The organism is Cellulophaga sp. BC115SP, from assembly GCF_009905545.1.
GTDB lineage: Bacteria > Bacteroidota > Bacteroidia > Cytophagales > Spirosomataceae > Flectobacillus > Flectobacillus rivi.
Map to the genome: position 1 here is coordinate 57,672 of NZ_JAAALB010000013.1, position 100,051 is coordinate 157,722.

Here is a 100,051-nt window from a genome sequence, read left to right on the forward strand (position 1 = left end):
CCAAAGCCTTTGGGTGTAAAACCACCACTATCTGATTCCAAGGCGAAGATATGTTTCTCATTATTCTGCTTCGCTAACTCTGCGTATTTGATACCACCACGGTTACCATTTTCTTCATTCATAAAAAGAACAATACGGATAGTGCGCTTAGGTCTGATACCTAGTTCTTTGAACAATCGTAGCACTTCCATCGACTGAGCAATACCTGTACCATCGTCATGTGCGCCCTGAGCAACATCCCAAGAATCCAAGTGACCACCCACTACAATATATTCATCTGGCTTTTCAGAGCCTTTAATTTCAGCCACTACATTGTGTGATGGAGCGTCATCTAAGGTTTCACAGTTTTGTTTGAAGAAGAACTGCGTTTTAGGATTTTCTTTAAGTGTTTTACTTAAAAGTTCTGCGGCATTGGTTGAAATAGCTCCAGCAGGAATCAAAGGAACACCTGTGGCGTATTGCATCGAGCCTGTGTGAGGGTAATCGTTCAATGTGTTACTCAATGAACGTATAATCACACCGATAGCGCCTACTTTACTGGCTTCATTAGCTCCACTGCGACGTTGGTCGCCTGCACCGCCATAGGCTTCAAAGGTATTGATTTTTGTAGCATCCATCGGACGATTGAAGAAAATGATTTTTCCTTCGCACTTTTCTTTTCCTAAGGCACGTAATTCTTGAAAGTTTTGAACCTCGATTACTTCAGCTTGTAATCCTTTTTTAGGCGTTGCAATTGAGCCACCTAATGCCAATAAAGGAACCGTGATTTTCTGCTTACCATTTACAATGTATGCTTCTTCTTTTGCACCACGTTCCCAGTGAGGAACCATCACATCTTGTAAGAAAACACGATCTGCACCTGCTTGCTCTAGTACACTTTTACCCCATTGCACAGCCTTAGCAGCATTGGCAGAACCTGCCAAACGCCCACCAATTTGAGTAGTTAATTGACGAAGCCATTCATAAGACTGTCCATGCGTAAGAGTAGCATCATATAATTTTTTAACGATAACTGAGTCGGCTGTTTGCGCTTGACTGAGCGTTGCCGACAGTAATAGTGTTGTGATGAAGGAGTATTTTTTTTTCATGAATAAAGGTAATGTTTGCGTGTAAGACGGAGCCAAACACTTGTGGATTGAATGAAAATTATGGTTTGTTGAATTGGCTTAATTCAGCCATGGTATAGGTTTTCAGACCTAATTTAGCACTTTCTGATAAAATATACGTCAAAAATTCGACTTCAAATCCATATTCTTGTCCTGTCTGCGGTGTTTGAAATAAAGGTTTATGCCCAAAAAGCATTGCAACACTTTGGGTATTCTTTGCCTTTTTCAATACTTCTACTATCTCTTTTTCGGAGAGTTCATTACTAATATCAATCATTAAAGCACTTACGCTTTTGGATTGATTGGGTTTAAAATAGATTTCATTGATCTCATCAATTTTTCGCTCAAATACCCAATTCCCAAGCCTTCTTTTTTTCAGGGAAACATCTCTCAATAGATTGAAATATTGGTAGAGCTTTTGGTCGAGCCACCAAAACTGAGAGCCTCCCGGATGGGCAAAGGTCGTAGGTTTAAAGCCATGTTTTTTCATGGTGTTTAAAGCGGGAAATATTTCCACTTCAAAGTATTCTCGTATCGAATTACGCCACACAAAAGGTATGGATTGGGTATGTATTGCACCATGACAAGCAATTTCATGACCATCTTTGGATAATTCACTTAACATATTCCATTCTTCTGAGCTAAGGCTATCAGGCTGAGTCAAGTAAAAGGTTACATGCGCATTATATTTCCTAAATATAGGACGCAATAAATGCCATTCTTTGATGTATCGGTCATCAAAGGAAAGTGCGATTCCAGCCTTGGGCATATTTTGTGGAAAGAGGTAGCTTCTGAAAAGCCATAAACTGCTCATACTTAGCGCCACTAATAATGCAATTATCCCTCTTTTTTGTCTTATAAATATCATTTATTGAAAGGTTGAAATGTACACTCGATATTCTTATAACTTTGTAGCGGGAAAAATTTAAACTTATAAAACATGTTCAGACGACCTGAAATTTTTGAGCAATTTACAAATTTAGTTGCTGCAGAAACCACCAGGCATGGTGGAGTAAGCGAAAAACCTTATACTTCGCTCAATTTGGGCCTGTATAGTGGTGACAAAAAAGAAACAATTATTCAAAACCGCAGAATTTTGTATGATGCCTTAGGAATTGGAGAACGTAGAGTAGCACATTCTCGACAAACCCACAGCGATGAGGTGGTTGTGGCAACTAGAGGCAAAACATTTCAAGGTTATGATGCATTGGTTTCAAACAGAAAAGGTGTTTTTTTGAGTGTAACAGTAGCCGATTGTACACCAATTCTGATTTATGATCCTGTAAAACAGGCAGTCGGTGCAGTACATGCAGGTTGGCGCGGAACAGTCAGACAAATCACCGCAAAGGCGCTTCAGAAAATGCAAGAAGAGTTTGGGACAAGACCCGAAAATTGTTTTGCTTATGTCGGTACTTGTATCGATGAGAAAAACTTTGAAGTAGGTATCGAGGTTGCTGATGAATTTAAACCAGATTTTAAAAGGTTTGACGACGAGCGCCAAAAGTATTTAATCGATTTGAAAAAGGCTAACCTTTCACAACTGTTAGACTGCGGTGTTCCTATCGAAAACATTCAAGTTTCTCAGTATTCTACGATTTTAAATAATGACGACTATTACTCTTTTCGAAAAGAAAAAGGTAATACTGGTCGATTTACTACCATCATAGGCATCCAGCCTGAATAATTATTCTCTTGACAATTACCTGACGAATTTGAAAACCAGGGTTAACTATTGTTGATTAAACTGCTTTATAGACATTCTTTTTCTTTAATTTATACAGATGGCTATCGAATCTTGTTTCGATAGCCATTTTTGATTTTGTGGAAATAAAGGATAAAATTGACTTATTTAAAGGCTTTATTCTTGGTAAAATTCAATAAAATTGTAGTAAATAAAGAACTTGTGTTGGAAAAATTATATTTTTTAGGTTCTTTGAAACTTAATGCTTTAACTTTGTGTCATAATACCAAACGAGATAACACTGGTTTAGTTATAGAGTGTTAAATGTTGCGTAATTTTTTGATTTACAGAAAATTGCATAAGTGTTATCTCTTGCAACCTTCCATAAATGATTGGAAGACACTCTTCACTCAAATACTCTCAAAATGAAATACAATTTGTTATTGGCAGATTTAATTGTGAAGGAATCACAAAATGCCGCAGCTTCAAAAACTACGAAAGGTAGTGTAAAATCTGAAAAGAATAGTCGCAAATCATTCTGGAAAGCAGTTCTAGCTTTTATGCTTCGCAACCAGAGCGCGACAATGTATCGCGTAAGCTAGTAAAAGTATCTATGAAAAAACAAAAGCAACTCGGCAACCTCTTGATAAGCAAAAGACTTGAGAACGGAAAGTAACCTCTCCAATCTCAAGTCTTTTTGTTTATTTACTGATTTATAGTTTCACTCGGAACTCCTTATTCAAAATTCCACATTTTGTTAGTTTCCTCCATTCTTCACACGACTTTTTTCTTCATCCAAACCAGTTGAGCGGTTACGAGCAGCAGATACTTTTGAGTTACCAAAACGATAGCTGAATGTCAAACGAACCTGACGACTGTCCCATGTATTGCTTGAAATAATATCAACTGAGCCATATTGTGTTGTCGCTGTAGCTTTGTTGGTAAAGAAAATATCTTGAACGTTCAATTTCAAAGTAGCCTTTTTGTCAAGCAATGTTTTCTGGATACCGAAGTTTACTGCACCTTGAGAGTTGATTTTGAAGATACTCCACAAACCTCCTGAAACATACCATCCACCCAATTCAAGTTTGTAATCTTTACCCAAACTAAATGTATTATTCGAGTTGAAATAATAGTTGGTTGCTGACGGAACTACATTGATGTTCTGAATAGCTCCCTGTACTTTGGTATAATTCAAGTTGAACTCATTTACACTCATCCACCATTTTGTAATTGGCACTGGAGCCGAAATCGTCACGCCAAAGTTATCTTGTTTTGCCAAGTTGTCTACCGTTTGATAGGTAGCTCGTGTTGCATCGTTTTGCTTCAAGATTTCAGACATAAAATCTGACGTATGGCTGTAATTAATCGTTGTAGAAATAATGCCTTTGTATGAGTGCGTTAATTCAAATGAATTGGTCAATTGTGGACGCAAATAAGGGTTTCCAACCTGATAAGTATAAGGGTCTAAGAAAAAGACAAATGGATTTAATTGGTCATACCCTGGGCGGTCGATACGGCGACTGTAGGTTACGCCTAATGTATGATTCTTGTTTGCCTCGTATTGAACAAATGCACTTGGGAATAACTTCAGATAGTCACGGGTAAAAGTCGAATCTTTTAAGGTTTCATAACTAGTAGATTTACCATCTGCGATTGTCCATTCTGCACGCAAGCCCAACTGTGCACTAAATTTATTCCACTTGGTTTGGTAGTTTAAATATGCTGCGTTAATATTTTCTTTGTACACAAACTGATTGCTATTTCTTTTCAACAAATTCAAACCACTACCTTCTAATTTTTCATAAAATCTTAAATCATTATCAGTAATAACATAGCTTGCTTTTACCCCCATACCCCATTTTGTATCTTTCGATACAGGCAAGGTATAATCTAACTTAAATGAATACTGGTTGATACTTGAGAGACTTTTATTTACCAAAGTAGAGTCTGAACGGAATTTGCTTGTCAAATCTCCTCCATTAAAGTATTGCGTAATATAGTCGTTGCTTGAGCGATTGTCGTAATATGCATAGTCCAAATCGACAGTCAATTCTCTACCAGTAGAATCGTAAGTATGTTTTAAGTTTAGGTTAGTCGAGATATTTTTCCAAGGTTGCGATACATTATTTGCTGTCGGAATAGTCTGTGTAAGCTTGTTGTTGACATACTTGGTTGTTACCGTCAAAGCCGAGTCTGCGCCCCAACTTCCTGATGAACCATTGACCAAGACACCAATTGTTGTTTTATCGGAAATAAAATAATCTACGCCTGCTTTTAAAGAGTGATTGTAGCTAAAACTCATTCTTTTTCCGTCGGCATGATACATTTCGTTTTGTGCTCTGAAATAGCGGTAAATATCATTGGTATTTTCTTGGCGACGTTCGTTCCAGCTATAGTTGCCATACGCATTTACCTTGCCATTACGATAGTTAAGGTTGATACCAGCATTTTCACGAAGATATTTACCATGACCAATACCTACGTTGGCTGAACCGTTCAAGCCCATATTGACATTTTTCTTCAACTTAATATTGATAATACCTGCCGTACCTGCTGCATCATATTTTGATGAAGGGTTAGTCATAATTTCGATTTGAGCCAATTGCTCAGCCGAAAGGTTACGCAAAAAGTTCGCTAAATCCTGACCCGATAAATAAGAAATCTTACCGTCAATCATGACACGTACACCTTGTTTGCCTTTCAAGCTAATGTTTCCATCTTTATCAATCATCACATTGGGAGAACGCTCTAATACCTCTAATGCAGTAGAACCAGCCGCCATAATGCTGTTTTCGACATTGACTACAGTTTTATCAACCTGACGTTCGATAAATGGCTTTTGAGCAGATACCGTAACTTCGCCAAGCTGTTTACTTTCTTCTACTAATACAATACTTGCCAAGTTGATATTATTATTTCCTTCCGAAATAATGATTTTTGGCGTAAAATACTTTTTGTATCCCATTTGAGTCACGCTTACAAGGTATTCACCCGCATTTACGGATTCAAACTCAAAATGCCCGTTAGCATCGCCCAAAGCACCTTTTACCAAGGTACTATCTTTGGCTTTAAGTAACGTTGCCGTTGGAAATTCTACAATTTTATGTTGGTTGTCGCTAACCGAGCCAGTAATTTTTCCTTTTACTTGTGCCATTCCCGCATAGCTCAATCCACAAGTAATGATTGCCGAAAGTATAAATCGTTTCATCTTTTTGAAGTGTTTTATCATTGTATCGTGTCTCAAATAGGTTTAGAGGCACTTGAGGTAATGTGAGTATTATATCTCTCTTTGAGATTTGATTCAAAGTTAATTGTTAAACAAGCTACTTTGCAATGCAAACTACCTGACTGGCTTCTCCAAATGATAAATGGTAAATTGAGCCAAGAAAGCATTTGGAAGAAAAAAAAGACCTGTGAGAGAATTTGTAGATAGGATGCAGAAGTGCAATGAAAGGTTGCAGACGATGTTGTAAAAATTGTAAAAAAACTTTAGTTAACGGAAGAAATTATGATAAGTGGTTGATTATGAGAGGTAAATGAAAAGAGCTGAGGGAAGAACAAATGTACTCTTATTGTAATTTGTAGAAACTTTTGCTTCAGGATGTGCGTCTAAACACATCCTGAAGCATTGTATTATAAAGAAGCAATAATCTTTAAACCATTTAAGGTAAGGGTCTTATCTACTTCATCAAACTCAGAACGAAGAGGAGTCAGGATAGAAGAAAGCCCGCCAGTTGCCAATACTTTACATTCTTGTCCAACTTCTAGCTTGATTTGATGAATCATTTCTTTGACCATTCCTACATAACCCCACAAAATCCCTGCTTGAATCGCATGGACGGTATTTTTACCAATGGCTGATTCGGGCATAGAAAGGGGTACTTCAGGTAATTGTGCCGTATTGGAAAACAAGGATTTCACCGCTGTTTTAAGCCCAGGAGCAATCGAAACACCCAAAATTTTGCCTTCACCCGAAACAACAGTAAAAGTGAGCGCTGTCCCAAAATCGACAATCAAACAATTTTGCTGGTAAGTGTAATAAGCATAAGTCGCATTACATACCAAATCTGTACCTATCTCATAAGGACTCAAAATTTCCATGTTGAGCTTGTCGTACATTTCTGGACCAACCATCATGGGATGAATACCAAACATGGTTACCGACATATCCTTAATAACAGCTCGTAAATCAGGAACAACACAGCTAATAATAATATGTTGAATGTCGCTAAGTTTGAGCGAATTTTCTAAGAAGAGCAAACGAAGTTGCGCCTCATAATCTTGAGAACGTTGTGAAAAAGAGGAGCTTATGCGAAACTGGTGAATCCACTGCTGGTCATCGTTTACACCAAAAACAATATCTGTATTGCCTATATCAATTGCTAAAAGCATAAAGTATATGACAGAAACTCTCTGCCAAAAAGCTTAATGAATAATGTGAAAAGGGTTAAAATCTTTTCTCAAAAGTACATATTATTTTAAGGATTTTACCTATCTAGACAAGATACAACCCGTGGAGGAGTTCATAGAATACTCTCCACGGGTTTGCTGAAATCCCTAAAATCCAATACGACTTCTTCTTTGTTTTCCTTTTGAATCGTTGGCATATTCGTGCATATCGGCTAATTCTTTTTCAAACCCACCTGATAAAATCGGGAATCGTAACCAACTGCGAGGATCGAGATTGCGGTCGTCGACATGGAAGCTTGGCGCATAACGCTCGCGTTTCCATTGGTTACGACTCCATAAGCGGAAAAAGCGGTCGATACTCATGACCAATTTTTCTTTACTGTAAATACCCTCAAACTCCAACTCCATTAGCTCAAGACAATCTTTTGGTGATTTTTTATCTCTAAATGCAGCTGTTTCTATAGCATTCAGCAGGTCGTAAGGCATCAAATCTTCTTCGTCGATTTGTTTTGCTTCTAATGGACGAAGCTCTGCGGTTGGTTGCAGATTGTTCATCGCATTCAAACCCGAAAGTTTTAGCTGACCATCTAGCCCTGTATGTTCTAACCAACGTAACCAATGACGCAAGAAATGCTTGTCAATACCAGCGATTGGTGAAATAGAACCAGAAGTATCGCCATCCATAGTGGCATATCCAACGGCAGCTTCCGAGCGGTTTGAGGTAGCTAACAACAAAGCATTATTGATGTTTGCCAAAAGCCAAGCACTTGGGGCGCGAACCCTCGCTTGGATATTTTGGAGAGCCAAATCGTCGGTTTCCCAAGAAAGATTTCTTCCAATAGCTCCCTGAATTAAATCTTTGTAGGTTTCTACCAAACCATTGATATTAATATCGTAAAAGGTCGTATTGAGTGATTCTGCCAGTGAACTTGCTGAATAGCGTGTATCATTTGAGCTATTTTCAGTTCCTTGATAGATATTGGTAATCAAGGCCTTCGATAATTCTTGAACACTTTGACAATCTTGAATTTTCTTGATATGTCCCAATTTTTGTTTGAAGCCTTCTAGCCCTAGTTCAGCAACACCAAGCTCAATCGCCAAATAACACAGACCTGTAATAGCCGAAGAGTCGGCTCCACCTGAAAGTGATATGACCCAACCCGATGAACGAGACTTTCTGAGATAATCAAACAAGGCTAGGGCAATAGCTCGTGCAAACTCTTCTTCTTTTTGAAAACCTTTTGCCTCCCAATGCTCCAATTCAAAACGTTGCTTGATAGGTTTGATAGGAGGGAAGTCATATAAGAATGGCACTTTTTGTGAGGTTCCTGAAAAAGTTAAGCGATTTTGAACTTGCTCCAAACGAACTTTATCAATATCTATCACGGCAGGTGTCAAATAAAAATCACTATAGCTAAAGCGAGTACCCGAAACCAACATTTCGCCTGCTTGTGCAACCATCGCATCGCCGTCGAAAATAGCACGACCAGCTTCGTTCCCTAACAAATTGGCATAGATATAAGCGACCCCAAAAGCTCTTGAACCGTCTTGAACAAGGCGTTCACGAGTTTGAGTTTTGAAGAACGCAAAGTGCGAAGCTGTTGGATTCAGGATAATATCTACTCCTTGCAAATAAAGTGAGCGCCCAGGGCGATTGGCAATCCAAGCATCTTCACATATTTCAAATCCTATTTTTACGCCACCTGCTTCAAAGATTAAATCTCCCACAGGATAGCTAAATTCTCCGATAGTAAGTTCTGTACGCTGATTGTCTGGCCAAGGTTGAAACCAGCGAGTTTCGTAATGTAATCCGTTATTTGCTAAATTCTTCTTACAAGCAAAGCCTCGAATTTGTTTATTCGCAATCAAACAGGCAGCGTTATACACCCTGTTGTTGATACGAATTGGCAAGCCCACCGAGACAATAATGCCCGAAGTAACCTCAACGATGTCTTGGAGTATTTCTAAGGCTGTTTCGCAAGTTCCAGAGGCATAAAACATATCCTCGCAGCCATAGCCCGTAATACATAGCTCGGGCAAACATAAGATTGAGATATCTTGGCTTTTGGCTTCTTCGATACAGCCAATAATATTTCTTTTATTGCCTTCCCATGCCAAAGGTGTTTGATTGACCACCCCAGCTGCAACTTTTATTAAATTCATGAATTTTCAGATAAGTAAGTTAATGGGCAAAATTAAAAGAATTTTACCCGCCCTAAGCTTTAGGCTGTAAGCATTACGTCAATTAGACCTTTGTGATAAAACAAGAACTTAGTACAATCAAGTTCCTACGTATGCCTGTCAGTGTTAAGCGCTAATTCTTTTTGTCAAAATCAACTCTTTCGCCTGGCAACAAGTACTTGAATTTCTTTTTTCCTGTCTTTTTATCTTTTTTACCATTGTATTTTTTCCCTCCGCCTAATCTACTCCAAGGCCAGTGTTTTTTGGTTGTAACCCAAGAAAATGCCGCCCGAGGACGAAAATTACCCCCTTCATGTCGATGTTCTGTACTGACTCTACATGTTTTTTCGGGACATCTTCTTGCCCAAATACAGCCTGTTAGTAATTGACAGGCGCCTACGAGTAACAAAAACAAAATATATGCTCTTAGTTTCATATTGTCGATACAAGATGATTTTAATGAAAGTATACAAAATTAATATTCTCTACTGAATCTAGGCTTTACCTGCACAAAATAGCAAATAAAAAGGTAGCCTTCCATTGAGGGCTACCTTAAATTTTAACGATTACAAAATAGATATATTTAAAATAAGTAAGGAATATAATGTTGTTTTAAGGAAATTTCGAGAAAAGTAAATTATTGTCTAGAATATCTGCTGACAGCCATATCGCCCAAATCAATCACTAAGCCATCAGGACTTAAGATTTGACCATTTGAAAAATGACTGTGTTTGTTATCACGATACTGTGGTTGTGGGGTATGTTTGAAATAATAACCTTTGCCGTTGATTGCATAAATACCCTGTTCGAAGTCATTGAATAAGAATCCGAAGTGTTCTTTAATCACGCTTGCCTCGTTGTTAGTGCTATTGTTAAACTGAGAAGGTTCCAACAATAATCCTTCTGGCTCGGCAAGAATAAAGTTTTGTCCACCAATTTGAACTTTGGCACATACGTCGCTTACATACTCAATGTCTGAAGCACCCATTGTGTCAGAGTAGAAACCAATTGATTTCTTTAAATTTTCTACTACCAAGTGGATGTTTTCGATTTTGCAAGTCGAAGCGCTAACATCCTCACGTTGAACAAACAAAAACAACTGATTATTGAAAGGCGAAGTAATCAATACTTCAGTAGTAGGTTCGTCAGGAAGCATTGACTTGCTGTATTTGATTGGATAGCCAGCCGCTTTCAATTCTTTGGCCGTTCTTTTCAAATCTGAAGTAGCAACAACAATCCATGCCAAACCATAACTGTTGATACATGAGCCCCAGTTTTCTACGCTTTTGTTGTAGTTGCAAGTAGCGTTTGGTTCTGGTTTTTCTTTTTTGAATACTCTGATAACGGGAGAGTTGGGTAACTCAAATTCATAAATGTTTTGATCGTTGTTGGTCATCAAGTTTGCACCCAAAACCTCTTGAAAAAAGAACATCGCTTTAGGTTTTTCATCTTGATTAGCAAGTGCTAAACTAAAATAATCCAACTTAACACTTTCAGACTGAGCAAAAACACGACTTGACAATAAAACAAGGGCGACAAGAGCCATCAATGAGTTGCTAACCAACGTATTAGCAACAGATTTTTTTAACAAAGTAAGGAAATTCTTCATAATTATAATCTTTTAATGTGTTGCGATAAATATAGTGTGGAAATAATATAAAATGATAGTTGAATTTGCTTGTTCTGGATTCGGAAATAATATGTTTGTTATTGATTTTTAAAAACCACTATGCAAACAATAACCCTCGCCGATATACTATAGAGATATATACGACTATGAGTTGAAAAAAGATTAATTTTTCGTAAAAAAAGGGAATTTGGAAAAGACGAGATAATCAATAGTAGTACCTTGTGTTGCTCATTTAAAAGTATTACTTAATTATGCTTCTTGCTTCAAACTAATAATGCATTTTCCAAATGTTACAGAACATTGTAATACTTAACTAAAAAGACGGTTTATCTAGTGACTAGGTATTACAAGTTTATTTATTTATAAAATTGAGACTACTTGAAGCTGACTTGAACAAATATAGTAGCTATAAACGAACAATGCAAGAAAAAAATAAAAGAATTTTCCTGAAATAAGGGGAAAATTTATGATGTACGTAGAATATTGGGTTGGTAAAATAATTTATAATTAAATGTGTATAACTAAATATTTCTGTTTTTGTACAATTTATTTTAACGTAATGCACTGAAATTCAATATTTTAAATAAATGCTATTATATGTTGTGTTATATATTTGTTATTGTTTGATAAGTGTCGTACATTTTTGATAAAAGTAGAAAGTGTTGTTTTAAATTTTTGTATTTGTAACAGTAACTCAAAAAAAATAGAGTATGTTTTAAGAATCCCTATTTTTTTTTAACTTTGAATTAGAAAATATTTGATTTTAAAATATCCTGCCTAAGAAGTCTTATAATAAGAAAATTATTTTGAATTGTATTTATTATAATTGAATCTCTAAGTCCTTATCCATAAACGTAGAATCCATTTTAGAAAATCATAAAAGGCTGTAGTTATACATGCCAAAATAAACCATCAATCTAATTTGAGGGGAGGCTTTACCATAGCTATCCTGTCCTATTCAACTATGATTCGTGTAATTTGCTTGTTGGTCTTGTGGCTGCAATTGTGCAATGGTTCTATTGCACAAGTAATCAAGCCATATTTTATTCATTATAGTACTAATCAAGGACTTTCTCAAAGTCAGGTTGGTGCTATTTTAAAAGACAAACAGGGCTTTATGTGGTTTGCTACCCAAGAAGGTCTGAACAAATTTGACGGGTACACATTTACTATTTATAAGCATTATCCAAACGACGCCAATTCGCTTTCTGACAATAATATATTCGACATTGTCGAGGACTCAAAAGGCTATCTGTGGATTGCCACAGGAAGAGGACTTGATAAGTTTGATAAAACTACAGAGGTTTTTACCCATTACACAACACAACTTCCCGATATAAAAATTAGAGATTTATTTATCGACTCCAAGCAACGCCTTTGGCTGGGAACTGCCGACGGTCTTTATCTATTTAATGGACTTAAGAATAACTTTAGTGTTTTTAAACATCTTGATAATCAGCCAAATTCTTTAGCTGACAACTATGTGTATCGAATGGCGGAAGATGCCAAAGGAAATTTATGGATTGGTTGCAAAAATGGATTATCGCTTTTTAATCCTAATACCAAACGCTTTCGTAATTATTATCACCAAGAAGGTAATCAACATTCATTGTCAAACAATTGGGTCACAAGTGTTTTAAAAGATAGTCATAACCGAATGTGGATTGGTACTAGAGGGGGAGGATTGAACCTCTACAACGAATCTTCAGATGATTTTGAGGTGTTTCTACACAAAGCCAATAATCCCAATAGCTTGGGGCATAATGACCTTCTTTGTCTTCAAGAGGATGAAAAAAACAACATCTGGGTTGGTACAGAAAACGGTGGATTAAGTGTGCTGAATCCTAAAAGTTTACAATTTATCACTTATAAATTTGATGCAAATGACCCCAATAGCCTGAGCAATAACTCGGTATATAGTATTTATCGTGATGATATTGGGAATATGTGGGTGGGCACATGGTCGGGTGGTGTAAACTTCTTGCCAAAGTTTGGAAGAAAGTTTAAAAGCTACAAAAATCAGATAGGCAGTAACAGCTTAAACAACAATTTTGTCTTGTCGATTACTGGCGATGGAAAAGACAAAATATGGATTGGTACCGATGGGGGAGGAATCAATTATTTCAATCGTAAGACCCAAGCCTTTGATTTTATCAAAAATAACCCTTCTAATCCCAATAGCCCACGAACAGATTACGTAATTGCTGTTGATTATTTTGACCCTGCTATGTTGGCATTGGGCTATCATCGAGGAGGCTTTGGTTTGTACAACATTCTGACGAAGACATTTGAAAATTATTCTATTGATACCTCTGACCCTAAATCTCGAATTAGTTCGTGGAGCGTAAATTCCGTTGTACGAGATCACCAGCATAATTTTTGGATTGGCACTTGGAATGGGGGCTTGTGCATGATGAATGCTCAGACTCATGAAGTGACATCTTTCAAACATGAACCAACTAACTCAAATTCAATTCCTAACAATAATATTAATATTGTTTTTGTAGATAGAGATGGACGAACTTGGGTTGGTACAGAAACGGGCGTCGCACGATATATTCCAAGCTCAAAATCATTTGCTCGATACATTCATCAGGTAAACGACCCACAGAGTATTTCTAACGATTATATCACTTGTTTTGCAGATGGTCCCAAGGGTTATCTTTGGATAGGAACAAGCGGTGGTCTGAATTTGCTGAATATCAAAACTGGTAAATTTAAAAGATTCTCAGAAACTGATGGCCTTGCTAATAATGCCATTAAAAGCATTGTAATTGACAAAAAAGGAAATCTTTGGATTAGCTCTAATAAAGGTTTGACAAGGTTCAATTTCCATAGAAATGATATTCGAAACTATTCATTGGCGGATGGTTTACAAAGTAATGAATTCAAAGCTCGAGCATCTTTCATGACCCAAGATGGGGAAATTTATTTTGGTGGCCCTAATGGCTTTAACAGCTTTTATCCCGATAGCATCAAAGACAATACCTTTGTGCCTCCAATATACATTACTGATCTTTCGATTTTTAATACTCCTATCAAGACAGGATTTTCGAATCCTGATTTTCCAACGCATATCAATGCTTCCAAAAAAATTGTCCTCAATTATGATCAGTCTGTATTTACTTTAGCGTTTGCTGCTTTGAATTTTACCCTTCCAGAGAAAAATCAGTATGCTTACAAACTTGAAGGTTTTGATAAGAAATGGAATCATGTAGGCAGTAATCGAAGTGCAACTTATACCAACCTAAACCCTGGTACATACTGGTTTAAGGTGAAGGCGTCTAACAACGATGGCATTTGGAATTCTGAAGGTATAACGCTTGAAATAGTAATACTTCCGCCGTTTTGGATGACTTGGTGGTTTAAAGTTTTGGTACTTTTTCTAGGAATAGGCATCATAGTATTGGTGTATTGGCTACGAGTACGAACGATACAGAAACAAAATGAACGATTAGAAAAAGAGGTTGTAGAAAGAACCATTCAATTACAAAAAGCCACAGATGAAGAGCATAAAGCTCGTTTGGAGGCAGAAAAAGCTAACAAAGCGAAAAGTATTTTCTTGGCTACAATGAGCCATGAAATTCGTACGCCTATGAATGGTGTAATCGGTATGACTGGCTTACTCAACGAAACAGATCTGTCGGAAGAACAAATTAGTTATGTAAGAACCATTAAGCAATGTGGCGAAGACTTGTTGTCGGTGATTAATGATATTCTAGATTTTTCTAAAATAGAATCTGGAAATATGGAACTGGAAGAGCGAATCTTTGATGTGCGAGCTTGCGTTGAAGAAATGCTTGATGTGTTTGCCTCAAAGGCTTCCGAAGCTCGTCTAGACCTTATGTACGAAATTGGATACAATGTGCCACAGCAAATTGTAGGCGATGAGCAACGTTTGCGTCAAGTGTTACTTAATCTAGTCGGAAATGCTATTAAATTTACTTCTAAAGGTGAAATTTTAGTAAGAGTTCAACTTCAAAAGCAACATGAAGAACACGTCGATTTATTGTTTGAAGTAATTGATACTGGTATTGGAATTCCAGAAGATAAACTTTCTCGCTTATTCCGTGCTTTTTCACAGGTAGATTCCTCTACAACACGCAAATATGGTGGAACAGGTTTGGGGCTTGTTATTAGCGAAAAACTTATTCGATTGATGGGTGGTGCTATTGGGGTTCAAAGTAAGGAAGGAGAGGGAAGTAATTTCTACTTTACGATTCATTCAAAAGTTAGTAAAGAACCTATTCAATCGTATCGCTTACTCAATGAGGTAAGTTTTGACAATAAACGAGTTTTGGTCATTGATGATAATCAAACCAATCTGAAAATTCTTAACCAACAGTTGAGCTCTTGGGGCTTGGAAGTTGTTTTAGTAGAGCGAGCTGCCCAAGCACTGACATTATTGGCAGACGAAACCGTAGTTTTTGATGCGGTTATTACTGACCGTCAAATGCCAGGAATGGATGGAATAACGCTTGCTAAAAATATTCGTGAACAGCGAAAAAACTTGCCTATTATCTTACTGACTTCAGTGACGGATGATTCGCATAAAAACCATAAAGATTTATTTGCTGCAGTGCTCACCAAGCCTGTAAAACAGCACTTGCTAAGTAAAACCCTTCTGATGATATTAAAAAAGACTGAGAAAGCCCAGGATGGAGCGAATGTCATTCATCAGAGAAAGCTTTTTACGGATTTTGCTCAACAGTATCCATTAGAAATACTTGTGGCAGAAGATAACCCTATGAACCAATACTTAATAGGAAAAGTGTTGAATAAATTGGGTTATCAACCCCAAATGGTCAATAATGGACTTGAAGCTTTATTGGTGACTCAAGAAAGATACTTTGATTTAATTTTTATGGATGTACAAATGCCAGAAATGGATGGGTACGAAGCTTCTATAAAAATTAGAGAATTGCATTCAAAACAACCAATTATTATTGCGATGACAGCAAATACTATTGATGAATGCCAAAAGGAAATCGAAGATGCTGGGATGAACGACTATTTGAGTAAACCTTTTAGTTTAGATACGATCGTCAATAGTTTACAGAAGTGGGCAAAGGATCGTTCTTAATAGAATAGGGCTATAAAACAAAAAAGCTCGACATTTGTCGAGCTTTTGAGCCTCCTATCGGGATCGAACCAATGACCTACTGATTACAAGTCAGTTGCTCTACCAGCTGAGCTAAGGAGGCTTTTTTCAACGTTAGCGATTTGTTTGTCGTTTAACGTGGTGCAAAATTAGTAGTTTCATAGATGTCACGCAAGTATTTTTGTGAATATTTTTTTTAAATATTTCAACTGAACCTCTAAGTCTTTCGTTTTTAGTATTTTAGTTCTAAAAAAAAGTGAAATGAAATTTGAAATAATCCAACCATCTGAGCCATTGAGACCCTATATCAAGCAATTTGTTATTACAGAAATGGAGGATGAGTCGGAGTATAAAGTGTTACCGTCTTTGGGTATAGTAATTGGTTTTCAATATAAAGGTAGCCTTGCTGTTATTCAAGAAAATCAAACTTCTACTTTACATACAGCAGGTATTACAGGGATAGTGGATAGCTACAAAGTCTTTAAGAATTCTCCTAAGATTGGAACATTATTAGTGTTTTTTACAGAAATAGGTTTAGCTCATTTTACGAAGCATCCCGCAAATGAGCTTTTTAATTTAAGTATTGGACTAGAATATATTTTTGAAAAATCATTAGTCGATGAAATACAAGAGCGCTTCGCATTGGCACAAACAGATACGCAAAGAATACAAATAGTAGAGCAGTTTTTTCTTTCTCAACTACAACGTATTCGAACAGATCAATTGATTATGGAGGCCGTTCGATTGATTTATCAAAGTCAAGGGAGTATTCGTGTGAAAGAATTAAATGAAAGGCTAAACATCAGTGCGAGTCCGTTTGAAAAGCGTTTTCGTAAGCTTGTTGGAACCTCGCCTAAGAAGTTTGCCTCTATTGTGCGCTTCAATGTGGTGCTCGATGCGCTAGGGGAGAAGAAATCACTTTCGGAAATTTGTTATGAAAATAACTTCTTTGATCAAGCACATTTTATCAAAGACTTTAAGCAATTTACTGGAGAAACTCCCGATAAGATGAGACGTTAGGAATCGTTATAAAACAAAAAAGCTCGACATTTGTCGAGCTTTTGAGCCTCCTATCGGGATCGAACCAATGACCTACTGATTACAAGTCAGTTGCTCTACCAGCTGAGCTAAGGAGGCTTTTTTCAACGAACTGCGATACGTTTGTCGCTTATCGTGATACAAAATTAGTGGCTTGGATTGTAATATGCAAATGTTTTTGACCGCAAAAATGAAAGTTTTTTGTAAGTTGTCGGTAATTTTTTGATAACAAGAATGTTACAAAAACCTTACAAATGATTTTTTTTGAAAAAAATATTGGACTAGCGTCTATCAACAAAAATAGGATGCGAAACTCGCATCCTATTTTTGTTTTTCTATGTTCTTTCGAGCAAAATTATTTCTCTGCTTCGCGAATTACTTTCAATTGATGCTTGAAATGAGCCAAATCTTGTTCTGCTTTCTTGATTTTAGCTTCTACATCAACACGAAGTTTATCTGCATTTTTAGATTTTGCAAAGAACTCCAAGTTGTTTTTGTACAACGAAATGTCGTTTTCTATTTGCTGAATCTTACGACGAATATCGTTTTCTTTTTTACCTAGTTCTCTTGGTGAAAAATCGCCTCTAGATTTCAAAATATCAACTTCTGTTTGAAGTGCTAATTGTTCTCTTTCTTTGCCAGAAAGTTTACCCATCGCACTTACATATTTGTTGATAGCTGAGATATAGCGCTTACCAATTGATTGCATATCTTTCTTCGGTACGAAGCCAATACTTGCCCATTGAGCTTTGAACTCAGCTAATTTTGAAGTATCTGCTCCTTCAACTGCTTCTGCTTCAATTTGCTCACAAAGTGCTACCTTCTTCGCTAGATTTGCTTCAAACTCTTTCTCGATATTTTGGTTTTTCGCACGTTTTGCATCAAAGAAGCTATCACAAGCTTTTTTGAAACGTTCGTAAATATTGTCTTTATCTTTTTCTGGAACGTGACCTACTTCACGGAAAGCTTTCTGTAATTGAATTACGCTGTTGGTAGCATCTTGTGAATCATCACCAGAAGTCAAAAGTGCCTCTACTTGTTCGATAATAGCTACTTTTGCTTTCAAGTTTTCTTCACGTTTTCCTTCTAATTGACGGAAGAACTCACCTTTATTTTTGAAGAAAGCCTTGATATTACCCCAGAATTTGTCGCTAAGCTCTTTGCCTTTTTCTTTAGGCATAAAACCTTTCACATTATTCCATTGGTCTTGTAACGCCAAAAGTGCTTTTGTACGCTCATTCCATTCTGAAATAGATTCAGTGGTAAAATTGGCGAATGTTTCAACCAATTCGGCAATTGAAGATTTGAGCGTATAAACTTGTTCTGATTCTGCTTTTTGCGTTTCTAATTGTTCACGGCGTTTGCCATAAATTACGTCTAACGCTTCTTTTACTCTCGTCCAAATTAGCTCGTTTTCTTCTTTCGGAGCAGGACCGATATGCTTATATTCTTCGAAAATAGCGACTGCTTCATCCAAAACTTTACCAGTTACGGTATCTGATTTAGCGGCTTCAGCAATTTTTTCGATTTTTGAACAAAGTTCAATTTTGTGTTGAAGATTACGTTTTCTGTCAAGCTCCAACAATTCGAAGTAGATACTTCTGTTGCTGTAAAAACGGTCAACTAAGGCATGATAAGTTTGCCACAAAGTATTGTTGTGAGGCGAGTTGATGTTACCAGCTGATTTCCATTCATCTTGAATCTTTTTGAATTCAGCAAAACCTGCTTTGATTTGAGCAGGATCAGTGTTGTCTTCTCCTTCAACAATAGCTCTAAGGCGGTTAAGAAGCTCAGTTTTTTGACTAAAGTTCTTGTCACGCTCTTTTTCAATTTGATTAAAATACTTTGCACGCTCTTCTTTAAGTGCTTTAAAGAGTTTATCAAATTTTTCGATAGTTTCATCGAATTTAAACTCAAATCCATCTTCCGAGCCATCATTTGCCTCTTTGAATTTAGCAAGAGCTTCTGCACGTTCTGCTGTTTTGAACTGTTCAAAAAGCGGACGAACTTCCTTAAGAACATCTTCTGATTTGCGGAAAGCAGCTACCGAAGGTTGCTCTTTGACATCGTCAAGTAATTTTGACAATAGCTCAACAAAGTCATTTTTTTGGAAAGTAGAATAATCAACTGTGTGAACGTCAGTTGTTTCAGCTTCAGTGTTTTCGGCCAATTCTAATACCTGTGCGGTTGTCGCGTCGATTTCCTCCTGAGGATTGGCAGCCTGTTGCTGTTTAATTTCGTTTGCTTCTTCGTTAACCATGCGATTCTTTTTACAGCTTATACACTAAATAGTAGTTTGAGGTGCATGTTTGTCTTGCGAGCTACTATCAAGTTTACTTACTGTGTGCTATTTTCAGTTTATAAACACTTAATTTTCAGATTTTTCGAAATACATTATCACTTAAAATAAACTTTCAAATAACAATTGTTCAATTCTTTAAAATCCGATTTGCAGACATTACAATTTCAGTACAAAAATAGAAAAAATAGTTAGAGTATAAACGTCTGATTTTTTTTTCGTTTACAAAACGCTCTAGTTTTTCTGTTTTTAGGGGTATCTGTGGGAGAATAATGCGAAATTTAGGGCAAACGGCTCAGAATACGTAATTCTTTGGGATAATAATTATTAAATCTATTTCCTAATGCCTTTCCCCAGCCCAAAATATGCTCTTCGTAAGCAATACCACACCAGCCTCGCTGATTGGTATCGGGTACAAAATCATCTTTGCGAAGGTACGCAATTGCTTGTTCATAAGAAACATTCAAAATAGGTACCTGTTCAGAGAGTATTGTCGAAAGGGCTAATTCATGTTCTGGAATCAAATCTTTTGCTCCAATTTGTCCTAACAAAATCCCAGCCTTTTTGATATACAAATTACTTTGTAAAATCTTGAGGTCACTCTCGTGTTCGGGATTGATTAAATAGAAATTATCGTTTTTTTCAAACCACATGTAATCTTCTAAGCCCGTAATCCATTGGCTTAAAACACTTTTTTCATGTTTGAAACTTTTGGTACGTTGAGGCTTAATATGTGGTCGGTGAAAAGGTTTGTAATCAGTTTTAGTTTTTTGGAATGCCGCTAGGAAAAAGCCTTCTCCTTTGGCTTGGTCAGGATAAAAACGATACCCAATAGCTTTATTTTCTGGCGATTCTGTTCGTACGATACCCCATTGCTGTATAGTATCTGTGTCTTTTTTATCTAAAACTATATTTTTAGCAGAAAGGTTATCAATTACCCAGTCCATTATAGTTTCGTTTTCAGCTTCAGAATATGAGCAGGTCGAATACAACAAAATGCCACCTTCTTTGAGTGAATCCCAAACATCAGCTAAAATTCGCTGCTGACGTTGACTACACATAGCAACGTTATCTAATGACCATTCAACTACAGCCTCTGGGTCACGACGGAAAAGCCCTGAACCTGAACATGGTGCATCTACGACAATTAAGTCGAAGTAGCCACCTATTCTACTAAAATCTTTTGGATCATTATTGGTTACATAGGTATTGGTTAAGCCCCATTTACTCATATTGTCTACCAAAATGTTTGCACGGCTTTTGATGACCTCGTTGCTTACGAGCAACGAATCTGGGCTTAGCAAACTTGCCAATAGGGTACTTTTACCTCCAGGGGCAGCACATAAGTCTAAGACTCTTAGGTCCTCGTCGAGGTCGATACTTTGCTTGACAGCATATTCCAAAAACATGGAACTTGCTTCTTGTACATAATACGTACCTGCATGGAAATAAGGGTCAAAAGTAAATGCTGGACGTGCATTAAGGTAATAGCCATATTGATTCCAAAGCACAGGACTTTGAATATTCAGATGGGCTGGGGGAGTATTTATTTTATCAGGATTAATTCTGATTGACGTTGGAGACTCTCCTAGTTCATGCGTTTTGATAAAAGAATCGACTTGGTATCCAGTAACCTGACTAAGCGAATCTAATAAAGCTTGAGGAAGGGACATTATTGGCTTTTATTTTAGCATCTACATCATTTATGATGTAAAAAGTCTTATTGGTGGATTTGCTCCTAGTTGCTTATAAGCAACGAAGTCCCAAATTTACGATGAAATTTGGGACTTCGTGAGATTTATACTGATAAACCGTTTTATTTCTTGCGTGTCTTCACCTTAGTGATTACCCAATTACCTACTTTTCGACCTTGCTCTAGTCCTAAATCTAAAGCTGGACGGAAGTGAATACCGCCGTAAAGTCGGCTAATAGAAGCTTCTTCTGCGGCATCTTTATACGATTTGAAATTACGAACTGGCAAACCATATTGCATTTCAGAAGAGTCTGCAAACGCTACATTATTGCCTAATACACTTGAAAGTGCCACCTCTGCTGCGCCCGAAATTACAGAGTGTCCTGAAGGATATTCTGGAAAAGGAGGCGTTTGAAGAACTGGTTGCCAGTTTTTGTCTACCACTTCATTAATAACTGTTTCTGGACGAACTTTAACAGAACGATATTTTTCGTCCCAACAAGAAATAAATCCATCGAAAACAGCCATTGAAGTCAACAAGTAAGCTTCTGATGTTTGATAAATATCGGCTTTTAGCTGACGAGATGTTTGTGTCACAATCGCCATCCAGTGACCGCCAGGAGAAACTTTTTTAGTAGCAAACATGGCATGACCTGTAATATTCATTTTGAATGGATTACAATCCCAGAAATTAGCAATGTTTCTTTGCTCTTCAGTAAGATTATTAATCGTATTGTAAACATCCATTACCATGTCATAATACTTACTTCCTTTAGCCATATCGTATTCGTATGGTTTTGGGGGCATAAACTGAGATGAGGTATCCAATGTCGTAGGACGGATTTTTGACCAATATGGCTCTGCTGCATCGATGTACGCAGGAGGAGTGGGTACCCAAGTTCCTTTTTTCTGAGTTACAGTATAACGAAAACCACGAGTTTGTTTATAGTTATCTCCTTTTGAGTAATTCATAATTGATGCCGCTATCGAATCACCGAAGGCTATCGAGCGCTCATATACATCACTTGGAATACCTGTTGCTTTATAATCCTGCTCAAGTTTTTTCTCAAAATCAACATAAACTTCTTGTGCAAAAGTCAAGCTTTTACCAATAGTTAGATAGGCATGTACAGCTGCCACTGGATAACAATATTCTTTACCTGCTTCAGGTTTTGCTACTTTTTTGAATCCTTTCAACTGTCCTACCATTGATTGGTAATTAGAGTTGCCTGCTGCCAACGCTTCATAAGCCGCTAAGGCCGAATACATATAAATACGGCTAGAAACTGGAGGTGCAAAAATATCGTGGATAATAGACTCTGTAAGTTGTAATTGAGTTCTCCTTAAAAATTCTGGATTTGATGCTGCTTGCTGCCAATTTTCATTACTTTTTTTACAGCTAAAGATTGCAGTAGCCAGCAATACAAAAAGGAATAGTTTTTTCATCTGAGAAGTATAGTTTTTGGTTAATGCAAAAATGGTTAACGAGTAGGTTCTTTTTGCAGTTTTCGAAATAGATTCTGTGTTTTATATATAATTGTTTACCAACAATACTTGTATTGCCAAAGTTAATAAAATCTTTGAAGGAATTAGGGCTATTTCTATCAGTATTCGAACTGATTTTTATAACTATTTGATAAAATCTTTAAAAATTCAGAGAAAAATTGGCTTTTTAATTGTAAATCGAAGATTGTGTTAACAATTCTGATAGAATGAAGTTTTGTTGTTAAATACCAATTTATAGGATATGACAAAACAGAAAATTCTTATTATCGGAGCTGGAATAGCTGGACTTCGTGCGGCGCAAGTTCTTTCACACGCTTCTTTTGAAGTGACGATTGTAGACAAGGGGAGGGGCGTCGGAGGTAGAATGGCTACCAGAAGATTTGCCGATACCAAAGCCGATCATGGTGCACAATATTTTTCGGTCAAGTCAACGATTTTTCAAGAATTTATTGATGAAGCAGAGAAACAGCATATTGTTAAATCTTGGAAAGTAAGCGACAGAACCCACCCTCGATATATTTGCCCTGATGGGATGAACGCTCTTCCTAAATTTATGGCTCAAGGACTTGATGTAAAATTGAGCCAGAAAATTGTACGAATAGCTCATGGAGTAGCTTTTACAGAATCGGGAGAACAATATGACTTTGACCAATTAATTATTTCTGCTCCAATCCCTCAGGTTTTACAATTGTTTGAAGACTCTAATATTTTGCTTGAAGCAGATGAAGAAAATATTCTAAGTTCTATCCAATATGACCCATGCTGGGCAGTTATGGCAAAGCTCAAGACTTCAGATAATACTATTACAGGGGGAAGAATTTTAGAAAATAGTCCTGTCTCATGGATAGTAGATAACGCTGAGAAAGGCTTGACAGAGAATCCAACCATAACAATTCATGCTTCTTCGGATTACTCGCAGTCGCATCTTGAAGAGAATGCTGAAAAGGTGGCTTCGGAATTAATCGCCTCGGTTTCGGATATAGTGAATGTTGAAAAGATAGATACTTATCAGATACATCGTTGGAGATATGCCTTGGCATCACAACGAGCGACTGCGCCCTTTCTTCAATTAAAAAAATATCCTATTTATATTGGTGGCGATGCTTTTGGTATTGGTAACGTCGAAGGAGCGTTTTTATCTGGAGAAGCTATTGCTCAGGCGATTTGCTAGATATTGAAGTGTGCTAACAAGTATGAGTTATCCCGAATTTTAGGATTGGGGTTATTCTCCACGTTTCATCAAAAAAGCGGACAGAAAATATTCCCTGACCGCTTTTTTGATGAAACCACGCTATGTATGACTCATATTTATCTATATCAAGATTTGGTAATTAACTCAGCTACTTTTCGTCCCGACATCATTGCGGCATTGAGAGAAGGATAGCTCGTCCAGTCACCACATTGGTACAAGTTTTCCGATATTTTGAACTGAGGATTCAACACACTTCCCGCTGGAAAAGCATTCAATGATTCTTTAATTTCATATTTTTTCAAAAATTTCCATGAATCCACTTCAGTACCAAACCAATCTTTTAATTCCGCTCTTAACTGTTTCTCCCAAGCTTCATCCGAAAGAGAAGGCGCATTTTGTGTAGAAACTGAAACTAAGGCTTTTCCTTCAGGTGCGTAATGTGATGAAATATCGCTAGGCACACACAAATTGTGAATCAAACTATTTCTATTGGGATTCAAAGCCAACATAGGTTTATTTAAAGGCGACTTTGGAGCCTCAAAATAACTACAAATAGTACTGTTGAATTGGGTAGGTAAGGGTTGATTCAACAATTGAGCTGCTTGGTAACTATCAGTAGCAACGACTATTTGATTAGCCAAAATATGCTCTCCATTAGAAAGAACTACCGTATTTCCTTGAATTTTACTCACCTTAGTATTCAAGCGAATAGTGTTTGCTGGTAATTTTGATGCTATCTGTTTGGCGATTTGCTGCATACCATTGCCAGGAATAGTTGCTTCGCCATCATAGAATTTTCCAAAAATATATTTGAAGAAAGAAGCTGAAGTCGCTAACTCGTTTTCCAGAAAAACACCTCCAAAAAAAGGCTTAAAAAATTCAGAAATAAACTTTTCTGAAAATCCATAAGCTTTTAAGAAGTCCAATGTCGATTGCGTAGGTTTTTCCATAATCTCCTCATCTAGCCCCTGTGTTTCCCAACTTAATCGTGCAACTCGTAGTTTGTCGCTCAAGGTACCAACCGACGAAAATAGTGAAGTTAGCAACTCGCTAGGCTCCTTAAATGGATTGGCGAGCGTGGTAAACCCTTGTTCAGTTTTGATGAGTGCTCCAGATTTGAATTCCTTCAAATTAAGTGCTTCAAAGTTTAATAATTGTTGTGCTTCGGGATATGATGTTAGTAAAATTTGAAAACCCCTATCTAGTAAAAATCCATTTTCTATATCCGTTCTCACACGTCCTCCAATACCGTCTGTAGCTTCTAAAATTTGTGTTTCAACGCCTTTTGAATGTAAGTAAGCAGCGCAACTTAAACCTGCAATTCCTGCTCCAATTATGAGTACCATATACTTCGTTTTTATGTCTTTGTATAGAGTTTAAGCACGAATTTATATGTTTTGTTTAAAAAATATTAAACAAAAATAATCTCCCTGACAAAAATCTGTTTTAAGGGTGTTTATATGCTGTATGACAAAATAAAGGAAAATTGTATTATTTTTATATATTAAAAATTTGCGATTTTAAGCGTAAAATACTGAATTATTAATTTTTCATAAAATGAATAAAATCATCTATATTATATTTTTTATTTTAAATATCTGTTTTTTAGGTAATTATGATTGATTGAGTATATTTTTAGACAGATTTTTTGAAAAGAATTTTGAGCGTAGTTCGTAAAAACTAGGATTATTTTAGATATTTTTTGTTATTTTGCATAGAGATAATTCACTTCTAAAATTGAACAAAACCATTTTAAGGTTTCGCAAGAAGATGATTTTATGAATATTAGGGCAAAGTGTATTTTTTAGAAAAAAGCTTAAAAGTCTATTGCTCTTATAGATTATATTGTGCTAATTTTTATTCAGAAAATTATTGAATTTATCCAAAAACTAATCGAACCATGAGATTGAATTTTGAATACTTGATTCAATCGGAATTTCAAACCTCAAATAGTTATGAACTACCAGATTCACGAAGGAAACGGATATAAATATATCGACGAAGGACAAGGCGAAACCTTGATGTTGTTGCATGGCCTTTTCGGTGCATTGAGCAACTGGGAGGGAGTTATCGAAGGCTTCAAAAAAGACTATCGTGTAATTATTCCAATGATGCCTATTTACACTATGCCTATCACAAAGGCTGGCTGTGAGGGATTAACCGAATTTATCGAAGGATTTGTTAATTGGAAGGGGTTAGACAACTTGACACTATTAGGTAATTCGTTGGGTGGTCACGTAGGGTTGATATTTACGTTAAAAAATCCTACTAAAGTGAAAAGATTGGTATTGACAGGTAGTTCTGGACTATTCGAAAACGGCATGGGTGGTTCATATCCTAAGCGTGGAAGCTACGAATACATCAAAGAGCGTGTAGAATATACATTTTATGAGCCTCAAACTGCGACAAAGGAACTAATTGACGAAGTTTTTGATATTACTAATAGCGCACAAAAGGTAATTCGCATTATTGCTATTGCAAAATCGGCTCAAAGAAACAATATGGCGAAAGAAGTGGTTAATATTAAAGTACCAACCTTGTTGGTGTGGGGACTTAATGATACCATCACTCCGCCACAGGTAGGGCATGAGTTTAATAGATTGATTGAAAACTCAGAATTACACTTTATCGACAAGTGCTGCCACGCTCCAATGATGGAACGTCCTGAAGAGTTTAATAAGATATTGAGTACTTGGTTAGAAAAAACACCCATTACGCAGTTAGAATTGGCGTGTTAGCAAGCAAATATTTGACTTATCGAATTGGGAAGTTGCCATTAAATCATTAATTTTAAAAAATAGAGAACAATAAGAAGTCCGTTTCTTGAGTTTTGCTATTGAGAACAACTTACCACTTTATTACAATGCTTGCAAAAGATATAATAAATCATGTTTTACCCATTCTGAAATCCAGTGACACTGTTGGAGACGCTTTGGGGTGGATGGAGGATTATAAGGTTGGGCAACTTGCAATTGTAGAAGATACCGAATACAGAGGATTGATAAGTCAAGATATATTGTTAGATGCTGATGAATCATTGCCGATGGTGGCTTTGCAGCCAGAGTGTCCAGAGGTTTTTGTATTAGAAACCCAACACCTATATGAGGTATTGGCTCAATCTCAAAAGTTTGACTTAGAAGTGATTGCCGTAGTTGACCACGAACATCGTTTTGTGGGAACTATCCTTGTGAACGAGCTCCTCAATGAGCTAACCAAAAAGTTAGGTTCGCAAGAGTTAGGTGCTATCATCGAAATTGCTATCAGTAATCGAGATTATTCGCTCTCTGAAATCAGTAGGTTGATAGAGGCAAACGATACCAAAGTCATTAGCAGTTATTACACAAGTGGAGATGAATCGTCGAATTATCGAGATATTTTAACACTCAAGCTCAATCGAAGAGATATATCACCAGTGGTAGCTACTCTCGAACGTTTTGAGTATCACATAATTGGAGCTTATGCCTTTGAACCAATTGTGACTCCCGACAAAGAGCGATTCGACATGCTGATGAAATATTTAGATTTGTAATAAAATATAGAAAACCCATAAGAATGAACTAAATCTTATGGGTTTTATTATTTCTTGCAAAATCAAGCCTTAAATTTGCCTTTTCCAAAATGAATCTCTTCTTTTGTTTATGGGAGAAAAAAAGCAAAATACTATTTTCTATGTATTTTGTTGAAAAGCCCCTTTTGTTTGATTTTGTAGTAATATAAGAATTTGTAGTAGAATGAAAATAGCCATTCATGGGCGTAATTTCAACGATTCCGTAAAGCCTTTTGTACAAACAATGTTTGATACCCTCAATGCAAAAGGGGTATCGTTGCAAATCTCTGAATCGTATCATAAATTTCTCCAAGAAAAAGGAATTGTTTACAATTCAACCTCGATATATACTTCTCAAAAAGACCTAGCTGGTGCCCAATTTGTTTTTAGCTTGGGCGGCGATGGTACTTTGCTCGATGCTGTTACGCATGTAGGAGATTATGAAATACCAATTTTGGGTATCAATACTGGTCGTCTCGGTTTTTTAGCGACTATTTCACCCGATAAAATTCAAGAAAGTTTAGACGAACTATTCAAAGAGCATTATAGTCTCGATAAACGTACGCTTGTGAGTATTAGCACACAATTGAACGGAAACCCTGTTGATATATTCGATGGCTTGAATTTTGGGCTCAATGAATTGGGAATCATGAAGACCGACACCTCTTCTATGATTGTTGTTAAGGCATATCTTAATGGCGAATATCTCAATGCTTATTGGGCTGATGGCTTGATTATCGCTACTGCTACAGGTTCTACGGGATATAATTTGAGTGTTGGTGGACCTTTAGTAATGCCAAGTTCTGATATCTTTGTAATAGCTCCCATGAGTCCTCACAATCTGAATGTTAGACCATTGGTTGTGACAACAGACTCAATATTAGATTTTGAAGTAGAAAGTAGAAGTGCCAATTATTTGATTTCACTGGATGCGCGGTCGAAAGTAGTGGATGGAAATGTGAAAATCAGAATGGAAAGAGAAAAGTTCAAGGCTAATTTGGTGAAATTATCCAATACTAATTTTCTCAATACGTTAAGAAGTAAATTGAATTGGGGACTTGATATTCGAAATTAGTAGGAGTTGTGTATTCGATAATTAACGTTTCAAAAAATTAGTCAGCATACCAAAAGCAAAATATTAACGTTTATTAACATATATTTACCTTAACAATCGCAAATAATCACGCTGTCAAACCAGAAGTTATTCAGACCCGACTTATGAAAAAAAATATTGCACTAGTGTTTTTCTTGATGTTAGGTGTGTTTGGTTTCCATGAGAGTCATGCTCAATTCAAGTTTTCGAACTTATTCGGAAGTAAAGACCAGCCAAAGAAAAGAAAGACATTCGAGGCTTATTCGTCAGTGAGCATTGGTGTAGGATCATCACACTATTATGGAGAACTATCGCCATACAACCGCTTTTTACAGTCCACTATCAATGGCGTTCGCTGGAATGCCTCCTTTAATTTTACTCGTCAGTTATCCCCACAATTTGGCTTAAGATTTGGCTTGACATGGGCTCGAATTTTTGGTGATGATAACTACATGGATGGTGTGTCTGGCTTCGAGGCAAATTTTATGCGCAATCTTCATTTTCGCAATGATATAAAAGAATTCTCGATTGTTGGACAATATGACTTTGTAAGAACTGCCAAAGGCTCTGCTCGTCGTGCAGCGGTTATTCCTTATATTTTTGGCGGAGTAGCTGTTTTTGCTCATGATCCTATGGCAAAACCTGATAAAACTTTGTTTCCTGACCAAAGTGAGTGGGTACGTTTACAACCTCTTCATACCGAAGGACAAGGTTTGCCAGGGTATGCGCAACCTTATTCGTTAATCAGCGTTTCGGCACCACTTGGAATTGGTGTGAGATACAAACTCAATCATAATTTCGACTTAGGATTTGAAATTGGTTATAGATTTACGATGACCGATTATCTTGATGATGTAGGTGGGTATTATGCTGATCCAGCCGATTTAGGAACACAAAGTGCCTTGTCTGTGGCGATGGCAAATCGTACTTTAGAGAGAACTGCAGCGTATTCGGGTAAAGACCGTACGAATGGTGTTATCAACTACCTTACTTCGATAGGTGTTTATAATCCAGGTTCAGGGGTGGATCCATTTACTTATCAGTCGGTGCCAGGGTTTTCAGATCGTACAGATGCTCGTGGTAATAGCAAATATAAGGACTCCTATATGCTTACTTCTGTGAAGTTGATTTATTATATTCCAACTAAAATAAAGTGTCCGCCACTTCGTTAGAAGATTATAAAAAATTGATATATTTTTTACTTATAAAAGTAATTTAAAAATACTCTAAAAGCCTAAAAGTCAGGATTTAATGCCTGACTTTTTTGTTCCGTAAAAAAACTACTTTTCCATTATTTTATGACCAACTTGAGAGTTTATGTGTTGATTGTCGCCATTGCTAGTGTGTACTCTACGCAGTTGTGGGCTCAAAAAATTGAAATTGGTGCAGGATTAGGGGCAATGAACTACAAAGGTGATATTTCCCCAGATTTACAAATAGGCACGGCAAAGCTGGGGGGAAATTTGTTTTTTCGTTACAATCTCAAAAAAGATTTGTCATTTCGGGCAAGTGCTTTGATGGGAAGTATAGCTGGGGATGATAAAAATAGCAGTGACCCGTTCAATCAGCAACGAGGAAAGAACTTTTCAACCACCATCAATGAATTGAGTTTGACAGCTGAGTATAACTTTTTTAATTACCAGTATCATCGCTATCATAAAGATTGGTCTCCGTATGTTTTTGGAGGTGTTGGTTTTATGAAGTTTTCCCCAAGAGATAACCCTTCGGCTGACTACAAACAAAATCAGATTGTCTTGCCTTTTGGTGTGGGTATCAAATACAACATTAAAGGACCTTGGGATTTGAATTTGGAGTTTGGAACAAGGAAGACCTTTACAGATTATTTGGATAATTTAGGTGGAAATGATCCTTCTTTACCTAAAACACAACAAAACGATTATTCTAAAGGCGATATGTATTATTATACAAGTTTGACGCTGAGTTTTAAATTCATCAAAATTTATTGCCCACCAAACTAAGTTGCAGATTACAAGAGAAGAAACAAAAGAGGACTTATTTAAGCCTCAAAATATGATACCAGTGATGGCGCTCATTTAGGTAATACTAAATGGGCGCTTTTGATTTTTATAGTTCAAAGACCACTGGAAGTCCCCAATATGGCTTCCTGTCATTTTGAATAGGGGGTTTATTTCGTTAAATTTGCAATAATCTTAATAGATTCATGTAAATTAGAGGCTTTTAGGGCATTTTAGGATAGAATAGAGCTAGAGTTGAAAGCTTTTTGAAACCATCAAATTGGTTCAAAAACTAGCAAATGAGCGTAGAATAAGCCCTTTTGAATCCAACTGTTTGTTAAAAAGTGTTAAATCAGTGAAAGAACAATTAGACCGAAACAATCTACCAAAACACATAGCCGTTATCATGGACGGAAACGGCCGTTGGGCCAAGCAAAAAGGCTTTACTGATAGAATTTTTGGACATCGTAATGCCCTTAAAGCAGTTAAAGACGTGATAGAAGGCTGTGGCGAATTAGGAGTGAAATACTTAACGCTTTATGCTTTTTCTACCGAAAACTGGAATAGACCTAAAGCAGAGGTAGATGGTTTGATGAATTTGCTTGTAAAAACGATTAAAGAGGAGGTTCCAACGATGCACAAAAACAATGTGCGCTTGGACACCATCGGCGATACAAGCGCTTTACCTGATTATTCACGTAGAGAATTGTTGTCAGCTATAGAGGATACCAAAAATAATACAGGCTTAACAGTGATTTTGGCGTTGAGCTACAGTGGCAAATGGGATATTGTTAATGCAGCTAAGAAATTAGCACAACAAGTGAAGGAAGGTTCGATTGGTCTTGACGACATCAATGAATCCGTTTTTGAACTTTCACTTGATACAAAAGGTATCCCGAACCCAGATTTAATGATTCGCACAGGTGGCGATCACCGTATAAGTAACTTTATGCTTTGGCAACTAGCTTATGCGGAACTCTACATCTTTGAGGATCTTTTCTGGCCAGATTTCCGTCGTGAGCATCTACATATTGCGATTGGCGATTATCAGGCAAGAGAAAGAAGATTTGGCCGAACATCCGAACAGATTAAAAAAAGTATATAAAACAAAGAGCGTGTCACAGAATAGTTAGCCAAAGGTATGCCACACACAACATACCTCTAATTATGACTAACAAAAACTATACAATGAAGAAATATTCCTTTCTGTTTTGCTTAACCCTTCTTTCATTTATTACGCAAGCTCAGTTGAGATTTGGTGGTATGGGGCGTCCTGCAACTCCAGCTCAAACAGAGCTTAACTATGCTTCACCTCAAGAGTATGAAATTGCGGATATCGTGGTAACGGGTTCTAAATTTTATGATGGAAACTCGATGATTACCCTTTCGGGGCTTCGCGTTGGCGATAAAATCAAAGTACCTGGAGATGCTGTTTCTTCTGCTATCAAGAAATTAATGGATCAAGGTATTCTTGAAGAGGTAGAAGTACAAGCTGCGAAAATCGAAGGTGATAAAATTTGGTTAGTGATCCACCTAAAAGAACGTCCACGTCTTTTCAGAATCGAATATAACGGTATCAGAAAAGGAGAACAAGAAACGCTTTCTGATAAAATTAAGACCTATAAAGGTAAAATTATTACAGCCACAGTAAAGAAAAATATTGAGCTGGCTATCAAAAAGCATTATCAAGAAAAAGGATATCTGAATGTAGGTATCAAGATTGCAGAAAGAACAGATACTTTGCGTGGTAACAATGCTACCATGAAGATTTATATTAAGAAAGGCGATAAAGTAAAAATCTCGAAAATTGAGTTTGATGGTGTGTCAGAAATGAAACTTAGCACTTTGAAACGCAAGTTGAAAGGAACTAAGGAAAAGAAATTTTGGAGAATATTTACTCCTTCAAAATATGTCCCTAAGAAATTTGAAGAAGACAAAGGCAAGCTGATTGAGTACTACAATAAAAAAGGTTATCGTGATGCTCAAATTTTGAAAGACTCAGTATTTAAGGATAGCGATAAAACGGTAAAGGTGATTTTCAGAATGGAAGAAGGTCGTCAGTATCACTACCGTAATATTTTCTGGGAGGGTAACTATATCTATCCTGACTCAGTACTTACTGAAATTTTAGGGGTTAAGAGAGGTGATATCTACAATACAGAAGATTTAGAAAAACGCTTGAACGGAAAACCTCAGGAAGACGTAAGTTCGGCATACATGGACAATGGTTATTTGTATTTCCAATGTGAACCAGTTGAAACGGCCGTAGTAGGTGACTCGATCGATATTACTTTCAGAATCACTGAAGGTAAACAAGCAACTATCAACAAAGTAATTGTAAATGGTAATACCAAAACTTCTGACCACGTAGTAATGCGTGAGATTAGAACATTGCCAGGACAAAAATTCAATAAGTCGGCGATTATTCGTACAGTTCGTGAATTATCAACAATTGGATACTTCAACCCTGAAAAGATTACGCCAAACCCAATTCCAAAAGCGGATGGTACGGTAGATATTGAATACAACGTAGAAGAAAAACCTTCTGACCAAATTGAATTGTCTGGTGGTTGGGGTGGTTATATCGGATTCGTGGGTACGCTAGGGGTAACTTTCAACAACTTCTCTGCCAAAAATATTGGTAACTGGGAATCTTGGAAACCACTTCCTTCAGGTGATGGACAAAAATTATCAGTACGTTTCCAAGCGAATGGCGTTGCTTATCAAAACTACTCATTGTCATTTACGGAGCCTTGGTTAGGTGGTAAAAAGCCAAACTCATTCTCTGTAACCTTGAGCCGTAATATCTCGTATCCGTATAAGATTCAGCAATACAATTATTTGTCTAACCCTTATGCTTACGGTGGCTATGGTTATGGATACGGCTATGGATATGGTACAGGAACATCAACGTCGACTTTGACAACAGCACAACAGGATAGTGCTACAACTGCTCAAAACAGTGCTCACTTCAACAGTACAAGTTTGTCGTTTAGCTTAGGAAAACGTTTGAAATGGCCTGATGACTATTTCTCATTGAGTAACTCACTTTCATTATCATTGATTGATATTGCGGGCTTAGGTTCAAGTTATTATGGATACCCAGAAGGAAAATCATTGTCAATTGCTTTTGTAACAAACTTGTCTCGTAACAGTATTGACAACCCAACTTTCCCTCGTTATGGATCTAGTTTCTCATTAACAGCATCTTTAACACCTCCATACTCGTTAATAAGTGGTAATACCAATAGTACTTTGATTGAATATCACAAATGGATGTTTGATGCCAGTTGGTTTACCGCAATTACTAGTAAGCTAGTGTTCCACATGCGAACGCACATGGGTTTCTTGGGTAGTTATAACCCTAACAAAGCAATCTCTGTATTCGAGCGTTTTGACGTAGGTGGTTCGGGTATGATGACAGGTTATACGATTGCTAGCCGTGACATTATTGGTTTGAGAGGTTATAAAGATCGTATTTTAGGTTCGCAAGGAACAGTGCCAAATGGTGGAGTTGCTTACAATAAGTTTGTAATGGAAATGCGTTACCCAGTATCGCTTAACCCATCGGCAACGATTTTCTTATTAGCTTTTGCTGAAGGTGGTAACAACTTTGCCAATTATCAAGAATACAACCCATTCAAGTTGTATAAATCAGCGGGTGTTGGTGCACGTATCTTCATGCCAGCGTTTGGTATGATTGGTATCGATTATGGTTGGGCATTTGATAAAGTTCCTGGTGTGTCAGATTTTGGTCGCCAAGCCTTTACTTTCTCAATCGGTCAACAAATCCGATAGTTTATTGATACTTAGCGAAGGGTAATAGGAATTATGGTTCTTATTACCCTTTGTTTCTGTAAAGGATAGAATCCATAGTTTCTGAAGGAGTTTTATCAGTAGTAATTTTACACTTGGCAAATTCAGTATATATTTGTTAATCTCTGAATTTAGGGAATTCAAGATTCAATATTACGAAGAGCTTCGACGTTAATGTTCTACCAAATGCTAATCAGGAACTGTAGATGCCACCTCAATTAATACATTTATAAGCACATACAGAACCTTCCTTAGTTTCAACTAAATAACCCTTATCACCGTGAATAAGCAGATTTTTTTACTAATTTTGGTTTTCTTTAGTGCTTGTATGAGTAGCTTCGGACAAAAGATTGGCTATATCGATACAGAGTACATTACTTCCAAAATGCCTGAATATCAAAAGGCACAAGAAGATATAGAAAAACTCACGACTAAATGGGTGAAGGAAATTTCTGAGAAAAACGAGGAAGTTGCCAAACTCGAAAAAGCGTATCGTGCCGAAGAAGTATTGCTTACAGAGGAAATGCGTCAGCAGAGACTCCGAACCATCGCTGATAAAGATAAAGAGGTAAAAGATCTTCAAAATCGAGTATTTGGATTGAATGGAGAGCTTTTTAAGAAGAAACAAGAAATTATGCGTCCTATTTTGGACCAGATTGTGAAGGCTACAGAAAAAATCGTTAAGCTAAAAAGACTTGATTTTATCTTTGATAAAGCCTCTGATAGTCTAGTAATGATTTACACAAACCCTACCCATGACTATACCGATTATGTGATGGAAGAATTGGGTATCTCGGTTGAACAGTTAAAGGAAAAAGAAAAAGAAGAACAAAACAATGCCAAAGAGGAGCCAGCAGGAAACTCAAAAGCGAAAACAAACAAAAAAAACTAATTAACAAATCCAAATGACAAAAATGAAGAACAAATTTTTTATCGCCTTGTTTGCTATTGTGGCATTGGCTACCTCTAACGTAAATGCACAAACAAAAATTGGTTACATTAGCTTAGATTACGTATTGAACCAATTGCCAGAAGCAAAACAAGTAGAAGCTGAATTGAAAACTACGCAAACTCAATATGAAAACTTGTTGCAAGGTAAAATCAAAGATTTTCAAGCTAAATATGCTGATTACGAAAAAAATCAAGCTACTATGAATGACGTAATCAAAGCTGACAAAGAGAAAAACTTGCAAAACCTTCAAAACGAGATTGAAGAGTTCCGTCAATCTTCAGCAACTTCTTTGCAAAAGAAACAAGCTCAATTGTTGCAACCATTGTTGAAAAAAATCGAAGACAATATGCACGTAGTAGCTAAAGAAAATGCTTACACTTACGTATTCAACTACGATGCTGGTCAAGGTACAACACCAATCGTATTGCATGCTCCAGACGATGCTAATATCTCTGATCTAGTATTGAAGAAAATGGGTGTAACTCCTAAGCCAGTAACTGCTGCTCCAGCGGCAACTACTCCAGCTGCTCCAAAGAAATAATCGTTGATTTTTCGATAATAAAAAAGCCCAAGATTTATCTTGGGCTTTTTTTATGGGGTGCTTGTAATTAATTCTAACAACATTTCAGACCAGACTTGATAGGCATTTTTTTGTAAATGAACGCCATCAATACTATAGGCACTCAATAAAAAACCATTTTCGCTAAGTTTAGTATTTATATCGCAGAATGGGATTTTTTCTCGATTACAGAGCCGTAACAAACCTTCATTGAGTTCTTTTACCTTTTGATTAATTTCAGCCTGATTTTCGGTATATATACAGCTATTGATGATAAGTTGGATAGACTGTTTCTTTGACTGCTGAATAAAGAACGCATAATTATCCAGAATATGCTCTACAGGTACTCCCGAAAATAAATCATTAATTCCACCATTCAGGATAACGAGCTTTGTTTTTTCAGGAAACCCTTTACCTATATTCCATCTTATTTGTTGCGTAATTGCCCCTCCATAAGCTTGATTACTTATATCAAGCCTTCCCAACCATTTACTCCAATTTTCTTGTGCAAGAATAGAGTCTCCAAGCAGGAGAATTGTAGCATTTTCTGGAAATAACTTTTGCATAAACTTATCAGAGTGCTTTCTTAAAAGCCAAAAAAAAGCTGCTACAAACAGAAGGTTGAGCAGCAAAGATATTTTGAGAGCAAGTTTCATTTTCGAGTAGACTTCCTACAGTTTTGGAATTAACATAGGAACTTCCTTTTGGTATTTTTCATAAGTTTTACCAAAAATTTGAACCAACTTTTTTTCTTCAAAATAAATTCCAATACGAATATAAGCGGTCAAAGCCAATGCCATAGCAAGATTGTTGGCTGTTCCTGTGATACCAAATACCCCCCAGACAATAACAAGCGTGCTCAAATAGAGTGGGTGTCTAACAACACTCATAAGACCATCAGTGATTAGTTGAGCAGGAGCCTCGGCCTGTATACCTAGAAATGCTTTTAAATCGTACTGTTTGAAGGAAATAAATAACATATAAACACCCAGAATAATCATTAAGCCTCCAAAAATATTATTAGCAGTGCTTGTAGGCATTAATAACTGAGAAGGGGTTGTTATTTGAAAATATAGGATAGGAATCATTAGTACTACAGAAAGTATTGTATATGCCAATCTGTAGTAAGGAAAGTTAATTTTATTTTTTACTTCATTGGATGCTAAAACAGAATGAAGAGTTCCATACACAATCCATAATATGCCAATGATAATTTCTATTTTCATATTTTTATCAATTTATAGCTATTCTTGAGAAGATACAGGTTCACTTGTATCAGTGGCGTTAATGTCAGTATTCTCTGTTTGTTCTACTTGTACAGGTTTTGCTTCCAAAGAGGCAAAGAAAGTATTTTGCCAGATCATAATAGCCATCACACCACAGAAAATCGCAGCATCGGCAAAATTGAATATCGGCGTTGAATACCAACTTCCTCCCCAAACAGGAACCCATTCTGGAATCCATCCTTGATAGAAGTCAAAGAAAAACATATCAATTACTTGACCATGAAACCATGGGGTAGGAGAGTCATACGGAGCATTGTGTAATAATACACCATAAAATGTACTGTCAATTACGTTTCCAATTGCTCCACCCAAAATAGCTGCAATACTCCAAAGCAAACCCTCATGAGCGTTCTTTTTAGCAAGTTTTGTTAGATAATAACCAATACCAATCATGGCAAAAACTCTGAAAAGACTCAATACAATTTTGCTATATCCTTGCGGAAGAAAATCAAGCGTAATACCGAACGCCATTCCTTTATTAAGAACGTAATGAAGTTTAACAAAATCGCCAATGATAGGAACTTCGTTGCCTTCATATTTCAAAAAATGATAAATAGCAAGCTTAATAATTTGGTCGATGACGATAAGTAAGAAAGTAAGCCAAAAATATTTGTATGGGGAACGAAACATTTTGTTTAGAATTTTGCCACATCAAAACTCTCACAAGTCCATGAGCTAGGTGGCAGTTAGTACATTAAATGGTTGAACAAACCCGAGGGGTTGCTTTTGAATCGCAAAGGTACAAAATAAAAACGCCACGATGACAAAATAGCTCGTGGCGTTTTTATTTTTATTCTTTAGTAAATCATCTACTATCTTTTCTGACGACGTACCATCTCTTTTTTAATCAAAGTAAACTCACGACTTGCTTGTCCAGCTACAGAGGTATTTTCGGCAGCACGACGGAACAAATAAGGCATAACGGCTTCTACAGGGCCATACGGAACATATTTGGCAACATTGTAGCCTGCGTGAGCTAAATTGTAAGAAATGTTGTCGGACATACCCAATAACTGTGCAAAATAGAAATGTTTGTCCTTGGCGTCAATTCCGTTCTTTTCCATTAATTGCGCTAAATACTTACAGCTATATTCGTTATGAGTACCTACACAAATCGAAATAGCATCACGATTTGTTACAGCATATTCAACGGCTAGATTAAAATCTTTGTCTGTATTTTCCTTTGTTTCGTGAACAGGCTCGCAGTAGTTACCTTCGTGAGCACGTTGTCTCTCTTTTTCCATGTATGCACCACGAACAAGCTTTACCCCTAGCAAATACCCCTTTTCACGAGCAGTTTCAGTAGCACCTTTCAAATTCTCAAGCATATCTTTACGATACATTTGGAACGTGTTATAAACAATACATTCTTGCTTGTTGAAGCGAGCCATCATGTCGTAAGTCAGGGCATCAATTGCATCTTGAATCCAAGATTCCTCAGCGTCAACAAAAATACGAACATGCAGTTCAGCAGCTCTACTACACAAATCAAACATTCTTTGGTGAACTCTTTCAAATGCAGAAGATTCTTCGGCAGTCAATGGAACTTCACTTTGTACTTTTTCAAGTAATTCAGTACTGCTAATACCTGTTACTTTGAAAACGGCGAAGGGAATAGCACTATTATTCTGCGCTTTTTCAATAGTTTTGAGGATTTCTTCTTTTGTAAGCTCAAAACTAGATTCACTATCTTCTCCCTCCACGGAATAGTCCAAAATTGTGCCAATCTTAGCTTTGTCCAAATTTTCTATTGCTTTATTGCATTCCTGCAATGTTTCGCCTCCACAAAACTGTTCGAATACAGTAGATTTAATCAGTTTTTTGATAGGAAAATGAAGAAAAATGAATAGTTTGATAAAAAAAGTTCCTAACTTTACAAGCCAGTTCTGATTCATACTTGCAAAGATGAGATACATCTTCTTTAATTGTAAATCAGATTTGTCTGAAAATGCGATAGACATGTCCTCAAAGGATATTTTATCGGCCTTCATCATCGGTTGTGAAATGGATGTTTTAGTCATGTTCAAAGACGAAAAATCGACTAATATGTTGTTAAATGGTGATCGAGTTTTCAAATAATGTTTTAATTAAAAACCCGTTAGTATCACATTGTTAAGTAGTGTGTTAATTGCTTAAAATTAATTAAAACGTGCAAATATAGTATATTAGAATAATACAAAAATACATTGGGGTAGGATTTTTTTATTAATCCCCTGTTTGGTTAGAATTTGCAGTTCTTTTGGTGTTAGAACTGGAACCTATCTGAGCTCAATCAAATTGTCATTATGAAGCAAAGATAATAGTAATCTTTGAAGTTGCGTGATGCTTTATTGATATCCTAGTGTATCATGTAAGTTTATATTTTTTTACTTGAATTAATACTGTTTGCCAATGAACGCAAATTTAGACGTAGTGCCGATGCAGGAATGGATTAATACTGACGGCAAACCCTTAATTATTGCAGGTCCTTGTTCTGCTGAAACAGAAGAGCAAGTACTTGAAACAGCCAACCGAATCAAAGCGGAAGGTTATGCACACATTATGCGTGCAGGTGTATGGAAGCCACGTACTCGTCCAGGTAGTTTTGAAGGCATGGGAGAACCAGCTTTACAATGGTTAGCTGAAGCAAAGAAACAAACTGGATTACCATTAGCAATTGAGGTAGCAAATCCTGAACATATTGAGTTAGCATTGAAATATGGTGTTGATGTATTGTGGATTGGTGCAAGAACAACTGTAAACCCATTCAACGTACAAGATTTAGCTGATGCATTGAAAGGTGTTGATATTCCTGTATTAGTGAAAAACCCAGTTAACCCAGACTTAGCTCTTTGGGTTGGTGCTTTTGAACGTTTACAAGGTGCTGGTATCAAGAAAATTGGTGCTATCCACCGTGGTTTCTCTAATGCTCAGGAAACAAAATATCGTAACTCTCCAATGTGGCAAATGGCCGTTGAGATGAAACGTTTGTTCCCACAATTACCAATGATTGGTGACCCGTCGCACATGGCAGGTAAGCGTTCGTTGTTGATGGAATTGTCACAACGTATTCTTGACTTGAACTACGATGGTATGATTATCGAAACTCACCGCGATCCAGATAAAGCTTGGTCTGATGCTTCTCAGCAATTGACTCCTGAAGCTTTAGGCGAAATGTTGCGTGAGCTTGAGGTTCGTAAAGCTAACTATGGCGTTGAATTTACAGACGAATTGGCTGGCTTGCGTGCTAAAATCGACAATATCGACCGTGAGTTGATGGAGGTTTTGGCAGCTCGTATGGCAGTAGTTGAGAAATTGGGCGAATACAAGCGTGATAACAGCGTTGCTGTATTGCAATTGGATCGTTGGAAACAAGTACACGCTGATCGTGCAAAACAAGCTTCTGGCTTAGGTTTGTACCCTGAATTTGTTGAAGAATTATTCAAACTTGTTCACTTAGAGTCTATCAGAAAGCAAACTGAAGTTATGCACTCTTCTTTGGCATAATCTAGCTCTGAGCAATAAATAAAAAAGTGGTTGTCATGAAAATGGCAACCACTTTTTTTTCGGCATTGATTATCTCGGGAAAAACCTCTATTTTGCCTTTTCCATATCATACCCGTATAGTCTATGAAAAATACACTACTAATTCTATTCAATCTTCTGTTTTTGAATAACTTACTGACGGCACAAGTAGCTAAAGCTGACGATAGTAATGGGGTATTTTGGAAGCCTATTGTCGAAATGGACGATAAGCTTTATCCTTCCTATGTACTTGCCAATGTCAATCGGAATTATCTGAAAGATAATGATACGCCTCAAGACAAGAAAACCTATTTTGGCGATAGTGAAGGGCAATTTGGAATAGAAATTACCTATTTAAAATTGGGACCTGCAAATGTAAAATTGGTTATAGAATGCCCCAAAATAATGGAAACAAGCTCGTTTTCTGTTTACTTAAATGGCAAAAGTTCGAAATATCAGATTTTTCCAGAGATTGCCTACAAATGGGATGTTTTGACCAATATCGCACAACCTTTTCCTGTTAATGTCAACTACTATGTATATGTCAATGATGTATTAAAAGAAAAGCAAACCAAAATTGTGACTGTCAGGAGTATTAACGATTGTCCGTTTATTTTTATTCATAGACAAAAAGTAATACATGATATGAATTTTATGTACGCAGCTTATGTCAACGAAAATCATCCTGTAATTACCAATCAGCTTATGCCTGAAATTATGCGTACTGGAATTGTAAACAGTATTACAGGGTATCAGACAAACGATAGAATGGAGGTGCTTAGACAAGTATTTGCCGTTTGGAACGTGTTGCGACAAAGAGGCGTAAAATATAGTTCTTTAGTATCATCGAATAACGAACCTGCTCAAAAATATCCCTTAGTAGTTCATCAATTTGTGAGAAGACCTAGTGAATCACTGGCTTCGCAGCAAGCAAATTGCGTAGATGGAACGGTGCTTTTTGCTTCCATTTTATATAGAATGGGAATTCATCCATTGATTGTGACAACTCCCAATCATTGTTGGTTGGGGTTTTATACTAATGCTCAACACACAGATACGATGTTTTTAGAAACTACTATGATGGGAAGTTCTTTTTCGGCTGATCAACTTGAAACGGCAAAGGGTCTTGATATTTATAGCCTCATACTAGATCGACTATATCCTGATTCTTATAAAACCTTCTTACTCGCAGTGAAAGTTGGATTTTCGAATTATTCGAAGGATAAAAATAAATTTCTAGTGGACTCGAAGGTAAAGTTTTTACCAGAAAATGCGGATATAGAACCTTTACAATACCAGATTTTTGAAATAGAGCGATATAGGAGAGAAGGGCTTTTGCCGATAATCTCAAATTAACTAAAAGGAAGTTATCAGTTAATAATTTTATTACTGGACAAAACGAGAAAGTGAGATTCAGGTATATAGACTTTTTCACTGAATTTTTAAAAACAGTTTAAAACTGTTAAAAAAATGAGTCCAAGACAAAGTCTTGAACTAGGAACTTTCATTTTGTCCAGTAATCAGGTTAATAATATATCAGTTATTAGAATGTGTTAATAATCAGAAAGATACAGTCAATGTATACCACAGATATATTATTAGTGTAATTTTTCCTGTTGCTTATATCTTAATCATTATTCTGGCAGTAGAGACGCAATCATTGCGTCTCTACTGCCAGAATACAATTTTTAAATTAATCACTCATTCATTCAATCGCTAAATCACTAAATTAGGGATGACTCATGTGTCTCTGATATCTAGTTTAATAAATTTTTATTCATGTCTTACTACTAATTTTTCTACAACTGGACTACCTACATTTTGACTTACACGAACGAAGTACATTCCTGAGCGAAGGTTTTCTACAGAGATTGTAATATTATTTTGATTTCCTGCCAAAGCTTCCTGTTGATAAACGGTTCCATCCATTCCAATCACTGCTAGCTCATTAGCACGTGCTGATACTTCTGGACTAAGATTTACTTTAGCATAGCTAGTAGTTGGGTTCGGATATAATTGCAAACTCATAGCGCTTACATTTTCTTGTGTATTTACCTTGAAATCAGTAACTGATAAAGAAGCATTATTGGTATGTGCTACAAAACGGATGTTTTGAGTACCTCTTGGCAATTCACTAATATTAAAAGACAGGTTTTGCCAAGCGCTATTTGATTCTATGAATAGCACTTCTTTTGAGGTTAATAGTTTTCCGTAAGCATCGTAAGCTTGATAACTAAATCCAGCATTGTCCGATAATGTTTTCGCTTGAAGATTCACCGTATAATTAGCGTTGTCGTTAGTCAAACGATAATCAAACCAAGCACTAAAATGATTGGCGAAGCTCTGAGGGTTTAGTACTAAAGCACTTTTTCCTAATTCGCTTCTAAATTGGGTAGATTGAGCTGGTGTTGCTTTCCATCCAAGCGTCTCTATTCGTTGTCCAATAATATTGAATGATGTTATTAGCGAAAAATAAATGATAATCGCAGAATGTAAGAAATTTTTTGGTACGATTATTGTAGCTCTTTTAAGCAAAGACGCATATTTGTCCGAATGGGAAGGCGTACATGCAGATACACCATACCCTGAGCTTTGACGAGCAAAGCTTACCAGTAAGTTTGTCATAAGTAGGAGTGGGCAAAAATGTTTTACAGGTATTAGTTTGTTTTAAGGGCAACTAATACACTGCACAGAATAGCTACTCAATAATGACCGTGCAGGGTTACATTGATTTAGCATTCTGAAAATTATTCCATACTCAGCTAGTGCATTCAATTTGAGTGTGCAGCCCAAAATAATGTGCTAGTTGAGTTAATTTTTTGTCCGATGTGCAGTCGAACATAGATTTTATTATGGTTTTTGTGCAGAAAACCATAATAAACAAATATATCAAAAGCGTTTGATAATGAAATAACCTTGTAATCAGTTATTTGTAAATAAGCTAACGAAGAAGCCAAAATACTTAATTTTAAGTATTTTGGCTTCTTCGTTTTACTTTGGTATAACTAATAAATTGAGGGGTAAAAATGTGCACGCATCAATACTTATATAGCCTTAATAAGGATAGTTTAAGAAATTTTAAGGTATTTTTAATCTACCGAAAACTCATCCAAGAATCTAGCACAGTAGAAATTAAATCTTAGAAAATTATTAAAATATACTACTGTAAATGAGGTAGTTATCGATAAATGAAATTGAAAAGTGCAATTGCTTTTCTATTTTTGCTGAGTTTTTCCGAAATTTGTACGTAAAATAAAAATGCAATAAAAGCAGGTCAAAGATGGTTAGAAACTTAGAAAACGTTTTGTAACTTTATTCGACCTTAAAAAAAGCATTGCTTTTGTACAATTAACATCAATTTTTATCATGAAAAAATTAGTTCTTTTTATTGCGCTACTACCTCTAGTATCGTCTTGCGTAAGCAAGAAAAAGTTTGCTGAGGCGCAGGCTAAGCTTGTAGAACTTGAAAAAAGCAGAGACGAAGCTCTTGCTAAAATTAAATCTGACGCTGCTGATTGCGACAAAAGAGTAGGTGACTTGCGCGCTGACTTGCAATCAAAAGACAATGATTTGAATGCAAAAACTAAACAAGTGAAGGATTTGTCAGATCAAGTTGATTACTTGAAAAAGACAAACACAAACTTGTTAGATCGTTTATCTGATTTATCAGTTGTTAGTAAGTCTGGTGCTGAGAGCATTAAGAAGTCTTTGGATGCTTTGAACGATCAAAGCAAATATATCCAAAACTTGAACTCTTCTATCCAACGCAAAGACTCTATCAACTTGGCATTGGTAATGAGCTTGAAACGTTCATTGGCTGATGTTAATGATGATGATGTAACTGTTGAAGTGAAGAAAGGTGTTGTTTACATCTCTATCTCTGACAAAATGTTGTTCCGTTCTGGTTCATCAGAAATCAACGCGAAAGCTGAAGCTGTGTTAGAGAAAGTTGCTAAAGTTGTAAACGATCATAAAGAACTTGACATCTTAGTAGAAGGCCACACTGATAGTGTACCTATCTCTACTGAATGTGTGAAAGATAACTGGGATTTGAGTGCTAAACGCGCTACTTCTGTTGTTCGTTTGTTGCAATCTAAATTTAGCGTTGCTCCTGAGCGTATGACTGCTGGCGGTCGTTCGGAATACTCTCCGAAAGAAAACAACGACAATTCTGCTGGTCGTAAGTTAAACCGTAGAACTGAAATTATCGTAACTCCTAAATTGGATCAATTCTTCCAATTGTTGACTAACGGTAAATAATTTTAATTACTATGTAAAAAGGGTTGGAAGCGATTCCAACCCTTTTTTGTTTTTGTATCATTAAACAACAATGCAAAATGAAATTGAATTGTTGGGCTTTCTAAAATCTGCTATGAGCGCACGGCAAAATGCTTGCATGGTTTTCTAAGAAACTATGGCATAGAGCCTATGGCAGGTAAAGTATCCGTCGAATTTTGATATTGTCCTTCTGATGGTAACAGATATACGATTAACAAATACCTTCCTGATTACAAAAGTGCCGCACCAAAAACGCCTGCACTATCACCTAATAATGGTTTTACGATTGGCGTTGTGATTTTTTTATCGTTAAAAATATATTTCTTAATTCGCTCATATCCTTCTGTGTAAAGCAAATCAATATTGCCTACACCACCACCAATCACAATTAGGTTAGGGTCTAAAACATTGGTCAATGTAGAAATCGCACGACCAAAATATTCAAGTAGTCTCTCGATAGTTGCAGTAGCAACGGGGTCGATACCTGCCTCGTGGCGTTCAAGTATTTCTTTGAGTTTTAATGGTTTTTCTGCATTATCGGCATAATACTTTTCTAAGGCAGGACCAGCAATGACCTTTTCGACACAACCTGATTTGCCACAATAGCATGGCTCACCATTTTCTTCAAGGATATTATGCCCCCATTCACCACCAATGCCGTGTTGTCCTCCAATTACTTTTCCATGAACCACTAATCCACCACCAACTCCTGTACCCATGATAACTCCAAATACAACTTCTGCATTAGGGTAGTCTTTACCTGCCCCCATCAAAGCTTCTGCAAGTGCAAAGCAGTTGGCATCATTAGCAAGTTTGACTGGTATGCCTAACACTGCTTCAAGGTCCTTATTCATAGGATTCCCATTCATGCAAACTGTATTACAGTTTTTCATAGTTTGAGTAGCAGGGTCAAGCACTCCAGGCGTGGCAAAGCCAATTTTCTGAGGTCTTTCGCCAAGTTCATCGGCTACTAAATCGACTAATTTTTTGATTTGAGAAATAATATGCTCATATCCTTTGTCTGCTTCGGTCGGAATCCTCTTACGAATCAAAACATTCATATTATCGCTGCTCTCTAATACAGCACATTCGATTTTGGTTCCGCCCAAATCAATACCCCAAAGTTTCATTTTCTTAAATTTGTTAGAATAATTAGTTTAGATAGAAATTGAGTAATAGTCATTGTTAATAGCTAATTATGAGTTGAATTATGAATTAATAGTGTAGGAAGGAAAAACTATCTATTTCGGATATCGGATTGCGGAAATGTAACTTATTTTTTAAATTAAATTTTGTAAAAAATAACGGTATAATTCCATATTCCCGAAATCAGAAATCCAAAATCTGCAATAGCTTGAAATCCTTCATACACTACTAACTCACAATTCATCACTCAAAACTCAGCATTAATACTAATGAAGCTCTTTTGATTATCTTCTGTTGTCGTCGTCATCCATCATTGACAGATAACTCATATAGCGACTTGCCGCTATTTTGCCCTCTCCAACAGCTTCGATTACAGCACATTTGGGTTCGTTAATATGCTGGCAATTGTTGAATTTACATTCTCCCATAAGTGCTCGCATTTCTGGGAAAAAATGTGAAAGTTCTTCTTTTTCAATATCAATGAGTCCTAACTCTTTAATGCCTGGCGTATCGATGATAAAAGAATTATCAGCTAATTCGAACATCGTGGCAAAAGTGGTTGTATGAACTCCTTTATTGGCAAAATTGGAAATCTCTGAGGTTTTTAAGTCCAAATGTGGAGCAATCTTATTGACTAAAGTTGACTTTCCTACACCCGAATGACCTGAAACTAGAGAGATTTTATCCTTCAATAAATCTCTAAATCCATCTATCCCAATGTTTTCTGGCACAGATGTGAAGATACAAGGATAACCAATTTCTTCGTACATGGCGGCCATGTCGGCAAGCTCATCTTTTTCTTCTTCCGAAAGTAAATCTACCTTATTGAAAACGATTGTTACTGGAATTCTGAAAGATTCTGCTGAGACTAAAAAACGATCGATAAAGCCTTGTGATGTTCTGGGATAATTGAGCGTGGCAATGATAACCGCTTGGTCAAGATTGGCAGCCAAAATATGCCCCTGAGCAGTTTTGTGTACCGATTTACGAATGATATAATTTTCTCTTTGTTCAATTTCGTAGATAATCACCGTATTTTCAACGGTATCCTCGATAGTGAACATTACTCTGTCGCCTACAGCGAGTGGGTTTGAAGTTTGAAGTCCTTTGATTTTGAACTTACCCTTCAAACGACCTTTCCAGACGTGCTTGTCTGAGTCGGCCATTATCTCGTACCACGAGCCTGTTGAGCGTATGACTAATCCTCTGTGCATATATTAAATCGTAAGAAAAGTAATTCATTCGAAACGTATTTCTTCTTGCAATTACTTTTCAGTGAGTCACTTATTCGTTGTCTGAATAAGATTTTTTACAAAATTGATAATGGTTTGAGTGCTTCCAATATTACTTTTAACATAGGTTAAAATCTTGTCAGAAACCTCTTTTCGTTTGTTGAAATCTTGATATAAACTGGTGAAAATACTTTCAAAAGTTTGAGTGTTATCAATTACCTGAGCTCCTCCTATGGCAATCAAATCCATGGCCTCCTGGAATTTGGTATAAACCTTATTTCCAAAAAAGATAGGGAGTCCAAAAGTGGCTGCCTCCAAAGTATTATGTAAACCTTTACCATAAGCTCCTCCAATCCAAGCATAATCGGCGTATTGATAAAGCGATGAAAGCATTCCTATATTATCGATAAATAGTATTTCGGCGTTGTTTAGTTCTTTACCATTCAGAGCTTCAGAATAGCGAATACTTGGCTTTTTGAGCTGTTTTTGCCATTGTACGATTTCTTCTGGATGAATTTCGTGAGGCGCAATGATTACCTTTAATGGATGTGCAAAACTATTGATAAGAGGGCAAATTACGTCAAAATCTTGTTGCCAGCACGAGCCAACAATTAAAGTTTGAGTATCGTTTTTAAACTGTTCTGCAATAGGAATTACTCTTTTGTTTTGAGCAATTTGAGCAACTCGGTCAAAGCGGGTATCACCTGCAATACTTACATTTTCTTGAATTTGAATACCGGTTAAATGAGATGCCGACTTTTCGTTTTGTACAAAAATATGAGTTAATAATCGCAGAATACTACGATTGAATTCACCATAAGATTTAAAGTAAACCTGATTTTCTCTAAATATAGTCGAAAATGAAATACTTGGAATGTTGGCTTGTTTGAGACAATTCAGATAGTTATACCAAAACTCATACTTTACAAAAAATGCCACCGTAGGATTGATAAGTTCCACAAAGCGCTTGGCATTACTTGGAGTATCGGCTGGAAGGTAACAAATAAAATCTGCCCCTTCGTAATTTTTTCTAATCTCGTATCCAGAAGGGGAGAAGAAGGTTAGTAATATGTGATGATTGGGAAATTCTTTTTTATATGCTTCAATCACAGGACGACCTTGCTCGAATTCTCCCAAACTTGCACAATGAAACCATGCAATAGAAAGTGGGCTTTGTGATTTTTGACGAGCTTGTGTTAGTTGATATTCGAGTTTTTCGAAAAGTCCCTCTCGACCCTTGAGCCATAGCTGAGCCTTTTGATTGAAAGGACTTACCAGACGAATTAGCCATTGATACAGCTCAATCGATAAATTATATAGTACTTTTGCCAATGCGTTATTAGAATTGTATCATGAAATTTGAATCAAATTTACTAGGATTTCGTTTAGCAATAAAACAATTATAAAAGACAAACAACAAAAATACCATAATCCTTGATAGAAAAATGATAATTAGGTCATAGATAGGTTATCATTTTGGTATCTGTAACACATATTTTACCCCATGAACTGGAATCAACTAACCACAGTAGAGCAATTACAAGCCATTAAAGAAGAGTCATTTAATCAACCAGTGTTGATTTTTAAACATAGTACTCGTTGTTCAATTTCATCTACAGCCTTAAGTCGTGTTGAGCGTAATTGGAAACAAGAAGCAGTTGGCGAATTAAAGCCTTATTATTTGGATTTGATTGCTAATAGACCCGTATCAAATGCTATTGAAGAGGTATTCGGCGTAGAGCATCAGTCGCCACAAGTGATTCTAATCAAAGACGGAGCAAGTGTGTATGATGCTTCACACTTCGATATTCGTTTTGAAGAAATTGCAGAAACAGTCTAACGATTTCGGATTGGAGATTTCGGATTGACGATTAGAAATTAAATGGCTTTTGAGTGTAATCTTTGCAAATCGCTGACATCGGAAATTATAAAGGCTACCTAATGCAAATAGGTAGCCTTTATAGTTTTTATCCCAAAAATCTTTGGGTAAAATGGATGAATTTCTTTGAAAATTAGGCAAGTATGCCCTAAGAATACTTTCTAATAACGGGTACACTGCTAACAAATAACATTCATTTACCTATAGCCATTGAATATCAATTACTTGTTCGACATCAGGATGAAGGCTCAACGATACAGGACATTTGTGTGCTGTATTTTCTAATTTTTTAATATGTGCATCGTCCAAGGCAACATTTGTCTTCATTTTCAGGTTAATCTCTAAGCGAGCGATTCTGCGTGGAGGAGTTTGAGACATGATTTTGGTAACCTCAACCTCCGAACCTGCTAATTCGATACCATCTCTTTGGGCAACGATTGCCATCGTTGTAAGCATACAAGTCCCCGTGGCAGTAGCTACCAAGTCGGTTGGAGAAAATGCTTCGCCTTTGCCCATGTTGTCGGTAGGTGCGTCGGTAATTAACTGATTGCCTGATTGTAAGTGAGTAGACTCTGTACGAAGTTCTCCAAGGTAAGTTGTTTTTACTGTGGGCATATTAATAGAGTTGTTATGATGATTGTAAGAAAAAGGTAATTTTAATTGAAAATAACCAAGCTCCAAAATAAATTGCTTTATATTTCGTATTGCTTAAGAAGCATTGGCTTTTGTTTTTCTTGAATACAAAGGTCAATATTTGTATTACCGAAATTTCCTGTTTACTTTTCCTAAAATTACTCAAAAACCTTGATTTTTGATGATTTTAGGCTAAAATGAAAAGTTTATCGTGAAAAAAACTACCCAATATTTAGCAATGAGTTTACTGTTGATGGCTTGGTCAAATTTGTCACAAGCGCAACGTAGAAATACTCCTGCCAACACAACAACAACTACTACTACCAAGTCTGCTGCTCCTAACCGTGCGCCTTCTGCCAAACCTAAAAAAGAGGTGGATGAAGAAAACTTTAACTCGATTTTCTCGGTGGGAATCACTACTAATACCAATTCTGGATTATTGGGCGGTTTTATGGTACGCAAAGAAATCGTTATCGACAATGGTGCGGCACGTAGACAGATGCACTATTTCAACGTCGAATTGGTGAATGTAGATAATTATCAAGAAAGTACGCTTCATGCTGGAGGAAATGGCTCGGGCTATGCTTATGGCAAAAAGAACTATTTGTTTGCTTTGCGACCGCAGTACGGTCGTGAAATAAGCTTGTTCCGAAAGTCTTCAGATGGTGGTATCAATGTGAACGGGTTCATTGCTGCTGGTCCAACACTTGGTTTCTTGAAGCCTTATTACGTAGATGTGTACTACGGAAGAGGCTATTTGGTAAGCGAACCTTATGATCCCAATGTTCATTCTATCAATAATATTGCTGGAAGTGGAGGCTTTTTTAAAGGATTTGGTAATATGAAATTTACGCCAGGAATCAATATCAAAGCTGGTTTGAATTTTGAGCTGGATGCTTTCCGTCAGAGCAACATTAGCCTTGAAGTGGGCTTTTTAGCTGATATTTATAGCAAAAAGGTAGAAATTATGGCACTTTCTGATAATCAAAGTGTCTTTACTTCGGGATATTTGACAATTTTCTTCGGGGGTAAAAAGTAAGTTCGTATTTTTGCACATTGTTGAATCAAAAATAGGGTAGAGTTTGTTAGAAGTATAGATTACTTTTTCAACATACCTCAATTTATTGTAATGATAGAACTTCCAGTAGTAGCTCCTAGTGCTACCAAGCATAACAAGAAACCAGATTGGTTGAGAGTAAAATTGCCAATCGGTAAAGAATACGCAAAAGTTCGTAGTATTGTCGACGAATATAAGCTACATACCATCTGTCAATCAGGGAATTGTCCAAATATGGGCGAGTGTTGGGGAGCAGGTACAGCTACCTTTATGATTTTGGGTAATGTTTGTACTCGTTCATGTACATTTTGTGCGGTGGCTACTGGTCGTCCAAACGAATATGATGCTGATGAGCCACGTCGTGTAGCTGAGGCTATTAAGTTGATGGGAGTAAAGCACGCTGTTATTACTTCAGTAAACCGTGACGAATTGAAAGACCGTGGCGCTGAAATTTGGTATCAGACAGTGGTACAGGTAAAACAAGAGTCTCCAACAACTACCATCGAAACGCTGATTCCAGATACAAAAGGTAATTGGGATGCCCTATATCGTATGATTGAAGGTGGACAAGAGGTGGTTTCGCATAACATGGAAACGGTTGAGCGCTTGTATCGCAATGTTCGCCCTCAGGCAAAATATGCGCGTAGTTTGGAACAAACTAAACGTACCAAAGAATTTGGTAAACGTACCAAAACTGGTATTATGTTAGGTTTGGGAGAAACTAAAGAAGAGGTTTTCAAAGCGATGGACGATTTAGTGGAAAATGGCTTAGATGTTTTGACTTTGGGACAATACTTACAACCAACTAAAATGCACCATGAAGTAATTGAGTGGATTCACCCAGATACTTTTGCCATGTATAAAGAAGAAGGTTTGAAAAGAGGTATCCAGTATGTTGAGTCAGGTGCTTTGGTGCGTTCAAGCTACCATGCCGAAAGACATATCTAGATATAATAGATTAATGGAATAATTATAAATAGGTAGTAAGTGTAATACTAATACTTACTACCTATATTTTCTTTTAGGGGTTTATAACATGGCCATGTTATGTATATTAACCTTTTTTCAAGTGACTTTTTAATTTTTAAATACTGTTTGTTTTGAGTTGGTCGTTAAATACTAGTAGAAATGTAAAAATCTAAAAGGTTCTAAACATAATATTTAAAGTAAAAAAGTATTTCTGACTAAATACAAATTTATACATGATGTATTTTACCAATGTAAACCTGAGAATTACCTCTCTAATTTATTTATTTATACCCAATTTAATCTTTACTGGTGCATGGTTTAAAGATATAATATCACTTCCTCTTGCATGCTTGTTACTACTTTTTGTTTTCGACTCAGTTAAATCAGAATTAAATCAAGATAGGCTTTCTGTTCAAACTACCTACCTTCCTTTAAAAGATATTGTAATTTTATTATTGTTAAGTTTAGGGCTCTGCCTTGTCTTTGGAATAGGAGAATATCGCCAACAAACTGTTGACTGGGGTACCAATAACTTTAAAGTTTATGATTTGGTAAATTATAAATGGCCAACATATTATGAAAAATACAATACTTTCTCTAGTTATTATTGGGCATACTATTTACCAACGGCTTTTCTAGGAAAACTACTAGGAATAGCATCTTGTAGATATATCATTTTGCTATGGTCTTGGATAGGCGTTTTTTTGATTTTGATAGGGCTGTATAAAATTGGGAAGGGATTAAAATTTGTTTTTTTATTTTTACTTTTCAATAATGGAAACACTTTGATGTTTATTATTCAGATGTTGAATATTCCATATTTGAATCAATTTATAATAAATAGTAATGTTCGACTAGCTGATTTTAATATAACATTCTGGTCACCAATGATAGCATCTCTACAATGGGTGCCACAGCATTTAATACCTGCAGGTGTAACAACATTGCTAATATTAAACTCAGAAAGTAGTAAAAATTACAAACTTGAAATTTTAATATTGCTTTGTAATATTATTTGGAGTCCCTTGATTTGTATAGGCTTACTTCCTGTAGTAATTGCTAGGTATTTTGATAAAATTACTAATCCTCAATTTTATAAATTATTACCTTATTGTTTACTAATGATTGTGCCATTTATTCCCTCTATCTTGTATCTTACCTCTAATAGGGCGATTGGGTTGAGTGATACAAATGGCTTTATTTGGACAAAAAGTAAATTTTGGATAGAAGGTTATTTAGCCTTTTGGTTATTAAATATTGCTGTATGGTTTTTTTTAATAAAAGAATCATTGAAATCTTCCAAGTACAAACAATATTTATTTTGTTCTTTAGTTGCATTCGCTTTACTACCATTATATAGGGTAGGAATGTTTAATGATTTGTTACTAAGAGGGATAATTCCTTCTACTTTTGTACTAGGGGTTTTTATTATACAACAATTAATAAATTTGAAAATTCGAAGCTTCAAATTTATCGTCTATACCTTGTTACTATGCTTTTTGTCGGTTCCCTCTTTTATCAGAATTCTTGAAGGAATTAGGCCTAGTTCTCCTGTAACTTCTATTGCATCTCCTTTTCAAGGAGATATGAAAAATACAATGGATTTTTTAAAGGAAGTATATACGGAACGAGCATTAGTACAATATCAATTACAATCTGATTCGTTTTGTGAGAAATATTTATTGGATACAGCAAAAGATTAGTTGTATTATATAGATGGTAGAGATGATCTACCATCTATTATTTTTTTAGAAGATAATTTTCAAAAAAGCTTCCCTTTTTCAATAAATACTGTTCCCCTTCTTGTTGTGAATAGTTTTTTATTAAAACTTCATACATATCCCCAGAATCGGTCTTTTTAGGTATTGTTCCTGTTAGTTGATTATTACTCAATTGAAAAAGCACAATTTTAAGTAATGGAATAGTAACCAATATATATATTATAAATAGAAGACCTTTTTTATATAAGTTTGGGGCTTGTACGATTTGTGAACAAATATAAATTGAAAAAATGAACATTAAAGGGATATTTCCTCTAGCCATCAGATCATTCCAAACTCCATATTTTGTTAGACATAAAAGACAGAAAACAATGATGCTAACATAGAATAAATATGATAGTTCTTCTGGTAGTTTTGCACTAAATTTTGTAACTAGGAATATAGCAATAAAAAGGAATCCAATTTCGGAAAGAAGATAACCTACTAAAATAGCGAACCAGTTAGCATTATAGTTCCATACAAATCCACTTACTCCAGAGCTAGAAGTTGCTGATAGATAAATTGCAATAGGAGCAAGGAATAAAAAAATTAAAATACCAATCCTAACAAAACTTACAAACTCATTTAACACATGGGAATGTTTTTTGAACAGAATTAACAGATATAAAAGTGAGGCTATAAGTGTAGGGAAAGGCGCCCAAAAAAATGAGCAAGAAATATAAAATAATGGCAATTTTATATTGTCATTTTGGGCCGAAATTAGAATGACAATAGTACACAATAGACTTGGAATAATTTGATTTGGAACCCACATAGCACTACCAAAAATTGAATAGGCAACGTAATATATTTGATCAGGGTTGGCTGAGATTAATAAATTAGAATGAATAAATTTTTGATTGATATAAAAGACAAAGCTATAACTACCTGAAAAGAACAAAGATAGAATTAATACCTTTAAATCTTTTTGTAGATATAGATATATTAACGACATACTAAAAAACATACCTAATGTTGCCCATAAAATCCAGATAACGTTTGTAATAAATACGTTAGCAAATATTTTACTGAAAAATGCTGGAGCTAAGTAATATCCAAAGTAATAACATGGATAACGATTAACTTTTGCATAAGTAAACGGCCAATCATACTTAACTAAATCTTGAATTTTGGCAGTATGTCCAATATAATCTCTGATTTGACTTGCAAAGTCTCCAACACCTGAAAGAAGCACTATTGTTAATGATAATATGAATAGTAAAACCAGTTCGTTCAGATAGAGACTTGAATAATGTTTACGATTTCCTAACGTGGTATTAAATTGTTTTACTACAATAAGAAATGCTGTGATAGAAATAAGTGCAAAAATCAATTTTACCCAAGTTGTGATGAACAGAATGCAGGGAAAAGCTAAAAAAAGAAAAGAACCAAATAATAGCGTTTTTTGAGAAGTAATAACCTTATTGGAGTACATTATTTACAATATTAGAAAAACAAAAATGTATTGAGTGTGTTACTCAAGTAAAGAAATACAATATTACTAAAACTACATAGTTTTCCAAAGTTTCATTAGAATATGAATCAACGTGATATTACTAACACTCATTACCTGAATGTATCAAGAACATCATAAACAGTTTGATTTTATTATAGCAGGAGGAGGCTTGGCGGGTCTGTCGTTGGCTTATTATCTATCTCAATCAAGTTTAGAGAACGCTAAGATTCTAATTATTGACCAGTCAGAGAAAAAAGAAAATGATAAAACATGGTGCTTTTGGGAGGCTCAACCCAATGCTTTTGACGAAATTGTCAGACAGAAATGGAATGGTGTTTGGTTTCATGGAAGCAGAAATTTTAGTCAATTTTTGCCCATTGACGAATACCAGTATAAGCTAATTCGAAGTGCTGATTTTTACCAATTTATTTATAAAGCTATTTCTCGAAAAAATAATATTAATATATTGATAGATAGTATATTGTCTATAGAAAAAGATATTGATAATAAACCACAAGTTAAAACTGTAAAAGGTATCTATAAGGCCTCTCAAATAGTTTTTGACAGTACATTTCGTTCGCCATACGATGATAAGCGATATAGCCAAATGCTTCAGCATTTTAAAGGTTGGGTTATCGAAACTGATGAGCCTTCTTTTGATGAAACCAAGCCTACCATGTTTGACTTTAATGTAGAACAGAACGATGAATGCCGATTCGTTTATGTATTACCTTATAGTAAAACCAAAGCCTTAGTTGAATACACGATTTTTTCAGATAATTTACTTGAGGACTCAGTCTATGACAATGAGTTAAAGGATTATATCACTCACCAGCTAAAAATAGCTCATTACCGCATTGAGGAGGTAGAAAAAGGAGTAATTCCGATGTCTGATGAGCCTTGTATTCAAATACCAGACCATGGCATTGTTCGCATAGGTACGTCTGGGGGCTATGTGAAGGCGTCGACAGGATATAGCTTTACTCGCACACAACGTATTTTAAAGAACCTTGTTCGAGATTTAGAGCGAGCAAAGGGTAATTTTGATTCTTTTGAAAAAGAAAAAAAGGCATGGCGGAAAGGTACATATATTCCCAATTGGAAAGCATTATTAGATAGTATTTTGCTAGATGTAATGCTCAAAAATCGTCATTCGTCAAAAGATATTTTTACTTGTTTGTTTAGTAAAAATCGACCAGCCCAAATTTTGAAGTTTTTGGACGAAGATACAAGTCTATTAGAAGACTTGGCTATAATGCACACTGTTCCGATAATTCCATTCTTGAAATCCGCATTTGTAGTGATATTTAGAAAAATATGGTTATTTTTAAGATAATTTATCTATAATCTAGTAGTCAACTAAGCTAAATTGTCATTTAAAAATATTAGTTGTAGTTTTGTAATACAATTCTGACCCTTGGCTGTAAGCACTGAGCTAGATACAAGAATTTTGAGCGTTTTTCCGCTTATTTTTGTCGATAATTTCGCTAGTAAGCTTTTGTGCTTGGGTCGAATATTTCCGTAGAATTTCAAAAAAAAATTAATTGTAGAAATGGCATATCTTTTCACCTCTGAGTCAGTTTCTGAAGGACACCCAGATAAAGTTGCTGACCAAATATCGGACGCCCTTATCGACCACTTCATGGCGTTTGACCCTTCATCAAAAGTAGCTTGCGAAACATTAGTAACCACTGGTCAAGTAATTTTGGCGGGTGAAGTAAATACTAACACTTACTTAGACGTACAGAGTATTGCACGTGAAGTAATCCGCAAAATTGGTTATACAAAGTCTGAATATATGTTCGAAGCAAATTCTTGTGGTATCCTTTCGGCTATTCATGAGCAATCTGCTGATATTAACCAAGGTGTTGATCGCAAGAACCCAGAAGAACAAGGCGCTGGTGACCAAGGTATGATGTTCGGTTATGCTACAAAAGAAACCGAAAACTATATGCCATTGGCATTGGATTTGGCTCACAAAATCTTGCAAGAACTTTCTTACATCCGTAACAATGAGCCAGCTTTGATTGGTTATTTGCGTCCAGATGCTAAGTCTCAAGTAACAATCGAATATTCTGATAACAACGAACCTCAAAGAATTGATACAATCGTAGTGTCTACTCAGCACGATGATTTCGACTCAGAAGAGGCTATGTTGGCAAAAATCAAAGAAGATATTATTGCTATTGTTATCCCTCGCGTAAAAGCAAAATTGACTCCTGAGCTTCAAGCTTTGTTTAGCGATGAAATTACTTACCACATCAACCCAACAGGTAAATTTGTAATCGGTGGTCCTCACGGAGATACAGGTTTGACTGGTCGTAAGATTATCGTAGATACTTACGGTGGTAAAGGTGCTCACGGTGGTGGTGCATTCTCTGGTAAAGACCCTTCGAAAGTTGACCGTTCTGCTGCTTATGCTACTCGCCACATTGCGAAAAACTTGGTAGCTGCTGGTCTTTGTGACGAAGTATTGGTTCAAGTTTCTTATGCAATCGGTGTTGCTAAACCTTGTGGTTTGTATGTAAACACTTACGGTACTGCTAAAGTTGATTTGACTGACGGTGAAATCGCTCGCAAAGTAGAAGAAATTTTCGATATGCGCCCTTACTTCATCGAACAACGTTTGAAGTTGAGAAACCCTATCTATTCTGAAACTGCTGCTTATGGTCACATGGGACGTAAAAATGAAGTTGTTACAAAAACGTTCAAGTCTCCAGATGGTAAAGTTGTAGAGAAAGAGGTAGAGTTATTTACTTGGGAAAAACTTGACTATGTAGATGCAGTAAAAGCTAAATTCGGTTTGGCATAATACTTACATTTTCGATGAGGCTGTTTAAACTTTTTTGAAAATATATTTTATTGATTAATTCTTCGCTTTACTTTTTGTCTTGATACAAAAAGTAACCGCAGCGGCGGCCGCAAAAAAATCAAGAATTTATAAACTCGCTGCGCTCAAACAGTATAAATTCATTGCTTACGCAAGCAATTTTATGAAAGTTTAAACAACTTCGATAATTAAAAATTTACATTCAAAATTCACAACTCACAATTCGTAACTAATACTTACCTCTAATAAATAAACTATGCAAAAACAATTTCAAGTTTCAAGAAGAGATTTCGTCAAAAATACCTTATTGGCAAGCACTGCTGGAACACTGGCTTCTCATCAGATTTTAGCATCTGAACGTCTAAATAAAAATCTAGTTCCAGTTACCGAAGGAGCAAATTTACATTGGTTGTCAGGACAAGCTCCAAGCACTTTGCAAGGCACTACGTGGGGTATTCCTTGGCCCAAAGGGTTGGTCAAAAAAGAAACGCCTTTGGCAGTTTTACAAAATGATACTGTTCAGAATAGCCAAACTTGGCCGCTGGCATTTTGGCCAGATGGAAGTGTAAAATGGTCGGCATTTGCTATTGGAGCACAAGAAAAACTAGCTGAAAATTGGCGTGTTAAAATTGGACAAAAACCACAAGCTGGCAAATTACAAGTCAACGAGAGCCAGGATATTATTGTCGTTGACACGGGAAAACTGCGTTGTGAGATTGCCAAGAAGGGTAATACCATCATTAAATCGCTTTTTCATGCACAACAAAAATTAGTCGCCCAAAACGGAAAACTCGTTTTGCAAGTACAAAACCAAGCTGATGGCGACTGGGCGGAGAATACACAATTACAAGGTTTTGAAAGTACAATTCAAAAGGTACAAATAGAAAATCAGGGAAGTGTTCGTGCCTTGATAAAAGTCGAGGGAATTCATCAAAATCCTCAAGGCAAACAGTTATTGCCTTTTGTATTACGTCTATATTTTTATGAAAATTCTGATTCCATTCGCGCCATTCATTCATTTGTGTATGATGCCGATGAAAATCATGATTTTATCAAAGGAATAGGCTTTAGCTTTGAGACTTTACTAAAAGATACAGCGCTTTATAATCGACATATTCGTTTTGTAGGGCAAAATGGAGGTGTTTTTGCTGAAGCTATTCAAGGTCTTTCGGGGCTTAGACGCAATCCCGGCAAGGACGTAACTCAATCACAATTTGAAGGAAAATCAGTGAATACTTTGCCTCAAAATATCCAAGATTTACTTAAATATATTCCTGCTTTTGGCGATTATACACTATTTCAAGGTTCTTGTGATGGATTCGATATTCAGAAAAGAACCAAATCGGGCTATGGCTGGATTCAGTCGGCGAGTGGTCAGCGAGCTAGTGGCTTGGCTTATCTGGGGACTCCAACGGGTGGGCTTTCGTTGGGACTTAGGCATTTTTGGCAAAGCTATCCTGCACAAATCGATATTCGTCAGGCACAGACAGACATCGCTCAAATGACACTTTGGTTTTGGGCGCCTAAAGCCTCAGCTATGGATTTGCGTTTTTATCATGATGGCATGGGGCAACTCACTTTTGAAGAACAAAGAGATGGCTTGGATATTACCTATGAAGATTATGAGCCCGAATTTGGTCGCCCTTATGGCACTGCCCGCACTAGCGAATTTTTTATTCAAACATTCACTGCAACGCCATCGCATGACACTTTAAGTAAACTCTCGGAGGAAATAGAAAATCCGCCTCGATTAATGGTCTCGCCAGAACAGTTTATTCAGGCTCGTGTTTTTGGCAATGCGATTAGTTTGCCCAATTCTAGCACCGAAAAACATAAAGCTATTGAAGAACAATTAGCATTTTACTTTAACTATTATCAGCGACAAATAGAAGAACGTCGTTGGTATGGTTTCTGGAATTATGGCGATGTGATGCACACATACGATAACGACCGTCATGTTTGGCGCTATGATGTGGGTGGTTTTGCTTGGGACAACTCCGAACTTTCGACGGACCTTTGGTTGTGGTATTATTTTTTGAGAACAGGTAACAAAGATGTATTCGCGATGGCAGAAGCCATGACTCGACATACAGGCGAAGTGGATGTTCATCATATCGGAAGATTTAGTCCTTTAGGCTCACGACATAATGTGCAACATTGGGGATGTAGTGCCAAACAGTTGAGAATCAGTACAGCAGCCAATCGCAGATTTTACTATTATCTTACTGCTGATGAGCGTATTGGTGATTTGATGCGAGAGCAAATCAATGGAGATAAAACCTTGAGAGAAGTAGTGCCGGGCAGAAAAATTGGTCAAAAACCGCCCCAAAACGACACAGATAAAAAGCTAGTTTCTATGTCGTTTGGTACAGACTGGGGAGCATTAGCTTCGGCATGGTTAACCGAGTGGGAACGTACAGGCAATGAGCAAATTAAGAATAAATTGCTCAATAGTATGCGTACCATAGCCACACAACCCAAAGGATTTTTTCATGGAGAGGGCATCATGGAGATTGCAACAGGGAAATTCGCACTACAGCCTGTCGACAAAATTTCTGTATCTCATTTGAGCGCTGTATTTGGTTTGACAGAAATATGTTTTGAGTTAGTCGACCTAGTAGATATGCCAGAATTCAAGACCGCATGGCTGAAGTATTGTGAATTATATAATGGTACAGATGAAGAACAAAAAGCTTATTTAGGGAAAAACTTCAAACTAAATCTAGCGCAAGGTCATGCCCGATTGACAGCATTTGCAGCTTATCATCTCAAAGATTCCAAACTTGCACAAAGAGCATGGGATGAATTTTATAAAGGAGAAGGTGGTTTTAAGAAAACATCAACCAAATTAACGCCAATCAATCCGCCATTAGTATTGCGACCTATCCAAGAAGGAGAAGTGTCAACCAATGCAGTAGCACAGTGGGGCTTATCGGCGATGCAATGTTTGGCTTATATTGGGAATCAGTTATAATGGACGATTAGTATGAGTCGTACCCAATTGAGTGAATGAGTGATTTTTTGTATAAATTTTACATTTTTAGACGCAATACTTTACGTCTAAAAATGTAAAATTCGTGAATAGAGTATCAAAAAAAGACTTGTATCTCAACATTTGGTATGACTGTATCAAAAAATAATAGCCTAATAAATAGGCTATTAAAATTAACAGTAATACTTAGTGGTTAGATAAGTTTGCGGGCAAAATTAAAATAATTCTACCCGCCTTAAGCTCTAGGCTTTACGCTGTAGGCTAAAAGTTAAATAGTATTTCTCATGAAATAATTAAGGCTTTTTTGCCTAATGCCTACGGCTTACAGCATAATAATATATTCAGTCTATAGCAATGTCGCTTGAAGCGTAATAGTTGCGTTGAATAATTTAGAAATTGGACAATTTTCTTTAGCATGATTTACCAATTCCTCAAATTTAGCTTGATCCAAACCTTCTGCCTTTACGCTAGTAGTAAGATTGATTGTCGTGATTGTACCATTTTCTAACACTACTTCAGAAGTAGTATCAATAATATCTGCGGTAAAACCTGCACCTTGAAGGTTGAATGCCAATTGCATTGAAAAACATCCAGCGTGTGCTGCCCCTACCAATTCTTCAGGATTGGTACCGATACCGTCTTCAAAACGAGTATTAAATGAATATTGAGTTGCGTTTAATACACCACTAGGAGAAGTAAGAGTTCCTTTACCTGCTTTGCCCGAGCCAATCCACTGAGCGTTAGCGCTTCTTTTAATTAACATGATCTTTAAGGTTTATTTGTGTTTTGTTGTATCGTTTTGATATGACAAAGTTGCATGAATTATTTTCCTGAAAGAATGTATAAAAATCACTAATGAATGGACAAAAATACCGTGACTCGTTTTTCAACAAAAAGTCCTGCCACCAAAGGTAGCAGGACTTTTAAAGAGAAGTTTATAGATTATTTATTCTACTGTCATCAAACGATATTCGGTTGTTGACGTTTGGTTTTCAAGAGAGACTGTTTTTGAAATAGTGTCTTTACCGTCAGTTACTTCGATAGTATATTGACCATCTTTTGCTTCGCTAAAGTCAAAGCGACCGTGGTAATTGCTTTTGTATTTGGCGATATGCTCACGGTTTACGATACGACCTTCTTTGTCTTTTACCAAAATCGTAACGGCTTTTCCTTCCAATTTATCCACTGTTACGTGAAGATCCAAAGTACCTGCGCCACGGTATGTACCGATAGCAAAAGATTTTTTATTGTTGTTTGTAGCGTTGTCGTCACCACCTGTTGGGTTTGCCAAAATACTACTTGCTGAGATAGCTACTAATGCGAAAATGTTGAATAAAGTTTTCATGATTTTAAGAAGTTTAAAGAGTTAATATTTTAAATATTGTTGTTATTTCGTCTTGTTTGATGATTCAAAGTTAGGCTGAGTTTTTAGGTTTCTTTCTTGAAAAACTATAATCGGGTGAATCAATAGATAAACGGTTGATATAAAAAATGGCGCAAAAGTGCCTTCTGGCGAGCGGTTGAGGGTCGTGATGAGTGGTAGTGGAAAAAGCGCAATTTTCGGGTTGGAATCGCTAGTGAGGATGTTTTATCTTTGTTGTGTTAGTTTATTTTACTTCATTCTGTATGACAACGCAAGATCCAACTACCTATAATCGTATTGCGAAGGCTATCGATTATATTCAATCCAACTACCAACTACAACCTAGTTTAGACGAAATCGCTGAACAGGTACATCTGAGTCCCTTTCACTTTCAGCGCTTGTTTACAGAATGGGCTGGTGTAAGTCCTAAAAAATTCCTCCAGTATATCAGTCTGTCACATGCTAAATCGGTTTTACAACAAAATGCGTCTTTGATGGATGCAGTCGAGGCAGCTGGACTTTCGGGAAGTGGGCGTTTGCATGATTTGTTTATCAACATAGAAGGAATGACCCCAGGAGAATATAAAAATGGTGGGCAAAACTTAGCGATTCAGTATACGGTAGAAAATAGTCCATTTGGGGAGGTTTTTGTGGCATCAACACCTCAAGGTATTTGCCAAATGACTTTTATAGATACAGAACCCCATTCTTTAGAAAGACTAAAAAAGAGTTTTCCTAATGCCAATATCACAGAAGGGAAAAATACAACTCAAGAAAATGCGCTGAAGATCTTTACAGAAGACTGGTCCAATATTTCTCAAGTAAAATTACACTTAAAAGGTACGGACTTTCAATTGAAGGTGTGGGAATCACTTTTGCATATCCCGATGGGGCAACTTTGTACGTATGGAACAATTGCCCAACAAATACACCAGCCGAGTGCAGCCAGAGCCGTGGGGACAGCCATAGGAAGCAATCCAATTGCGTACCTTATTCCATGCCATCGCGTAATACAACAGTCGGGTAAACTAGGAGGATATATGTGGGGTGAAACTCGCAAATCGGCCATAATAGGCTGGGAGGCCTCAAAGCGAGAATTGAGTCACCTCTAATTTGGAGAGTAATTAAATTCTAGCAGTAGAGACGCAATGCTTTGCGTCCAAAAATGAGTCATCTTGAGTGATAGTATCAAAAAATCCTAATACCAAAAATTCAGGATGACTCATGCTATTCGTTAATCGTTCAGTCTCTTTCTTATGGCTTTACTAAAATGAGGAATTGCTATTTCTGGCTCTTGGATTTCAGGATGCCAACGCTTTTCCCACTCAAAACTATAATATCCCTGATAATTCCCCTTTTTCAAAAGCTGTAAAACCTCCTGTACGGGAGCTGTACCTTCGCCAAACAATACATATTTTTCTTTTCCATTTTCAGTAATGGCATCTTTCAAATGTACGTGCTTGATATATGGTGCTAATTGGGGATATACTTCCGAAGGACTTTCTTTGGTAACTGACCACATATTATAAAAATCCCAAATCAAACCTACTTGTGGATGATTGGCTGTTTGGATTACGTGTAAAATATCAGCAACATATACGAGCTGTCCATGAGTTTCGAGCAATACTTTTACAGAAGTGTTTTTGGCATAATCTCCCAAAGCGACCAAGTTTTCAATCATGGCTTGAAGTGTTTGCTCTCGACTTTGCTCTTTCGGAAAATCATTTGGAAATACACGGATATAGGGACAGTTTAAGGCAGCTGCCAAATCGGTAAATCTCTTAGCTTCGTCCAGATTGCTTTTTCGTTTTTGTTCATCCACCCAATGTAAATTGGTAGATGATCCCAAGTCAACAATAGAGATACCTGCTTTTTTACAAAGATTGAGTGTATTTTGAATATTGCTTGGACTGTTGAATAACGGAGAAACCGTCAAATCCATGTCCTTTTGGATTCCTCGTAATTCTATACCTTGATAGCCATTTTGTACAGCTGATTCGAGTATTTTTTCAAAAGACCATTCTGGACAACCTAAAGTAGAAAATGCTAATTTGGGCACATACTTCTTTTGTGCTATGACTTGCTGAGCTCCTAAAATAGTTAAGAGACCAGCACTTGTATATTTAAGAAAATGACGTCTTTTCATATATCAAGAAGTGGGTAAATATGATGTTAATGTGCTTTAGGCATTAAGCAAAATATTGCTAAAGAATCACAGTTATATTTTTGCTGAATGCCCATAGCCGAAAGCTGAATACTAAACTCTATTTTATCCACAAGCTCCGAGCTTACGGCATATTGCTTAGAGCCTATTGCCAACTCACAATTTCAAGGCTTTTAACTGTTTTACGGCATAATCTACTGCTCGTGCCGTAAGTGCCATATAAGTCAAAGATGGGTTTTGTGTGGCTGTAGAAGTCATACAAGCACCATCGGTAACAAATACATTTTTACAATGGTGCATTTGATTCCAAGCATTGAGCATGGAGGTTTTGGCATCTTTTCCCATACGAATGCCGCCCATTTCGTGATTTTCGTTGCCTGGTAAGCGTTGTGTATCAATGAGTTTGATATTGGTAAAACCTGCTTTGCGGTACATTTCGCCTAATTGCTCATGAAAATCCTTTAACATTTTATCGTCGTTATCATCGAAAGGAACAGATGCTCTTAATTGAGGAATTCCATATTTATCCTTTAAGGTCGCGTCCAGTCTGACGGTACTTTCATGTTTAGGAATGGTTTCGCCCATCATGTGCGAACCAATCGACCAAGGTCCTAATTGCTGTTGATTGAGATGCGATTTAAGCGATTCGCCTAGTTCGTTAGGAAAATCCTGCATGGGCGAGCGTGACGCAGTAAAACCAGCCGCATAGCCACGAAGGAAGTCTGTTTCTTGTTTATAAACATTCCGAAACCGAGGAATATAGCTTATGTTTGGACGACGCCCATCGGTGGTCGAATCCAGCATACCCTCGTACTCGGCAGAAATACGCCCGCGACTTGTGTGAAAAGCTATATATCGTCCTAAGATATCGTTGTCATTACCCAAGCCATTGGGAAAACGGTGTGAAGTAGAATTCAACAAAATCATATTACTGTTGAGGGTAGAAGCATTCACAAAAATAATTTTGGCATAAAACTCTATCATTTCTTTGGTATTGTTGGCATCTACCACTCTTACACCTGTAGCCTTGCCTTTTTGCTCATCATATATAATAGAATGCACGACTGAGTGCGGTCGAAGCGTCATTTTTCCTGTTTTCTCTGCCCAAGGCAAAGTTGAAGAGTTACTACTAAAATAGCCTCCATAAGGACAGCCTCGTTCGCATATCACACGATTTTGACATTTGGCTCTACCTTGTTGAAGATGGATAGGTTTTGGCTCAGTAATATGTGCAGCTCGCCCAATAATCACATGGCGATTGGTGTAATTTTGTGATACAACCTGTTTGAAATGCTTCTCGACACAAGACATTTCATGTGGGGGTAAAAATTCTCCATCAGGTAAATAGTCGAGACCATCTTTATTTCCTGTAATACCTGCAAACTTTTCTACATAACTATACCATGGTGCTAAGTCTTTGTAACGAATTGGCCAATCTACGGCAAAGCCATCACGAGCGGGTCCTTCAAAGTCAAAATCACTCCAACGTTGGGTTTGTCGTGCCCAAAGCAATGAACGACCGCCAACTTGGTAGCCTCGTATCCAAGAGTAAGGCTTATCTTGAATATAGGGTTGCTCGTCGTCACGTACCAAAAAATGAAGGGTACTTTCACTAAAGATATAGTGGTTGCTGGCAATCTGATAATCTTTTTTGATTTCTTGAGGCACTGTACCAAGGTGTTCAAACTCCCAAGGATTTTTGAGCGTAGTCGGATAATCAACTACGTGTTTGACGTCACGACCACGCTCAAGCACGAGCGTTTTTAGACCTTTTTGGGTAAGTTCTTTGGCTGCCCAACCACCACTTATCCCCGAACCAATAACGATGGCATCGAAAGTGCGTTCTTTTATAGAATCAATATTAAAGTTGCTCATAAATCCAAAGTGATACGTTTTTGAGTATAAATTATTGGTCAATGATTTTCTTGATAACAAAAGCCAAAACTTCCTGATTTTTACCGCTCTGTATGTCCTTTGCTGTAGGGTCTAGCAAATGAGAATTGTTTTTGGGCTTTAGTAATTTGGAGACTATGAACTGCATTTCGTAATTTGGCGTTAGAATTTTATCTCAAACCATCCTCAACACTCGATTCGAAATTTTACTATATGAATGCTGAATTTTTGATTACCCGTCCTGATAGTACCGAAAGATTGTTTAGTATTGGAGAGAGTAATCAAGCTCTTTTTTCGACACTTACAAGATTACCCTATTTTACGGTAGTTTGTCTTCAGGAAGGTTCTGTGGAGTTGAAAGCAGACTTATCTATCTATCATGTATCAGCACCTGCGGTACTGTTTTTTAGTCCTTTTCAGCCTTTTTTGATTAAGAGAAATGCGGAAAATATGCCTTTGAAAGTGTTACATTTTCATCCTGATTTTTTTTGTATACTAAAACACCAAAAGGAGGTTTCTTGTAATGGTGTTTTATTCAATAATCTTTTTGCTCCACCGTTTGTAGAAATTTCTCCAGAACAGAGTATAGTATTAGAAGGCGTATTTAAGCAAATGCAAGACGAATCAAGTCATGAAGAGTTGGCACAAAATGATTTGCTTTTATCTTATTTGAAGATATTCTTGATTCATACTACTCGTTACAAAGCCCAAAATCAAGCTCAGATAGAAGATCAAATCGCTCAGAAAAGTAATCCAGACCACTCGATTTTACAAAAATACAAAACCATGATAGAGGAGTTTTTTGTCAAAGAACATTCTCCAAGTATCTATGCCGACAAGTTGAATGTGAGCTTAAAAACATTGGGAAAATTGACTAAAAAATATTTTGACCGAACACCCTCAGATTTGATTCAAGAAAGATTGATGATGGAAGCCAAACGAGAATTGTATTTGACGGATAAATCGGTGAAAGAAATCGCCTATTTGTTGGGGTTTGAGGATGAATTTTATTTTTCAAGATTATTTAAAAAAAATACAGATACTTCGCCTATCAATTATAGGAAAGCTGTAGGGGAGGACCAAGCTAAGGTTAAACATATAGCGTATAATTAGTCTATAGCCAGAAACTAATAAACCATTAACACATTTCCAGAAGTCATATACTTGGTATAGTTAGCCCAAAGTATATGACTTTTTGATTTCATACAGTTCGCTAATCTCTTTTAATTTTTCATCAAAATAAGATTTGATTAAAGCCTTTCTTGAATTGTCTCATGCAATAAATACTCCCGTTTATTCACTAAATGCTCCCACTCATGCAGAATGCTCCCTCTTATATATAATAAGTATATTTTATTTACACCTGTAACCAAAATATGAGGACGCTCTACTTCTGTTCGTGCTAATGTGGTTAACCTAAGTAGATAAATTCCTTACCAAATAAATATGATTAAACTTCGACAGTTTCAATTCATTGGTGTATTTCTTCTGACCTTGTTATGGAGCTTACAAATAAGTCTTCCATCGCTTTCTCAAGCCCCAAGCTGTACACCTGCCTCAATTACAACAGAACCTGTTTTGGCGAATGTTTGCCAGGGTGACGGAGTAACCTTTGAAGTAGTTGCCACGGGAACTATCACAGGTTATCAATGGTATCGTAATGGTGCTATTATCACAGGTGCTACATCGGCTACTTATACTATTACAGCTCAATCATCAAATAATGGTGATAAGTTTAAGGTGGTTGTTTTAAGTAGCTGTGGAAATGATACCAGTGAAGAGGTAACCTTATCTGTTACTAATTTACCAAGTATTTCTGTTAACCCAGTTGGTGCAACCAAATGTGTTGGCGAAACCTATACCTTTAATGTTACTGCTAGTAATGCTGGAGGTTATCAGTGGTTATTGAACGATGGAGATATTTCAGGGGCAACCAATGCTAGTTATACTATTGCAAGTATTTGTAATATATGTGATGCTGGTACTTACAAAGTAGACGTATTTGGTACAGGAGCTTGTGCAAGCCAACATGTGACCAGCTCCTCAGCAGATTTAACTGTAAAAATTCCCGTTGACATTACGGGTAATCCCAATAGTCAAACAGTCTGTGAAGGTACATCAGTAACCTTTAGTGTAACAGCTTCAGGAGATATTACGGGTTATCAATGGTACAAAAACGGAGGAATCTTAACAGGTGCAACAGCATCGACCTATGGCATCACTGCTCAAACCTCAATGAATGGCGATAAATATACTGTAGTAGTAAAAGGTATTTGTGGAGATGAAACGAGTACCGAAGCTACGTTGAATGTTAGTGCCAAACCAAGCATTTCAGTAAATCCCGTTGGCGCAACCAAATGCGTTGGCGATACTTATACCTTTAGTGTTGTTGCTAGTAATGCTGGAGGATACCAGTGGATGTTGAACAATGGAGATATTTCAGGGGCAACCAACGCCAGTTACTCGATTGCTAGTGTATGTAATATATGTGACGCTGGTACTTATAAAGTAGACGTATTTGGTACAGGAGCTTGTGCAAGCCAACATGTGACCAGTTCAACAGCAGATTTAATGGTGAAAATTCCCGTTGATATTACGGGTAATCCCAATAGTCAAACAGTCTGTGAAGGTACATCAGTAACTTTTAGTGTAACAGCTTCGGGAGATATTACGGGTTATCAATGGTACAAAAATGGAGGAATCTTGACGGGTGCAACAGCATCGACCTATGGCATCACTGCTCAAAACTCGATGAATGGTGATAAATATACCGTAGTAGTAAAAGGTATTTGTGGAGACGTAACTAGTACCGAAGCCACTTTGAATGTTAATCCACTACCTAGTATCTCTACTCAGCCTGTAGCGCTAACTAAATGTGTTGGACAGTCTGCCTCGTTTAGTGTTGTTGCTAACAACGCTGGGTCATATCAATGGATGCGAAATAATAGTGATATAACTACTGCAACAGGCTCTTCTTATAGTATTACAAGTGTTTGTAAAACTTGTGATGAAGGCAACTACAAAGTAAGAATCAACGGAACAGGCGCTTGTGCTAGTAATAGCATTACAAGTAATGAGGTAAGTTTAGCCATAAACACTCCTGTCTCAATCGGTACAAATCCCGCTACTCAAACCGTTTGCGAAGGTACTGCTGTAACTTTTAGTGTAACAGCTTCGGGAGATATTACGGGTTATCAATGGTACAAAAATGGAGGAATCTTAACAGGTGCAACAGCATCGACCTATGGCATCACTGCTCAAACCTCGATGAATGGCGATAAATATACTGTAGTAGTAAAAGGTATTTGTGGAGACGTAACTAGTACCGAAGCCACCTTGAATGTTAATACACTTCCTAGTATTTCAACTCAACCTGTTGGTGCTACCAAGTGCGTGGGCGAGGCATATACTTTTAGCGTCTCAGCAAATAATGCAAGTGCTTACCAATGGATTTTGAATGATGCAGATATCAGCGGTGCAACCAACGCGACGTACGCCCTTACCAATATTTGCAAATCATGTAATGAAGGAGCCTATAAAGTTCGTATCATAGGAACAGGAGCTTGTCTATCAAACACAATTGTGAGTAATGTTGCCAACTTGGTTGTAAATACCCCTGTATCCATTTCATCACAACCTACCGAACAAAATGTATGTAGCGGTAGTACAGCTACTTTTAGAGTAAAAGCCCAAGGAGATATTACAGGTTTCCAATGGTACAAAAATGGAATCGCTATTACTGGCGCAACAGACAGCACGTATAGTGTTGTGGGAAGTACCAACGGCGATAAATTCAAGGTCGAAGTAAAAGGCCTTTGTGGTAATGTCATTAGTAATGAAGTTCTCATAAATGTAACCCCTACACCTATTATTTCTCAACAACCATTAGCAGCAACCAAATGCGTAGGCGAGTCAGTAACTTTTAATGCCACTGCCAACAACGCTGGTTCGTACCAATGGCAATACAAAGGAGTGAATATTCCTGGTGCAACAAATGCTAGCTATACCAGAAACATCGTTTGCCCTGACTGCGACGGAGGGGCATATCGAGTGATTGTATTTGGTCAAGGTGTTTGTAGTTCAACTGCTGTTAATAGTGATGAAGCAATTTTAACAGTAAATACTCCGATTTCCATAACACAGCAACCACAAGCCACAAGCGTTTGTGTCAATTCAAATGCAACTTTTTCAGTAAATGCATCAGGTACAATTCAAGGATACCAATGGTATAGAAATGGCGTGAAAATCGACGGTGCTACAGCAAGTACTTATACTTTCTCTACTCTTTCATTCAATAATGGTGAAAAATATAAAGTCGAAATCACTGGTCCGTGTGGTGCTTTGATGAGTAATGAAGTTAATCTACAAGTAAATACTATCATTGCTCCAACCATTTCCACAAATAAACCTAGTGGTCTATGTGTTGGCGAACAATTTACCTTATCTACTACAGGCTGTGAAGGAGGAATTGTGCATTGGTTTGCTAATAATTCTGAAGTAGCCCAAGGTCAAACCCATACTTCGTCGAGTACGGCAACATTTAATGCACAATGCGAAAGTTTAGGTTGTAGGTCAGAATTGAGCAATAGCATTACTCACACGCAATATGGTGAAATTACGGTAGCTACCCTCACAGGAAGAGTCACTTGCTTTGGGGATAAAGATGGCGCTGTTGAAGTAAATCCGTCAGGAGGAGCAGGGGCACCTTTTTCTGTAGTTTGGACTAATTTTAATAATAACACCTTTAATAGAATTGTTGATTTACCCGCTGGACTGTATAATTATACTATTACAGACCGTATTGGTTGTAAAGTACAAGGAGCAGTTCCTGTAGATAGACCTAGCGAACCAACAGGCTCAGCAAGTGCTACTGATGTAGTGTGTTTTGGACAAAAAAATGGAAAAATCAATGTATCTGGTACTAGTGATTACGGTGGTTTTCAATATATTCTCAATCAAGCAGCACCTGTATTATTTGGTAATGGAAATACCAAAACCATCGAAAACTTAGACAAAGGTGCTTACACAGTAAAAGTAATTGATGCAAAAGGCTGTACAGTGTTGGCAAATACCACTTTGCAAATTCAAGAACCAACTCAGCTAAAAGTTACCTTACAAAAAACCGTTAGACCAAAATCATTTAGCTCAAATGATGGAGCAATCGCTGTCAAAATTTCAGGTGGAACTCAACCTTATGGCGTTGAATGGTCTCTTTTGCCAAGTACTATTTTGACTTCTAATATCCAAACTACTATCACTGACGATGGCGTAAACTCTCAACTAAGCGCTCTTGGTACAGGAGATTATCAAGTAAAAGCTACCGATAAAAACCTTTGTAATGCTATTCTGACACAAAAGATTGTAGCGCCTGATAAAATATCTATTACTTCAAAAATCGACTCTATTACGTGTTTTGGAAAAGCTGATGCTAAAATTACCCTCACGGTTGCTGGTGGTGTTCAATTACCAACTACACCTTTTTATCAGGTAAACTGGCAACGTGTGGTAAATGGACAAGCACAAACGATTTCAAGTAATACCTTAGACTTATCTAAACTAGATAAAGGAACTTATCAAGTAACAGTATTAGACAGCAACGGAATTTCTGAAAAACAAACCTTCATATTGAGCGAACCAACCCAGTTGGTAGCTTCGGTACGTCAAACAATCGCCAACTATTGCGCATCGACACCACTTGGGGAAGTACAGATTTTAGCCTCTGGTGGTCGCAATCCATACAGCTATGCTTGGGACAAAACAAGCCAAACAACAGCCAGTATCAATAAACTTGCTTCGGGTATATACTTAGCAACTGTAACAGATGTATCGGGCTGTGTAACGACGGTTCAAGCAACGGTTCAAGATAGTATCAGTCGTTACAAAATGACGACTTCTTACCAACCATCTACCTGCTATGGTCGTTGCGATGCACTACTCAAATCAACAGTAGAGGGTGGTGTTGCGCCATATCAATACGAATGGTCAGGCATCAACTCGACGATTGCCAACCCTATCAATGTTTGTGCAGGCGGGACTACTCAACTGGTTATTACAGATGCTAAAGGATGTCAAATCAAAGGAAATAATATCACCATGACTAGCCCCGACCCTCGTGTTATTGGCTTAGCTGCTCAGGTTGAGGTTTGTCCTTCAAAATCATTTGATCTTAGTGCATCCTCTGTCCCTTGGGGTAAAACTTACCTTTGGACATATCCAGATGGAAAAACTCAAACAACAGCATCTATAAAAGCAGATAGCCTTGGTACATACACCATACAAGTTTTGGATGAAAACAGTTGTGGTGGAGTTCAACAAATCAAAGTTATTCCAATCAAGAATATCAATATCCTTTTTGCGATGCCTAGCTCTGCACCAGTTGACAAAGCTGTGGTAGCGATTGATTTGACCAACCCAACACCAACAACCATTGCTTGGGAATATCCAACCAGTGCAAAAATGGTTTCTCAAGATGCCTACAGTATCAAACTGACATTCCCGCAGGTGGGCAAATTCAAGATAAAGGAATTAGCTACAATTAATAACTGTGTGTACACGCTGACCAAAGAAATTCAAATTATTGAAAAAGCTAACGATGGAAGTTTTCCTGCTCCAACAGCAACTCAGCCAGCGATGGACTTTACCATTATGGGAAATCCTACTTCTGGCAACAAAGTTACCTTGAGCTTAGAAAATGTTGAAAAGAAAGCCTTTGATATAAGTGTACAGTCGGCAACGAAGGGAGTTTTGTATCAGAAATCTTACAGTGAAAACGATTTGAAATCTCTGGTGGTTGAAATTCCAGAAAACGAAACAGAGCAGGTGTACTTCATCACTCTGACAAGTGGCGACCAGAAAATTACCAAAAAGGTATTGATTTATCGCTAGGGTATCCCCAACACAGATTTTATATATCTCTTCATGTTAAGATTTTAAAGATATGTCACACTTTTACTTTATAACATATTTACAAAGAGTAGGCTCCTTAGTCGTATTCTTTTGTGCCATACTAAGTCTTCCGCTAAGGGCACAAGATGTTAATTTCGAAAATATTATGAAAGCCAAGCCACTCGTAGTTTCGGGTGGACTTACCGCTAATGGAATATTTAGCGCAGGCTTGCCAAACAATGATTCTCCGTTTAATTATTTCCTTTCGGGAACGTTAAATTTCAATATCTTGGGTACGATCAATGTACCCGTAATATTGAATTATTCCAACCGAAATATTAGTCTTTCTCAAGGCTATTCTTTCAATCAATTGAGCTTTAATCCTACTTACAAGTGGATAACGGCTCATATTGGTACCAACTACATGACTTTCTCGCCTTATACACTCAATGGGCATCAGTTTGTAGGTGGTGGCTTGGAGCTTACACCCACCAACTGGAAAATTCAACTGATGGGAGGGCGACTGCTCAAAGGGCAATTTACGGACACCACTACCACTGGTCCAACTTTCGAACGGATGGGGTATGGCTATAAAGTGGAATATAATCCTGGGAAATTTACTATCGGTACTACCATGTTCAAGGCTTATGATGTGGCGAACTCAATTCCAGAGGATAAGCGCTATTATCAAAACAGCGTAATCAATCCTAAAGACAATTTGGTGATGGGCTTAAACTTTAGTACAACACTTTTCCATAAACTTCAAATTGTGATGGATTATGCCAATAGTGTTGTTACCAAAGATCAAGGCGGCGAATATGCCTCTTCTTCTATCAAATCGCTGGCAGGAATTTTTCATAAAAACAATGCAACTACGGAGTCGTATCACGCTTTTAAATCAAATATCAACTACAATATTGCTCAAACTAACACTATTTTGGGCGTAGGCTATGAACGAATAGACCCGAACTATACCACCCTAGGAGGATATTATTTTGTAAATGACCTAGAAAACTATACGTTGATGGTTACTCAAAATTTACTCAATAATAAACTCAATATAAGTGGTAATATAGGTCTCCAGCGAGATGATTTGCAAAATACAAAAGCTAGTAAACAAAGTAGGTTTATTGGCGCAATGAATGCAAATCTCCGTTTGGACAATGGCTTATCAATGGGACTTAATTTTTCTAACTTCCAATCTTATCGTTTTGTCAATACCATCTACAATAACATTACCAGAGTACCAGGACAGCCGCTCGACTCGCTTCGATTCTCATTGATTTCGCAAACGATTGGTTACAACCTTATCAAGCAGCTCAAGAAAACCGAAACCAAGGAAACGACTTTGACTTTCAATGCCAGTTATCTCAACTCAAGAAACAAACGAGACAACACTGTAGACTCCACTAGTCAGAGCCATGTAGTTACCAGTACAGCCAGTTACAATATCAACTTTACCAAACAAAAAGCGGCTATCAACTTGGGAGTCAACTATTTCGGGAATGAGTTTTATAACAGCTCGCTCAGAGGTTTTGGCCCAACGGTAGCTTTACGGAAGACTTTTATCGAAAAAATCAATACCAATTTGAGTTTCTCGGCACTGACCACCCAAAGCAAGACCAATGATGTTAGTACCTCATTTACGGTCATGAATATCATGCTCATGGCCAATTGGTCGCCAGCCAAAGGACATAATCTCAATTTGAGTTCGAGTGTAGTCAAAAACCAATCCTCTACATTCCTCAACGGTAACATCGGGTATTCTTATTCTTTTTAACTAATTAATACTGAAAGACATGGCTAAACTAGGCCTTCATACATATCAAATATCGGTACGTTTCAAACAGCTAATCGTACTGACTTTGTTGCTTGTTGCGGGACAGTTACAAGGTGTAGCTCAACAATATTTCCCAGTGGTTGCCAGATTTACTCAGCTTCCACCTTATCCCGTATATCTCTCTGATTTTAGCAATCCTGCACAAACAAACCTGTCGATTCAGGTTCAGATGAATGACAAAAGCATTGCATCACGTGCTTTTCGTATTCGTGTGTACATTGAAGGGCAAGGCTTTCTAATTCAGAGTACCGATTTTGTCCAAGGCGAACCATCGATTACTTTGGTCGAAGGACAGGTATATAACATTCCTGCGCCTCAAGTTGCCAACTATTTTAAGCAATACAACCTTAAAATAACCCCTGAGCAATACCGAAAACCATTCAATGAAGGTGCATTTCGTTTTGGTGTCGAAATCATCGACTTCCAAACCAACCGTCCTATTTCGGGCATTCAGTGGAGTACACCTGTTTGGTTGGTAGTCAACGAACCGCCAGTTTGGGTAATGCCACAAAATCAGATTAGCGTAACGCCTACCAATCCTCAAAATATCAATTTTCAGTGGGCGCCACGCCACAACAACGTCAACGACGTAGAGTATGAATTTACCATTACCGATTTGATGTTGAATAACGGTTTTCAGGGAAATGTCCAAAACCTTTTCTTGTCTCAACCTGCTTATTATCAAACTCGTACACGAAACACTGTTTTGAATTATAATGCAACCATGCCACCATTGGTTGTTGGGCGCACGTATGCCTATCGTGTACAAGCAGTTGCTAAGCGTGGGAGCGAAGATGTAGGTGTTTTTAGAAATAATGGTTACAGCGAAATTCAATATTTTACCTATGGCGAAGCTGTAAAACTCAATCCTCCGACAAACTTACAAGTAGCTTGGACAGACGATTTTAAAGGATCTACCTTTAATTGGAAAGGAGATAATGCGCACAAAAATTTTACGGTAGAATTTCGTGAAAAAAATGCTAAAGACTGGAAAAATGTAGATGTTACCGCTTCTACAGGTGGCTTATACAATACATTTTTGATTAATAACCTTGCCCCTGAAAAAAGCTATGAAATGCGTGTGACAGGAATTGATGCTCAAGGGAATCGCGCAACGGCTGAACCTGTAAGCTTAACTAAATCGCCTGCGGCTATTAAGCAAGAAAAACTTGTTTTGAAAGGGAATATCGTTTGGGCTTTTCGGGCATCAGAACAAAATCTAAATGCTACAGGAAGTGTACTTGAAGCATCTGATAATTCTAGCCTTCCTTCAAGAAAAACCCAACAGGGGACTAACGAAACCTCAAGCCCTGCGAATGTCAAATATCCTCTTGAAAAAGCGATTGTGACTTTGTATAATTCACCTGTAGAATTAACGATTGAAAATTTAAAAACCGTAAAACCTGAACGCATTGCTACAGTACAAACCGATGCTCAAGGAAAATACTCATTTGATGCACTTGGTGTAAAATTATTGTCAGATGTTAAAAACCTCTACATAGTTGCCGAATATCAGGGTGAAAATTTTGCTCCTACTATTACTAAGCTTTCGGTAGGTGCTGAGGAAACGGGTACAAAAACGGCTTCTGAAATGGTATTGCTCGCTAATTCGATTCGTTTTAGTCCGAAAGTCTTAATCAACGGTATGAGCTTACCTTCAGGCGAAACCATCGCTAATAATTCTATAGAAGAAATAGCATTGTATCGCCTTAAATCGGTTGTTGAGAAAAACCCATATCTCCAACATGAAGGTAACCTTAAAGGCGAACGTGCTTCTTTAACCTATAATAAAGATACTTATGTAAAGGTAGGTGAGCTTCTAAGTACCACAACTTTAGCACAAATCTTTAACAATAAAGCCTTCAACGATAAGTTTGTTCTTCGTATTAAACAAAAAGATAGAAAAGCTGTCGTATTTCCTGTAAATGATATTACCGATTTTCAAGAAGGAAAATACCTAGCCGTTACAGATTATTTTGCCTATAAAGCGCCTGTCAACGTCATTAGTGGCTACGTAGAGCGCAAAACAGGGGATAAAGTTGAGCGTGTTGCCAATGCTTCAGTACAGTTCCACAATATATCGACTCGTACAGATGGTGAAGGTTTCTATGAAATGGAAATTCCTCAGGTTTTAGATTTTAGCATTAAAGTTTGGGGGTTTACAACTGGGCCAAATGCAGTTCCTGTTATCAAAGGCACAAAGATGCTGCTCAATGCTATTGACCCTCTCCTGACAATCAGCAAGGACTCTACCGTTCTGGTATATGAAAATAAAGATATTCAACACAACTTCATGCTTGATGGAAATGCTCATTACATAGAAGGACGTGTATTTGGACGTGACAAAAAAATCCTTAGTGGGGCTACTGTTTCCTATAAATCACAATCTACCAAAACAAACGAAAATGGCTATTTCAGTATAGGTTTTGCAGGTTCTGAAATGATAGATTCAGTAAAAGTCGAGTTTGACGGCTACGATGTGGCTTATGCTAATATTAGTAAGTTCAAGAAATCGAAAATTGAAGGGAAAAACTTAGATGATTTTAAAGGTAATCTATTAGCTAAAATAAAAGCCATCACAGATAAAACACAGCGTGAAAATTTTTATATAGATAATTTCTCAAAAGCCAAACTTATTGGAGTAAACTACTTTGAGGTAGACTCTATAAAGCTCGAAAATAAAACTACCTATCGAGTAGTTGCCTATACTAATAAAATAGGGGCTTTGGGCTTACGTTACCAAAGTGATTCTGCTGTGGCTGTTAGTGCTATTCTTAACATAGAGGATGGCGATCGTGATATTTCTGCTGCCAAGTTTATCAAAAAGGATGGTGATAAAGAAATCTGGTCAGGTGGATATCTTACGACTACTTCTAAAAGCGAGTTAACAATCAAAGTCACTAATAAGAAGGTAATGAACAACGATACCACAGTGGCTTTCAATGGCTTTGTTGAAGAAGAAATAAGTATTCCATTACCTAAAAGATATGTTAAAGGGGATACAGTTTTGGTAAAAGTACGCCTCAAACCTGCCATCTACTTTAATGGAGCTGTGTATGATAGTACATTTTACATTGCTGGTGTTCGTGAAAATGGTCGTAAAGCAGGAGACAAATACAAGGGTCTAGCAGAGGTAGAAGTATCAGTAAATGGAAGTAAAATCAAAACTGATGCCGAGGGTAAATTTAAATTGCGAGTTCCAAAAGGTGAAGACATCGAAATGGAATTTACCAAAACGGACTTCAATACCATAAAACATGCCTTTACGGCTGCAATTGTGAATCAGCACAGCGGCAACAATACAAGGGCATTTTATATGCTGGCTCAGGATAAAGAATTGCCAAAGTTCAAAACCCTAATGAACTTTAATATTAATATCGACAATATTGTCAAGCATTCTAACAACACCTACATGATTTCGGGAAGCTTGCTGCTTGACAAAGGAAAACTCGAAAAATCAAAAAATATCTTTAAGGCTGGCGATACTAAAACGCTTACTTTCAAAAACGTTGTCGTAAAAGAAGATACCAACAAAACCAACGCAATTATTACTCAAAATAAGATTGATTTTGTAGAAACAGAGGCCAAAATCAAACTTTTTGGGTACGCCCCAATCTTGCTGACAGGTAACCCCGTTGGTGAGCCTTACATTCGTTTGCAACAGACAGATGCAAAATCTACTAGCTTAAGTAGTAATGGTAAAATTGGAGCCTCAACGATGGAGCTTACCAGAACCGAAATGATGGATATTACTTTCGGAAAGATGGAACTAGAGTTGAAAAAAGATGAATCCAAAGATGCTAAGCTAGGTAAATTTGATGATAAACTCTCTGATAAAGATGCAGGAAAACGAGAAAAGGCTGCCACAGAAAAGAAAGATCTTGAAAAACAGATTCAAGGTAAAGTAGATGAAGCCAACAAGGCATTATATCAAGATGTTATTGCTGCTAAATCTTCCAGCCAAGAAGCACGTGACAACGCTGCAAAAGAGCTTAAAGGTCTTAGCCCAAAAGATGTAACTGCTGTTCCAGATAAAGAGCCATTATTGTTAGCGTTTGCTCCTATGGCACTAGAAGAACTATCTGAAACAAAAGAATACAAAATTATTTTCCCTGAAGCATCTAAAGTAAATCAAATCAAAAAATTAGGAGCTAAAAAGGATACTTCTACTTCAGGTGAAACAAAAAAACTTAAACATGATGACTTCTTAAAGTTTTCTCTAGGTTTGGGAGGTCTTGTTTCAGCAGGTATAGATCCGGAATCTGCTGTACTCAAAAAGTCAGGGGTAAGTATGAAAGGGGTACTTTTACTTCCTGAGATATGGCGATTTACGAAAAATAACCCGCTTACTATTGAAAAGTTGGAGATTAACGACGCCTTCGAAATGAAGTCGATCATGATAGGTAAGTCAGATCCTGACAAAAAAGAATTTGTCAAGTTTGGCGTAGCCGACACTTGGATGTGTTATATCAATACAGTACAAATATTTAGTGGTTTTAAAGGATTCAACTTAGGTGGAACATTTAATACGGATAAAGAAAACTTTGTCAATATCAATGCCTTAGGATTTACTATTATCAAAGATAAAATATTCCCTAATGTCGATATCAGTACTCCGAAGGATGGCTTTAGATTTAGTAAGCTCCGCTTTAAAACGGTTGGTAAAAAGAATATTACTATCAAAGGAAACCCTAAAGATGCCAGTTATGAGATAGAAGGGTCATTACGAATTGAGTGGGACGAATCTGATCTTAAAACATTTACTAGCGATTCTACAGATAGATTTGGAAAACGTCTTTCTCAAGATGAGATAGATAAAAATGTAGCCCTAAGAAAAGCCAATGAAGGCAATGCTGCTTTTGAAGCTGAGCAAAGTTCACTTAAAACCAACAAAGAAAATAAAAAGTTTGAGGATACCCAAAAGCAACTTACTCAGGCTGAAGAAGAACTAAAAGCACTTGCTAAACTCAAAGAAGAGCTCACTAGTGAATATGACAAACTATCTAAAGAGCAACAATCACTCAATGTAAAGCGTATTGCTCTCACCAGAAAATATACAGGAGCTAGTCGTGACTCTGAACAGGCTAAAGAGGAAGAGAAAGCACAGACTGAAGCAGAAACAAGTAATAAAAACAAAGAGAAGGATGTTGATGCTCGTTGGAAAAAATGGCAAGATGATAATACTGCCAAAGAAAACGAAATCACTAAACTCAAAGCAGCATTAGAACCACTTACGCAAGCACGTGAAAAAGCGGCTAAGGAAAAACAAGAAGCAGACGAAAAACAAAAAGCTGAAGCCGCTACTAAACAGAAGGAGGCGGATAAAAACAAAGCAATCGAAACTCAAAAACGTGAAGCGATTGATGCAGGTAAATCTTACGTTTCAACTGATACGACTGCCAACAAATCTGGAAGTGGTTTAGATTGGAAGAAACGCATTTTCCCTCTAGAAGTAACAGCTTTTACGTGGTCGACTTCTGGAAAATTCTTGGTGGCAGTTTCTCCTTCGCAAGATGCTTTGAGATTTGAATCATTTGCTATTAAGATTCGTCGAATCGTCTACACACGTGGTATGAAAACCACGCCTGCACAGATGACCGACATGCTCAAAATGAGTGAAGACGAGGTAAACAGAATGAATACCTCATCTAAGTTCAATGATGCCAATACCTATGTCAATGACGATGGCAAACGTGTTGGTGCACTTAGCAAAGACAACCAAGAGTCTAAAGCTAACGCTTCGGTCGATGGTCTTGCACTAAAAGCTATTGAAGATAAGGTAGTAGCTGCCAGTCCAGATACTCTACAATGGGCGATGGGTTTTGCAGGAGGTGTTGAGCTAGATTTCAAATCTATCAATGTAGACTCAGATGTATCTATGTACATCGGCGACTTTGGTAAAGGCTTTGAATTGAGAATGAATGAGTTTGCTCTTAGAATAGACGCAACATCATTTAGAGCTTATGCCAAAGTAAAGATTGCTACTAGTGGCAAAAAAGTAGGTTTTGAAGGAGAGGGTGAGTTTGAAGGTGCTGAGCTCAAAGCAGCTATGTCTCTGAAATTCTACAAGTTTGTAGATGGCTCGGGATATGAACTTGGAGCAGCTCTCAAAATGTCGACAGGCGCTACTGGAATAGTAACAGGTCCTATCACGTGGACAGCACTTGGAGGGGGCTTTGATTGGAATACCGCCGAAGGCAAATTTAGTGTGTTCCTTCTAGGAGACGCTCGTTCTTCTGGATTACCTGAAAAAGTAGTTTCTTATAAAAAGGTTCGTTTGTCACTCGATTTTGTAGGAGGACGATGTGGCTCCAAACCTATACTTCGAGGATATGCCGAACTATGGACAGGAACCAAAAGTGCTAAACCTGAGAAAATCTGTAATGTATCAGCCGAGGTCAATTTCTGCGATGCTGTAATTGTTTGTAAAATCGATTGCGAGGTAGAAATGTCTGAGAAAAAAGTAAAAGTAGATGCTTTAGCTTTTATCTCGCCAAGCGCAGGTTTCTTCCTCGGTGCCAATGTGCGCACAGAACTTTTTGGAATGACCCTCAATGGTCGAATGCTCTTTGGGATTGTATGTGATACCAAACATCCTGATGCTCCTAAAGAATTAGGCTTGTATCTGACGGATATTCCAAACTATTTGTACCAAAGTGATAACAAAACTATCTCGGCTCTCTATTTAGGTGTTGATTTAAGTTATGAAAAGCGTGAAAATGGTGGTGCAAGTGCCTTTGGTGTTGATCTAGTAAAATACAGTATCGAAATTTTGGTAAAAGGACGCCTAAAAGCTGGTATCAACTTTGCTAATGGCAACTTCATGATTAATAGTATGGCCAAGATAGAAGCTGAAGGTAAGGCCGATATTCTGGGCTTCAACCTAGGAGGTAAATTTGAAGGTATGTTTGAGTTAGGAGGTGGTTATACCAACGAAATGGGTTGGAATTTCCTAATGGCGGGTCGTGCTAAACTCGAAATTGGTGCAGGTAAATATCAAGATAAACCATGTAACGACTACAGTATTACAGGTATCAAATGGTGCGACAAATGTATTTCATGCTGTAGTGGACGCAAGTGGTACTGCCCAGTTACATTGAATGTGCCTTATCCATGTGGTGAAATAGATAGATTCTTGAAGTTATGTCTCGAAGGTCAGTTTGGGGTGAGTTATCGTGAAAAAGGACCTGACTCAGAAAGAGGCTGGAAGGCTTTTGCAGGCGGTTCGGCTCCTGGTTCAAATGGTGGTTCTGCTGATGGTAAATCATACTCTGCCAAGAGTAGTATTACTGCCGAAACATCCATTAAGCCAGGCGAATCTCGCTCTTCTTCAAATGGTATTTATAAGTTATCTGTTGAATCCGATGGTAATATCGTAATTACCAAAAATGGCGCAAAAATTTGGGAAGCCAGAACTGGTGGTAAAAACGTAAGTACCTTAAAAATGCAAAAAGATGGTAATTTGGTAGCATATACTGCTAGCGAGCAAGCTGTATGGGCAACTGGTTCTCATGGAAAAGGTAATAGCTCTTGCGTGCTTGTAATGCAAGACGATGGTAACTTGGTGATTTATAAAGATGGCGATAATCCTATTTGGTCATCTGGAACTCGAAATGTATATACAAAAGAAGAGCTCCAAAAGATTACAGTCAGAAATGGTGAAAGTCTTAAAACTAATGACAAGATTACCTCAACAAATAGTAAATACTATTTAACGCTACAATCAGACGGAAACGTAGTATTATATAAAGGTGAAAAAGCCTTATGGGCAACAATGACCAATGGTAAAGGTGCGAATAGTATCTACGTACAAAAAGATGGTAACTTTGTGGCCTATCGTAGCGATGATAGAGCTGTTTGGGCATCAGGTACTAATGGTAGAGGTGGACGCGAAACCTTCTTGATTATGCAAGATGATGGTAATCTTGTATTGTATAAACGTTTAGGAAGTAGTACGCCAGGCAATATCACCGTGTATTTTGGCGAAGATCCAATATGGTCGTCAGGAACTTTTGAATAATTAGTCTAAAACAAAGGGTTACAAATACAGCAGGAGTGAATCCAAAATAACTCCTGCTGGTTAATATACTTAAAACATGAAAAAGCTTTATTTTTTATTCATACTATTAGCTTCATCTGTTTCATGGGTTGCACAGGCTCAATCTCAGGATATTGCTACGGCTTTACCGTCGCCCAAAGGCGTGTACATACGCCTAAAAACTGACTATATTTCTGGTACATCATTAGGGAAATTGAAATATGTTATCAAACGAAAAAAGATTACAGAATCTGCTGCTAAAGTAATCGGCCAAATGCAACTGGCTCAGGATTACAATGATTTTATGCGTGTGGTCGGAAGGAAGTCACTAAGAGATTTTGAGAAAATGAAGAAGTTTTATGGCGCTTCTGAAACAATGGCGTTTTTGTATAGCAGTCCTTCGTATAAGTCATTAGCCGCATTTGGAGAACTTAAAATTGAGTTTTTACAAGCATTTGGCTTTGCGTTTTTAGACTCAACAGCACAAAAAAACGAATTATATAATTACGAAATTTTTGAGCTTTCGGCCAATAAAGAAGAAAAACTTGTAAGTACAGTAAGTGCGTTTTGTAATCCTAAAAACTTTGCTCTCAAGCAATATGTCCCACAGATTAATAAAATTATTGGGTCGGATTCATCTGTTATTTTTGAATGGAAAATTACTTCCCCTGCTTACGTTGACAGATCTGCTGATATGGTAAAACTTGGGGAGCAAATTGAGCAGGCTTTTCAGGTAAAATCTAATCAGAATGCGCAGCGTATAGATGAAAGTGCGTATGCCAATGTCAAAAAATTATACTTAGCCAACGAGTCAATTTTATCGATTTATCCTACCGATGACTTTACGACTCGCTATAATGTGTATTATCGCAAAAATGGTAGTGTACAATGGCAATTTTTAGAAAAAAATGTTGCCAATAGTGATCCCACTGGTACACATATTCTCACAGCGCGTGTATTAGGAAAACGTGATGACTTAGTCGAAACCATGGTTATTCCTGAAGACTTTGTGTATAATACTGGTGATACTTCCAAAGTAGCTCGTGGCGTAATTGCTCACAATGGAAGTGTTGAGTTAATTTATGGTGTGAAATCTTCTGATTCAACAAATGCTATTATTTTACAATGGAAAAAACTGGCTGATAAACCTTATTACTCAGGTATAGAAATTGCCAAATCGGCGGGTAATGAAGAGCCAAAAGTAATTCAAATTCTTCCAGTAACAGCTTCCAAGTTTGTAGATACCGATGTATTTCCAGCGGGACAAATGTTCAAATATTTTGTTCGCCCAATTTTCATTCCTTTCCAAGAGTTAAAACAAGAAATACCAGCTACCACAACTATGACTTGTGGAAAGTTTTCTAAACCAACACCACCTTTTAACCTTACCGTAAAAGCAGAGGGTCCCAACGCTAGATTGAAATGGGAAGTAGCCGACGAAAAAGCAGGACATAGCTATTATGTATATCGTGGAACAAGTCCTAAAAAAATGATTCCGATTCGTTCGGCAGTCAAGGAAAGAGAATATCTAGATACTACAAGTTATCTTACTGGACGTTCTACGTATTACTATGCTATTATGGCTGTGAATGTTACTCAAGATACAAGCGACTTTTCGCCGTATGTAATGTATTCACCTAGCAAAGTTGAGTCTGTACAAAGTCCAAGTAATATTGGATTTGAGGTTATCAATGCTAAAGCACGCTTGAGTTGGAACGACGTCAGGCTCAACGATGATTTTATCGCAGGATATGCCTTACAACGTAAAAAGAAGGGAGAAACATCTTTTAGGAATATCCATACAACTTCACTTAATGCTTCGAATTTTATTGATGAAACTTTCGAATTGGGCAATAGCTATTTGTACCGTGTAGCCTCAATTACCATCAAAGGAGATACTTCATATTTTTCACCAGAGGTAACAGTCCAAACACCAAAGCCTAAAAATATGGTTGATGGCATTTCGGGTATCGGCTTATCTAATTTGTCTGAAAGTATCAAGATTTCTTGGCCAAGCGTAGAAGTAGGCTCTGTAAAAAGCTATAAAATATATCGAAAGCTTCCCACAGAGGTAAACTTCAAGTTAATAGGTACAGTAAACAACGGGAATTTTGAGTACCAAGACAAAAATGTAAAACCCGATGTAATTTATGTTTACACTGTTACCAAAATCGATGATACCAATACCGAAAGTGCTGTACAGGAACGTAAATCGATTTATCGTGAAAAAGTTAGAAAATAAATAACAATGAAAATAGACAGCTGGGTTATTCCAAATAACCCAGCTGTCGCCAGTTTAGACGCCAAAGTAGTACATTTCAGAGTGGGCTGAATACGAAAGTGTAATTTTACTTTATGAAGAGCCATGATTTTAAGAATCCTTTTATTTGTTTATTTAATCTTGATGAATAGTTGGTCTTTTGCCACTTCTAAGCATTTAGAAATTAGGGTGATAGACGAATATTCTATGCCTGTAGATAATGCTATTTTTTCTATTTTAGAAAGGTCCAAAAACCATAAAGTAATTCACGAAGAAAAAACAACAGACGGCACTTTCCATCTTACTATTGAGTATGATAAAGAGTATTATTTTATGATTCAGAGCCAAGCATTTTTTGTCTCACACTTATTTTTATCTTTTCATGAAATCAAAAACCAATCTTTAGAAGGCGACGTTCTCAATACGCAAAATACCAACGTGAGAATCGTTTCCAAGAATACTATAGCTATTGTGCTTAAACGAATCCCATATTTTCAGTTTTTGGCAAAAGACCAAAATACAGGAGAGTATATAGACGCGGAGTATTCAATACGTCTTAATAAAACAGGAGCTGTTGCCATAAGAAAAGCTCGAAAAGGCGAACCCATAGAGTACCTCCCCGAAATGTTTTGTACCTTTGAGGTATCGGTTCGAAAAGATAACTATGTGGCATACACTAAAGAGTTTTTATATGATAAATCATTCAAAGGACTCAATCAGATTTTTGAATTGAAAGTTGATAGCCTACCTATTCGGGCTGACTCTATCAAAGCTATTTTAGTAAAGAATACAACAAAACCTATTATCCCCAAAGTAATAGCACCTACACCCAACCTTATCATTCCATTCGAACAAGGAAGTTTTTATCTAACCGCCGAAACACAAGAGCAATTAAATGGCTTGATAAGTCAACTACAGAACAATCAAAACACTACCCTTCGAATTGTCGGCAGTCATGATGGCGTTGGTAGTGCAAAACTAAATAGCTATTTGGCCTATTTGAGAGCTGTGGTTATCCAAATTTATCTTGATAACCATCAACTTCGAGGCGTTAAGACTGTGATTGAGACTATCACAAATCCTGAAACTGATACTCCTTTGGCAGCCCGAAGAGTTGCCAAGATTTATATAGAGCACCCTCAAGATTTTATATCTAGAAAATGAGCATTTTTTGAAACAAAATATGCGATTACCACATAAGAATCATGTACAACAAACTCGTTAGATTGATGAAATACCGCTTTGTAACTATACTTATTTGTGTACTAATAGCCCACATCCAATCTAGAGGACAGTATTATTTATCTTCTAAGCAATATGGATTTTCGAGCGGCTTGGGGCACCGCCATGTCAATGCTTCTTTTATAGATTCAAAGGGTAAAAAAATTATCCTTACGGCCAACTCTATGGCTTTTTTTGAGGGGAATAGCTTCAAATCCATTTCTTACCCTGAAGCTTTTTCGTCCAAAGGCTTTAATACCATTTGTGAAGACAACATGGGGAATTATTGGGTTTCGGAGGCTTTTGAGTGGTTTTATTCATTCAATATCCGCCAAACGTACGTCTATAATCACGAGCAATTTATTCCTTCAAAAAACAAACTCCCTAGCTCAATTCAAATCGAGTCGATTATTTCTGATGAAAATAGATTGCTCCTGATTGGCACAAAAACAGGGGAAATTTATTCATATTCTGCCAATAATAACAAACTTACTTTGCGAAAAAAAATAGGTAAATTACCTGTTAAGTTGCTTTATGCTAAACAAAACAAAATTGTTTTTTGTGAAGCAAAAGGAACGCTTGAAGACGATAATATCCAACTCATTAATTATGTTGGAAAGGTTTTATTTCAGGAAAAACTTCTCAATAAGTTTGGTGTATCAGTATTGTCCGTAGCAGATGAACTTTATGCTGTATTTGATGGTCGTACCCAAACAGAAGTAGTCAAACTAGGTACAAATATTACTTTTTCTTTACCCAAAAATCACTCTTACACCTATTTGACAGGCTTGGTATATGAGCCCAAATTCAAATCATTGATTTTTTATAGCAATGATAAAATTTCTTTCTTGAGTCCCAACCTAGAAACGCTCTATACACACGATTTTCCTTTTTCGATTCATCATATTATAGCCGACGGTCATGGTAACTTGTTTATGAGTACCGACAACGGTTTGGTGATTGTACGTATTCAAAAAGGGGTAATTAATACCTTGTTATATAATCCAAATCCTGAAGACAATCAGAATAATTACTCTTGTCGTCAAATTTATAAATTGGATAAGAATACCCTCATAGTCAATACTAACCAATGTCGACAGGTGGTTAATCTCCAAACAGGGAAATCTGAGAAATTGCCAACCTTAAATACCAATCTCCAAAACGATTTTATCCTTTCAATTCTTCATGACAAGCAAGGAAACCTTTGGTTTGGCGAACAACAGCTCGTTACCACAGATTTAGTCTCAAAAGTTAATCATGCATATTTTGCCAATTATGAAACCCGAATTTGGTCAATGATCGAGCATAAGCAAGGGCTATTGTTAGGTTTTGAGAAAAAAGGGATAGGATATTTCGATAAATCTAAAGGTAGTATTGAATATTTTGATGGCAAACAACCACAAGAGCTTGCCTCAGCCACTGTTTATGATTTTCTAAAACTTAAAGATAAAGTGTTTATTGCTTCTTCTTCAGGTCTTTATGTGCTTGATAATGATGGTACAATAAAGAATATTCCTTATTCTTTCGGACAAAAAAAAGCTACTTATGACATTAATCTTTTTGATAAAAAACGAGCTAATACCCTAATCTTATCTACCGAAGAAGGTATTTTATTATTGGATATTGCAACCTCAAAAATTAGACAGTTTATCCAAGATAAGCACTTTGCCAAAGTGAAGTTTTTATCTTGTTATGAAACCCAAAATGGTTATTGGGCAAGTAGCGAGCAAGGAATTTGGCATTTTGATAAAGTGGGAAACCTCCTAAAAATTTATACAGAATTAGACGGCTTAACCAATAACGAATGTAATACCTTGGCGCACTTTCAAGATGAGGAAGGTACTCTATACTTTGGCGGACTAAATGGTATAAATGTCATCAAACCAGAAGCTTTTGCCAATCAGCCCAAAGAAGGAGTTATGTTGATTCGGAATATTCGGATATTTGACAATCAAGAATTAGTAAGTACAATGCCAGCGCTCAATGGGAATATTATCACCTTAAAAACGAGTGAAAACTCGATAGAGCTTGAAGCCGAATTTGATGATTATATGTATGATTGCGAAAAGCAATTTTACTATACGGTAGGTCAAGAAGAAAAAAACTGGGCACCTTTTGTCGCTAAAAACTTTCGAATGGATAACCTACCTTACGGCGAATCGCTGATTCACCTGAAGGTTGTGGCTTGTAATAATTTTGCGAATAGTAATATCCTTACTGTCAAAGTTTTTAGAGCTTATCCTTTGTATTATCGCTGGTATTTTTGGGTAATGGTGGCTGTTGTGATGGGCTTGCTCATCTGGGCTGGTTTTCAATTATATGCATATAACTATCGTATGCGCAACCTCAAACTCAAAGCCTTGGTAGACAGACAAACGGTGAGTTTGCATGAAAACTTAAAGTTTAGAGACGAGCTTCTCAAGCTATTAGTACACGATGTTCGTCACCCAATTATTAGCTTTAATAACCTGACAGACAAGCTAAACCTGCTGATTCAGAAACAAGAATACGAGCGACTTTCGTTGTTAGGAACCGAATCAAAGTCTCGTAGTGAGAATTTATTATGGCTCATCGACAACCTAATATTATGGATTCAATCTACCAATAAAAACGAAACGGTTGTGTACCAAAATCATGATTTGATAGGGCTGATTCACAAAATCATTCGCTCTTATCAGAATGATATTTCGGTTAGAAACCTTACATTTGTAGTCGAACCCGAAGCGTTTATTGCTAAAATAGATGAAAAATTATTTGTGATTACAATGCGCAACATCATATTCAACGCCATAGAATATGCCAAGCGAGACACAACTGTTCAAATCAAAATTAGCCGAAACGCCCAGCTCGTAGAAGTTACCTGCTACAATCTTGTAGAGCCAGACACACAACCACGAGCCGAGTCACGAGGATTGAAAATAGGATTGAGTGTGTTAAAAACCATTCTAGAAAAACAATCTATCGAACTTTTCAATGATAAAGTAGATGATATTTATCTTACGAGATTAATTATTCCTGAAAAATAAATCTAAAAAGAGTGTATCAACCAAAATTGGTACACTTTTTTATTGTTATAAAAAACCAAGATTTATAAATACTCGTAAGTATATACGAGCAATACCAAGAGTTACAAAAAGTTATTCGTTGCAGATTTTGAGCAACGTATTCCAGCCATAAAATAACTTAGTATTTGTTGCCAGCTTTTAACACCCATTATTTAAAACACTTTGTGATTATTTGCATTAAGAATCCACTAGTCTATTTATGAATCCTATTTCTTGCTTAATCCTAGAAGATACCATCAGTGATCAACTAGACATAGAGCTTATACTACAGCACTATCCTATGATAGATGCTACTTATGTAAACACCCCAAAATCCTTTTTAACAGCCATCAAAGAAAATGATTATCAACTTTATTTTATGGATATTCACGTTTCGTCTGATATTACTGGCGTAGACTTGTTAGCATCTGTACGTAACTCTGGTGCTTGGGTGATACTCAATAGTTCGTATTTAACGGATGAATATTATGAAGAATATAAAAAAATAGATTGTCGAAAATACTGTATCTCTAAGCCCCTTAATCCGTTTTCTGTTAGAACAATCCTTGATGAATTAGTAAGTCAAACTACCAAAAATAATTCATTGGGTAATAGTACAGAATTTATTATGGTGAAGCAAGGGGATTATTTGCACAAAATCAATATTGATTCGATTTTATATTTCGAATCGAGCGGTCACTTAGTTTATATCAAAACCAAAGAGGCTAAATATGCCACTTACGGTTCGCTCAAACATTATGAGTCGTTGATTCAAGGAAAAACTTTTGAAAAAATCAATCGAAACGTTATTATCAATCTGCTATTTGTGCAGAAGATTAATATCAAAGAAGATTTTATCGAAATTGACAACTCGTGTTTTTCCCTAAGTAGAATCCAGAAAAAAGAATTCATAGAAAAATTTGATAGACTTATACTTAAATAAATACTGAATGATGAGTTGTGAGTTAGGAATATAGGAAGGGTTTATAGCTATTTTAGATTTGGGATTTCTGATTTCGGAATTATAAAAATATACTTTTATTTTTTACAAAATATAGAAGCTTACACTGCCGAAATCCAACATCCGATATCCGAAATAAACAGTTTTTATTATCTTTCGCACAATCCTAATTCACAACTTAGCACTAATACTTACTTTACCTCCTTTTCTAAATCATTTCATTTTTTGAAATGATTTTTTTCTTGCACCCAACCATTCTTTCTTTACTTTCATCTTGTTAGTGTTCTGATACTCCTGTAAGTGTATGGTCCTATAGTAACGAAAAATAGCCACATATTGAAGACACAAGAAGAAATCATAAAACGATGCTTAAAGGGAGATGAAACAGCCTTTAGCACACTATATCATCAATTTTCCTCCAAAATGATGGTGGTGTGCACGCGCTATTCGTCCGACTATGAATCTGCACAAGACTTACTTCAAGAGGGATTTATTCGGGTGTTTCAACATTTACATCAATTCAAAAATGAAGGCTCTTTGGAAGGTTGGATTCGGCGAATTATTGTAAATCTGGCGTTGGAAACCTATCGAAAAAATGTAAACCTGCGCAATCAAACAGAACTTCCGAGCGAATACGAATCAGAACATCCTTTATCTGCTGAAGATATTCTGAGCCAGCTCAATGCCAATGAATTACTGTCGCTAGTACAGCAACTTCCTCCTACTTACCGACTGGTATTTAACCTTTATGAGTTTGAAGGAGCCAAGCACCACGAAATAGCTCAACAATTGGGCATATCAGAAGGCACTTCCAAATCCAATTTACACGATGCCAAAAAACTTTTACAAAAATGGGTTTCTAAATTGATGTACGATACCAATAATCATAAATAAGCCATGAGCGAGCAAAAATCAAATGATATAGGAAAGGTTTTTCGGTCGGCAATAGATGGCCTATCGATGACACCTCCCAAGGCCGTCTGGGAAAATCTGCGGATGATGGCGCTACAAACACAAATACTTCGTTATCAAACGATTAATCGTTGGCTAACAGTATATGCGAGTATTGTCACCTTATTACTTGGAGGCTCTATTATTGAGCATTTTTCCCATAATGAGGTGGAATATCTTATTCCGTCTAAAAACAAATTGGTTTATCAAACTCGACTGGTTCATGATACTATTACACTGACTAAAGTTGTGTACAAAACACTCGTAAAGTCTAAGGAAGATATTCCCATTGCCGAAATTGAAACAAATGAAGATACTCAAATAAGTCATTTATTACCCAAGTCCACTAATAGCCTTAACCCATTAGCTTATGATTCAACTTCTATCATTAAAACAAATAATCCAGTTGCCGATTCTGCTTTTGCTCAACCTTATAATGTCGAACATTCTGATGTAGTACATCAGGAGTCTATTACCAATACAATTCGTTCAAAACCATATAATCCGTTTATTCATCATATACCATTGACTTCGATTCCTTATTGGAAATACAAATCAAGAAATACACCTGCTGAAAAGCCTCCGAAATTGAAGATTCCACTCAAAAATAGACTCTCTATTTCGGCATTTTATGCACCAGAATTGGGTGATTTAACTGTATATCGCTCAACTCCTGATGCCTTCAATTATGGAAATGAAATTATCGAAAAATCTAATACTTGGGGTTTTAGAACAAGTATTGATCTTTCGCCTAGAATTTCAGTTACTACTGGTATTCAGTTGAGTACCACTCAGTTTGCGGGTGCGGTTCGTAAATCGTCTATTCAACCTGAAATGGTTAATGGGCAATTGCAATATTTATACAAAACTGTATTTGGAGTTGCTAATATTCCTACCGATGAAATGACTACAACGCCTGCTATCAATAACCCTATTTCGGTAGAAATGGAGGACAATCATACTGTGAGTTTTATCAATATACCTTTGTCATTACGATATAATGCCTTTTCTCTAAAACTAACCAAAGGAACTCGTAATCAGCGATATATCAGTTTTTATGGCGCTGGAGGAATCAACTATCATATTCCTAGTAGTCAGCACATGAACGTAGAAGTGTATGAATCAGATGGGCATGATTACTATACCACTTTACGTAGTTTTAGTAATACTAGCTCTTACTGGAGCTACCAGTTTGGTATTGGAGCGGAGCTAGAGCTAGGACGTAACTCTAGCGTGTGGGTGGAGCCTTATTACCAACGAACTATTAATAGCTTTGTAAAGGACTTACCTCTACAATCGTATCTTCAGAGCACAGGTTTGAGAATAGGTCTTAAATGGCATTTCTAAAGTATAGGCTTGATGATTTTTTCAAAAAAATCATCAAGCTACCCAACCATTTTTCAGCAAATACGTCTTGTATATAGAAAGGCATTTTAAATTTTATAACAAAACAAAACCATAAGAAACAATGACGACTAATCACGCTGAAAAAATCAACAGAAATGAATTTTTGAAAAACCTTGGCTTGAAAGGCGCTGCCTTATTGGCGGTGTATTGTACTGGTTCTGCGCTAAGCTCATGTCAAAATGAAAGTAACATTGCCCCAAATCCAACAGGAGAATTACTTAAAATTGACTTGACCACAACTGCCGCTGCGGCACTAAAAAATGTGGGAGGATATATCCGCCAAAACAACGTAGTACTTGCCAAAGTTAGTGCCACCGAATATGTAGCCGTAACACAAACTTGCAGCCACGAAGGTAGACAAGAAATTGTGTATATGAATAGTCAGTTTTATTGCACTGCCCATGGCGCAGCTTTTAGCAAAACAGGTGCTGGACTCAATAGCAATGGGCGTGCTGGAATTAAAGTTTTTCAAGTGAGCATTGCTGGAAATATTCTTACGGTGACCAACAACTAGGAATAGTGTTGAATTGTGAGTGGTGAATTGTGAATGTAGAATCGTCCTTGCCTAAAATAAGATTGCATTATTGAGCTTTCGGCAATCAGCTATGGGCACTCGATAAAAAGTTTCTATGGTTTCCTAAGAAACATATTTAAACTTTTAGCTTACGGCTTAAAGCCTGTTACATACTATTTACCGATTAATATTTAGTACAGTAAAAATCTTTTTTACCTACGTAAAATCAAATATATGAAACGTTGCTTTTTAATTTTAGGGCTTTGGCTCTGTGGCACCGCTATGTCTTTTGGGCAAGATGACTTATTAGCTGAACTGTCAAAAGCGCAAAAAGATATACCCATTTATACTACTGCCACTTTCAAATCTACACGTTTGGTAAGTGGGCATTCTATCGAGACTATTGCCGCTAAGCATTTGGATTTCAGGATTTCACATAGGTTTGGCGCTATCAATTCAGGTTTTAATGAGCTATTTGGACTCGACCAATCTACCATCAGGTTAGGCTTGGAGTATGGCGTTACCGACCGATTGACTGTTGGCTTGGGACGCTCTAGTTACGAAAAAGTATATGATTACTATGCGAAATATAAACTACTCCGTCAATCCTCTGGAAGTCAGAATACCCCTGTCACTGTTACAGGGCTGATTGCAGCTTATACGACCACACAGGCAACGATGCCTACTAGGCAATATTTCAATAATCTCGAACGCCAAAGTTATTGTGCGCAACTATTGGTAGCTCGTAAGTTTGGCGAAAAACTTTCTTTGCAGGTGTCTCCAACGGTACTTCATCGCAACAAATCCGAAACGCCTACCGATGCCAATACTCTTTATAGTGTAGGTATGGGAGGGCGCTTCAAGTTGAGCCGACGCACCTCTCTGAATGCTGAATATTACTATACGTTACCAGCATTTAGTAAAGCTAACCTTGGACGAGATGCACAATTTACCAATGCGCTCTCCATCGGATTTGACATAGAAACTGGTGGTCACGTTTTTCAATTGCATTTGTCCAACTCCAAAGGTATGACTGAAAGAGCCTTGATAGGACAAACGACTGGTCAGTGGAGCATGGGAGATATATTTTATGGCTTCAATATTTCGAGAGTATTTAGTTTTGATAAACAAAAAAATCAACACCAATGAGAACCATCATTCTTATGAGTTTATGCCTAATTGGCTTGTTAGGCAAAGCACAAGCGCAGGTATTTATGACCACCACAGGGTCGACACAGATTTTTTCTGAAACACCTATGGAAAATATTAGTGCCGATAATAAGGTCGTTTCGGCAGCATTAAATACCGCTACCAAAGATGTGGCTGTTCGCATTCAGGTCATTGGGTTCAAATTCCCTAATAAACTTATGGAGGAACATTTTAATGAAAATTATATGGAAACAGAGAAATTTCCCACAAGTAGTTTCAAAGGAAAAATCGTGGATGCTATTGATTTTCAGAAAAGTGGAACTTATGAAGTCAACATCAAAGGTATATTGGAAATGCACGGAGTAAAACAAGAAAAAACGATAAAAGCAAAGCTTCAAATTGGGGCTGACAAAATTGTTGTAGATGTTCCTTTTGATGTCAAATTAGCAGATTTTAACATAGATGTACCAAAATTAGTTTTTGAAAAAATCGCTGAGGTTATTTCTGTTAAAAACCGTTTTATTCTTTTACCCAAAACTCAATAGTTATGAAAATGTTGAAATGCAGTATAATTTTAGGCATAACTATGGGAGGATTTATTGCCTGTCAAAATATCAAAGGTGACCCTTCGCCAACAGACTCAGTCAACAATACGGGTACGATAACGGTAGATACTGCTGGCACCTCAAACAATCCCTCCAATACAGGTACTTCCACCTTACAATGCGGTACTACGGGAAGCAATGCCTCCAAAGGCGATTCGGTTTGCTTTACCACACTGATATTACCTTTTTTTGTAAGTAATTGTGCAACAAGTGGTTGTCACGATACCAAGACGCATGCCGATGGTTATGATTTAACTTCATATACAAAAATCATGAAAGGTATAACGGCAGGTAGTCCTAGCAAAAGTAAGTTATACACGGTAATGCTTCGCACTGATAATGAGCGTATGCCACCGCCACCCGCACAGCCTTTATCAAAAACACAAACAGATTTGATTGCCAAATGGATTACCCAAGGTGCAAGGGAGGTGAATTGTGCGGTGGTAGTTGATACACAAAATGTCACTTTTTCCAAAACTATTATGCCACTCCTGACCACCAACTGTGTAGGTTGTCACAAAACAGGGAGTTTGTCGGGGGGCGTGAGTTTAGAAAATTATATACAAGTAAAAAGCTATGTAGATAGCAAACGCCTTTGGGGCTCATTGAATTTCTTGACGGGTTATTCGCCTATGCCACCTATTGGGAAGCTAACAGATTGCCAATTGACTGTCGTAAAAAAATGGATAGATGCAGGTGCGAAGAATGATTAGAAAACGAAATTATGCTCAATAATATATCTAACCAAAGCAAGGAAGCGTTTTAACACTTAGAGTCAATTGATGAGGTGGCATAGTATTTGAGGTTTTATTCAAATAGTACCCCCTAAGTGTTAATCCTTGCATTGGTTATGAGTATGAAAAATAGGTTTAAATATATAATACTGACGTTATTACTTCTTTTGGGAGTCTCTTCCCTAAAAGCGCAAACTACTCCTCAAATTTTTTATAAAATAGAATATAAAAGCGATGGTTGGTTTTACGCTTCTATGAAATCTAGCGCTAATTTGAATAATAGTAGCACGACCACTATGAATAAAATTACAGAAATGCAATTTACGATTGTGGCGCCGATTGGTACTTTTGCCAAAATCAAAAATCTAACGGGTACTTTGCCATTGCAAGACGGTGTTGGTTCTTCGGTGTGGGGTAAACAGTCCAAAACTAATGCAACGAATGAATATATTTATTTCTATGCTTTAGGTATTCCTACCATTCAAAACATCACAGCCAATGTAGATGTTCCTATGTTCAAATTCCAGTTAACTAGTTGTACTGGCTCATTACGTTTGTACCGTAACGTTGCAGACGCATCAGGTTCAGCAGACGTACAGGTGCTCAACTCCGCTAATTCCATGTTTATGCCTTCGATTGGTTTAGCCATGGTAAATGCCTACAAAGGCAACTACGGAACAGAGGCTAATTGTAATCCTATTGTTTGTAATCCTGTGATTTGCCAGCCATTAACAGTCGTTAAGAGGGTTTCCACAAAATAACTTCTTCACAGAGAACCATTTCTTTTTGTAGTTAAAGGGACTTTTTACTGTATTTTTGTCAAAAATATCCGAATCCCTCATGCACTATACGCTACATCAGCTCCAAGTTTTTTTGACAATTACTCAAACGCAAAGCATTACAAAGGCCGCTGAAGAGCTGCATTTGAGTCAGCCAGCAGTATCTATTCAATTGCGTAATTTTCAGGAACAGTTTGCCATTCCTCTCACCGAGGTAGTTGGGCGCAGACTTTTTGTGACTGATTTTGGAAAAGAAATTGCCATTGCTGCTGAACGTATTCTCAACGAAGTTCATACCATTAATCACAAAACATTAGCGTATAAAGGGCAACTTGCGGGCAAGTTGAAAATATCTGTTGTATCTACAGGAAAATATATTATTCCCTATTTTCTAAATGATTTTTTGAAAATAAATCAAGGGGTAGAACTCAAACTTGATGTGACCAACAAAATGAAAGTGGTTGAAAGTTTGGAACAAAACGAAGTAGATTTCTCCTTGGTTTCGGTACTGCCAGGACATCTTCAGATAGAGAAAATCGATTTGATGTCCAACAAACTCTACTTGATTGGTAACACAGAAGAGCAATTTAATGATTCTTTCTATGAGACTTCACTACTAGATTCCCTTCCTTTGATTTACCGTGAGTATGGCTCAGGCACACGTCATGTCATGGAAGCGTATGTACAGGAAAACAAATTGCCGATTCACAAAAAAATGGAACTCACTTCTAACGAAGCAGTTAAACAAGCTGTTTTGGCTGGATTAGGCTATTCAATTATGCCTTTGATTGGTATTAAAAACGAATTATCTCATGGTGATTTACAAATTATTCCTGTAAAAGGTTTTCCGATTCAAAGTACTTGGCATATTATCTGGTTAAAGGGCAAAAACTTTTCTCCCGTAGCAAAAGCTTTTCTTCATTTTATCATACAAGAGAGAGTTAGGATTATAGATGAAAAATTTGGTTGGTGCAATCAGTATTAAGGCATTACACAATTATTTACCTCTGTCAAACCAAATCATAATTTCATTACTTCCTACAGGATAAGACAATTGCATCAGCGGTGCCGACGACGTATAACGAATAAAGACGTCGCCTCTTATTGAGCTATTGGGCGCAATGACATTTTTAAGGAAAGTTTGATGTTGCCATACATCCTTTTGGGAGGAATATTGATCCATTCTCGAATAATACACGCTTCTGTCTATAGCGCCTTTGGTCAGTCCAAGTCTTAACATACTTTCTCCCAAAGCCATCGTATTTCTGGCTGAGATAGTTTCTCGATAACCCGACGATTTTGTTGCCCCTGCTACGAGTGTAACAGCACCTGCAATGGCTAAAATGGTATTTATGGTTTTGGCAGTCTTAATCCTTTTTTCCTCTTTCACCATTCTGTTATCTAGCTTAATGATTTCCTCAGTAGGGTCAATCGCCAAGTAGCCAACCTGCTCTTGTTCTCGATAAAAATAGGGCGTTTGATCCTCGTTGAAGGGCGTCAACCGAAAATCCTTTGGACTAACCAGCAAGTCATGATTGGTGCGATTAAACACCTCAATATCAAATACAGCATAGTCTTGGTACAAGCCAACAAATGACGCAACAACATCAACACTATCTTTTGATTCTTTTACAATAGTACGTCCATCGATGACAGTGCTATTGGTAGCACCGAAGGGTTCAAGATTAAAAACTTTAGTAGGCGCACATCCTGTCATCATTCCTACTGTGATTACAACAATACTATATAAATAGGTTAACTTTTTCATGAGATTTTAAAGGTTATTTTATTGAAGACCACCAAGAAGCATTTTCCCCCTAACTGATTCATCATTAAGCTAAAATAAATTTTTCTTGGGTGGAAATAAACCAAGTAGGATAATTTATTAAATACTCTGGTTACCTTAGTCAAATTTTCAATTTAGTTAACTAATAATTTGTATTCTATGCTCTTCAAAATCATCACCCTCGCAACCTGCTTGACTTGGAACAAAGGTCCAGAACCTACGCCAAAAGCGATTCCTATCAAAGGACTACTACGACATGTAGTAGTGGTAACATTCAAAACTAATACTTCGATGGACCTGATACGAAAAGTTGATATTTCGTTCAAAAACCTGTCCAAATTATCTATGGTAAAGAGCTATGAATGGGGAATTGTAAAGGATGATAAAAACACCCAAAAGGTAAAGCATATTTATGTTACTACCTTCAAAAGTCAAAAAGAAGAAGATGCCTATGGCAAATCGCCAGAGCACCAGAAACACATTAAATTAGGTGCAGAGAATATTGAGTCTGTAGAGGCCATAGACTATTTCTTACCTTAATTGAGTGAATTGAGATTTAGTAATTTCCTGAATTTCAATTATCTAGGCGTAATGCTTTGCGTTTAAAGAGGTATGTATCAAGCTGAAATATAGTATCAAAAAAGGCGTTCGAAAAACTAATTTCGACCGCCTTTGTTGATGAAAATTCGGGATGATTCATGTTTAGTTATGGTTGAGTTGAATTTTGCTTGATGATTAGAACTTTAAGTTATCGTGCAAAATAAGATTGTTGCCTAGTTCGAGACTTAGTCTCGGACTATCTGTTGCTTCAGTTTATAAACTGTATAAAAAATAAGTCCAAGACTAAGTCTTGAACTAGGAATTTACTATCTTTTTAAAGCGCCGTAGGTGCGACAGAATCCAACATATTTTGTTTTCTGTCGCACCTACGGCGCTCTTAAAGTGTTTATATCTATGTTAGCTGATATTTTATGACAGAGCCGTGGACAATAGAAGAAACAAATGAATACGACAAGTTATTTAGGACTTGTCTGACTTTCGTTGGACAAAAAATCGAACAAATTTTCTTTTATTTGGACGAAGATGACATTGATTTTACTGAACAACCAAACGAATACGGTAAAAGCCTTTTAAATGCAATCGAAATTAAAATTTCTGGACAGACATATTGTTTAGGCAACTTTTTCTTTGGTAAAAATTATAACGGACTGAATATTTTAGTGGGGAAAACGACTGATTTTGAAAACGTTGAAGACAAAAAACCTGTTGTTTATCCTTCTGAAATTGTTGGACGACAAATTACAAATACGGTAATTTATTGGACAAAATCGAATTGGGGAAAATATTTTGTACCACAAGAAATCGAATTTAGAACTGAAAGCAGTTTTTTAATTTGTTCAGCTATTGAAGTAAATAATGGAGAGGTGAACTGCCCTTTAACAGATGAAATTCTTATAGTTGAAAATGAGTTGGGCTTGAAAAAATTTCGACTTGGTGAATATGGAATTGGTAAAAATGAAAGATATGTATTTGACAGTTTAGGCGAACTCTTGGAAAATGAAAAAAACATCAGCTAATAGCTAAGGTTTCGTGGTGGCTGAAAGCCAAACCATGAAACCAATGTTGAACTTAAGCTCTGGTAGCGGTCGGCT

69 protein-coding genes and 2 tRNA genes (1 of these 71 running past the window's edge) are annotated in these 100,051 nt (G+C 36.9%); 43 read left to right on the plus strand and 28 right to left on the minus strand.

The genetic code is table 11. The annotated features are described in order from the left end of the window. On the minus strand, positions 1–1,088 hold the 5' portion of the coding sequence (locus GVN22_RS12010) for a M20/M25/M40 family metallo-hydrolase (RefSeq protein WP_166551271.1). The gene continues 286 nt to the left of window position 1, outside the view; the window shows 1,088 of its 1,374 coding nt (coding positions 1–1,088); its start codon is at positions 1,086–1,088; its stop codon lies beyond the left edge, outside the window. 58 nt (positions 1,089–1,146) lie between these two features. Further along, positions 1,147–1,974, minus strand: coding sequence for a polysaccharide deacetylase family protein (locus GVN22_RS12015; RefSeq protein ID WP_166551272.1), 828 nt, complete (start codon positions 1,972–1,974; stop codon positions 1,147–1,149). Between the two features lie 72 nt (positions 1,975–2,046). Here GVN22_RS12015 and pgeF point away from each other — a divergent pair, with 72 nt between their 5' ends. Both pgeF and GVN22_RS12025 read left to right on the plus strand, forming a co-directional pair. After that, a complete protein-coding gene (gene pgeF / locus GVN22_RS12020; protein WP_166551273.1) occupies positions 2,047–2,790 on the plus strand; it encodes a peptidoglycan editing factor PgeF in 744 nt (247 codons plus the stop codon). A gap of 422 nt (positions 2,791–3,212) precedes the next feature. After that, the gene (locus GVN22_RS12025; protein WP_166551274.1) at positions 3,213–3,389 is read left to right on the plus strand and encodes a hypothetical protein; all 177 of its coding nucleotides are present in this window, start codon (positions 3,213–3,215) and stop codon (positions 3,387–3,389) included. Between the two features lie 155 nt (positions 3,390–3,544). On the opposite strand, the gene GVN22_RS12030 is transcribed toward GVN22_RS12025, so the two are convergent. The 5 genes from GVN22_RS12030 to GVN22_RS12050 form a co-directional block, all read right to left on the minus strand. Then, positions 3,545–5,998, minus strand: coding sequence for an outer membrane beta-barrel family protein (locus GVN22_RS12030; protein ID WP_166551275.1), 2,454 nt, complete (start codon positions 5,996–5,998; stop codon positions 3,545–3,547). A 425-nt stretch (positions 5,999–6,423) separates the two neighbouring features. After that, complete coding sequence (locus tag GVN22_RS12035) at positions 6,424–7,182, minus strand: type III pantothenate kinase (RefSeq protein ID WP_166551276.1); 759 nt, start codon at positions 7,180–7,182, stop codon at positions 6,424–6,426. A gap of 165 nt (positions 7,183–7,347) precedes the next feature. Next, positions 7,348–9,363 carry an NAD(+) synthase gene (gene nadE, locus GVN22_RS12040; RefSeq protein WP_166551277.1) on the minus strand — a complete coding sequence of 672 codons (2,016 nt, stop codon included), beginning with the start codon at positions 9,361–9,363 and terminating at the stop codon, positions 7,348–7,350. 151 nt (positions 9,364–9,514) lie between these two features. Continuing rightward, positions 9,515–9,817, minus strand: a complete 303-nt coding sequence (locus GVN22_RS12045) for a hypothetical protein (RefSeq protein WP_166551278.1) — start codon at positions 9,815–9,817, stop codon at positions 9,515–9,517. A gap of 201 nt (positions 9,818–10,018) precedes the next feature. Continuing rightward, positions 10,019–10,990 (minus strand): VOC family protein, encoded by a 972-nt coding sequence (locus GVN22_RS12050; protein WP_166551279.1) that lies wholly within the window; start codon positions 10,988–10,990, stop codon positions 10,019–10,021. Between the two features lie 985 nt (positions 10,991–11,975). Between GVN22_RS12050 and GVN22_RS12055 the strand changes: the two genes are divergently transcribed. After that, positions 11,976–16,094, plus strand: coding sequence for a hybrid sensor histidine kinase/response regulator (locus GVN22_RS12055; RefSeq protein ID WP_166551280.1), 4,119 nt, complete (start codon positions 11,976–11,978; stop codon positions 16,092–16,094). 48 nt (positions 16,095–16,142) lie between these two features. Here the strand turns inward: GVN22_RS12055 and GVN22_RS12060 are convergent. Then, positions 16,143–16,215: transfer RNA gene (locus GVN22_RS12060), tRNA-Thr, on the minus strand. A gap of 158 nt (positions 16,216–16,373) precedes the next feature. On the opposite strand from GVN22_RS12060, the gene GVN22_RS12065 reads away from it, so the two are divergent. Continuing rightward, positions 16,374–17,132, plus strand: a complete 759-nt coding sequence (locus GVN22_RS12065) for a helix-turn-helix domain-containing protein (protein ID WP_166551281.1) — start codon at positions 16,374–16,376, stop codon at positions 17,130–17,132. 44 nt (positions 17,133–17,176) lie between these two features. Here the strand turns inward: GVN22_RS12065 and GVN22_RS12070 are convergent. The 4 genes from GVN22_RS12070 to GVN22_RS12085 form a co-directional block, all read right to left on the minus strand. After that, positions 17,177–17,249 (minus strand) — tRNA-Thr (locus GVN22_RS12070). 256 nt (positions 17,250–17,505) lie between these two features. Beyond that, positions 17,506–19,410, minus strand: a complete 1,905-nt coding sequence (locus GVN22_RS12075; RefSeq protein WP_166551282.1) for a DUF349 domain-containing protein — start codon at positions 19,408–19,410, stop codon at positions 17,506–17,508. A 320-nt stretch (positions 19,411–19,730) separates the two neighbouring features. Further along, positions 19,731–21,122 carry an RNA methyltransferase gene (locus tag GVN22_RS12080; protein ID WP_166551283.1) on the minus strand — a complete coding sequence of 464 codons (1,392 nt, stop codon included), beginning with the start codon at positions 21,120–21,122 and terminating at the stop codon, positions 19,731–19,733. Between the two features lie 143 nt (positions 21,123–21,265). Beyond that, positions 21,266–22,588: a vanadium-dependent haloperoxidase gene (locus GVN22_RS12085; RefSeq protein WP_166551284.1), complete on the minus strand. Its 1,323-nt coding sequence runs from the start codon at positions 22,586–22,588 to the stop codon at positions 21,266–21,268. 301 nt (positions 22,589–22,889) lie between these two features. Here GVN22_RS12085 and GVN22_RS12090 point away from each other — a divergent pair, with 301 nt between their 5' ends. Beyond that, positions 22,890–23,819: an NAD(P)/FAD-dependent oxidoreductase gene (locus GVN22_RS12090; RefSeq protein ID WP_166551285.1), complete on the plus strand. Its 930-nt coding sequence runs from the start codon at positions 22,890–22,892 to the stop codon at positions 23,817–23,819. 146 nt (positions 23,820–23,965) lie between these two features. Here GVN22_RS12090 and GVN22_RS12095 read toward each other — a convergent pair whose 3' ends face one another. Then, the gene (locus GVN22_RS12095; RefSeq protein WP_166551286.1) at positions 23,966–25,186 is read right to left on the minus strand and encodes an NAD(P)/FAD-dependent oxidoreductase; all 1,221 of its coding nucleotides are present in this window, start codon (positions 25,184–25,186) and stop codon (positions 23,966–23,968) included. A 609-nt stretch (positions 25,187–25,795) separates the two neighbouring features. Here GVN22_RS12095 and GVN22_RS12100 point away from each other — a divergent pair. From GVN22_RS12100 to GVN22_RS12140, 9 genes are all read left to right on the plus strand, one after another. Next, the gene (locus tag GVN22_RS12100; RefSeq protein WP_166551287.1) at positions 25,796–26,578 is read left to right on the plus strand and encodes an alpha/beta fold hydrolase; all 783 of its coding nucleotides are present in this window, start codon (positions 25,796–25,798) and stop codon (positions 26,576–26,578) included. Between the two features lie 125 nt (positions 26,579–26,703). Further along, a complete protein-coding gene (locus GVN22_RS12105) occupies positions 26,704–27,369 on the plus strand; it encodes a CBS domain-containing protein (RefSeq protein WP_166551288.1) in 666 nt (221 codons plus the stop codon). A gap of 202 nt (positions 27,370–27,571) precedes the next feature. Continuing rightward, the gene (locus tag GVN22_RS12110) at positions 27,572–28,462 is read left to right on the plus strand and encodes an NAD kinase (protein WP_166551289.1); all 891 of its coding nucleotides are present in this window, start codon (positions 27,572–27,574) and stop codon (positions 28,460–28,462) included. A 143-nt stretch (positions 28,463–28,605) separates the two neighbouring features. Continuing rightward, complete coding sequence (locus GVN22_RS12115) at positions 28,606–29,652, plus strand: DUF6089 family protein (RefSeq protein WP_205690872.1); 1,047 nt, start codon at positions 28,606–28,608, stop codon at positions 29,650–29,652. A gap of 126 nt (positions 29,653–29,778) precedes the next feature. Continuing rightward, positions 29,779–30,459 (plus strand): DUF6089 family protein, encoded by a 681-nt coding sequence (locus GVN22_RS12120; protein ID WP_166551290.1) that lies wholly within the window; start codon positions 29,779–29,781, stop codon positions 30,457–30,459. A gap of 352 nt (positions 30,460–30,811) precedes the next feature. Next, positions 30,812–31,561, plus strand: coding sequence for an isoprenyl transferase (locus tag GVN22_RS12125; protein ID WP_166551291.1), 750 nt, complete (start codon positions 30,812–30,814; stop codon positions 31,559–31,561). Positions 31,562–31,644: 83 nt separating this feature from the next. Further along, complete coding sequence (gene bamA, locus GVN22_RS12130) at positions 31,645–34,254, plus strand: outer membrane protein assembly factor BamA (RefSeq protein ID WP_166551292.1); 2,610 nt, start codon at positions 31,645–31,647, stop codon at positions 34,252–34,254. A gap of 298 nt (positions 34,255–34,552) precedes the next feature. Next, entirely contained in the window at positions 34,553–35,164 is a 612-nt protein-coding gene (locus tag GVN22_RS12135) for an OmpH family outer membrane protein (protein WP_166551293.1), read from the plus strand. A 22-nt stretch (positions 35,165–35,186) separates the two neighbouring features. After that, positions 35,187–35,765 carry an OmpH family outer membrane protein gene (locus GVN22_RS12140; RefSeq protein WP_166551294.1) on the plus strand — a complete coding sequence of 193 codons (579 nt, stop codon included), beginning with the start codon at positions 35,187–35,189 and terminating at the stop codon, positions 35,763–35,765. Positions 35,766–35,815: 50 nt separating this feature from the next. On the opposite strand, the gene GVN22_RS12145 is transcribed toward GVN22_RS12140, so the two are convergent. The 4 genes from GVN22_RS12145 to GVN22_RS12160 all read right to left on the minus strand — a co-directional run bounded on the left by GVN22_RS12145 (position 35,816) and on the right by GVN22_RS12160 (position 39,090). Continuing rightward, positions 35,816–36,349: a GDSL-type esterase/lipase family protein gene (locus tag GVN22_RS12145; protein ID WP_166551295.1), complete on the minus strand. Its 534-nt coding sequence runs from the start codon at positions 36,347–36,349 to the stop codon at positions 35,816–35,818. 105 nt (positions 36,350–36,454) lie between these two features. Further along, entirely contained in the window at positions 36,455–37,009 is a 555-nt protein-coding gene (locus GVN22_RS12150; protein ID WP_166551296.1) for an isoprenylcysteine carboxylmethyltransferase family protein, read from the minus strand. An 18-nt stretch (positions 37,010–37,027) separates the two neighbouring features. After that, entirely contained in the window at positions 37,028–37,699 is a 672-nt protein-coding gene (locus GVN22_RS12155) for a lipoprotein signal peptidase (protein WP_166551297.1), read from the minus strand. A gap of 182 nt (positions 37,700–37,881) precedes the next feature. After that, positions 37,882–39,090: a proline dehydrogenase family protein gene (locus GVN22_RS12160; protein ID WP_240915625.1), complete on the minus strand. Its 1,209-nt coding sequence runs from the start codon at positions 39,088–39,090 to the stop codon at positions 37,882–37,884. A 370-nt stretch (positions 39,091–39,460) separates the two neighbouring features. On the opposite strand from GVN22_RS12160, the gene GVN22_RS12165 reads away from it, so the two are divergent. After that, positions 39,461–40,555 carry a chorismate mutase gene (locus GVN22_RS12165; RefSeq protein WP_166551298.1) on the plus strand — a complete coding sequence of 365 codons (1,095 nt, stop codon included), beginning with the start codon at positions 39,461–39,463 and terminating at the stop codon, positions 40,553–40,555. Positions 40,556–40,678: 123 nt separating this feature from the next. Then, a complete protein-coding gene (locus GVN22_RS12170) occupies positions 40,679–41,929 on the plus strand; it encodes a hypothetical protein (RefSeq protein ID WP_166551299.1) in 1,251 nt (416 codons plus the stop codon). 417 nt (positions 41,930–42,346) lie between these two features. On the opposite strand, the gene GVN22_RS12175 is transcribed toward GVN22_RS12170, so the two are convergent. Beyond that, positions 42,347–43,198, minus strand: coding sequence for a T9SS type A sorting domain-containing protein (locus GVN22_RS12175; protein ID WP_166551300.1), 852 nt, complete (start codon positions 43,196–43,198; stop codon positions 42,347–42,349). A gap of 741 nt (positions 43,199–43,939) precedes the next feature. Between GVN22_RS12175 and GVN22_RS12180 the strand changes: the two genes are divergently transcribed. After that, positions 43,940–44,833, plus strand: a complete 894-nt coding sequence (locus tag GVN22_RS12180) for an OmpA family protein (protein WP_166551301.1) — start codon at positions 43,940–43,942, stop codon at positions 44,831–44,833. A 248-nt stretch (positions 44,834–45,081) separates the two neighbouring features. Here the strand turns inward: GVN22_RS12180 and GVN22_RS12185 are convergent, their stop codons facing one another. The 3 genes from GVN22_RS12185 to GVN22_RS12195 all read right to left on the minus strand — a co-directional run bounded on the left by GVN22_RS12185 (position 45,082) and on the right by GVN22_RS12195 (position 48,561). Further along, positions 45,082–45,981: an ROK family protein gene (locus GVN22_RS12185; RefSeq protein WP_166551302.1), complete on the minus strand. Its 900-nt coding sequence runs from the start codon at positions 45,979–45,981 to the stop codon at positions 45,082–45,084. Between the two features lie 300 nt (positions 45,982–46,281). After that, positions 46,282–47,211, minus strand: coding sequence for a ribosome small subunit-dependent GTPase A (gene rsgA / locus GVN22_RS12190; RefSeq protein ID WP_166551303.1), 930 nt, complete (start codon positions 47,209–47,211; stop codon positions 46,282–46,284). A 66-nt stretch (positions 47,212–47,277) separates the two neighbouring features. After that, positions 47,278–48,561 carry a 3-deoxy-D-manno-octulosonic acid transferase gene (locus GVN22_RS12195; protein ID WP_166551304.1) on the minus strand — a complete coding sequence of 428 codons (1,284 nt, stop codon included), beginning with the start codon at positions 48,559–48,561 and terminating at the stop codon, positions 47,278–47,280. 172 nt (positions 48,562–48,733) lie between these two features. Here GVN22_RS12195 and ytxJ point away from each other — a divergent pair, with 172 nt between their 5' ends. Continuing rightward, on the plus strand, positions 48,734–49,069 hold the full coding sequence (ytxJ, locus tag GVN22_RS12200) for a bacillithiol system redox-active protein YtxJ (RefSeq protein ID WP_166551305.1): 336 nt from the start codon (positions 48,734–48,736) through the stop codon (positions 49,067–49,069). A gap of 240 nt (positions 49,070–49,309) precedes the next feature. Here the strand turns inward: ytxJ and GVN22_RS12205 are convergent, their stop codons facing one another. Next, positions 49,310–49,723 carry an OsmC family protein gene (locus GVN22_RS12205; protein ID WP_095161163.1) on the minus strand — a complete coding sequence of 138 codons (414 nt, stop codon included), beginning with the start codon at positions 49,721–49,723 and terminating at the stop codon, positions 49,310–49,312. Positions 49,724–49,952: 229 nt separating this feature from the next. On the opposite strand from GVN22_RS12205, the gene GVN22_RS12210 reads away from it, so the two are divergent. The 3 genes from GVN22_RS12210 (at position 49,953) to GVN22_RS12220 (ending at position 53,470) form a co-directional block, all read left to right on the plus strand. Next, positions 49,953–50,780 carry a hypothetical protein gene (locus GVN22_RS12210; RefSeq protein ID WP_166551306.1) on the plus strand — a complete coding sequence of 276 codons (828 nt, stop codon included), beginning with the start codon at positions 49,953–49,955 and terminating at the stop codon, positions 50,778–50,780. 90 nt (positions 50,781–50,870) lie between these two features. Next, complete coding sequence (gene lipA, locus GVN22_RS12215) at positions 50,871–51,746, plus strand: lipoyl synthase (protein WP_166551307.1); 876 nt, start codon at positions 50,871–50,873, stop codon at positions 51,744–51,746. A 254-nt stretch (positions 51,747–52,000) separates the two neighbouring features. Further along, complete coding sequence (locus tag GVN22_RS12220; RefSeq protein ID WP_166551308.1) at positions 52,001–53,470, plus strand: hypothetical protein; 1,470 nt, start codon at positions 52,001–52,003, stop codon at positions 53,468–53,470. 37 nt (positions 53,471–53,507) lie between these two features. Here the strand turns inward: GVN22_RS12220 and GVN22_RS12225 are convergent, their stop codons facing one another. Then, complete coding sequence (locus GVN22_RS12225) at positions 53,508–54,962, minus strand: hypothetical protein (RefSeq protein WP_166551309.1); 1,455 nt, start codon at positions 54,960–54,962, stop codon at positions 53,508–53,510. Positions 54,963–55,101: 139 nt separating this feature from the next. On the opposite strand from GVN22_RS12225, the gene GVN22_RS12230 reads away from it, so the two are divergent. From GVN22_RS12230 to GVN22_RS12240, 3 genes are all read left to right on the plus strand, one after another. After that, positions 55,102–56,319, plus strand: coding sequence for a lycopene cyclase family protein (locus GVN22_RS12230; protein WP_166551310.1), 1,218 nt, complete (start codon positions 55,102–55,104; stop codon positions 56,317–56,319). Positions 56,320–56,535: 216 nt separating this feature from the next. Then, positions 56,536–57,795 carry a methionine adenosyltransferase gene (gene metK / locus GVN22_RS12235; RefSeq protein WP_166551311.1) on the plus strand — a complete coding sequence of 420 codons (1,260 nt, stop codon included), beginning with the start codon at positions 56,536–56,538 and terminating at the stop codon, positions 57,793–57,795. Between the two features lie 274 nt (positions 57,796–58,069). Next, positions 58,070–60,787 (plus strand): Tat pathway signal sequence domain protein, encoded by a 2,718-nt coding sequence (locus GVN22_RS12240; protein WP_166551312.1) that lies wholly within the window; start codon positions 58,070–58,072, stop codon positions 60,785–60,787. Between the two features lie 364 nt (positions 60,788–61,151). Here GVN22_RS12240 and GVN22_RS12245 read toward each other — a convergent pair whose 3' ends face one another. After that, positions 61,152–61,568, minus strand: coding sequence for an OsmC family protein (locus tag GVN22_RS12245; RefSeq protein ID WP_095164279.1), 417 nt, complete (start codon positions 61,566–61,568; stop codon positions 61,152–61,154). 183 nt (positions 61,569–61,751) lie between these two features. Then, on the minus strand, positions 61,752–62,150 hold the full coding sequence (locus GVN22_RS12250) for a hypothetical protein (RefSeq protein WP_166551313.1): 399 nt from the start codon (positions 62,148–62,150) through the stop codon (positions 61,752–61,754). A 281-nt stretch (positions 62,151–62,431) separates the two neighbouring features. On the opposite strand from GVN22_RS12250, the gene GVN22_RS12255 reads away from it, so the two are divergent. Beyond that, positions 62,432–63,280 carry a bifunctional transcriptional activator/DNA repair enzyme AdaA gene (locus tag GVN22_RS12255; protein ID WP_166551314.1) on the plus strand — a complete coding sequence of 283 codons (849 nt, stop codon included), beginning with the start codon at positions 62,432–62,434 and terminating at the stop codon, positions 63,278–63,280. Between the two features lie 122 nt (positions 63,281–63,402). On the opposite strand, the gene GVN22_RS12260 is transcribed toward GVN22_RS12255, so the two are convergent. Both GVN22_RS12260 and GVN22_RS12265 read right to left on the minus strand, forming a co-directional pair. Continuing rightward, positions 63,403–64,314 (minus strand): sugar phosphate isomerase/epimerase, encoded by a 912-nt coding sequence (locus GVN22_RS12260; RefSeq protein WP_166551315.1) that lies wholly within the window; start codon positions 64,312–64,314, stop codon positions 63,403–63,405. A 174-nt stretch (positions 64,315–64,488) separates the two neighbouring features. Further along, entirely contained in the window at positions 64,489–66,207 is a 1,719-nt protein-coding gene (locus GVN22_RS12265) for a GMC oxidoreductase (RefSeq protein ID WP_166551316.1), read from the minus strand. Positions 66,208–66,438: 231 nt separating this feature from the next. Here GVN22_RS12265 and GVN22_RS12270 point away from each other — a divergent pair, with 231 nt between their 5' ends. From GVN22_RS12270 to GVN22_RS12345, 16 genes are all read left to right on the plus strand, one after another. After that, entirely contained in the window at positions 66,439–67,338 is a 900-nt protein-coding gene (locus GVN22_RS12270; RefSeq protein ID WP_166551317.1) for a helix-turn-helix domain-containing protein, read from the plus strand. Between the two features lie 333 nt (positions 67,339–67,671). Then, complete coding sequence (locus tag GVN22_RS12275) at positions 67,672–73,110, plus strand: hypothetical protein (protein ID WP_166551318.1); 5,439 nt, start codon at positions 67,672–67,674, stop codon at positions 73,108–73,110. Between the two features lie 52 nt (positions 73,111–73,162). Then, the gene (locus tag GVN22_RS12280) at positions 73,163–74,890 is read left to right on the plus strand and encodes a hypothetical protein (RefSeq protein WP_166551319.1); all 1,728 of its coding nucleotides are present in this window, start codon (positions 73,163–73,165) and stop codon (positions 74,888–74,890) included. Positions 74,891–74,909: 19 nt separating this feature from the next. Beyond that, positions 74,910–82,970 carry a hypothetical protein gene (locus GVN22_RS12285; RefSeq protein ID WP_166551320.1) on the plus strand — a complete coding sequence of 2,687 codons (8,061 nt, stop codon included), beginning with the start codon at positions 74,910–74,912 and terminating at the stop codon, positions 82,968–82,970. Between the two features lie 76 nt (positions 82,971–83,046). Continuing rightward, entirely contained in the window at positions 83,047–85,230 is a 2,184-nt protein-coding gene (locus GVN22_RS12290; RefSeq protein WP_166551321.1) for a fibronectin type III domain-containing protein, read from the plus strand. A gap of 123 nt (positions 85,231–85,353) precedes the next feature. Beyond that, complete coding sequence (locus GVN22_RS12295; RefSeq protein ID WP_166551322.1) at positions 85,354–86,412, plus strand: OmpA family protein; 1,059 nt, start codon at positions 85,354–85,356, stop codon at positions 86,410–86,412. Positions 86,413–86,453: 41 nt separating this feature from the next. Further along, a complete protein-coding gene (locus GVN22_RS12300; protein WP_166551323.1) occupies positions 86,454–89,495 on the plus strand; it encodes a two-component regulator propeller domain-containing protein in 3,042 nt (1,013 codons plus the stop codon). A gap of 238 nt (positions 89,496–89,733) precedes the next feature. Next, positions 89,734–90,456, plus strand: a complete 723-nt coding sequence (locus tag GVN22_RS12305) for a LytTR family DNA-binding domain-containing protein (RefSeq protein WP_166551324.1) — start codon at positions 89,734–89,736, stop codon at positions 90,454–90,456. A 354-nt stretch (positions 90,457–90,810) separates the two neighbouring features. Beyond that, a complete protein-coding gene (locus tag GVN22_RS12310) occupies positions 90,811–91,368 on the plus strand; it encodes an RNA polymerase sigma factor (RefSeq protein WP_205690874.1) in 558 nt (185 codons plus the stop codon). A gap of 3 nt (positions 91,369–91,371) precedes the next feature. Continuing rightward, entirely contained in the window at positions 91,372–92,772 is a 1,401-nt protein-coding gene (locus tag GVN22_RS12315; protein ID WP_166551325.1) for a hypothetical protein, read from the plus strand. 121 nt (positions 92,773–92,893) lie between these two features. After that, a complete protein-coding gene (locus GVN22_RS12320; RefSeq protein ID WP_166551326.1) occupies positions 92,894–93,346 on the plus strand; it encodes a Rieske 2Fe-2S domain-containing protein in 453 nt (150 codons plus the stop codon). Between the two features lie 234 nt (positions 93,347–93,580). After that, the gene (locus GVN22_RS12325) at positions 93,581–94,495 is read left to right on the plus strand and encodes a DUF5777 family beta-barrel protein (protein WP_166551327.1); all 915 of its coding nucleotides are present in this window, start codon (positions 93,581–93,583) and stop codon (positions 94,493–94,495) included. Beyond that, positions 94,492–95,040: a YceI family protein gene (locus tag GVN22_RS12330; protein ID WP_205690875.1), complete on the plus strand. Its 549-nt coding sequence runs from the start codon at positions 94,492–94,494 to the stop codon at positions 95,038–95,040. The genes GVN22_RS12325 and GVN22_RS12330 overlap by 4 nt, the downstream gene beginning before the upstream one ends. 41 nt (positions 95,041–95,081) lie before the next feature. Continuing rightward, the gene (locus tag GVN22_RS12335; RefSeq protein ID WP_166551328.1) at positions 95,082–95,813 is read left to right on the plus strand and encodes a c-type cytochrome domain-containing protein; all 732 of its coding nucleotides are present in this window, start codon (positions 95,082–95,084) and stop codon (positions 95,811–95,813) included. A 317-nt stretch (positions 95,814–96,130) separates the two neighbouring features. After that, positions 96,131–96,595, plus strand: coding sequence for a hypothetical protein (locus GVN22_RS12340; protein ID WP_166551329.1), 465 nt, complete (start codon positions 96,131–96,133; stop codon positions 96,593–96,595). A gap of 79 nt (positions 96,596–96,674) precedes the next feature. After that, complete coding sequence (locus tag GVN22_RS12345) at positions 96,675–97,598, plus strand: LysR family transcriptional regulator (RefSeq protein WP_166551330.1); 924 nt, start codon at positions 96,675–96,677, stop codon at positions 97,596–97,598. Between the two features lie 12 nt (positions 97,599–97,610). Here GVN22_RS12345 and GVN22_RS12350 read toward each other — a convergent pair whose 3' ends face one another. Beyond that, a complete protein-coding gene (locus tag GVN22_RS12350) occupies positions 97,611–98,381 on the minus strand; it encodes a hypothetical protein (protein WP_166551331.1) in 771 nt (256 codons plus the stop codon). Positions 98,382–98,558: 177 nt separating this feature from the next. Between GVN22_RS12350 and GVN22_RS12355 the strand changes: the two genes are divergently transcribed. Then, positions 98,559–98,939, plus strand: a complete 381-nt coding sequence (locus tag GVN22_RS12355; protein ID WP_166551332.1) for a Dabb family protein — start codon at positions 98,559–98,561, stop codon at positions 98,937–98,939. Between the two features lie 431 nt (positions 98,940–99,370). After that, on the plus strand, positions 99,371–99,976 hold the full coding sequence (locus GVN22_RS12360) for a hypothetical protein (RefSeq protein WP_166551333.1): 606 nt from the start codon (positions 99,371–99,373) through the stop codon (positions 99,974–99,976). Positions 99,977–100,051 lie beyond the last annotated feature (75 nt).

Bases quoted from the DNA above. Each gene is read 5' to 3' on its own strand.
- GVN22_RS12025 (WP_166551274.1), top strand. From the start codon at position 3,213: ATGAAATACAATTTGTTATTGGCAGATTTAATTGTGAAGGAATCACAA.
- GVN22_RS12085 (WP_166551284.1), bottom strand. From the start codon at position 22,588: ATGAAAAAACTATTCCTTTTTGTATTGCTGGCTACTGCAATCTTTAGC.
- GVN22_RS12285 (WP_166551320.1), top strand. From the start codon at position 74,910: ATGGCTAAACTAGGCCTTCATACATATCAAATATCGGTACGTTTCAAA.
- GVN22_RS12115 (WP_205690872.1), top strand. From the start codon at position 28,606: ATGAAAAAAAATATTGCACTAGTGTTTTTCTTGATGTTAGGTGTGTTT.
- GVN22_RS12355 (WP_166551332.1), top strand. From the start codon at position 98,559: ATGCTCTTCAAAATCATCACCCTCGCAACCTGCTTGACTTGGAACAAA.
- GVN22_RS12170 (WP_166551299.1), top strand. From the start codon at position 40,679: ATGAAAAATACACTACTAATTCTATTCAATCTTCTGTTTTTGAATAAC.
- GVN22_RS12270 (WP_166551317.1), top strand. From the start codon at position 66,439: ATGAATGCTGAATTTTTGATTACCCGTCCTGATAGTACCGAAAGATTG.
- GVN22_RS12035 (WP_166551276.1), bottom strand. From the start codon at position 7,182: ATGCTTTTAGCAATTGATATAGGCAATACAGATATTGTTTTTGGTGTA.
- GVN22_RS12360 (WP_166551333.1), top strand. From the start codon at position 99,371: ATGACAGAGCCGTGGACAATAGAAGAAACAAATGAATACGACAAGTTA.
- GVN22_RS12045 (WP_166551278.1), bottom strand. From the start codon at position 9,817: ATGAAACTAAGAGCATATATTTTGTTTTTGTTACTCGTAGGCGCCTGT.
- GVN22_RS12240 (WP_166551312.1), top strand. From the start codon at position 58,070: ATGCAAAAACAATTTCAAGTTTCAAGAAGAGATTTCGTCAAAAATACC.
- GVN22_RS12295 (WP_166551322.1), top strand. From the start codon at position 85,354: ATGATTTTAAGAATCCTTTTATTTGTTTATTTAATCTTGATGAATAGT.
- GVN22_RS12165 (WP_166551298.1), top strand. From the start codon at position 39,461: ATGAACGCAAATTTAGACGTAGTGCCGATGCAGGAATGGATTAATACT.
- GVN22_RS12140 (WP_166551294.1), top strand. From the start codon at position 35,187: ATGAAGAACAAATTTTTTATCGCCTTGTTTGCTATTGTGGCATTGGCT.
- GVN22_RS12075 (WP_166551282.1), bottom strand. From the start codon at position 19,410: ATGGTTAACGAAGAAGCAAACGAAATTAAACAGCAACAGGCTGCCAAT.
- GVN22_RS12030 (WP_166551275.1), bottom strand. From the start codon at position 5,998: ATGAAACGATTTATACTTTCGGCAATCATTACTTGTGGATTGAGCTAT.
- GVN22_RS12320 (WP_166551326.1), top strand. From the start codon at position 92,894: ATGACGACTAATCACGCTGAAAAAATCAACAGAAATGAATTTTTGAAA.
- GVN22_RS12290 (WP_166551321.1), top strand. From the start codon at position 83,047: ATGAAAAAGCTTTATTTTTTATTCATACTATTAGCTTCATCTGTTTCA.
- GVN22_RS12100 (WP_166551287.1), top strand. From the start codon at position 25,796: ATGAACTACCAGATTCACGAAGGAAACGGATATAAATATATCGACGAA.
- GVN22_RS12150 (WP_166551296.1), bottom strand. From the start codon at position 37,009: ATGAAAATAGAAATTATCATTGGCATATTATGGATTGTGTATGGAACT.
- GVN22_RS12325 (WP_166551327.1), top strand. From the start codon at position 93,581: ATGAAACGTTGCTTTTTAATTTTAGGGCTTTGGCTCTGTGGCACCGCT.
- ytxJ (WP_166551305.1), top strand. From the start codon at position 48,734: ATGAACTGGAATCAACTAACCACAGTAGAGCAATTACAAGCCATTAAA.
- GVN22_RS12050 (WP_166551279.1), bottom strand. From the start codon at position 10,990: ATGAAGAATTTCCTTACTTTGTTAAAAAAATCTGTTGCTAATACGTTG.
- GVN22_RS12205 (WP_095161163.1), bottom strand. From the start codon at position 49,723: ATGCCCACAGTAAAAACAACTTACCTTGGAGAACTTCGTACAGAGTCT.
- GVN22_RS12185 (WP_166551302.1), bottom strand. From the start codon at position 45,981: ATGAAACTTTGGGGTATTGATTTGGGCGGAACCAAAATCGAATGTGCT.
- GVN22_RS12345 (WP_166551330.1), top strand. From the start codon at position 96,675: ATGCACTATACGCTACATCAGCTCCAAGTTTTTTTGACAATTACTCAA.
- GVN22_RS12145 (WP_166551295.1), bottom strand. From the start codon at position 36,349: ATGCAAAAGTTATTTCCAGAAAATGCTACAATTCTCCTGCTTGGAGAC.
- rsgA (WP_166551303.1), bottom strand. From the start codon at position 47,211: ATGCACAGAGGATTAGTCATACGCTCAACAGGCTCGTGGTACGAGATA.
- GVN22_RS12080 (WP_166551283.1), bottom strand. From the start codon at position 21,122: ATGTCCCTTCCTCAAGCTTTATTAGATTCGCTTAGTCAGGTTACTGGA.
- GVN22_RS12230 (WP_166551310.1), top strand. From the start codon at position 55,102: ATGTATCAAGAACATCATAAACAGTTTGATTTTATTATAGCAGGAGGA.
- GVN22_RS12330 (WP_205690875.1), top strand. From the start codon at position 94,492: ATGAGAACCATCATTCTTATGAGTTTATGCCTAATTGGCTTGTTAGGC.
- GVN22_RS12280 (WP_166551319.1), top strand. From the start codon at position 73,163: ATGTCACACTTTTACTTTATAACATATTTACAAAGAGTAGGCTCCTTA.
- GVN22_RS12335 (WP_166551328.1), top strand. From the start codon at position 95,082: ATGGGAGGATTTATTGCCTGTCAAAATATCAAAGGTGACCCTTCGCCA.
- GVN22_RS12120 (WP_166551290.1), top strand. From the start codon at position 29,779: ATGACCAACTTGAGAGTTTATGTGTTGATTGTCGCCATTGCTAGTGTG.
- GVN22_RS12300 (WP_166551323.1), top strand. From the start codon at position 86,454: ATGTACAACAAACTCGTTAGATTGATGAAATACCGCTTTGTAACTATA.
- GVN22_RS12275 (WP_166551318.1), top strand. From the start codon at position 67,672: ATGATTAAACTTCGACAGTTTCAATTCATTGGTGTATTTCTTCTGACC.
- GVN22_RS12250 (WP_166551313.1), bottom strand. From the start codon at position 62,150: ATGAAAACTTTATTCAACATTTTCGCATTAGTAGCTATCTCAGCAAGT.
- GVN22_RS12315 (WP_166551325.1), top strand. From the start codon at position 91,372: ATGAGCGAGCAAAAATCAAATGATATAGGAAAGGTTTTTCGGTCGGCA.
- pgeF (WP_166551273.1), top strand. From the start codon at position 2,047: ATGTTCAGACGACCTGAAATTTTTGAGCAATTTACAAATTTAGTTGCT.
- metK (WP_166551311.1), top strand. From the start codon at position 56,536: ATGGCATATCTTTTCACCTCTGAGTCAGTTTCTGAAGGACACCCAGAT.
- GVN22_RS12175 (WP_166551300.1), bottom strand. From the start codon at position 43,198: ATGACAAACTTACTGGTAAGCTTTGCTCGTCAAAGCTCAGGGTATGGT.
- GVN22_RS12260 (WP_166551315.1), bottom strand. From the start codon at position 64,314: ATGAAAAGACGTCATTTTCTTAAATATACAAGTGCTGGTCTCTTAACT.
- GVN22_RS12350 (WP_166551331.1), bottom strand. From the start codon at position 98,381: ATGAAAAAGTTAACCTATTTATATAGTATTGTTGTAATCACAGTAGGA.
- GVN22_RS12245 (WP_095164279.1), bottom strand. From the start codon at position 61,568: ATGTTAATTAAAAGAAGCGCTAACGCTCAGTGGATTGGCTCGGGCAAA.
- GVN22_RS12265 (WP_166551316.1), bottom strand. From the start codon at position 66,207: ATGAGCAACTTTAATATTGATTCTATAAAAGAACGCACTTTCGATGCC.
- GVN22_RS12340 (WP_166551329.1), top strand. From the start codon at position 96,131: ATGAATAAAATTACAGAAATGCAATTTACGATTGTGGCGCCGATTGGT.
- lipA (WP_166551307.1), top strand. From the start codon at position 50,871: ATGATAGAACTTCCAGTAGTAGCTCCTAGTGCTACCAAGCATAACAAG.
- GVN22_RS12155 (WP_166551297.1), bottom strand. From the start codon at position 37,699: ATGTTTCGTTCCCCATACAAATATTTTTGGCTTACTTTCTTACTTATC.
- GVN22_RS12065 (WP_166551281.1), top strand. From the start codon at position 16,374: ATGAAATTTGAAATAATCCAACCATCTGAGCCATTGAGACCCTATATC.
- GVN22_RS12095 (WP_166551286.1), bottom strand. From the start codon at position 25,186: ATGGTACTCATAATTGGAGCAGGAATTGCAGGTTTAAGTTGCGCTGCT.
- GVN22_RS12055 (WP_166551280.1), top strand. From the start codon at position 11,976: ATGATTCGTGTAATTTGCTTGTTGGTCTTGTGGCTGCAATTGTGCAAT.
- GVN22_RS12225 (WP_166551309.1), bottom strand. From the start codon at position 54,962: ATGTACTCCAATAAGGTTATTACTTCTCAAAAAACGCTATTATTTGGT.
- GVN22_RS12180 (WP_166551301.1), top strand. From the start codon at position 43,940: ATGAAAAAATTAGTTCTTTTTATTGCGCTACTACCTCTAGTATCGTCT.
- GVN22_RS12090 (WP_166551285.1), top strand. From the start codon at position 22,890: ATGACAAAACAGAAAATTCTTATTATCGGAGCTGGAATAGCTGGACTT.
- GVN22_RS12160 (WP_240915625.1), bottom strand. From the start codon at position 39,090: ATGACTAAAACATCCATTTCACAACCGATGATGAAGGCCGATAAAATA.
- GVN22_RS12255 (WP_166551314.1), top strand. From the start codon at position 62,432: ATGACAACGCAAGATCCAACTACCTATAATCGTATTGCGAAGGCTATC.
- nadE (WP_166551277.1), bottom strand. From the start codon at position 9,363: ATGAATTTAATAAAAGTTGCAGCTGGGGTGGTCAATCAAACACCTTTG.
- GVN22_RS12015 (WP_166551272.1), bottom strand. From the start codon at position 1,974: ATGATATTTATAAGACAAAAAAGAGGGATAATTGCATTATTAGTGGCG.
- bamA (WP_166551292.1), top strand. From the start codon at position 31,645: ATGAAGAAATATTCCTTTCTGTTTTGCTTAACCCTTCTTTCATTTATT.
- GVN22_RS12220 (WP_166551308.1), top strand. From the start codon at position 52,001: ATGATGTATTTTACCAATGTAAACCTGAGAATTACCTCTCTAATTTAT.
- GVN22_RS12105 (WP_166551288.1), top strand. From the start codon at position 26,704: ATGCTTGCAAAAGATATAATAAATCATGTTTTACCCATTCTGAAATCC.
- GVN22_RS12110 (WP_166551289.1), top strand. From the start codon at position 27,572: ATGAAAATAGCCATTCATGGGCGTAATTTCAACGATTCCGTAAAGCCT.
- GVN22_RS12305 (WP_166551324.1), top strand. From the start codon at position 89,734: ATGAATCCTATTTCTTGCTTAATCCTAGAAGATACCATCAGTGATCAA.